This window comes from Neolewinella xylanilytica (assembly GCF_002934605.1).
GTDB classification, from domain to species: domain Bacteria; phylum Bacteroidota; class Bacteroidia; order Chitinophagales; family Saprospiraceae; genus Neolewinella; species Neolewinella xylanilytica.
This window is the reverse complement of record NZ_PTJC01000006.1, coordinates 1-115,343: the sequence shown is the minus strand read 5'-3', so window position 1 is coordinate 115,343 and position 115,343 is coordinate 1. Positions and strand designations below refer to the sequence as shown.

General features: G+C 59.7%; 80 protein-coding genes and 1 pseudogene (1 of these 81 running past the window's edge). 35 read left to right on the top strand and 46 right to left on the bottom strand.

The genetic code is table 11. The features are described from left to right. From rodA to CLV84_RS09790, 5 genes are all read right to left on the bottom strand, one after another. Positions 1-233, bottom strand: partial view of a rod shape-determining protein RodA gene (rodA, locus tag CLV84_RS09810; protein ID WP_104419620.1) — the 5' portion only. It extends 1,186 nt beyond the left edge of the window; 233 of the gene's 1,419 nt are visible here — the first part of the coding sequence; the start codon lies at positions 231-233; its stop codon lies off the left edge, out of view. A 7-nt stretch (positions 234-240) separates the two neighbouring features. Then, on the bottom strand, positions 241-636 hold the full coding sequence (locus CLV84_RS09805; protein WP_104419619.1) for an SPOR domain-containing protein: 396 nt from the start codon (positions 634-636) through the stop codon (positions 241-243). 11 nt (positions 637-647) lie between these two features. Continuing rightward, entirely contained in the window at positions 648-1,283 is a 636-nt protein-coding gene (gene deoC, locus CLV84_RS09800) for a deoxyribose-phosphate aldolase (protein ID WP_104419618.1), read from the bottom strand. A gap of 61 nt (positions 1,284-1,344) precedes the next feature. Beyond that, on the bottom strand, positions 1,345-4,662 hold the full coding sequence (secA, locus tag CLV84_RS09795) for a preprotein translocase subunit SecA (protein ID WP_104419617.1): 3,318 nt from the start codon (positions 4,660-4,662) through the stop codon (positions 1,345-1,347). A 190-nt stretch (positions 4,663-4,852) separates the two neighbouring features. Next, positions 4,853-5,872 (bottom strand): phosphotransferase, encoded by a 1,020-nt coding sequence (locus CLV84_RS09790; protein ID WP_104419616.1) that lies wholly within the window; start codon positions 5,870-5,872, stop codon positions 4,853-4,855. Between the two features lie 375 nt (positions 5,873-6,247). Between CLV84_RS09790 and CLV84_RS09785 the strand changes: the two genes are divergently transcribed. Genes CLV84_RS09785 through CLV84_RS09775 form a run of 3 tightly spaced genes read left to right on the top strand, consistent with a single transcriptional unit; the run spans position 6,248 to position 9,428 of the window. Next, complete coding sequence (locus CLV84_RS09785; protein WP_146088772.1) at positions 6,248-7,012, top strand: Rossmann-fold NAD(P)-binding domain-containing protein; 765 nt, start codon at positions 6,248-6,250, stop codon at positions 7,010-7,012. After that, on the top strand, positions 7,009-8,157 hold the full coding sequence (locus tag CLV84_RS09780; protein ID WP_104419614.1) for a thioredoxin family protein: 1,149 nt from the start codon (positions 7,009-7,011) through the stop codon (positions 8,155-8,157). The genes CLV84_RS09785 and CLV84_RS09780 overlap by 4 nt, the downstream gene beginning before the upstream one ends. Before the next feature lie 35 nt (positions 8,158-8,192). Next, positions 8,193-9,428 carry a T9SS type A sorting domain-containing protein gene (locus CLV84_RS09775; protein WP_104419613.1) on the top strand — a complete coding sequence of 412 codons (1,236 nt, stop codon included), beginning with the start codon at positions 8,193-8,195 and terminating at the stop codon, positions 9,426-9,428. Positions 9,429-9,518: 90 nt separating this feature from the next. Here CLV84_RS09775 and rny read toward each other — a convergent pair whose 3' ends face one another. The 4 genes from rny to pheT are packed head-to-tail and all read right to left on the bottom strand — an operon-like array spanning position 9,519 to position 14,276. Then, positions 9,519-11,189 carry a ribonuclease Y gene (gene rny, locus CLV84_RS09770; RefSeq protein WP_104419612.1) on the bottom strand — a complete coding sequence of 557 codons (1,671 nt, stop codon included), beginning with the start codon at positions 11,187-11,189 and terminating at the stop codon, positions 9,519-9,521. 30 nt (positions 11,190-11,219) lie between these two features. After that, entirely contained in the window at positions 11,220-11,522 is a 303-nt protein-coding gene (locus tag CLV84_RS09765; protein WP_104419611.1) for a cell division protein ZapA, read from the bottom strand. Between the two features lie 3 nt (positions 11,523-11,525). After that, entirely contained in the window at positions 11,526-11,816 is a 291-nt protein-coding gene (locus tag CLV84_RS09760; RefSeq protein ID WP_104419610.1) for a SurA N-terminal domain-containing protein, read from the bottom strand. Positions 11,817-11,849: 33 nt separating this feature from the next. After that, entirely contained in the window at positions 11,850-14,276 is a 2,427-nt protein-coding gene (gene pheT, locus CLV84_RS09755; RefSeq protein WP_104419609.1) for a phenylalanine--tRNA ligase subunit beta, read from the bottom strand. Between the two features lie 198 nt (positions 14,277-14,474). Here pheT and CLV84_RS09750 point away from each other — a divergent pair, with 198 nt between their 5' ends. Next, positions 14,475-15,224, top strand: a complete 750-nt coding sequence (locus CLV84_RS09750) for a T9SS type A sorting domain-containing protein (protein WP_104419608.1) — start codon at positions 14,475-14,477, stop codon at positions 15,222-15,224. Positions 15,225-15,611: 387 nt separating this feature from the next. On the opposite strand, the gene CLV84_RS09745 is transcribed toward CLV84_RS09750, so the two are convergent. From CLV84_RS09745 to CLV84_RS09735, 3 genes are all read right to left on the bottom strand, one after another. After that, on the bottom strand, positions 15,612-16,370 hold the full coding sequence (locus CLV84_RS09745; protein ID WP_104419607.1) for a tetratricopeptide repeat protein: 759 nt from the start codon (positions 16,368-16,370) through the stop codon (positions 15,612-15,614). Between the two features lie 256 nt (positions 16,371-16,626). Next, a complete protein-coding gene (gene pdhA / locus CLV84_RS09740) occupies positions 16,627-17,685 on the bottom strand; it encodes a pyruvate dehydrogenase (acetyl-transferring) E1 component subunit alpha (protein WP_104419606.1) in 1,059 nt (352 codons plus the stop codon). Positions 17,686-17,846: 161 nt separating this feature from the next. Then, positions 17,847-21,065, bottom strand: a complete 3,219-nt coding sequence (locus CLV84_RS09735) for a VPS10 domain-containing protein (protein ID WP_104419605.1) — start codon at positions 21,063-21,065, stop codon at positions 17,847-17,849. A 117-nt stretch (positions 21,066-21,182) separates the two neighbouring features. Here CLV84_RS09735 and CLV84_RS09730 point away from each other — a divergent pair, with 117 nt between their 5' ends. Continuing rightward, a complete protein-coding gene (locus CLV84_RS09730; protein ID WP_104419604.1) occupies positions 21,183-22,445 on the top strand; it encodes a T9SS type A sorting domain-containing protein in 1,263 nt (420 codons plus the stop codon). An 81-nt stretch (positions 22,446-22,526) separates the two neighbouring features. Here CLV84_RS09730 and CLV84_RS09725 read toward each other — a convergent pair whose 3' ends face one another. From CLV84_RS09725 to CLV84_RS09710, 4 genes are all read right to left on the bottom strand, one after another. Beyond that, positions 22,527-23,456 (bottom strand): 2-hydroxyacid dehydrogenase, encoded by a 930-nt coding sequence (locus tag CLV84_RS09725; RefSeq protein ID WP_104419603.1) that lies wholly within the window; start codon positions 23,454-23,456, stop codon positions 22,527-22,529. A gap of 5 nt (positions 23,457-23,461) precedes the next feature. Then, complete coding sequence (locus tag CLV84_RS09720) at positions 23,462-23,950, bottom strand: VOC family protein (protein ID WP_170067650.1); 489 nt, start codon at positions 23,948-23,950, stop codon at positions 23,462-23,464. Positions 23,951-24,247: 297 nt separating this feature from the next. After that, entirely contained in the window at positions 24,248-25,417 is a 1,170-nt protein-coding gene (locus tag CLV84_RS09715) for a mandelate racemase/muconate lactonizing enzyme family protein (RefSeq protein ID WP_104419602.1), read from the bottom strand. Continuing rightward, on the bottom strand, positions 25,414-26,298 hold the full coding sequence (locus CLV84_RS09710) for a sugar phosphate isomerase/epimerase family protein (RefSeq protein WP_104419601.1): 885 nt from the start codon (positions 26,296-26,298) through the stop codon (positions 25,414-25,416). Before CLV84_RS09710 ends, CLV84_RS09715 begins: the two co-directional genes overlap by 4 nt. A 160-nt stretch (positions 26,299-26,458) precedes the next feature. On the opposite strand from CLV84_RS09710, the gene CLV84_RS09705 reads away from it, so the two are divergent. After that, complete coding sequence (locus CLV84_RS09705) at positions 26,459-28,066, top strand: glycoside hydrolase family 32 protein (protein WP_104419600.1); 1,608 nt, start codon at positions 26,459-26,461, stop codon at positions 28,064-28,066. Between the two features lie 168 nt (positions 28,067-28,234). On the opposite strand, the gene CLV84_RS09700 is transcribed toward CLV84_RS09705, so the two are convergent. The 3 genes from CLV84_RS09700 to CLV84_RS09690 form a co-directional block, all read right to left on the bottom strand. Next, the gene (locus CLV84_RS09700) at positions 28,235-31,435 is read right to left on the bottom strand and encodes a VCBS repeat-containing protein (protein WP_104419599.1); all 3,201 of its coding nucleotides are present in this window, start codon (positions 31,433-31,435) and stop codon (positions 28,235-28,237) included. 84 nt (positions 31,436-31,519) lie between these two features. Further along, on the bottom strand, positions 31,520-33,046 hold the full coding sequence (locus tag CLV84_RS09695) for a RagB/SusD family nutrient uptake outer membrane protein (RefSeq protein ID WP_104419598.1): 1,527 nt from the start codon (positions 33,044-33,046) through the stop codon (positions 31,520-31,522). A gap of 101 nt (positions 33,047-33,147) precedes the next feature. Next, a complete protein-coding gene (locus CLV84_RS09690; protein WP_170067649.1) occupies positions 33,148-36,186 on the bottom strand; it encodes a SusC/RagA family TonB-linked outer membrane protein in 3,039 nt (1,012 codons plus the stop codon). Positions 36,187-36,455: 269 nt separating this feature from the next. Here CLV84_RS09690 and CLV84_RS09685 point away from each other — a divergent pair, with 269 nt between their 5' ends. Next, a complete protein-coding gene (locus tag CLV84_RS09685; protein WP_104419596.1) occupies positions 36,456-37,499 on the top strand; it encodes a proline iminopeptidase-family hydrolase in 1,044 nt (347 codons plus the stop codon). Positions 37,500-37,640: 141 nt separating this feature from the next. Next, positions 37,641-37,970: a hypothetical protein gene (locus CLV84_RS09680; RefSeq protein ID WP_104419595.1), complete on the top strand. Its 330-nt coding sequence runs from the start codon at positions 37,641-37,643 to the stop codon at positions 37,968-37,970. A 60-nt stretch (positions 37,971-38,030) separates the two neighbouring features. On the opposite strand, the gene CLV84_RS09675 is transcribed toward CLV84_RS09680, so the two are convergent. Continuing rightward, positions 38,031-38,873: a hypothetical protein gene (locus CLV84_RS09675; protein ID WP_146088771.1), complete on the bottom strand. Its 843-nt coding sequence runs from the start codon at positions 38,871-38,873 to the stop codon at positions 38,031-38,033. A 149-nt stretch (positions 38,874-39,022) separates the two neighbouring features. Between CLV84_RS09675 and CLV84_RS09670 the strand changes: the two genes are divergently transcribed. After that, positions 39,023-39,775, top strand: a complete 753-nt coding sequence (locus CLV84_RS09670) for a hypothetical protein (protein ID WP_104419593.1) — start codon at positions 39,023-39,025, stop codon at positions 39,773-39,775. A 7-nt stretch (positions 39,776-39,782) separates the two neighbouring features. Here CLV84_RS09670 and CLV84_RS09665 read toward each other — a convergent pair whose 3' ends face one another. The 6 genes from CLV84_RS09665 to CLV84_RS09640 all read right to left on the bottom strand — a co-directional run bounded on the left by CLV84_RS09665 (position 39,783) and on the right by CLV84_RS09640 (position 47,912). Further along, positions 39,783-41,168 (bottom strand): deoxyribodipyrimidine photo-lyase, encoded by a 1,386-nt coding sequence (locus tag CLV84_RS09665; RefSeq protein ID WP_104421155.1) that lies wholly within the window; start codon positions 41,166-41,168, stop codon positions 39,783-39,785. A gap of 61 nt (positions 41,169-41,229) precedes the next feature. After that, on the bottom strand, positions 41,230-41,898 hold the full coding sequence (locus tag CLV84_RS09660; protein WP_170067648.1) for a hypothetical protein: 669 nt from the start codon (positions 41,896-41,898) through the stop codon (positions 41,230-41,232). A gap of 695 nt (positions 41,899-42,593) precedes the next feature. Continuing rightward, positions 42,594-43,007: a hypothetical protein gene (locus CLV84_RS09655; RefSeq protein WP_146088769.1), complete on the bottom strand. Its 414-nt coding sequence runs from the start codon at positions 43,005-43,007 to the stop codon at positions 42,594-42,596. 83 nt (positions 43,008-43,090) lie between these two features. Continuing rightward, positions 43,091-43,525, bottom strand: coding sequence for a hypothetical protein (locus CLV84_RS09650; protein ID WP_146088768.1), 435 nt, complete (start codon positions 43,523-43,525; stop codon positions 43,091-43,093). A 6-nt stretch (positions 43,526-43,531) separates the two neighbouring features. After that, positions 43,532-45,616 (bottom strand): glycoside hydrolase family 43 protein, encoded by a 2,085-nt coding sequence (locus CLV84_RS09645; protein ID WP_104419589.1) that lies wholly within the window; start codon positions 45,614-45,616, stop codon positions 43,532-43,534. Positions 45,617-45,725: 109 nt separating this feature from the next. Next, on the bottom strand, positions 45,726-47,912 hold the full coding sequence (locus CLV84_RS09640) for an alpha-L-rhamnosidase-related protein (protein ID WP_104419588.1): 2,187 nt from the start codon (positions 47,910-47,912) through the stop codon (positions 45,726-45,728). 167 nt (positions 47,913-48,079) lie between these two features. Between CLV84_RS09640 and CLV84_RS09635 the strand changes: the two genes are divergently transcribed. Continuing rightward, a complete protein-coding gene (locus CLV84_RS09635; RefSeq protein ID WP_104419587.1) occupies positions 48,080-50,116 on the top strand; it encodes a YncE family protein in 2,037 nt (678 codons plus the stop codon). Between the two features lie 200 nt (positions 50,117-50,316). Here CLV84_RS09635 and CLV84_RS09630 read toward each other — a convergent pair whose 3' ends face one another. The 3 genes from CLV84_RS09630 to CLV84_RS09620 all read right to left on the bottom strand — a co-directional run bounded on the left by CLV84_RS09630 (position 50,317) and on the right by CLV84_RS09620 (position 53,104). Further along, a complete protein-coding gene (locus CLV84_RS09630; protein ID WP_104419586.1) occupies positions 50,317-50,814 on the bottom strand; it encodes a GNAT family N-acetyltransferase in 498 nt (165 codons plus the stop codon). Positions 50,815-50,871: 57 nt separating this feature from the next. Further along, positions 50,872-52,251, bottom strand: coding sequence for a purple acid phosphatase family protein (locus tag CLV84_RS09625; RefSeq protein ID WP_104419585.1), 1,380 nt, complete (start codon positions 52,249-52,251; stop codon positions 50,872-50,874). A gap of 181 nt (positions 52,252-52,432) precedes the next feature. After that, complete coding sequence (locus tag CLV84_RS09620; protein WP_104419584.1) at positions 52,433-53,104, bottom strand: hypothetical protein; 672 nt, start codon at positions 53,102-53,104, stop codon at positions 52,433-52,435. A gap of 170 nt (positions 53,105-53,274) precedes the next feature. Between CLV84_RS09620 and CLV84_RS09615 the strand changes: the two genes are divergently transcribed. From CLV84_RS09615 to CLV84_RS09590, 6 genes are all read left to right on the top strand, one after another. Continuing rightward, positions 53,275-56,067, top strand: a complete 2,793-nt coding sequence (locus CLV84_RS09615; RefSeq protein WP_104419583.1) for a helix-turn-helix and ligand-binding sensor domain-containing protein — start codon at positions 53,275-53,277, stop codon at positions 56,065-56,067. Positions 56,068-56,351: 284 nt separating this feature from the next. Next, positions 56,352-59,411 (top strand): SusC/RagA family TonB-linked outer membrane protein, encoded by a 3,060-nt coding sequence (locus CLV84_RS09610; RefSeq protein WP_104419582.1) that lies wholly within the window; start codon positions 56,352-56,354, stop codon positions 59,409-59,411. Positions 59,412-59,423: 12 nt separating this feature from the next. Next, entirely contained in the window at positions 59,424-60,893 is a 1,470-nt protein-coding gene (locus tag CLV84_RS09605; RefSeq protein WP_104419581.1) for a RagB/SusD family nutrient uptake outer membrane protein, read from the top strand. A gap of 77 nt (positions 60,894-60,970) precedes the next feature. Then, complete coding sequence (locus CLV84_RS09600; RefSeq protein ID WP_104419580.1) at positions 60,971-63,031, top strand: PKD domain-containing protein; 2,061 nt, start codon at positions 60,971-60,973, stop codon at positions 63,029-63,031. An 83-nt stretch (positions 63,032-63,114) separates the two neighbouring features. After that, positions 63,115-64,770 (top strand): family 16 glycosylhydrolase, encoded by a 1,656-nt coding sequence (locus CLV84_RS09595; RefSeq protein ID WP_104419579.1) that lies wholly within the window; start codon positions 63,115-63,117, stop codon positions 64,768-64,770. Between the two features lie 9 nt (positions 64,771-64,779). After that, on the top strand, positions 64,780-65,583 hold the full coding sequence (locus CLV84_RS09590) for a glycoside hydrolase family 16 protein (protein WP_104419578.1): 804 nt from the start codon (positions 64,780-64,782) through the stop codon (positions 65,581-65,583). 95 nt (positions 65,584-65,678) lie between these two features. Here the strand turns inward: CLV84_RS09590 and CLV84_RS09585 are convergent, their stop codons facing one another. After that, positions 65,679-66,170, bottom strand: a complete 492-nt coding sequence (locus tag CLV84_RS09585; protein ID WP_104419577.1) for a VOC family protein — start codon at positions 66,168-66,170, stop codon at positions 65,679-65,681. Between the two features lie 189 nt (positions 66,171-66,359). Further along, a complete protein-coding gene (locus CLV84_RS09580; protein WP_104419576.1) occupies positions 66,360-67,664 on the bottom strand; it encodes a tetratricopeptide repeat protein in 1,305 nt (434 codons plus the stop codon). Between the two features lie 381 nt (positions 67,665-68,045). Between CLV84_RS09580 and CLV84_RS21830 the strand changes: the two genes are divergently transcribed. Then, the gene (locus CLV84_RS21830; protein ID WP_170067647.1) at positions 68,046-68,198 is read left to right on the top strand and encodes a hypothetical protein; all 153 of its coding nucleotides are present in this window, start codon (positions 68,046-68,048) and stop codon (positions 68,196-68,198) included. Positions 68,199-68,341: 143 nt separating this feature from the next. On the opposite strand, the gene CLV84_RS09575 is transcribed toward CLV84_RS21830, so the two are convergent. Continuing rightward, positions 68,342-69,205 carry an SDR family NAD(P)-dependent oxidoreductase gene (locus tag CLV84_RS09575; RefSeq protein ID WP_104421154.1) on the bottom strand — a complete coding sequence of 288 codons (864 nt, stop codon included), beginning with the start codon at positions 69,203-69,205 and terminating at the stop codon, positions 68,342-68,344. Between the two features lie 256 nt (positions 69,206-69,461). Then, positions 69,462-70,436: a GlxA family transcriptional regulator gene (locus CLV84_RS09570; RefSeq protein WP_104419575.1), complete on the bottom strand. Its 975-nt coding sequence runs from the start codon at positions 70,434-70,436 to the stop codon at positions 69,462-69,464. Positions 70,437-70,660: 224 nt separating this feature from the next. Between CLV84_RS09570 and CLV84_RS09565 the strand changes: the two genes are divergently transcribed. Together CLV84_RS09565 and CLV84_RS09560 are read left to right on the top strand one after the other, a co-directional pair. Continuing rightward, a complete protein-coding gene (locus CLV84_RS09565; protein ID WP_170067646.1) occupies positions 70,661-71,128 on the top strand; it encodes an SRPBCC family protein in 468 nt (155 codons plus the stop codon). 24 nt (positions 71,129-71,152) lie between these two features. Then, positions 71,153-71,566 carry a DoxX family protein gene (locus CLV84_RS09560; RefSeq protein WP_104419573.1) on the top strand — a complete coding sequence of 138 codons (414 nt, stop codon included), beginning with the start codon at positions 71,153-71,155 and terminating at the stop codon, positions 71,564-71,566. Between the two features lie 74 nt (positions 71,567-71,640). Here CLV84_RS09560 and CLV84_RS22155 read toward each other — a convergent pair whose 3' ends face one another. Next, a complete protein-coding gene (locus tag CLV84_RS22155) occupies positions 71,641-71,769 on the bottom strand; it encodes a hypothetical protein (RefSeq protein ID WP_262497198.1) in 129 nt (42 codons plus the stop codon). Between the two features lie 218 nt (positions 71,770-71,987). Further along, positions 71,988-72,851, bottom strand: coding sequence for a hypothetical protein (locus CLV84_RS09555; protein ID WP_104419572.1), 864 nt, complete (start codon positions 72,849-72,851; stop codon positions 71,988-71,990). 398 nt (positions 72,852-73,249) lie between these two features. Here CLV84_RS09555 and CLV84_RS09550 point away from each other — a divergent pair, with 398 nt between their 5' ends. Then, the gene (locus CLV84_RS09550) at positions 73,250-74,728 is read left to right on the top strand and encodes an aminotransferase class V-fold PLP-dependent enzyme (protein ID WP_104419571.1); all 1,479 of its coding nucleotides are present in this window, start codon (positions 73,250-73,252) and stop codon (positions 74,726-74,728) included. A gap of 42 nt (positions 74,729-74,770) precedes the next feature. Here the strand turns inward: CLV84_RS09550 and CLV84_RS09545 are convergent, their stop codons facing one another. Beyond that, positions 74,771-75,358, bottom strand: coding sequence for a sigma-70 family RNA polymerase sigma factor (locus CLV84_RS09545; protein WP_104419570.1), 588 nt, complete (start codon positions 75,356-75,358; stop codon positions 74,771-74,773). Between the two features lie 119 nt (positions 75,359-75,477). On the opposite strand from CLV84_RS09545, the gene CLV84_RS09540 reads away from it, so the two are divergent. From CLV84_RS09540 to CLV84_RS09505, 8 genes are all read left to right on the top strand, one after another. Further along, complete coding sequence (locus CLV84_RS09540) at positions 75,478-76,452, top strand: FecR family protein (protein WP_170067645.1); 975 nt, start codon at positions 75,478-75,480, stop codon at positions 76,450-76,452. Between the two features lie 81 nt (positions 76,453-76,533). Continuing rightward, positions 76,534-79,896 carry a SusC/RagA family TonB-linked outer membrane protein gene (locus CLV84_RS09535; protein ID WP_211295241.1) on the top strand — a complete coding sequence of 1,121 codons (3,363 nt, stop codon included), beginning with the start codon at positions 76,534-76,536 and terminating at the stop codon, positions 79,894-79,896. Between the two features lie 11 nt (positions 79,897-79,907). Next, positions 79,908-81,530, top strand: coding sequence for a RagB/SusD family nutrient uptake outer membrane protein (locus CLV84_RS09530; protein ID WP_104421152.1), 1,623 nt, complete (start codon positions 79,908-79,910; stop codon positions 81,528-81,530). Between the two features lie 203 nt (positions 81,531-81,733). Further along, positions 81,734-83,908 (top strand): family 43 glycosylhydrolase, encoded by a 2,175-nt coding sequence (locus CLV84_RS09525; protein ID WP_104419568.1) that lies wholly within the window; start codon positions 81,734-81,736, stop codon positions 83,906-83,908. Positions 83,909-83,935: 27 nt separating this feature from the next. After that, positions 83,936-85,906, top strand: a complete 1,971-nt coding sequence (locus tag CLV84_RS09520; protein ID WP_104419567.1) for an alpha-L-arabinofuranosidase C-terminal domain-containing protein — start codon at positions 83,936-83,938, stop codon at positions 85,904-85,906. Between the two features lie 33 nt (positions 85,907-85,939). Further along, positions 85,940-87,160: a glycoside hydrolase family 88 protein gene (locus tag CLV84_RS09515; protein ID WP_104419566.1), complete on the top strand. Its 1,221-nt coding sequence runs from the start codon at positions 85,940-85,942 to the stop codon at positions 87,158-87,160. A gap of 50 nt (positions 87,161-87,210) precedes the next feature. Further along, a complete protein-coding gene (locus CLV84_RS09510; protein ID WP_104419565.1) occupies positions 87,211-90,336 on the top strand; it encodes a glycoside hydrolase family 2 TIM barrel-domain containing protein in 3,126 nt (1,041 codons plus the stop codon). 12 nt (positions 90,337-90,348) lie between these two features. Next, positions 90,349-91,623 carry a DUF2264 domain-containing protein gene (locus CLV84_RS09505; RefSeq protein WP_104419564.1) on the top strand — a complete coding sequence of 425 codons (1,275 nt, stop codon included), beginning with the start codon at positions 90,349-90,351 and terminating at the stop codon, positions 91,621-91,623. Positions 91,624-91,626: 3 nt separating this feature from the next. On the opposite strand, the gene CLV84_RS09500 is transcribed toward CLV84_RS09505, so the two are convergent. From CLV84_RS09500 to CLV84_RS09490, 3 genes are all read right to left on the bottom strand, one after another. Further along, a complete protein-coding gene (locus CLV84_RS09500; protein WP_104419563.1) occupies positions 91,627-93,258 on the bottom strand; it encodes a long-chain fatty acid--CoA ligase in 1,632 nt (543 codons plus the stop codon). A 151-nt stretch (positions 93,259-93,409) separates the two neighbouring features. After that, positions 93,410-94,603 (bottom strand): alpha/beta hydrolase family protein, encoded by a 1,194-nt coding sequence (locus tag CLV84_RS09495; protein WP_104419562.1) that lies wholly within the window; start codon positions 94,601-94,603, stop codon positions 93,410-93,412. An 83-nt stretch (positions 94,604-94,686) separates the two neighbouring features. Continuing rightward, positions 94,687-95,352: a hypothetical protein gene (locus CLV84_RS09490; RefSeq protein WP_104419561.1), complete on the bottom strand. Its 666-nt coding sequence runs from the start codon at positions 95,350-95,352 to the stop codon at positions 94,687-94,689. Positions 95,353-95,534: 182 nt separating this feature from the next. On the opposite strand from CLV84_RS09490, the gene CLV84_RS09485 reads away from it, so the two are divergent. Then, positions 95,535-96,038, top strand: a complete 504-nt coding sequence (locus CLV84_RS09485) for a DUF4199 domain-containing protein (RefSeq protein WP_319921902.1) — start codon at positions 95,535-95,537, stop codon at positions 96,036-96,038. A 4-nt stretch (positions 96,039-96,042) separates the two neighbouring features. Here the strand turns inward: CLV84_RS09485 and CLV84_RS09480 are convergent, their stop codons facing one another. Further along, positions 96,043-96,375: a low molecular weight protein tyrosine phosphatase family protein gene (locus CLV84_RS09480; protein WP_104419560.1), complete on the bottom strand. Its 333-nt coding sequence runs from the start codon at positions 96,373-96,375 to the stop codon at positions 96,043-96,045. A gap of 422 nt (positions 96,376-96,797) precedes the next feature. Here CLV84_RS09480 and CLV84_RS09475 point away from each other — a divergent pair, with 422 nt between their 5' ends. Both CLV84_RS09475 and CLV84_RS09470 read left to right on the top strand, forming a co-directional pair. After that, entirely contained in the window at positions 96,798-97,556 is a 759-nt protein-coding gene (locus tag CLV84_RS09475; RefSeq protein ID WP_170067644.1) for a helix-turn-helix transcriptional regulator, read from the top strand. A gap of 151 nt (positions 97,557-97,707) precedes the next feature. Beyond that, on the top strand, positions 97,708-98,175 hold the full coding sequence (locus CLV84_RS09470) for a hypothetical protein (RefSeq protein ID WP_104419558.1): 468 nt from the start codon (positions 97,708-97,710) through the stop codon (positions 98,173-98,175). Between the two features lie 474 nt (positions 98,176-98,649). Here the strand turns inward: CLV84_RS09470 and CLV84_RS09465 are convergent, their stop codons facing one another. Then, positions 98,650-100,965: a T9SS type A sorting domain-containing protein gene (locus CLV84_RS09465; protein WP_104419557.1), complete on the bottom strand. Its 2,316-nt coding sequence runs from the start codon at positions 100,963-100,965 to the stop codon at positions 98,650-98,652. Positions 100,966-101,287: 322 nt separating this feature from the next. Between CLV84_RS09465 and uvrA the strand changes: the two genes are divergently transcribed. The 3 genes from uvrA to CLV84_RS09450 all read left to right on the top strand — a co-directional run bounded on the left by uvrA (position 101,288) and on the right by CLV84_RS09450 (position 107,075). Then, complete coding sequence (gene uvrA / locus CLV84_RS09460; protein ID WP_104419556.1) at positions 101,288-104,116, top strand: excinuclease ABC subunit UvrA; 2,829 nt, start codon at positions 101,288-101,290, stop codon at positions 104,114-104,116. A 506-nt stretch (positions 104,117-104,622) separates the two neighbouring features. Next, the gene (gene dgoD, locus CLV84_RS09455) at positions 104,623-105,780 is read left to right on the top strand and encodes a galactonate dehydratase (RefSeq protein ID WP_104419555.1); all 1,158 of its coding nucleotides are present in this window, start codon (positions 104,623-104,625) and stop codon (positions 105,778-105,780) included. Next, the gene (locus CLV84_RS09450; RefSeq protein ID WP_104419554.1) at positions 105,774-107,075 is read left to right on the top strand and encodes an MFS transporter; all 1,302 of its coding nucleotides are present in this window, start codon (positions 105,774-105,776) and stop codon (positions 107,073-107,075) included. The genes dgoD and CLV84_RS09450 overlap by 7 nt, the downstream gene beginning before the upstream one ends. Before the next feature lie 53 nt (positions 107,076-107,128). Here the strand turns inward: CLV84_RS09450 and CLV84_RS09445 are convergent, their stop codons facing one another. The 4 genes and pseudogenes from CLV84_RS09445 to CLV84_RS22305 form a co-directional block, all read right to left on the bottom strand. Continuing rightward, entirely contained in the window at positions 107,129-107,776 is a 648-nt protein-coding gene (locus tag CLV84_RS09445; protein ID WP_104419553.1) for a bifunctional 4-hydroxy-2-oxoglutarate aldolase/2-dehydro-3-deoxy-phosphogluconate aldolase, read from the bottom strand. Beyond that, entirely contained in the window at positions 107,766-108,713 is a 948-nt protein-coding gene (locus CLV84_RS09440) for a 2-dehydro-3-deoxygalactonokinase (protein ID WP_104419552.1), read from the bottom strand. The genes CLV84_RS09445 and CLV84_RS09440 overlap by 11 nt, the downstream gene beginning before the upstream one ends. Positions 108,714-108,771: 58 nt before the next feature. Continuing rightward, on the bottom strand, positions 108,772-111,342 hold the full coding sequence (locus tag CLV84_RS09435; RefSeq protein WP_104419551.1) for a polynucleotide kinase-phosphatase: 2,571 nt from the start codon (positions 111,340-111,342) through the stop codon (positions 108,772-108,774). Beyond that, positions 111,332-112,717 (bottom strand): annotated as a pseudogene (locus tag CLV84_RS22305) (3' terminal RNA ribose 2'-O-methyltransferase Hen1). The gene CLV84_RS09435 and the pseudogene CLV84_RS22305 overlap by 11 nt, the downstream one beginning before the upstream one ends. Before the next feature lie 228 nt (positions 112,718-112,945). Here CLV84_RS22305 and CLV84_RS09425 point away from each other — a divergent pair. After that, positions 112,946-113,599, top strand: coding sequence for a DUF2461 domain-containing protein (locus tag CLV84_RS09425; protein ID WP_104419550.1), 654 nt, complete (start codon positions 112,946-112,948; stop codon positions 113,597-113,599). Between the two features lie 65 nt (positions 113,600-113,664). Here the strand turns inward: CLV84_RS09425 and CLV84_RS09420 are convergent, their stop codons facing one another. After that, positions 113,665-115,110: an amidohydrolase gene (locus CLV84_RS09420; RefSeq protein WP_104419549.1), complete on the bottom strand. Its 1,446-nt coding sequence runs from the start codon at positions 115,108-115,110 to the stop codon at positions 113,665-113,667. Positions 115,111-115,343 lie beyond the last annotated feature (233 nt).

Below are 115,343 nucleotides of genomic sequence, written 5' to 3'. Positions count from 1 at the left end.
CATATCTTTCTGTCAATCAGGTAATTGATGGCCAGCCAGGCAACCCCGGAGATCAGTAACCAAAAAAACTGTTTGCCGGCTGGCGTGGCAAGTCGCGCCGCTAATCCGCCTTCGTAGCCCTCGGGCGGAGACCCCACGGAATGGATCATCAATAGCCCGGTCAACACCAAAAACAGGTAGAGAATAATCGTGGCTACATCCGTACGCGACCTTTTCAGGGAAATTCTGCCCATGGCCACGCTAGTACATCTTCAACAGCTCGGATTCCTCTACCTGATCCTTGACGAGGTAGACGCCTTCGTATTCTTGACTCAGATTCTGCCGGAGGCGTTCGGCCTCCTGACGGGTAAAGAACGCACCGGCCCGTAGTTTGTAATAAGGCTTATTATGTACCCAATCGACGGTTACGCTCGGATAATCGGCGCGGAACTTCCGCTCCGTGGTTTCCAGTTGCTGGCGGTCCGTAGTGGCGAGCAGCTGCACGCGCCATCCTTCTACCTTGCTTTCCCGCTCGTTGATGTCGGAAAACAGGTTCAGTACCCGACTGACGTCCTCGTCCGGCGAAACGGCCACCATCCGCTGTGCGGAAACCGCCGAGGCCGCGGTGAGTAAGGTTAGGACGAGAAGCGCGCGCATGGTAGGAAGCTTTATTGAATAATCGATAGGGCGGAAGAAGTGCCGATACGATCGGCCCCTGCTTCGAGTAGTTCGGTTGCCGAGGTACGCGTACGGATTCCGCCGCTGGCCTTGATCCGGATTTCCGAATCCAAGTTAGCACGAAGAAACCGAACCTGATCCACGGTAGCACCCCCCTGGGTGCCTGAGCTGGTTTTAACGAAGTCCGGGCGCACCTTATTACAAAGGTCGACCAGCCGGCCCAGCTCTTCGTCGGTCAGTACGCCCATTTCGAGGATGAGCTTGCACACCTTGCCCTTAAGCCGCACGGTGGTGGCCATTTGTTCGATCTCCGTTCGGACGTAGTTCCAGTCGCCGGATTTGACGGCGGAAATATTGATGACGATGTCCAGTTCATCGGCTCCTTCTTCCAGGGATCGGCGCGCTTCGGCTACCTTGATGGAGGTTTCGGAGTATCCATAGGGATATCCGATAACGGTGGCTACTTTCACCGGCTGATCGTGTAAGGCCTGCTTGGCTTTCGCCACGAAGTAAGGCGGTACGCAAACGGCGTAAAATTCGTGGTCAATGGCCTCCTGACACAGCCGCTTGATATCCGCCGCAGAAGCCTGGGGGCTAAGGTAAGTGTGGTCGATAAACTTGTTCAATCCGGAAGAGTCTAGAGGGGTAGTTTAGGCTTGCACCAATGGGGCACAATATACGGTCAATCTACCTCCCGTGGCAGTGCTTGAACTTCTTACCGCTTCCACAGGGACAGGGATCGTTGCGCCCGATTTTAACGGAATCCCGTTGAAAAGTTTCCACTTTTTCGGGTTGGCTGGCGGCCTCGGCGGCCTGCCTGGCAGCGGCGGCGGCCGGCTCGGGTTCCTGGCTGCGATTCACCTGGGTGGGGGCCGGCACCACCCGACGGGGTGCCCGCGCCTCCTGGATGTCCCGCGGCTGAGCGATGACCAAATCGCCCTTCGCCAGGTAGCTGGTCGTTTTTTCGTTGATGCGGCTGATCAATTCCTCGAAAAGGTTGTACGACTCCATCTTGTACACCACCAGCGGATCCTTCTGCTCGAAGGAAGCCATGTTGGTGGACGTCTTCAGTTCGTCCATGGAGCGCAGGTGCTCCTTCCAGTTTTCATCAAGGATAGCCAGCGATACCGCCTTTTCAATATCGGATTTGATGCTTTTCCCTTCGGTTTCCAGTGCCTGCTCGATGTCCGCCGTAATCTGCAACGGATGGGTACTTCCATCGGTGAACGGAATAATGATGCGCCGGTAGCGACCGGGCTGCTCCTCGTTCACCTGGCGGATGTGCGGCATAACACGCTCGATCAACGTCAGCATCTTGCGCTCGTAGAACGATCGGAACTCCTCGAGCAACTGGTCGGCAATGTCGTTGATGTCCTTGTGATCGAAATCCGGTGCCTGAATTTCCGACTCGAAGCCCAACAACCGCTGGGCGGCCCGACGGAAGGTATCGTAGGTTCCGTTCTGCTTGTGGGCGTAGACAATGTCGTCGATGAGCCCCTCGAAGGAGTTGTTTAGGTCCAGGTTAAGGCGCTGGCCGCTGAGGGCGTTATTCCGCTTGCGGTAGATCGCCTCCCGCTGAATGTTCATCACGTCATCGTACTCGAGCAGCCGCTTCCGGATACCGAAGTTGTTCTCCTCGACTTTCTTCTGGGCGTTCTCGATCGACTTGGTTACGATACCCGCCTGGATCACGTCGCCCTCCTTGTGGCCGGCCCGGTCCATCCACTTGGCGATCCGGTCGCTCTGGAAGTACCGCATCAACTTGTCTTCCAGGCTGACGTAAAACTGGCTCGACCCCGGATCACCCTGGCGACCGGCACGACCGCGCAGCTGGCGGTCCACCCGGCGGCTATCGTGGCGCTCGGTGCCCACGATGGCCAGGCCACCGGCCTTCTTCACCGCGTCGTTGATCTTGATGTCCGTACCCCGGCCAGCCATGTTGGTGGCGATGGTCACCTTGCCCGGGCGCCCGGCTTCGGCGACGATGTCGGCCTCCCGTTGGTGCTGCTTGGCGTTGAGCACGTTGTGGTCGATGCCGCGCAACTTCAGCATCCGGCTGAGCTTCTCGCTGATGTCGACCGCGGTCGTACCCACCAGCACGGGGCGGCCGGCATTGCTGAGCTCGACGATGTCGTCGATCACCGCGTTGAATTTCTCGCGGTCGGTCTTGTAGATCAGGTCGTTCCGGTCGTCCCGCTGGATCGGCCGGTTGGTCGGGATGACCACCACGTCCAGCTTGTAAATTTCCCAGAATTCCCCGGCCTCCGTCTCTGCCGTACCGGTCATACCGCACAGCTTGTGGTACATCCGGAAGTAATTCTGCAGGGTTACCGTGGCGTAAGTCTGGGTCAGTTCGCCCACCTTCACGTTTTCCTTGGCTTCCAGCGCCTGGTGCAGCCCGTCCGAGTAGCGGCGGCCTTCCATCATTCGGCCGGTCTGCTCGTCGACAATCTTTACCTGGCCGTCCATGACCACGTATTCACTGTCTCGTTCGAAGAGCGCGTAGGCCTTGAGGAGCTGGCTGATGGCGTGTAAGCGTTTGGATTTTACGCCAAAGTCTTGCGCCAGTTTGTTTTTCGCCAGGGCTTTGTCCTCCTTATCCAGATCGCTGCGATTGTCGACCTCGGCCATGCTGGTTGCCAGGTCATTAAGGATGAAGAAGTTAGGGTCGTCGTTGTATTTGCTCAGGTAGTCCGTCCCCTTGTCGGTCAGGTCCACCTGCCGGTTTTTCTCATCGATGGTGAAGTACAACTCGGCGTCGACCTCCGACATCCGCTTGTTGTTCTCCGCCATGTACGTGTTCTCCGTTTTCTGGAGCAGTACCCGGGCACCTTCCGTAGACAGGAATTTGATCAGCGGCCGGCTTTTCGGGTACGCGCGGTAAGCGCGGTATAATGCCAGACCGGCCTCTCCTTCTTCTACGCCGATGTATCCCTCGCTGAACAGCCGCTTGGCCTCCGTCAGGAATTTGTTGGACGTTTTTTGCTGTTGGTTGATGAGCTTCTCAATGGCCGGTTTGAGTTCCAGGTAATCCTGGTCGTCGGCGTTGTTGGTCACCGGCCCGGAAATGATCAGCGGCGTCCGCGCGTCGTCGATGAGCACGCTGTCCACCTCGTCGATCATGGCAAAGTGGTGGTGGCGCTGCACCTTGTCGGCCGTAGCCCGCACCATGTTGTCGCGCAGGTAGTCGAAGCCGAACTCATTGTTCGTTCCGTAGGTGATATCGGCCGCGTAGGCCTGGATGCGTCCGGGGCTGTGGGGGCGATGCAGGTCGATGCAATCGATGCTCAGTTTCAGGAACTGCATGACGGGCCCGATCCACTCGGCGTCCCGCTGGGCCAGGTAGTTGTTTACCGTCACCACGTGGACGCCGCGTCCGCTTAGGCCGTTTAGGTAGGCCGGCAGGGTGGCTACCAGCGTCTTACCCTCACCCGTCTGCATCTCGGCGATCTTACCGTCGTGCAGCACTTGTCCGCCGATAAGCTGGACGTCATAGTGCACCATATTCCATTCGATCTCCCCGCCGGCGGCCATCCAGACGTTGTTGTAGGTGACCTGGCCGTTATCGTCGATGGAAACGTAGTCCTTACTGGCGGCAAGCGCCCGGTCGGCGTCGGTGGCGGTAGCGGTCAGCGGACCCTGGGTGAAGCGGCGGGCCACTTCCTTTACGGTGGCAAAGGCGGCGGGGAGTATTTCCTTCAGGACCACCTCCATCTCCTCGTTGCGCTGCTCCTGGAGCCGGTCGATCTCCTTGAAGATCTCGTCTTTCTGCCGAAAGTCGGGCTCGGCTTTTGCCTCTTCCCGCAATTTGGCTACTTCCGCATCGATTTCCGACAGGTAGTCGGCAACACGTTTCCGAAAGGTATCCGTTCGTTGCCGCAAGGCATCGTTCGACAGGCTGGAGAGGCCTTCGTAAATCTCATTTATTTCATCGACGACGGGCTGGTAAGCCGCAACGTCACGGTCTTGTTTCGAACCGAATAATCTCTTTAGGGCCTCAAACATACGGGTATAGCTTATTAATCAGGGCGGCGGGGCGCGGGTGCAATGCTTTCCGAAACGGGAAAGGGGTCTGGCACGCGAAGATACCACGGCCCGCAGGGAGATCGCGCACATATCAGGCCAAAGCGGCCGGGGCGACATTCTGTCACGGCCTTAAACTAACGAACTGACAACCATGCCGGTTGAATGGCGCTTACACCAATCCCGCACGCGCGCGCTCCAGTAAATGCTTTCGTTCGTCGAGCGTCAGGGAGAGTGGCAACTGGGCAATGCCAATAATGCGGCGCATGATTTCCAGGTAGCAAAACCGGCGCGCCAGGTCGTCGTCGTATCCCGCCGGCTTCCGATAGTCGGTGTCGATCTGATGGATGCGCTTCCCGTTCGCCCGACTCATCAACAGATGGCCCATCAAAACCCCTATATCGAATTCCGCTCTCCCCCGGTGGGCGAATTCGGCGTCGATCACGTGCACCCGGTCATCGACGTTTAAAAAACTGCCCGGGTAGAAATCACCGTGGATCAGCTGTGAACCTTCGTTCAGGTAAATGGCACCGAGTTCCGACACTACTGCTTTCAGGCGGGCGTCGTGCTGGTAGGGCCGGGCCACCGCGGCCAACCCCGGGTAGATGGCATCCAGGGGAAAGTTGTTGCCTGCCTGGAAGGGCAGCTCGAAGATTTGGGCATGATTCAGCGCCTTCAGTAGGCGATTGGGAGGAAAGGCCTCGACGGTTAGACCGTGCAATTCGCTGGCAAACTGCAGTAGGGTTGCCAATTGCTTTTTCCCCAGTGACCGATCCGTACCATATATGGACGACAGATCGTCAGCGGGTCCCAAATCTTCCATAATGATCGCGAAATTCTCGGCGTCGCAACGGAGGATTTCGGGCATATGGCCAGTCAGAAAGCGGTTGCGGGCAATCGCCTGGTAGAAACTACGCTCGATGAGGATTCGCTCTACCGGGGCATCGAGCTCGGGGAAGCGGGCCACCCAGGGTCTGCTTTGCTTTACGATAAACCGGCGCCGACTGCTCAGGACGCGCAACGTAACGTTCATGTTGCCTTCACCGGCGGGCATAATGGCGAGCACTTCCTCACCCGGAATCAGGAAGTCTTTTTCATTAAGGTATTCCTCCACCTCGGCCCGGTTACCGGCCGACAAAAAGTAGCGGCTTCCGGTTGTCGACTTGAAGCGTTCATTAAAGTCCTGGAGCATTGGTTCTGGTTCTGGGGAGGGAAGCAATGCAAAGCGGCAGCGCTCGAGAAGTTCTCTTCAGGTCCGCATTAAGGTAACTGGATACTCCGCCATCCGAGTAAAAAAGAAAGGAGGCCCGTGGCCCCCCCTCCCATAAATACTCACTCAAAACATGTTGTCGCTAATGGATGATCGCTCATAGTGCTCGGTGGAGTGGCTCGCCCCCCACCCGATTGTGCTCCCGCAAAGATAAGCTTTCCTAATCGAAAAACAATCAAATTAATTCAATTTTCCTAATTAGATCAATTCTTTCACTATTTTGATTGCACACAATTTTTTTCTTCCCCGCTCGTATCTATAGGCAGCCTTTAGGATATGAGTGCGTTGAAACCCCGTGTGGCAATATTGGGAACCGGTTGGCTTGGTCTACCCCTGGCCGCCGCATGGGCGGAGGAAAACCGGGTTCACGGCAGCTTTCGTTCGGAGGCTACCCGCGATCGGCTGGTCGCATGCGGAGCCGTGCCGTTTAAACTGGACTTACCAGGCGATGCGAAGGGGCTGCCCGCTTTCCTGGAGGAAGTGACGACGCTCGTGGTCGCCCTTCCCCCGGGCGGAAGGAAGCACGGTGCGGCGACCACGGAACGCTACTTGGATACCCTGGCGCCCTTGCAACCCTTCCTTTCCGGCGTTCATCTTATCTACACCAGCAGTACCGGCGTGTATGGCAAATCAGCCACCGGATTAGTAACCGAAAACACCTCCGTCGCCCCCGACACGCACTCCAGCCGGGCCGTGGTTGCCGCGGAAAACTTTTTTGTGCGGTACTCGGGAAAGTGTACCCTTCTTCGTTTGGCTGGCCTGTACGGCCCAGACCGCGATCCGGTACGGTTTTACCGGAATGCCGAGGCGATCCCCGACGGCGACGCTCCGGTGAACATGGTCCCCCTGGAAGGAGTATTGCAGGCGATAGATTTAGTCGCAAAAAGCGGAACAACCGGTATCTTCAATGTCTGTTCCGCGCGTCATCCCTCCAAACGGACGTTCTACGGAAGCCTGTATGCCGCCGCCGAACTCCCCGCCAAGGAATTTTTTCCGGGTGGCGCGGACGGCAAACGTATTGAATCATCTAAACTACGCCAACTAGGTTGGCAAAGCCCATGAAAATACTTCTCTTTCTTTCCTTTTGCTCTTTCGGTTTGTCGGGCCAGCAGGCTACCGGCGTCGCTTTCCAGCGCGCGGCCTTCGCCGACTTATTAGCCCAAGCGCAACGGGAGGAAAAACTACTATTTATTGACGCGTACACGACGTGGTGCGGCCCGTGTAAAATGATGGACGCCAAGGTATTTCCGGATACCGCGGTAGCCGAGGTATTTAACGGGCGCTTTATCAACGCCAAGTTCGATATGGAGCAGGGGGAAGGCAAGGCCCTCGCCGAGCGGTATTCCGTAGCGGCCTACCCTACCTACCTATTCGTGAACGGGGAGGGAGAGCTCGTACACAAAGCCGTGGGCTACATTCCCAAATCCGCTCTGCTGGAGCTGGCCGATGTCGCCATTTCCGATCAGAGCCTCGGGGCAATGAAGGAGCGCTACGAGGCCGGTGACCGCTCACCGGATTTCGTCAGTCACTACGCCCGCACGTTGACCACCAACTACGAGCAGGCCCAGGCGGACCGGGTGATCGGCGAATACCTTGAGGGAGCCGCCGACTGGAGTGCCCCGGAAAACGTAAGCCTCATCCTCGACAGCCCCGGCGAACTCGGGGGTAGTCGCATGAATTTCCTCATCAGCCACGCCGGTGAGGTAGCCAAAACTAGCGGCGATCGGGTCTACGGCGTCATCGAGCGAGCCCTCGTCAACGATTATCATCGCAGCAACCGGAAACGGAGCCTGGTCGCCCCGGAAGAAATACAGCCCTACTTCGAAGCCCAGGCTCCTGCGCTCACCGACCGGCTGCTCCCCCGTTACGCCATGATGTTTTACCAGCGGCAGAACGACATGCCGGCGTATCTCTCCCTGGCCGCCGACTACTATGGCAAGTTTCCCAGCAGCGACTACGCCGAGCTAAATACCCTGGCCTGGAACTTTTACGAGCACAGCAGCGATACGGAACAACTGACCAAAGCCATTGAATGGGCGAAAAAATCCGTCGAACTACGGCCCTATTATCCCAATCTGGACACCCTCGCCTGGCTATACCACAAAACGGGCCAGATGGATAAAGCGAAATCCACCGCCCGCCTCGCCATCGAATATGCTAAAGCCGAATCGCTAGACTACAGCGAAACGGAAAAAATTCTGCAATAAGCGTTACCCGCCCCTAGCCGCCAACCACCGATTTTATGCGCCTTCCTTTGTTTGTCGTTTTCCTTTTATCCGGATTACAGCTGCTGGCGCAGTTTGACAGCACGGGGCATTCCATCACTTGCTGGAGCCGCGATACGGTAACCGGTATCGTCGTGCCCCCACCCGCCAGTATCGTGGACGGCACGGCAGCGTTGCAGACCCGGTTCGACCTGATCTTTACGGACAGCGTCCCACCGGAAGCGGAGGAAAGCATTCGTTTCGCCGCTGACGTATGGGGCAAGTACTTGCAGTCGGACGTCCCCATCCGCGTACAGGTAGACTGGCTTGACCAGGGCGATGACCGCATTCTCGCCAGCGCTGGACCCAGCACCCTCTACCGCGGTTTCGCCGGGGTGCCGGATAGTGAGGTGTGGTATCCCGTAGCCTTGGCGGAGGCTATTTTCGGTGAAGACCTCAACGACACTACGGATGCCGATATCAATGTCGTGGTTAATAGCCGAGCCAATTGGAACTACGCCACCGAAGGCACCGTACCCCGTAACCGGATCGACCTCGCGAGCGTCATATTTCACGAGTTTGGCCATGGGCTGGGCTTTCTTAGCAGTATCGACAGTACCTCGGACACGACGGTAAGCATCGGCTTTAACGACCGCTTTATCGTCTACGATTTATTCCTGGAAACCCCGCCCGGCCTGTCGCTGTCCGATACGATCCGGTTCCCCTCCCCTTCCCGGCAGCTGTTAGACGCGATCATCGATCGCCTGGAATTTGCCGGAGAGCGGGCCGTTGAAGAGAACAACGGAGAGTTGGTACCGCTATTTGCCCCCGAAGTTTTCGACATCGGCAGCAGCGTCAGCCACCTGGACGAAAACACCTACCCCGCCGGAACGGAGGATGCCCTGATGACCCCCTCCATCGCCTCCGGAGAAGCCATCCGAATGCCGGGTCCCGTTACCCTGGGCGTGCTCTTCGACCTCGGGTGGCCCCTACGTTTCGATCTGATCTCCGCAATCAGGGAGGTGGTCACCGGCCGGCTGAAGGTGTACCCAAACCCGGCTTATGGCAGCTTTACCCTGGAAATGGATGAGGTGGTTGATCCCGCCTTCGCCTTGCTTTATTCCCCCGATGGCCGCCAGGTAGGGCGCCAGGCCATTTCCCCCAACGCTGACGGTCGGGCCCGGATCGGCATCGAAAACCTGCCGGCCGGCGTCTATACGGTAGTCGTGCCCGACGGCCATCGCCTCTTCACCGGGCGGGTGGTGGTGCTGTAAAGAGAAAGCTGGTGAAGTTCCGGTTTAGGGTCCGCGGCACCTAGATGGCTTCGTAGTAGTCGAAGCTTCACCACCCTTTGCGTTCCGTGATTAGCGCGCGTAGGCTACCGCCCGTGTTTCCCGGATCACCATGATCTTGATCTGACCGGGGTACTGCATGGTTTCCTGAATCTCCTGGCTGATCTTAAAGCTCAGTTCGTCGGCGTGTTGGTCGCTCACCTTATCTGCTTCCACCATTACCCGCAGCTCCCGACCGGCCTGCATGGCGAAGGCCGAGTTTACCCCTTCGTGCTTCTTCGCGATGTCTTCCAGTTCCTTGATGCGGTTGATGTATCCCTCCAGAATTTCCCGGCGGGCACCCGGACGGGCACCGCTGATGGCGTCGCAGGCCTGGACGATGGGGGAAATGATGTTGTTCATTTCGATCTCGTCGTGGTGGGCACCGATGGCATTGACTACGATAGGGTTCTCATTTAGCTTTTCCGCCATTTGCATTCCGTAAAGGGCGTGGCTGAGTTCGCTGTCTTCATCGGCGACCTTGCCGATATCGTGCAACAGGCCGGCTCGCTTGGCCAGCTTAACCTGCTTTTTATTCAGGCCCATCTCGGCAGCCATCACGGCGCACAGGTGCGCGGTCTCGACGCTGTGCTTGAGGAGGTTTTGTCCGTAGCTGCTCCGGTACCGCATCCGTCCGACCATCCGGATCAGGTCCGCTGGCAGCCCGTGGATGTCCAACTCGATCACGGTCTTCTGACCGATCTCCTTAATGCCCTGATCGAGCTCCTTGCGGGTCTTATTTACAACCTCCTCGATACGGGCGGGGTGAATGCGCCCGTCGCTGACCAGGCGTTTCAGCGATAAGCGGGCCACTTCCCGGCGGATGGGGTCGAAACTGGAAATGACGATCGTTTCCGGGGTATCGTCTACTACCAGTTCGGCACCGGTAGCCGCCTCGATGGCGCGGATATTGCGGCCTTCCCGACCGATGATCTGCCCCTTCACGTTGTCGTTGTCGAGGCTGAATACCGACACGGTGTTCTCGATGGTCATTTCCGCACACATCCGTTGAATGGTGTTGATCACCACTTTGCGGGCGTCTTTCGCGGCGTCTTCCTTTGCCAGCTCGTGCAATTCCCTCCGCAGCGTGATCGCTTCGCTTTCGGTTTTGGCGCGCACCGCTTCCATCAGCCGCTGCTTGGCATCGGATTGGGAAAGGCCGGCGATTTTCTCCAGCTCGATCGTAAAGCGTTCGTGCTGGGTGTCGAGTTCTTCCTGCTTGTTGCGGGTCCGCTCGATTTCCTCCTCCAGCTGGCGCTTACGGCTTTCGATTTCTTCTTCCCTTTTTTTGAGCCCCTCCTTCGCCGTGAGCACCTCGTCGAGTTCGGCCTTGAACTCGGCGCGTTCTTCCTTCATGGTGGCCTGTTCTTCCTTCAGGGCCTCGCGCTTTTCCCGGAGTTCGACCAGTTCTTCGGCTTTCTCCGCCTTAAATTCCTCCTTGTAGCGGGCAAATTTTTCCCGGCTCTCCGCGATCTTCTGTTTCTTAAAGGCTTCCTGCTTTTCGCGGTACTCGGCAAAGGTTTTCTCGGCTTTCAGCTCGGCGTCGGCCTGTATCTTTTCGGCTTTGAGCCTGGCTTCGGCCAGCATTTTTTCGGCGTCGGCCTGGTGGGTCAGGTTTTGCTCTTTGGCCTTATTTCCAAAGATGAAGTAGGCGATTGCGGCGCCCACGAGGAGCCCGATAGCGAGCCCGATGATGATTTCCATTAGTCGTTATTATTGTAGAAGTGAAGCTCCCTAGAGCATCCCCTCAACCAAGTCATTCAGTTTGGCCAGCCGCTTGCTCAATTCGGAGTCCGCTCCGCTGTCAGCTTGGTCGCGGGCGCTACGCAGTTCACTTGCGTAGGTGAGCAGGGTCATCACCAGGCAATCCTGTTTGTCGCGGTCGCGGTACCGGATCTGGAAATCATTGAATCGGTCGTTGATCTCCTTGACCAGGGCACGCAGGCCTTCCTCTTCCGAATCGGCGACGCGAATCGGATAGGGCCGGCCAGCAATGACCACGCTGATGGGCTTATTATCGGGGGCGTTAGCTGCCATGACTTAGTTGCGGTGTAGCCAATCGATGCAACGGTCGATTTCCCGGAGACAAAATTCGATCGTCTCCTGGTGATCGTTGCGTTCGACCGGGGTTATTCCCGCCTCCGGAGCGGGTTGGGAATGCGCCAGTTTATCCTTTAACGAGTTCACTACGCCCAGCTGGCGGTCGAGCTCCCGTTTCAGGTTTTCGTTCTCGGCCAGGGTCGCTTCGTATTGCGCCCGTTGGCGGTCTACTTTGGCGGCCAGCTGCCGTAGTTTTATTTCAAGACCGTCAATTTCTGTTGCCGGTGTCATAGTCGATTGGTGGGTAGGGCTTAAAGTTATGAATTAACGGCGAACCTCCGCACCGAGTTGCTTGCCGAGTACGTTCGCCACGTCCGCCATCACCTTATCCACTTCCTTATCCTGAAGCGTCCGGTCGGAACTTTCGAATACGAAGCTCACGGCGTAGCTCTTTTTTCCCGCGCCCAGCTGCTGTTCGTTTCGGTACACATCGAATAGGTTGATCTCGGTGATCAACTTTTTCCCGGCTTTGGAAGCCAGCCGCTCGATATCGGCGAAGGCCACGCTGCCGTCCACCACCAGCGCCAGGTCGCGGCGTACGGTGGGATACTTTCCCGGCGTCGCAACCTGGATGGATTGGGACGGGAGCACGCGCATCAGGTGATCCCAGTTGAAGTCGGCATAATATACCGCCGTCTTTACGTCCGCCCGTTCCAGCGCCGCTCCTGCGACCGCGCCAAAATCCACCAGCTCCATTGGCCCCTTGTGGTACCGCAGGCCGAAGGCGAAAGCGTCCGCCGGAACCTCGGTCGAGCGATAATTATCGATCCCGAGCCGTTGCAGCACCAGTTCTACAGCCGCCTTGAGGGTATAGAAAGTCACCCCTTCACCGCCCGCCGCCGCGTGCCAGCTCTCGCGCTGGCGCCGGCCGGTGAGCGTCAGGCTCAGGTGGTTGGTTTCCCGATATCCATCTCCTTCCAGGTAGTAGTTGCGGCCGAACTCGAACAGCCGCAGGTCACGCTGGCTAAAGTTCTGGTTGTGCCGCACCGCATCAAGGGCGGAGTAGAGCAGGTCGGGCCGTAGCACGTCCAGGTGCACGTTGCTGGTGTTGTTGATGACGACCAGATCCTTGCGCCCCGCGTAGTAGCGGCTTTCGGCCAGGCTCAGGGCCATCATCTCCAGGTATCCGTTGGCAGCCAGTAAATCGCCGATCAGTTCCCGGAGCGCGCTGGGGTCGGGTCGGGGAGCCACTACCATCGCCGTAGTGATCGTAGCGGGCTCGGGCACGTTGTTGAAGCCGTACACCCGCAGAATCTCCTCGATAACGTCTACTTCCCGCGTCACGTCCACCTTATTGGTCGGCACCGCTACGGTAAATCGATCCTGGCCTGCCGCGTGGATCTCCATATTCATGCTGCGGAGGATGTTGTGCACCGTTTCCTTGCCGAGCTCCACGCCAATCAGTTCGTCGATCCGGCGGTAACGCACCTCGACGGGGCGGGGCTCGATCGGGTCGGGATAGCGATCCAGCAGCTGTCCGGCTACCGTCCCGCCGGCAAGTTCCTGCAGCAGAAGGGCGGCACGCTGGAGGGCATAAACAACCACGTTCGGATCGCTACCCTTCTCGAAGATCCGCGCGGCGTCCGTTCGCAGGTTGTGCCGCATGCTGCTGCGGCGTACCGTACCCGCTTCGAAGTGGGCGGATTCCAGGAAGATGCGGGTAGTGCGGTCGGATACCCCGCTGTCCGCCCCGCCAAATACGCCGGCCAGGCACAGCGGCTGCTCTTTTCCATCGCAGATCATCAGGTCGTCCGCCGAAAGTTTCCGTTCCACCCCGTCGAGCGAGCGGAAGGGGGTTCCTTCCGGCAGCTTCCGCACGATGATCCGGTCGTCGGCGACCTTGTCGAGGTCGAAGGCGTGCAGGGGCTGGCCCATCTCGTGGAGAACGTAGTTCGTCACGTCAACCACGTTGTTGATCGGCCGGACGCCAATCGCGTGCAGTCGGGCCCTCAGCCAGTCCGGACTGGCCTCCACCCGTAGATTATCGATGACCAGCCCCGCGTAGCGAGGGGCCTCGGCAGGATCCTTTATTTGGGCGTCGAACGCAGGTGCCGAGCCTTCCCGGAAAGCGGTAACCTCCGGCTGACGAAGACGCACCTCCTCATTCCGTTCCACGCTCAGGGCGGCGGCCAGGTCGAAGGCTACCCCGAGGTGGTTGGTGGCGTCGGAGCGGTTCGGGGTAAGGCCGATCTCGTACACGTAATCGGTTTCCAACTCGTACACGTCGGCCACCGGCGTTCCAGGGGTATAGGCTTTATCGAAAACGATGATGCCGTCGTGGCCGGTTCCAAGCCCCAATTCGTCCTCCGCACAGATCATGCCTTCGCTGACTTCGCCGCGGATCTTGCCCTTTTTAATCGTGAAGGCTTCGTTCCCGGTCGGATGAAGGGTAGTCCCTACGGTGGCCACCGGCACGTACTGACCGGCAGCTACGTTGGGGGCTCCACACACGATGGACACCGGTTCGTCGGTACCGATATCCACGCGGGTTAGCGAAAGCCGGTCGGCGTTCGGATGCTTTCCACATTCCACGACGTGACCGACGACCACGCCTTCCAGCCCACCCGGGACGGATTCCACCTTCTCCATTCCCTCGACTTCGAGGCCGGTGCCCGTGAGCAATTCACCGATGCGTTCGGGGGATATGTCGAGATCGATGTATTCCCTGAGCCAATTGAGCGATACTTTCATAGGCCGCAAAGGTAGCGGACGGATCGCAGAGCACTACTTTTCGCAAAAGGTAACATTCCCCCAAAACTGGTGAATTAAGTGTTAAACTACGTCGCCCTATCTTGTAAGGGCCGACTTCCTCATTATTATTGTAATTAGGCCTAACCTTTGCGCTCCAACTCAGTTGGTAAAGTATACGCCTGTTCTACTATTCCCGGAATGAAATTTATGCTCCCCTTACTGACCCTTCTTTCCTGCCTCACGCTGGCGGCCCAGAACGGTGCCGCACTACGGGTGGAGCCGGCGGAGATCAGCAAGGTGATCCGGGTCGATAATATCGATGAGGATTTCGAGGACGTCTCTACCGTCGTCGTCACCAACAACTCCGGCAGAACCATCCAGCTGTTACGGGAGAACGTCGTCCGGGAGAGCCCCCGCTCCTGGTCGTATACCGCACTGGACCGCGCGAGCAGGACCACCCCCTATGTAGTATCCGCCGACGATCGTCAACAGGGCCGGCAGATCAGTCTGCGCCCCGGCGAGTCAGCCACCTTTTTCGTCGTGTTGCGTCCCGAGGGCATTGCAGGCACCGGCACCACCGAGCTTCGGTTTTCGGATCTCACCTTCCCCGGCACGACGCTGGCGAGCGCAAGCATCAGCACCACGGTAGCCCGCCAGGATAGCCAGACGGATCCGCCGGGTTCAACCGAGGCAGCGACTACCGTGAGGCTTTATCCGAATCCGGCTACCGACCGTTTCTTCGTGGAAACGCCGCGCTCGGTGCGATTGGGCCGGGTGGAAGTGACCAATACCCTCGGTCGTCGCATCAAGTCTTTTTCCGGTGAGTCCGGCGCCGACGGTTTCGATATTGCCACCCTCCCGGACGGCCTTTACCTTATTTCCATCTTCGACGATAGCGGCAGGAAGTTGCGGACGCTGCGGTTGCTGCACCGGCGCTTCGGCGCTTGATCCCACCGAACTGGCCGAACGCGATATCGGATTCAACTGCTGCTTAGTTGGATGGTACTAATTGGTTGATCGTACAGCTGTACCCCTTGATTCAGGAGACAGCGAAAGCCCTTCCCTGCGAAACCATTGCGGCAACCGCTGAAGCATCGACCGGCAAACCATTCAGACAAAGGTCCTGGAAAACCAGCATCGAGTTTCCCCTCCTGAGCGCATAGTACCTGGTCGAACCCCGTCTTTCCGTGCTGGGCCGTAGGGCCATCAGAACCTTCTGCACCGTCGCAAGGCGAGCCTGACCAGGACGTAGTACCTCAAACAAAAAACCGAGCCAGCGGATGGATCCGCTGGCTCGGTAAGCGTAGATTGATTGGTTAAACAGGCGTAAGGAATCTACCCTTCCAGTGCGGCAATATATTTGTCTGCCTGGGCTGCTTCGGCACTTTGTCCGTAATCCGTCTTGAGGCGGCGGAAAGCCTCGAGGGCGTTTTCGGTTTGCCCCTGATGGCGGTAAAGGAGAGCTAGCTTATTGAGGTAGTATCCACCGGTGACGTAATTCTTGCCTGCGGCGTCGACGGCTCCTTCGTAGGAGCTGAGGGCCGCATCTAAATTACCGAGTTCGCTCTGGAGGTCACCCATTACCCCCATCTTCATGGCGGGCAGGAGTTCACCGTCGGCGTCGAAATCCTCGAGGTAATCGAGGGCGGCCTCGTACTGCCCGAGATTGAGATAACTGACGGCAATGTAATAGTTAGCCAGGTTACCGGCGTCTGTGCTGCCGTATTCCTCGGCGATTTCCAGGAAACCAGGGTACCCCTGTCCGGGGTTCGTCAGGGCCAGTCCGAAGCTGTCCTGCTCGAACTGAAACTGCGCCTGCTGCATCTGCTGGGCGGCGTTACGCTCCGCGGGACCGGCAATGAACGTTTGGTACAGCAGGGCACCGGCTACGATAAAGATGAGGGCCAGTACGGCGCCGATGATGGGTTTCCGATTGCGCTCGAAGAAGTCCATGCCCTTTTCGCGCACCTCGATGATATCGACGAGCTTATCGTCTCCATCTTCCTCGATACGTATCTCTTGGTTGCCACCTTCTTTGCGTCCCCGGTTGGGTGTGCCGGTCGGGCGACGTCCGATATTGTTCTTTTTTGCCATAATGAGTTAGATGCTGCCCGCTCGGTTGAAAGCGCAGCTGAAAAAGTGGCGCGAAGATAAGGTAAAGCCGGTTAACAACACACGGAATGTCGCGTGCATATCTCCCACATTGTGTCATGCGCCTTACCTCACCGAACGGCCGATGTTTGCGACTGCCGGTCAAATGAATGGTCGTCGGATAAATCGCCCACCGCTTCAACCGCCTCCTATCCAAACCGGGAAGGGCCGTAAACGGGCTACCGACGGCAGCATACCGTTAGGTCAGGAAGGGGTAAGGCTGGGAGTAGTTGTCGGAGTAAAGTGCTTCCGGCTCCGGGTAGGGGCTATCGGCGGCGAACTGCGCGGCATCGGCGATCTCCTGCTTCACCTGATCCTTGATGGCCTTGATCTCTTCTTCGGTAGCGATACCGTTGTCGATAATCTTCTTCTCGGTCATCTTGACCGGATCGCGATCCTGGAAGGTCTTTACCTCGGTTTTTTCCCGGTAACGGGCGGGGTCGGAAACGGAGTGCCCTTTGTACCGGTAGGTCCTGATATCCAGATAGTAAGGTCCCTGGCCCGAGCGGATGTGCTCCGCGGCGCGGCTGACGGCTTCGTGAACGGCTTCGGGATCCATTCCGTCGACGCTCTCGCTCGGCATGTCGAAACTGGCGCCGAGCTTGCTCAGGTCGGTGACGTTGCTGGTCCGCTGGACGCTGGTCCCCATGGCATAGCCATTGTTCTCGCAGATGTAGAGCACGGGGACTTTCCAGGTCATGGCCATGTTCCAGCTTTCCCAGAGGGCACCCTGCCGGGCGGCACCGTCCCCAAACATGACGACGCAGAGGTTCTTGGTCTTTTTGTACTTCTCGGCGAGAGCGATTCCGGTTCCGATGGGGATCTGAGCACCCACGATACCGTTACCACCGTAGTAGTTGTTCTCCCGGCTGAAGAAGTGCATCGATCCACCCTTCCCCTTCACGATACCCGTGGCCTTACCGTAAAGCTCGGCCATGGCGGCTTTAGGATCTATCCCCCGTCCGATCGCGGTACCGTGCTGGCGGTAGGCGGTCACGATTCCGTCATCTTTGGTAATGGCACTCTCGATTCCGGCCGCAACGGCCTCCTGACCGATGTAGACGTGACAGAACCCCCGTACGTCCTGCTGGCCGTAAGCCATCAGCGCCCGCTCCTCGAAGCGGCGAATGCGAAGCATAAGCGTATACCATTCGAGGTATTGCTCCTTGCTGTAATTCAATCCTTTAGCTACGCCGTTCTTTTTAGCGGTCGTAGATTTTGCCTTCGGCTGGGCGGTCTTTTTCTGCGCTGTATCCATACTGAGATAGCGAATTTTCGCTCTTTTCGGGGGTTTTACCTGCTTAATATAGGCAGCGACGGGGAATCGTCGGGTACTACTCTAGAAACCCGGCGCATCGACCATAGTTTAGCAATCGTAAATGTCGGGCCGGGTGTACGCCCGGCCCGACAAAGCTAACGCTACCGCCCGGCACCTATGATATAGGGGGCCCCTACATTCCGTAATTCATCCTGGAGCGCCGGCAGGGTTTCGTCCCGTAACTTTTCGATCCGCGGCATGAGTTCGTCGAGTTCAGTGGCCGCGATCCGGAGGCTCCGCCGGTGGTTGCCGGTAGGTCCGTACGTAGTGGTCAGGCCCCGGTAGCCGGTGTAGAAATGGCCGCTGATCGTGGGCGGATTGCGCTCACCGATCTCGTCGCGGCTCGGGCTGCCGTTGATTTCCTTTTCCAGGGCGGCCAATTCCTGGCGCAGCTCGTACAGCTTACCGTCCAGGGTGCCGGGCTCGACGGAAGCACGCTCGAGCGCCGTCTCCATCGCTCCCAATTGCTTTGTGGCTTCGTCCATGAATTCTTGCACGGCCGCGAGCTGGTTCTGCACCGCTTTCGCCTCCAACCGGTAGGCCTGGTACTCCGCCGGGGCGGGGCCTTCGATGGTCGGCTCGTGGAGGGGTTTAACTTCGAAAGTGACCGGCCCGGCCAGCTGGTTGACCGCGCCGTTCTCCTCACGGGATAGGGTAACGGTGTATTCACCCGGAGGTGCCAGGGGACCACTGGACCAGCGCCCGCCGCCCGAAGCACCCGGTTGTACCGCGAAGAAGGACGGGTACCGCAGGTCCCAGGTGGTGCGGTGGAGGCCCTTTCCGTTATCCCCCTTAACCTTCCGGACCACCTCGCCCTCGCTATCGTACACGGTCAGCCAGATTGTCGGGGCGATCTCCGCAGCTTCCGCGTCCAGGGCGTCGTAGCCCGGGAAGGGAATGTCGTCTTCGGTGTCGGCCAGTACCTTTTCCCTTTCCTGGCGGGCCTTTTCTTGGCTGGTGTAGCCTTCCTTCAGGTGGTAGGTGAAGGTGGCTCCGAACTCGGGGTTCTCGGCGGCATAAACATTGGCGCCCACCCCGGGGTCATTATCGCGGGGAGCGTACCACCAGGCATCGCGGGGTTCGAAGAGGTAGGCGTCCAGCGCCAGGTTCTCCTCGGTCATTTCCCGTAGCGGACTGTAATCATCCAGGATCCAAAAGCCCCGGCCGAAGCTGGCACCCACCAGGTCGTTCTCCCGTTGCTGGATGGCCAGATCCCGAAAGGGGATGGTGGGTGCCCCGTCCAGTTTCTTCCATTCTTGGCCGCCGTTGAGGGAAGTATAGATCCCATTTTCGGTACCGATAAATAGCAACTCGGGCTTTTCGAAGTCCTGCACCAGGCGCCAGACGAGGGTCCGGTCCGGCAGGCTGCTACCAAGGTCGGTCCAGCTTTCGCCGAGGTCGGTGCTTTTGAACAGATAGGGACTAAAGTCACCGGATTTATGGTTGTCCAGACTGACGTATACCGTATTCGCGTCGTACTGATCCGCCTTGATGTCGTTGATGAAGGCCCGTTCGGGAACGCCGGGCATTTCGCTGACCATGATCTTTTTCCAGCGCCCGCCGCCATCCTGCGATACCTGTAGAATGCCGTCGTCGGTACCGGCCCAGAGCAGTCCTTCCTGTACGGGCGACTCCGAAAGGGAAGTGATGGTGTTGTAGTTGGACATGGCGCCCACGTCCCAGGCGTTGTCCCAGCTCTGTACCCGCCCCATGATGGGCAGCTCCAGCCGTTCCTCGTTGCGGGTAAGGTCTTCGCTGATGGGCGTCCAGTCGTCGCCACGGTTGTCGCTGCGCCACACCCGGTAGCTGGCTACGTAGAGGCGGGTGGGATCGTGGGGGCTCACCACGATCGGTGCGTCCCAGTTGAAGCGTTCGTGGGGGTCGCCTGCCCGGGGCTGGGGTTGTACCAGTACCTGTTCGCCCGTCTTGAGATCGATCCGGTGTAGCCCGCCCTGCTGCGTCTCGGCGTAGATGATGTCCGGGTTACCGGGTTCGGTGGCCGATTGGTGGCCGTCGGCGCCGAGGGTCTTGTACCAGTCGCCGTTGAGGATGCCGGCCTCGCTGTCGGTGCGGCTCGGTCCGCCGGTACTGCCGTTATCCTGGGTGCCGCCAAAGATGTGGTAGAAGGGTTCCCGATCGTCCAGTGCGACTTTGTAGTACTGGGTGATGGGCATATTGTCGATGAAGCGCCAATTCTCGGCCAGGTCGAAGCTTTCGTAGAGGCCGGCGTCGGTGCCGATCAGGAGGTAGTCCGGATCGTCTTCCCGGAAGACCAAGGCGTGGTTATCGGAGTGCTTCCGTTCCTCCTTCAGCTCGCGAAAATTGCTGCCCCCGTCGTCGCTCACCAGCACGCGGACGTTCATGAGGTATAAGCGGTCGAAGGCGTGGGGACTGGCGTACAGCTCCTGGTAGTAGTGGGGCCCGGTGCCGCCGCTGACGGTATTGCTCATCTTCGTCCAGCTGGCGCCCTGGTTTTCGGAGCGGTACAGGCCGCCCGTAGTGCGTTCGAGGGTAACGGCGGCGTAGACCACGTCGGGGTTTTGCGGGCTGATGGCGATGCCGATCTTCCCCTTATTCGCGTCCGGCAGACCGCTGGTCAGCTTTTCCCACGTTCTTCCGCCGTCGCGGCTGCGGTGGATGCCGGAGCCGGGGCCGCTGCCCATGTAGGCCGCCACGGTGCGGTGCCGCTGCCAGGTAGCGGCGTAGAGCAGGTCGGGGTTACGGGGGTCGATCATGATGTCGGTGACGCCGGTCCATTCATCGTCCCCGAGCGTTTTCTCCCAGGTCTCACCGCCGTCGGTGGTCATGTACAGGCCGCGGTCGCCGCCTTCGGACCAGAGGGGTCCCTGGGCGGCTACCCAGACGACGTCGGAATTCTCGGGGTGGACGATGATCTCGGAGATATGCTCGGAGTTCTTCAGTCCCATGTTCTTCCACTTCTTGCCGGCGTCGTCGCTGCGGTATACGCCATCGCCGAAGCCGACGTGGCGGCCGCCGACGTTCTCCCCGGTACCGAGCCAGATGCGGGCGTTGTTGCTGGGGTCTACGGTGATGGCGCCGGTGGAGTAGCTGGCGTAGTCGTCGAAGATCGGGTCCCAGGTCACGCCGGAGTTCTCGGTTTTCCACACGCCGCCGGAGCCTACGGCCACGTACCAGGTGTGCTCGTCGGTGGGGTCGAGGGCGATGTCGGCAATGCGGCCGGATACGAAGGCGGGGCCAACGTTCCGGAGCGGCATACCGGTTATGGTTTCGGGTTGCTCCTGCGCTCCGGCGCAAATAGACAGCAAGAGCAGAAAAGGTAAGAGTAGCGGTTTGGTCATGGGATTGCGTTAAGCCATTAAAGTAACCAATTCACGCTATCCGAACAATACGGGCGCCGCTGCGCAGAAGAAAATCACCGCTCAACAATCTCGAATATTTCGGTATACCTTATCATTATGAATGCATTATGGGCAGGTAACCAAATATTGTTTGCTGGTCGCTGGCTGGCCGGTTTGATTCCCGCCTTTCTTAGATGCCCGGACCAATCCGTACATCTAAAAGAGATTTTCCTTGCTTGCTACCTCCTGAGTTGGGGCTTTACCGCGTTCGGACAAGCGGACTCCGACACGGTGAGCATCTTCGCCTATCCGAGCGCGACGGTGGAAAACCTGCACAACGATGCCCGTTTTAAGCAGCTGCTGGAATCCGTACCGAACCCGGACGCGGGGGTGAAGTCCATGCTGTCCCGGCGATTCCCCCGGGGGAATAGTTCCGAGGTGGCCGTACTTTTTGAGCTGTACGAAGACACGGATGTTTCCGGGGCGGTCGATTGGCTTTCGGCAGACAAGCTTTTCGATTCTCTCCGCTACAATACGTACGAGGAAATCTACGGTCAGCCCTACGTGCCCTTCGTGGTCGATAGCGCGAACTGGATTCAACTGCAAGGCGCGGATTACCTCCACTTTCACCTGGCGGGCGATACCCTCCTGGGCGATACTACCTACAAGAAAATGTATGTGGCGCCCTACTATCCCGGCCAAAGCGCGCCCTGGGATATGCAAGCGCCGTACGCCGTTGGTCCCCCTTCCCTCCTTGCCCTGTTACGGGAGGACACCACCGAGCGAAAAGTATACGGCCGGCTGTCCGATTATATCCGACCCGATCCTGAGGCGCTTTCGGAGGAGCTGCTAATCCACGACTTCTCCGCCAGGCCCCTCGACACGGTCTTCGGCTTATTCGGTTTACCCGATGGGGTCGTACGGGGTAGGACAAGATTGGACACCTTTGGCCGAGACCGATCCGTGTTTTGGTTCGACAACGGCATCGCCATGGAAGGGGTCGGATCCCCTATTTTCGGTCCGTTAAGGGTCACGGGCTACTTCACGCAAGAAGGCTATCATTCGCTGATCGCGTACTGCGTAGGTTCCTTTTCCGTCTGCGGGATCGACCGGACTACCTCCACGGGGGAAGTACCGTCTACGCTACCGCTACTGATTTACCCCAATCCCGCGGTGGGTGACATCTTTATCGACCATCCGCCTTTCCCCGCGGGGCAGGAGATTCGCGTGGGCCTCTTCGATGCGTGGGGACGCCAACTTTCGGACGAGGAGTTTCGTAGCGGGCCGATCTCCATTCCCATATCCCACCTCCCGAACGGGATCTATACGGTGCGGCTGACGGGTAGGGGCTGGGTGGCTGCGGGGCAATTTATACGGTAGGAAATCAGCCTGACATGGCCTGACACATCGGATGTGTCAGCACTGCCGTTTTGACAGACATCCGATGTGTCAGGTGGCGAATTATAGTCGGTTGACCCTAAACTCCTCCGGAATGGCCTTCCCCTCCGTAAAGTCCTTCACGTGCCGCAACCCCCGTTCGCTGAGCTCGTAGTAGGTGAGTTCCGTCAGGCTGGCCGCGTGCGGGGTGATGAGCACCCGGTTGTGGTTTACCAGTTGATTCACCGTATCCTCGTCCCCCTTCACCATCAGGTCGCTGGCGTAGCCGGCCAGTTTACCGGACTCCAGTGCCGCCAGGAGGGCATTACCCACCACGATCTCCCCGCGGGCGGTATTGATCAGGTAGCTACCGGTTTTCATTTTTTCAAAGGCCACGGCGTCCATGAGCCCGTCCGTTTCCTCGGTGAGGGGCAGATGAAGGCTGACCACGTCGGCGGAAGCGAGCAATTCTTCCCGGCTTCGGTAGCCATCCGCGCGATCGCCTCCACTGCGGGAGGTATAGATGACCTCCATACCGAATACGGCTGCGCTGTCCGCTACCCGGCTACCGATGTCGCCCCTGCCGATCAGCCCTAGGGTGAGACCGCGCAATTCCCGGCCTTTGTATTCCTCGCGATACGCGTAGTTGTTTTCCTTGACTTCCCGGATGAGCCGGTACATCCCGCGTACGAGCAACAACATCAGGCCGAGGGTGTGCTCCGCTACGGTGGCGGCATTGACGCCCGGCACGTTGAGTACCTGAATACCGCGTTCGGTGGCATAGGCAACGTCGATGTTGTTCACCCCTACCCCGTTGCGGACGATGACCCGCAGGCCCGGGCACCGATCGATCAACTCCCGGTCGACCGCAACCTGGCCGCGTACTACCAGGGCTTGGATATCCGCCCAGTCGGCGGGCTCGGCGTCGGGCAGTACGAGGGTGAAGTCCTTCTCCGGCAGCACTTTCAGCGCCCGCTCGTCGACGGGCTCCATGATGTAAACGACTGGTTTCATAACCTTTATTTGCGGGGGGGATGGTAGAGGGTGGCGTTCTCGGCCTTGTAGCCCCGGAAGTCGTTGCGGCCGGAAACGTAGAGCCCTGCTTCGTAGAGTTCGTCCTCGAAGATGGCGGGATCGATCTCGTCGTCGGGGAAGGAAGTCAATTCCACCAGGTTGCCCGCCGGGTCCCGGATGAAAGCCTGCATGGCCCCGTCGGGCAGGCGGCGAACTTTCCCCCAGGGTTCGGTGTCAATGCGGCCCTGCTCCTTCATGCGGTAAAAGAGCTTGCTGAAGTTGTCCACCCGTACGCAAAGGTGGCCGCGGAAGGACCGGCTGTCTTCCCACTCACTGAGATGCAGCTGGGTGGTATCGGTGATGCGGAAAAAGGCCGTCGGGTAGTCGAAGACGAAGGCGGGAACGGGTTCCAGCCCCATTTCTTCTTCGTAGAAGCGGGCGGCGGCTTCCAGGTTATCCACGATGAGGGTTACGTGGTTGATTTCTGCGATCATGGCGGTTGCTGGTTGCGACAGTAGGATGCGGCCTCCTGGCCGCGGAAGTAAAATGCTGCCTCTGGCAGCGCAGTTGTAAGCAATCTCTGCAGGACCAAACTAAACAAGAAAATTTATCCGGTCCCTCATAAGTCACCGTCCCCGCCCTCGATCCTCTTCTGAAGTCCTGCGTCCCCCCGGCCGGGAGTAAGCACGGCACCTCGGAGTGTGCCTGTACCTCCCGGTGTGCGGACAGAAAGCACCCCCCCAGGCCGGAAGTAAGCACAGCACCTCGGAGGGTGCGGACCGCAGCAAACCCTACCCCACCCGCTGCCGGTAACGGGCCACAAAATCACGGTCGATCTCCACCCCCAGTCCCGGGCGATCGGGGATACGGATGCGGCCGTCGGTGACCACGGGGGCCTCCTTCACTAAGTCGTATAACATCGGGTTTCCGCCGAGGGAATGCTCGATATACACCGCCGACGGGCTACTGAAGGCCAGATGCACGCCGGCCATAAAACTGAAGGCGGATCCCCAGCAGTGGGGGGCCAGTTCGAGTTGGTAGGTTTCGGCGAGGGCGGCTACCCGGCGGGCCTCGGTGATACCCCCAACGATGGCGCAGTCGGGCTGGAGGACGTCCACCGCCCCCGCCTGGATGAGGTCGCGGAAGTCGAAGCGGGTGAATTCGCTCTCTCCCGCCGCGATCGGCGTGGTGGTTCCCCGCCTGACTTCGGCGGTACCGGCTTTATTGTCGGGGGTAACGGGCTCCTCGAACCAGTAGAGGTTCAGGTCTTCCGTCTGGCGGGCGAAGCGGCGGCCCTCGGTGACGCTGAAGGTGCCGTGGGCGTCCGCCATGATGTCGATCTCCGGCCCCAACGCCCGCCGGGCCTCCCCTACCCGGTCCACCGTCCGGTTGACCGTATCGTCCATGACGCCCACCCGCATCTTTACGCCGGCGTAGCCATGATCGACGTAGGTCTTGAGTTGGTCGCCAAGCTGTTCCTTATCCGCCCACCCACCGCTGGCGTAGCACGGCATGGAATCACGGCAGGCACCGCCCAGGAGTTCGACTACCGGCACCCCCAGTCGCTTCCCCCGCAGGTCCCACAGGGCCGTATCGATACCACTCAGGGCGGAGATGGTCGTCCCCCGGTTACCCAGAATGGGGAATACCCGGCCCCGGTCGCGGGCGTAATGATCGCGCGTTCCGCTGTAGATCGCTTCCCAGGCTGCCGTGATGCGATCCGCTTCCTGACCCACAAGTTGGGGCGCGAGCTCGCGTTCGATACAGGTAACGATGGAAGCGCAGGCTCCGCTAGCCCCGACCGCCGCCTTCGCCTCGCCGTAGCCGACCTGCCCGTCGGTGTCGGTCACCTCGACGAGGGTCATATCGAAATGGGTGAGCTGACCGTAGTCCGACCGCCACTGTCGGCCGGCCGGGATGGGGCAGCGAAGCCAGTAGGCCTTGATGCTGGCGATTTTCATAGCAGGGGGAGCAATGTTTCGGCCGACTTCCGCGTCAGCATGGTGTAGAATTCCTCGGTCAGCGCCGAGCTGCCGTGGTCTTCGAGAAACTTGCGGGCTTCCTCGGTCAGTCCCTGCGGGTCGGCATCGACGCTGTTCGGGTAGGGATTGGCGGGGGTCCGATCTACCGGGGCGGCGAATTCCACGGAAAGCGGCCCGGTGAAACCGGTATTCTTCACCGCCTCCACGATGCGCGGCCAATCGAGGTGGCCCATGCCCGGGGCCATGCGGTTGTTGTCGGCTACGTGAAAGCCTACGAGTCGGTCGCCGCAGTGTGCGATGGTGGTGTAGTAGTCGGGTTCCTCCAGGTTCATGTGAAAGATGTCCAGGCAGACGCCGCAGTCCGGACCCGTGGCCTCGGCGAGGGCGTAAGCCTGCTCGCCGCGATTGACGAAGTAGGTTTCGAAGCGGTTGATCGGCTCGATGCCCAGCTGAATGCCGGCCGCCTGGGCGAATTCGTAGCAAGCCTGCATAGATGCCACGGCCCAGTCCCATTCCTCCTCCGGCCGGGCGCCCGGCATGATCTTGCCCACGGTACCCGGAACCACGGAGACCATCGTCCCGTCCAGTTCCTTGACCAGGGTGATGACGTCCTTGACGTACTGCACGGACGCGGCCCGCTCCCCGGCGTCGGCGGCCAGCAGGTTGCGCTTACCCAACATGAGCGTCACGGATCCCCAGCAGCGGATGTCGTATTTTTTCAGCAGGGCCCGCACTTCTCGCGTATCGTAGTCGGCGGGGGTCCCCTGGATTTCGAGGTAATCGTATCCGAGGGGTTTGATGCGGGCGAGGGTCGCCTCGAGGGGCTCGGCCCGCATCCAGTTGTGTATGGCTAGTGGCATGATCGATAGGTAGCGTGTGGGTTTAAATATAGGGCGGCGGAGCGCAGGAGCTATGCACCAGGAAAATCAAGGCCGTAGAGAACGCATACCCCGGGCGGCAACCGGCATACCTTCCGGCAAGTGCAGCGATACCCTACCTTTAGTGCACAACCACGCTCGCATGCTACATCGTTACAGCTTCCGCTCGAGTCTACTTCTCCTATTGATACTGGCTTGTGGCAATCCGGGCTCGTCCGACGATACCCTAGCGGGTTCGTCTACTGATTCCACCGCGATCCGGTACACCGAAGCCCACCGGCCCCAGTTCCACTTTTCCCCGCCCGACCACTGGATGAACGACCCCAACGGTATGGTCTACCACGAGGGGGAATACCATCTCTTCTACCAGCACTATCCCGACAGCACGGTCTGGGGCCCGATGCACTGGGGGCACGCCGTCAGTGAAGACCTCGTGCACTGGGAGAACCTGCCGATCGCGCTGTATCCCGATTCCCTCGGCTACATCTTCTCCGGCAGCGCCGTCGTGGACCACAACAATAGCAGCGGCCTGGGTGAGGACGGCCAGCCCCCCCTCGTCGCCATCTTCACCTACCACGACCCCGTGGGGGAAAGCGCCGGTCGGGAAGACTACCAATCGCAGGCTATCGCTTACAGCAACGACCGGGGCAGAACCTGGACGAAGTACGCCGGCAACCCGGTCATCCCCAACGAGCAACCCATCCGGGACTTCCGAGACCCGAAGGTGCTATGGGACACCGAACGAGAGCAATGGTTGATGGCCCTCGCGGCACAGGACCGGATCATGTTCTGGCGCAGCGACAACCTGATCGACTGGGCGTTTCTGAGCGACTTCGGCCAGCAGGTCGGCGGGCACGGGGGCGTGTGGGAATGTCCGGACCTGTTCCCGCTGCCGGTCCGGGGAAGCGGGGAGACAAAATGGGTGCTGCTGGTAAGCATCAACCCCGGCGGCCCGAACGGCGGATCGGCCACTCAGTATTTCGTCGGGGATTTCGACGGCACCACTTTTACCATGGATCCGACCTTCTCACCGGACGTCCAGAACGGGGAAGGCGTGTGGATCGACTACGGACGGGACAATTACGCCGGGGTAACCTTTGCCAACATTCCCGATGCGGACGGGCGCCGGATCTTCATCGGCTGGATGAGCAACTGGCTGTACGGCCAGGAAGTTCCGACCACCGAATGGCGCAGTGCCATGACCCTCCCCCGCACGCTAGAACTCCACCGCCTGACCCCGGGCTACCGGGTCTTCTCCACCCCCGTACGGGAACTCGACGCGCTCCGGGACGCTACCACCCCGATTCAGTCCGGAACGACGGCGCTGCCCGCTACGGCGGAAGGCACCTACGAAGTGGACGTCCGCTTCCTCACCACCGAGGCATCGACCGAGCCCTTTGGCATCGAGCTGGAAAACGGTCTCGGCGAAACCTACCGGGTAGGCTACGATCCGGCCGCCGGGCAGTTCTTCAGCGACCGGCAGGACAGCGGCGATACCGGCTTCTCGGAAGCTTTTGCCGACCGGATTACACAGGCCCCGCGGTTAGCTACTTCCGATACCGTCCGACTGCACGCTTTCTTCGACGTGGCATCGGCCGAACTGTTCGCCGACGGTGGGGCTACGGTGATCACCGACATCTTCTTTCCATCCGAGCCCTTTCGGCGGGTGCGGCTGTTTTATGGGGACGGCACCGAAGTGCTGGGTGGTGAAACGTATGCGCTGGAGGGGATCTGGCCGGAAGCGCGGTAGTTGAGGCTAGAGGGGGTTAGGCAACGACGAACCACTTGCGTATGCCGCCGCAGCCGGAGATTGTATTCTACTTCGCGGCCGGAAGCCGCTTCTTACATCGCGGCCGGAGGCCGCATTGTACTGCCGCAGCCGGAGGCTGCTTCCTACTTCGCGGCCGGAGGCCGCATCCTACCGGTAGGCGGCAACCCGACCGTCATTGAAGCCCACTAGGAACAGGTCATTCCACCGGACTACGCTGCGCGCATCCCCCCGTACGCTCCAGTAATCCGGCAACACCTCCGGCTCACCGACCGCGCCGAGGGTGATCGCCAGGCCGGTACCGGCGTCGAGTCGGCCGTTGAGTACCTCGATGGCGTAATCGTTCTGCACCGCCAGCAGGGCAGGCCGGCCGTCGGCCAGGGTGGTTGCGATGGCGTCACGGATCGGGGCGGTCTGTCCCGAAGGGGGAAGGAAATGGACCTGAAACGTACCATCCCCCCGGTTTTCGAACCAGGCGGAGCGGAATTCCCGGACCTCCAGGCGGACGCCCTTCTCGGACAGCGCCGGCATCTGCTGCTCCGTCCAGGTGCCGTAAGTGGCGTAATCCGGAAACTGCCGCTTCAGACTCGGCAGTTGCCGGGCCAGGGTGTTGCGGGGGTGTACCGGGTGGTTTTTTCCGTCCAGGTAGGCGGTCACGATCGGGTCGATGGCGCCGTTGCCGTCGTAATCGTCGGCGTGCACGGTGAGGGGCTGACTGGGAGAGGCCGAGTAAAGGGAATTTAACCCCAGGTTGCCGGCCAGCAGGTCGGTATCGCCGTCGCCGTCGAGGTCGTTGGGGGTGAGGCTGTACCACCACCCGCTCAGGTCGGGATCGACCGGCTGCGCAACCCATCCGTCCGGTCTGTTGTAAAAAATCCGTAGACTGCTGTATTCCCCCACCGTGGCCAGGTCGGGCCGCCCGTCGCCGTCGAGGTCTTCCCATACCGCCCCGGTCACCATCCCGGCATCCACTTGTTCGGCTACGATGAAACGGCCATCGTCGTTGCGCAGTACGTAGGATACGGGGGACAGCGGATACCGGCCCGACTCCTCCCGCGCGCCTACGAATAGATCCAGATCCCCGTCCCCCTCCAGGTCCGCGGCGGCCACCGCCCCGGTGGGTACGGCCAGGCTAGGTAGGACATCGGTGACCAGCACGAAGGAATCGCCCTCGTTCACGTACAATTGATCCGGGAAATACTCCTCCCGGCTGATGAATTCACTGCTGCCGTTGCCGACGTACAGGTCTTCGTCACCATCACCGTCGTAGTCGAAGAGCAGGAGTTGGGTCGCTTCGCTCGCTTCCGTTTCCGGCAGACTTTGCACCTGCGCTCCGCTCGCCATATCGTACACGCTGACCGCCTGTCCGGCCGCACCGCCGAAGATCAACCGGCCCGAGCGGGTGACGGCCATTGCCGGCCCTCCGTGGCTGTTGTCGCGCAGCCGCAGGGCATAGCGGTCGAAATCCGTGTAGCCGGATTCCTCGTGGCGGGGTAGCCAGTCCAGGTTCTCGGGGGTAAGCACAACGGCCGGTGCGGAGAAGAAGGGGGGCGCCGCCGGCGCAGGTGCCATGCTTTCGGCAACCGGAATGGTGATCTGGTGATCGACCGCTACCTCCGTCAGCACCGACCTGCGACCGCCGGGCCACTCGACCACCACGGAATCGATGGCCGTACGCGCCCCCAATCCGAAGTGCAGCCGGGCGTCAAGGGTGGAGAGATAGCCCCGCTGCCGTTGTTGCTCGGCCATGAGGCGGAGATTGCCGGCAACCAGGTAGACGGTGGCCCCCAGCCCGTCGGGATTCCCCGCAGGCCCCGCTAATCGCACGCTCAGGTAGTGGGTGGAGTCGGGAAACAGCTCCCGGCTCCGGTTGCGGTAGATGCGGACGGGCTGATTAATGTTGTTGGTGACCAGGTCGAGATCGCCGTCGTTATCGAGGTCGACGGTCACCGCCCCGTTGGCGTAGGTCGGATCGTCGGGCAGCCAGTCGGTGACCGTAAAGCGCAGGTCGCCTTCGTTGCGGAAGATGAAATCCTGCTGGTAGACCCCGCCGACTTCCTCGAGGGCCCGCGCAACGGCCTGGTAGCGAGCCTCCTGGGTACCGAACATGTCCACCTGCTGGGAATAGTCGATAAAGTCGCGGTCGGTCACGTCGCGGGGGTAGCCGTTGGAGACGAAAATGTCCCGCAGCCCGTCGTTATCGAAATCGGCCAGCAGGGGGGCCCAACTCCAGTCGGTGGCTGCCACGCCGGCCTGTAGGGCGACGTCGCTGAAGGTACCGTCGCGGTTATTGACCTGCAGCGCGTTTCGGACGTACTGACTGTTGTAGCCCCCGCGCTGCTCCTGGGCATATTGGGAGAAGGGGATATCGGGAAACATGGTCTTGCGGCGCAGATTGTCGTCGGGGAGCATGTCTACGGTCATGATCTCCGGGTAGCCGTCATTATTCAGGTCGGCGATGTCGACCCCCATGGTATTTTTAGACTGGTGGGGCATCCGGTCGGTGATGACATCGGTGAAGGTGCCTTCGCGGTTGAGCAGCAGAAAATCGTTCGACATGAAATCGTTGCCGATGTAGAGGTCGGGATAGCCGTTGCGATCGAAGTCCTGGACGCCGACACCCAGCCCCCAACCTTCGGTACGCAACTGGTCGACTGGCTCGAAGCGGAGCGGTCCGTTCGGGGGAGTGATGTTGCGGTAGAGTCGGTCGACGCTCGCCCCCCGGCCCAGCGTATCGGTACCCTTGGCTATGGTGCGAGGGTAGTTTTCCAGGGAGTTGTTGAGTACGTAGAGGTCGAGGCGGCCGTCGCGGTCGTAGTCCAGGAGGGCGGCCTGGGTCCCGAAGCCCGGATCGGCTATTCCAGCCTCCGCCGCTACTTCCTGAAAGCGGGGAATACTGTCGGGGCCTTGGGGGCCCTGGTTCAGAAAGAGCAAATTGGGGCTGGGCCGTTCGTCGCCGGGGTGCAGCACCGATAGATAGAGATCTTCGTAGCCGTTGCCGTCGATATCGCCGACCAGCACGCCGGCACACCAGCGCTCGGTGGTGAGGCCGGCCGGACCGGTTACTTTACGGAAATTGCCGTCGAGTTGCTGGAGGTAGAGTTCGCTGGAAACCAAGTTGCCGGAAAAGAAAAGGTCGGGGAGGCCGTTGCGATCAAAATCACCGACCCCTACTCCGCCGCCATTGTAGAGGTATTCGTACTGGAGGATGTTGACCGTATCGTTTTCGGCCAGGGTGTTTTCGAAGTCTATCCCCAGTTCTTTAGCGTCGACCGGTTCAAAACGAGCTTCCGGCCGATCGGAGCAGGCAGCCAGCAGGATGACGAGGAGATAAAACGGGAAAACACGCATAGTAAGGAAGGTAGGATTTAAACGCAAAGGGACCGCATCCGGATGGAAGCGGTCCCCTTTCGGTCAGCTAATCGACAGCGTAGATTAGTTATAGCCGGGGTTCTGATCGGCCTGGCTGATCTCCGTATTGGTTACGATTTCTTGCAGCGGGATGGGCAGCAGCAGTTCGCGGTCTGTCCAGTATTCCAGGTAATTTGCGGCATCGATGACACCGTAACGGTCCCAGCGGCGGAGGTCACGGGCGCGGATGGATTCCGAAGCCAGTTCCTTACCGCGCTCGTCGATGATGGCGGTAATCAGCTCCTGTTGATCATCGTTGGGAACGCAGCTGTTCTCGAGATCGGGAAGACCTACGCGCGACCGTACCTGGTTGACATATCCACGGGCGGCGTCGAGGTCACCCTGACGGGCTTCGATCTCCGCCAGCAGCAGCAGCACGTCGGCGTAGCGCATCAGGATGTAGTTGGTGGTAGAGGTGTAAAACTCACCCGGATCCTGCTTATAGTACACTTCGTACTTGTAGAAGCTGGCGTTGACATTCGTACCGTGGTAATCGATGGCGGGGCTGTTCGGACGGGCGTCGTCGAAAACCTCCGTACCGTTGGCGTAGGTGTCGCCTTCGAAAATAACGGTTTCGCGCAGGCGGGGGTCGGTGTAATCACAGCCGGCCAGTTCGTTCTCGTACAGGTTGACGAGGTCGGAGGTCGGTGCGACGTTCCGCCAGGCTTTGCCGTACTCCTGAGCGCGTACCGATTTGGAGTCCGAGCCATCGCCCGTTCCGAATCCGTTCCAGTTGTAGTCGCCGATGGGGGCGTATACCACTTCGAACAGGCTCTCGGTGGTGAAGTCGTTCTCTTCTACGAAGAGGTCACCGAAATCCTCGACGAGGGCATACTGATTGGACGCTACGATCGCTTCCAACGCCGTTTTGGCCTGGTCCAGATTGTCGGTTTGCATGTAGCTGCGTCCGAGGATGCCGAGGGCCGATCCCCGAGTGGCCCGTCCGAGGGTTGCGTCGCTGCGGGTTTCCGGCAGGTTTTCCGCGGCAAACTGCAGGTCGGCTTGCGCCTGTGCGAAGGCTTCTTCGCGGGTACTACGCGGTTGGAAGCCGTCGAGGGTAGTGAGACGGGTAGTGTAGATCGGCACGCCCCCCCACTGGGTAGCGAGCTCGTTGTAGGCCCATCCTCTGAGGAAGCGGGCTTCACCGGCCAGGGTAGCTTTTACCTCCTCGGAAACGGTGGTATTGGCTTCGATACCGTCCAGGGCGGTATTCGCGCGGTGAATTAGCAGGTACAGGGCGGTCCAGTGCTCCGTCATTTCGAAGTCGGTGGCCGCGGCGTTTCCGCCGGGGATCGACAGCAGCACCGTCAGGGAAGAGGTGGCCAAGTGGTGATCGTCACGCAGGTCATTGATAAAGAAATACCAGCGGCTGACCAGGGGGCCGGAACGGAGGGTAGAATACGCGCTAAGAATGGCAGACTCGATTTGCTGCTCGTTCTGGAAATAGTTTTCCGGCACGACGCGACCCGGATCGAGCCGCGTAAGATCGTCCTCGCTACAGCCGAAACCGATAGCGAGCAGACCGAATAGAAATATAGCTTTCAACTTCATGATCGCAAGATGTTGTATTAGTTGTTAAAAGGGCCTTAACCACTCCACCCCCGCTCATCCAAACGTACGCGGGGGTGGAGGGTTGTGGATTGATTGGGTGCTTAGAAACCGATCTGAGCACCGAAGATGAAGGAGCGAGCATTGGGGTAATCACCGTTGTCGAAGCCCGTTTCGCTCAGGGCACCACCGATTTCCGGATCCAGGCCGCTGTAGCCGGTCAAGGTCACCAGGTTTTGTCCCGTGAGGTACAGCCGCAGGTTAGAGAGCGCGCCACCTTCGGAGAGGGGAAGCGTATAACCAACGGTCAACGCCTTCATCCGGAGGTAAGAGCCGTCTTCCACGAAACGGTCGGAAACCCGACGGTTATTATTGGGGTCATCGCGGGCGATCCGGGGCACGTTGGTGCTGGTGTTCTGGGGCGTCCAGGCATCCAGTATATCCGTGCCGACGTTGAACAGGCGCTGGGTCTGGGAGAGCAGCGAACCTACTCCGTTGTATACGTCGTTGCCCTGGGAACCCTGGAAGAAGACATTGAAGTCGAAGTTGCTGTAGGTACCATTGAAATTGAAGCCGTAGGTGAAGTCAGGTAGGTACTTTCCGATGATAACGCGGTCGGCAGCCGTAATTTCTCCGTCTCCATTCTGGTCCACGAAACGAATATCGCCGGGGGCGGTGAGATCGTTCTGGAACGCTGCTTCCTGCACTTCGGCGTCGGTCTGGAAGATTCCGTCGGTTTCGAAGCCGAAGAAGCTGTAAACGGGGTCACCTACGCGGGTAACGGTAGAGTTAAAGCTACCGGTGAACTCGATGTCGTTGTTGCCTTCGATGATGTCGTCCGGATTGGCGAGACTGAGTACTTCGTTGGCGTTGGTGCTTATGTTAGCCGAGACGTTCCACTGGAAGTCGCCGCTCGGATTGCCGAAGTACTGCCCCTGGAATTCGAAGCCGTTGTTTTGCAGGGCGCCGATATTCTGGGAGGTCGTCGCTACCCCGGCGGAGGGGGGCAGGGCGATTTGGAGAATCAGGTTATCGACCTGGCGGTCGTAGTATTCCATGCTGAAGTTCAGGCGGTTGTTGAAGAAGCCCATATCCAGGCCGATGTTCAGCATGTCGGTAAGCTCCCACCGCAGTTCCGGGTTAGCCAGGGTGTTGATGTAGCTGATCGTCGGTTGGTTGCCGCCGCCGAAAACCGGTCCGACGGTGCCGTTAATCGGATCCTGGAAAGCGTAAGGGCCGAGGCCGATCGATCCGGTACGTCCGTAGCTCACCCGGGCCTTCAACAGGCTGAAGGGGGTATCTTCCATGAACGATTCCTCGCTGATGTTCCAACCCAGGGCTCCGGCGGGGAAGTTCTCCGTCTGGAATCCGGGGGCGAAGATCGACGATCCGTCGCGGCGGAAGCTGAAGGTAGCGTAGTACTTACCCTGGTAGCCGTAAGTAACGCGCGTTACGAACGACCGGAGAGTGGTTTCATTGGGGGCCAGTGCACCCGGGAGAACGCGTAAGTCCGCACCGCCCTCCAGCACGTCGAGTACGGGGTTGGGTTGGGTCACGGTGAGGGCTAGCGGGGTGTAGTAGCTGTTCTGAATTTCTCCGACAAGTACCGCGTTGATGCTATGATCACCGAATAAGCGATCGTAATTCAGCAGGCCCCGGTAGAGTGGGCTGAACGTCGTATTGCGACTTTCCGACACCGTATTGTTCGGATTGGGTGAAGTCGACTCGTACGCAGGTACATGGTTGTAGTTCCGGAAGTTCTGGTAGTTGCCACCGATAAAGGCCTGAGCTTCCAGGCCGTCCAGAATCTCGTAAGTCAAATAGGCCGTTCCCAGCATTTTGAAGACGCGGTCGCGGTTGTCCAGCAGGTTCACCGCCAGTACGGGGTTACCCGGGTCGGCAATGTCCAGACCCGAAGCAGCACCGGAGAAGCCTCCGAGATTATTGGGGTTGTAGATAGGCTGGTAGGGCAGCGACTGAATGGCCTGTAGGAAGAGTTGGCGTCCGCCCAGTTCGGGCTGAATGCCGCGCTCGTCGTTGACCAGCAGCAGGGTTTGGCCGAACTTGAAGCGTCCGTCCTCGCTGATGGAGTGCTCGCTGTTGATGCGGAAGTTAAAGCGCTCGTAGGGGGAGCCCTTGACGATACCTTCCTGCTTTAAATAGCCGAAGGAGCTAAAGAAGGAAGAGCGTTCGCCACCACCGGTGATGTGGAGGGAGTTTTGGGTGATGAGTCCATCCTGGAAGATGGCGTCCTGCCAATCGGTTTCCGTTTCCCGGAAGGTCTGGTCGGCCCCCTCGTAGACGGGCTGGTCCAGATCGCGGGGCAGCGACCCCCCGAGGAAGGTTTCCGCGTATTGGATGTACTGCTCGGAGTTGAGCAGGTCGTAGCGGCGGGGCTGGGTCTGGATGCCTACGGTCGACTCCAGGCTCATGCGCAGGCCCTGGGCGTTGGCGCCCTTCTTGGTTTCAATGATGATGACGCCGTTCGAAGCGCGGGAACCGTAAACGGCCGTTGCCGAAGCATCCTTCAGTACGTTGATGCTGGCGATGTCGCGGGAGTCGAACTGATTAAGACCGCCGGCACCGGGCACGCCGTCCACGACGTAGAGCGGGCCGGAGCCGAAGCTGATCGAACCGATACCGCGCACCTGGATAATCGGTGGGGCACCGGGCGATCCGCCACTAACCACCTGAACGCCGGCCAGTCGGCCCTGGATGGCCTCCCCCAGGTTACTGACGGTAAGGGCGCTTACTTCTTCGGCGTCGATGGACGAAACGGCACCGGTAACGGCCTCGCGGCGCTGGCTGCCGTAGCCGACTACGACCACCTCGTCAATAACGTTGGCATCGGCACCTAGGGTAACGTCAATGACCGTCTGCCCCTCTACCGGCACTTCCTGGGCCGTAAACCCGATGTAAGAAAAGCGGAGGACGGAGCCTTCCGGAACGGTAAGGCTATAATCGCCGTCCAGTCCGGTAACCGTACCGGTGCTACTGCCAACGACGAGTACGTTCACCCCCGTCAGGGGAAAGTTGTCGCCGTCCGTCACCATTCCGGTGACCGTTTTTTGTGCCCACGCAGCGCTGGTAAGCAGGCTGAGGAGCAGCGTCAACGATACGCACTTGCGTATTGATAATTTCATAGAATTTGAGTTTCTTGGGTTACACAATCGATTTCGTGCCGGCACGCGGTTTGGCGGAGCGGGCGGCAAAAGTATACATTCTGCACACATCCAGTTAAAATATGCAAGAGAAGAAGTATAACTTTGATACCTAACGACAATCATCGATTAAACGCTGCCACTATTCCCTGATTTCGCTTATCCACCATGCGTCGTACCCCACGGAGCGGGGAGGAAGGAAGTGGTCAGGTGGATGAATTTCCGAAGCGGCCTGCCCCTAACTTCCGGTTATGTTCCGAATTTACCTTCCGTTGGTGGTGTTGCTCTGCACCTGCGCCCCGGCGCCCGAAACCCCTTCACCCACGGCGGAAGCGGCCTATTTCGACCAGACTGGCCGCGAAGACGTCGTGTCCGGCGGCGTACGGATGATCCCCGTGAATACGCCGTCCGGGGAATTCCGGGTCTGGACCAAGCGGGTGGGCAACAGCCCGCGTAAGAAGGTGCTGCTGCTGCACGGCGGCCCCGGCAATACCCACGAATATTTTGAGGCGGCGGATAGCTACTTCCCTGGTGCCGGCATCGAGTACTACTATTACGACCAGTTGGAAAGCGGACGAAGCGACCATCCCGGCGAATCTACCCTGTGGACCATCGACCGCTTCGTGAGCGAGGTGGAGCAAGTCCGCCAGGCACTGGGGATGGACGCCGATAATTTTTATTTGCTCGGCCACAGCTGGGGCGGCATCCTGGCGCTGGAATACGCGTTCGCTCATCCGGATGCCCTGAAGGGACTGATCGTATCCAATATGATGTCCAGCATTCCCGATTACAATCGCTACGCCCAGGAGGTACTCGGCCCCCAGCTCGACCCGGGCGTGCTGAAGGAGATTCAGGACCTCGAAGCCGCGGAGGATTACGGCAATCCACGGTACACCGAACTGCTGATGAAAAATTACTACACCGAGCACGTCCTACGCATGCCGGTGGACGAGTGGCCCGAACCGGCGCTACGCGGAATGGAGCACGTGAACTACGACGTGTACCTCGCCATGCAGGGGCCTAGCGAGTTCGGTATTCACCCGAGCGCCAGCCTGGCCGACTGGGACCGTAGCGGCGACCTGGACGACATCGAGGTACCTACCCTCGTCATCGGTGCCGAGCACGACACCATGGATCCCGAGCATATGGAATGGATGGCCGAGCAATTTCCCAACGGCCACTACCTCTACCTGCCGGACGGCAGCCACATGGCGATGTACGATGACCAGGAGCGCTACTTCGCCGGCGTGGTGAATTTCATCAACACGGTAGACGAAACGGAGGGCGTGGAGTAGCCTTTTTCGTTGCCGTCGAAAATATTCCATTGTCCAAGTGAGCGTATCCGCCACCCGGCGATAATTATTTTCACAATGGAGGTCGATTTTGGAACGTTTGGCGGCAAATTGTATTAGCTAGGAAACCAAACTACGAATACCATGGCTAGTGAAAATGCCCACCTCGATTCAACTATTAAATCCCTCGACCAGGGCCTCGAAAAGGCCAAAACCGGTGCTACCCGTAGCATCAATAGCTGGGTCGATGCCCTCGGTGATTCCGAGGATGAGGACCTGATCCAAATCGCCGACGAGCTGGAGGAATTGGGCGATCTGCTGGAAGAGAACGACTACACACCCGCCCAGCTTAAAAAAGCACTGACTTCCCTCGGCAAGAAAACTACCGCCGTCGCCAGTCAGGCCGAAGGAGCTACCGCCGAGAAGATCAAAACCCTCGGTAAGCAACTTACGGACGCGGCTAAGTCGCTGTAGGCCGTACGTCTTTTACCGTAATTGGCAGAGCAGGTCCGGCGTGTCGGACCTGCTCTTCTATTAATGGTCGTAGCGGCCTACCTGTGCCTGACTGCGCAAATTGAACAGCAATCGTTCCAGATCAGAGCCTTGACAACTGCCATCCATTAAGCGAAGAATACGGTCTTGGACTTTAATATCGTAGTAGAAGGTAGTGGTACAGCCATCGCTTGCCTTCGTGACCTGTTCAATGCCCGATTGGAGTTGGTCCCGGTAAGCAGAGAATGCGCCTACCAGGGTCAGCGTAGTATCCAAGTTATAGCTGCGATAGCGTAATTGGGCATTCCCCTCCGTTTCCTGGATTACAAAGAGTTCTTCGGATCTCCCTCCAAAGCATCCCATACTATGGGAAGTCACGGCAAATTCTTCCTCCAGTCCAAGCGCTTCCGAACGGGAAACTTCCCGGTAGCCCGCCAATCGGTTGAGAGTCTTCGGGTTGATGACGAGCTTGCTGAACCGGTATGGCTCCAACTCAATGGCCACCGTATCGCAAAACTGGGAAATATACCGGGCCGTCACGTGTTCGGCGTTGCCTGTCGTATACACGTAGTTGATGATATACGGTCCGGCCAGCAATTCAAAGGGTTCTACCTCCCGTCCGTCTGCATATAGTTCAGGGTAGGGGCACCACATACCGGATTCTAGAAATCCTACCAGAATATCGCCGGGCTCCATGATGTACCGTATGCTGCTAACGAATTGCTCATAGCGGTAACCATCCTTCACCGTGACATCAATGAATCCGCAATAAGGTGCGGGCAATTGCCGCAGCATAGGCGCTTCGAAATCGCGTAATAGCGTAACCAAACTTCCAGTGATAAGGGCGGAGGTGAAGATGAAGGAAATCAATGGTGGCCGGGACATGCACGAAAGATGCCGTCTAGCCGAATTTCGGTGTCCGGCCAATGTCGGGCTCGCTTTTCCTTTGGTGCTGACAGTAAAAGGGCGTTATTAGAAACTTGCATGTTCGGACACCCATCCCGTATCTTATTGGCCTCATCCGACACTTCGCCATGAACGCTACGCCTTCCAACGTGCTACAGGCCGGCAGCCTGTTTACCCACTTACTCGACCACCGGGCGGCCTTCGACCGTAGCGGCTTACAGCAGTTCGGTTTCAGCGAAGCGGAAATTAACCAGGCGGAGTTGATCCACGGCCGGCTGGCGGCACTGGCCGAGCACGAAAAAAGCACGCAACGCCAACTAACCCGGTTGCAGGAAGAATCCGCCATCGGGACCTTCGACCTGATCAAGGATCTCAAGGCATCCTTAAAGGATACCATGGAAGAAAGCCGGAGCGTGCAGGGGCTCGCGCGCTGGATGTTCGGTTTGACCTTTTGCTTGGGGTTCGCCCTGATCGTCGTGGCCATTTACTTCGGCACCCGGGGGCAGGAGGTGCTGAGTGTCGCCTTCGGCACCTTCGGCATGGCGAGTATCGTGGCGCTGTTCATTTCGGATCCGCCGCTCAAGGTGCAGGACAGCCGGTCCAACTACGCCCAACTGACCATCGGCGTCCTGGCCTGGTTCAACGACCTGGTGGACAAATCGGCCATCCACCAAATCAACCAGCAGGTGTACGCCGTACTCTATAATTCGGCTACCGACGCGGACACCATCCTCCGGGCGCACCAACGGGCCACCGAGAGCTACCTGGCCATCTCCTCCGCCCAGATGGACAATACCGCCAAGGTGCTGCGGCTGCTCGAAGAAGTGGCCGAGCCGACGAACCGCCCGAAGCCCAAGCCGGCCGGCGAAGCCGCACGGTAGTTCGCGGCTATCCCTTCACCCGCTCGATGTAGGCCTCGACGTCGTACTTGCGATCGAGCCCGCCGCGGGTCATCGTCCGCAGCTTACCGAACACGTCCCGCTCCGTCCAGCCGCGGTCGTGCAGCCCGAAGAGCCACAACACGTTGGTGTAGCTGTTCGGGTCCCGGCCGTCCATGAAGTACTTATTATTCAGGTAGAGCGTGGTTTCGTAGGCGTACTGGTAGGTATTGGTGTAGGTGATGATCTGCTTCCCCCAGTACATGCGCATGTAGTTGGGCAGGAAGCCGCGCTCGCGCATCTCCTTCATCGCGGCGTTCCAGGCCTCGTCGTCGGTCTTGCCGTTTTCCAGTTCCTCGCGGGTGTAGTGGTGGGGCCGCTTATCGCTCTCGTGCTTTTCCATGGTTTCCTGCGCCCAGTCGGGCACGGCCTCCAGGCTATCGTAGGTGTCGGGGGCGTACCAGACGAAGTTGTGGGCCAGCTCGCGGCGCACGACCAGTTCCTCGATGTAGCCCTCGCGATCGCTTTTCGGGGCGCTGGAGTCGTTGACCTTGCGGTAGATCTCGCAGGGGCTGATGTGCCCGAAGTGCAGGTAGGGACTGATGTGGCTGGTGGCGTCCTCGGCGGGCTCCAGGCGACCGTCGGCGTAGCCCTTCAGGTCGCTGCGCAGAAAGGCGGTTAGGTGTTTACGGGCTTCGCTGGTGCCACCTACAAACTCGTCCAGCGGCTTCACCCCGCGGTCCACTTTGAGCTGATCGAGCACCCCGCTCACGCTGTTCAGCTCCATGTCCCCGCTCAGGTGCACCCGCTTGCTCGGCTTATCAGGCTTCGTTTCGGTGACTTCCTGGCTGAATGCTTCCACCTTCCCCATGATCTTTTTGCGAATGGTACGGGCGGCGTACTCTTGTTTGTCGCTGGCGGTTTCCACGGGTACGACCACATTACCTTCTACCTGCACTAGGGGAACTTCCAGCTTGTCGGCGGCGTCGGAGCGCCACTTACGCTCGTGGCGGGTATAGGCCCGGTCGGTGACCACCGCACAGACATCATTCTCCTTCACGAAGCCGGCAATCTTTTCCGCCCGCGGACCGTGCAGCAGGATGAACTTGATGCCCCGCTCCGTTATGCGGTCGGCCGCCTCCTTCAGCCCCTCGATCAGGAACTTATAGTGCCGCAGGTTCGCCTCGGGAAAGTCGTCGATGAGCGTAAAGACCACCACGCAGTAGGTATCCAGGTCATTCGCCCAGCGGATGGCGTACTCCAGTGCGGGATTCTCGTAGGCGCGCATACTCTCCTGCATCCAGTAGACTACGTATTTGCCGCCCTCCTTTAGTTCCTTGTCGTTGAGTTGCTGGAGCCGCTCGGCGGTTACGCTGAAGTTTTTTAGCTCTTCCATATCGGCGTAACGGCGGAGCGGGGAGTTGGTTTTGCGCCGGAGCGCGGGGAGCAAGTGTCCCTTAGAAGCAGATGTAGGGCCGTGACCAGGTATAGTACCCCTCGGGTATGATGTACGCTGGCGTGAAAATGAATTCCGCCACGTGACCGCCTTTGGAATTGCCCCACGGATCCGTCACCATCGATTCTTCGCGTTCGTGCAAGTAGGGCGAGAGGGAGGGAATATAGAAGTCACGCTCGGGAGACTCATACAGTAAATTGCGGTGGTCGGTAAATCCTGCTCGAGCCGTGACGCGGGTATTGGCTACCCACCCGAAGTTGGGGGTACTGTAATATTCCTTAGCGATAATCGTATCGATATTTCCCCCCTGATCGTAGCGGAATTCACGCTCTACAACCGGAAGGTACCCTTCCGTTATGTGATCGCTGACTTCCGCCCAGGTCGACATTCCAGTGGGTTGTCCGTCGGTGGCATAATAGAAACTATCAATTTCCAGGCGGCTCTCTTTTTTACGGAGGGATGTATACCAGTTCGGGTAGCGGACCTCCGCTAGTCTGCCTTCCTCGTCGTAACGGTATATCCCTTTAAAATTGATTCCGTAGGTGGGGTAGCGATACGAAGCCGAGTCAATCCGCGCCTGGTTGTAGTGAAAGGTTACGGTTCCACTACCTGACAACTCCGCAAATAACAGCCGACCGTCGTCGCTGTACGTATGGGAGAGCGTATCCACCTCGACCTTGCTTGTATCAGTATATCCGGTTGGTACATTCACGTAGGTCTCCAGGATGCGACAGACGGTCGGGGTTTCGCCTCCCCCTGGACGCGTTCCCTCCCCTTCGGGAACCGGGACCTCTTTTTGACAGGCTACAAGTGCCAACAACGCGAATGCTATTAATCGGTACATATTATTTTTTCTGATCCTCCGGAAGAGGCTTCCACAGGCGCTATACGACATGCAAGGAGTATGATAACCGGTTTAATCGTCTGTCCATTGCCCATACCTGGCTTGGCACCGATCAGACAACGCTTTGCAAATGCGCCAAGCCGACGGGTTTCACAGGGCCATGTGAGAACATCGCTGACCATCCGTGCCCCGGATTAGCCAAATTCCTGTTTCCCATGAGAGCAGCCAAGCGCCAGGGATCTAATGCACCGGCCCCATAGAGAGCTTCACCGAGGAATCACGAAGGGGAAAGTAGAAGTCGCTGCGCGATGGAGGATTTACCGCGGAGGAAAGAAGGACCTAAACTTGCGCGCAGCCATGCAGGAAACCACGAAGTAGCGGCGCAGCCAATCCGTGGCTATCCGTGCCCTAGATCTGTGAAATCTGTGTTTCACAAACCGCGAGCCGCAGGCGAGTCCCGATAGCTATGGGGACGGTAGCTCCCTTGTACGTTGTACCGCAAACTTCAAACATCGTTCTTCCTACCCCGCTTCCACCCGCACCAGCCGCAGCTTATCGCCCTGCCCCACCAGGCTCATCTCCAACCGCTCCTCCGTAAGCTTGGAAATCAAATAGCAGCGATCGGTATCGGGTATGGCCAGGTAGCGCCCATCCCCCGTCGGCTCCACGGCATCGGATACGCCGGGACAGGTACGGCCCACCACGAAGTTCTCGCTGTGCTCGTCGGGTTCGCCCTTGCGCTGGCGGATCATCATATTCCCCTCGAACCGGATGGTCTCCAAGATACTGTCTTCGTTCTTCCAGGTGCCCTGCAACTCTCCAACGGTATTCGTTTTGGACTCCATACCCGCTTCGGCTTCCCGCACGGTCTCGGAAACCTCTCCACAGGCAACGGTCATCAGCAAGGTGAGGCAAATCAGGATTATTCTACGCATGAATCGATCGCTTTGCTCACATAACCGAAAAAAGCGGCGTTTGTGGACTGCTCCCGATCCGTTCCGCCGGACCCCGTGGGATATTAGCGGACGTACCGCAGCGTATTACCGCGCCCTACGTAGCTCATCGCCAGGCTGGTGTCGGTCAGCTCGATGATGTAGTAGCACCGGTTGGCCACGGGCACGCTGAGGTAGCGGCTTTCGTTGTCGGTGACACCGGAATCGGGGGCGTCCGGACAGGTCGGGCCCACTACGAAGCTTTCCGCTTCGCCCGCTGTCTCCCCCTCGTAGGCCATCACCATCCAGGTGTTGTCGAAGAGCAGAGTATGCAGCGAATCGTCCGCGCTGCGCCAAGTGCCCTGCAAGTCGCCGGTGATGCCACTGAGCGGCTCGGGTGGGCCCGTACCAAAAGACACCCGGTCGGCGACCGCCTCCGATCCCCCGCTACAGGCCTGCAACGTAATCAAGATACCGATGAGGAGTAAATGACTTGGTATGCAGGAACGCTTGTTGAACATTGCCCCCTACTGTTTCACCAGTTCCCAGCGGAAACAGGCGCCCCCCCGGCGGTCGGGCCGCGCATCCCGGGCATCGGCCGAGCACAGACTGCCCTGGCCGGGGTCGACGGAGAGGTAGCGGTGGTTAGTTAATGACATCAGCATCAGGTCGCCCTGCAGCATGTCGATCCACTGGAAGGTCGAGGCATCACCGGACTCCGTTTCCTCAAGGCGGACCTCCGCCAGCCCCCCGTTGTTCTTGACCGTCACGTAGCGGCCAGTCGCTATCGACTGCAGTGCCACCCGGCCCGGGCCGCGCTCCAGTACACGGAAGTGGGAAAGGCTATCCGCCGCGGCGGGGCTACTCTCCCCGACCGGCCGCAAAAAATTACGCCAGGAAGTGAGCACGCTGCTATCCGCCAGGCTGGTCAGTTGGATTACTTGGTCGTGGGGGATGGGCCGGGTCAGCCCCATACACCGCGGCTCTTCCACCTCAAAGAGGTCGAAGTCAGCGAAACCACCTGCCGACCCGGAAGTATGGTAGTTGAACAGCGTATACCGGACCCCCTGAAAGGTGCGCAGCTGGTAGGGCATGTGGACCGGCGCGCCGATATCGGTGAAGCTTTCTCCGTCTAGGCTGTAGCTAAAGAAAGCGGTGTCGGTATCGAAGTTGGCGTGGGTACGTAGCCAGATGGCGTCCTCCTCCAGCTCGACATCGGTCGTCTCGTCGGTTTGCTGATTGAAGTAGCGTAGGGTGCGTCCTTCTTCCTCCTGTACGACTCCCAGCCAGGCGTACGGCAGGTTTAGCAGGGCTAGTCCGGCCACATCGCCATTCTCCAGTCCGCCCAGTTCGACGCGGGTGGTAGCGATGGATTCCGGGCCGATCCCCCGCTGCGTAAGTGAATTCTTTGCCCGCCAGAAATTCTCCGCCGGGAGGGCGTGCAGGCGCAGAAAGCCCGGGCGTTCCGAAAGGGACCACTTATCTCCCACTGGCACGTGGTTCCACTGCCAGATCTCCTCCAGCTCGGGGCCGCTGAAGTCATCGTCGCGCACGAAGGGAGCCGAGGGCTCTACGGTCACGCCCGTATTCGGTTTTACCCAGCTGCGGGGCGTACGGGTGAGGTTACCCGGTAGGCCGAAGTAGGGCCAGCCATCCTGCCAGGTTACTGGCGATAATCCGGTTACCCGGCCTACCGAGTTGTAGTCCAGCATGGACCACCCCCACCACTCGCCGGACTGGGTCTCGACGATACCTCCCTGGTGCATGGGGATGCAGCCCACGTAGTTCTCGTCGTAGCGCACCACGTCGTAGGGTGCCTCGCCCCGGGTGTTGAAGACGCGCGCCCGCTGCCCGACGCCCATATTCGACTCGGCGCTGATCACGTTGATCTCATAGGGTCCGTAGGGCTCGTCGGCGCGCAGGCACACCTGGTAGCACATCGGCTCGTAGTTCGTATTCGTGATGTAGTACTTGCCGTCGATCTTGTAAATATGACTTCCTTCGCCGGCACCGCTACCACGGGGGACAATCACCCGTTCGGTACCGGGCACCACGTCGAGCAGGTCGTCGGTGAGCTGTACCATCTTCACCTCGTCGTAGCCCCACACCGCATACTTCTTCCCGTCGTCGTCAAACAGTACCGTCAGATCGTGGAGGTCGGCCCGCATCTGCTGCTGCTTCCACGGCCCGGCCGGGTCGGTGGCGGTGAAGACCTGGGTACCCACTCCGTTGACGTTGCTGAAGATGTAGAAGGTCCCCTCGTGGTAGCGAAAGCAGGGCGCCCAAAAGCCTTGGCCGTAGATGTCGCGTCCGTCCTCGAGCCGGAAGGCGGGCCCTTCGTCCAGTCGCTCGGCGGCGTAGGTCAGCAATTCCCAGTTGACCAGGTCGCGGGAGTGCAGCACCGGCAGACCCGGCATCGCGTGCATGGTGGTGCCCGTGAGATAATAATCGTTACCCACGCGGATCATGTCCGGATCCGAAAATTCATCGTGGAAGATGGGATTGGTAAAGGTGCCGTTCCCGTTGTCAGCGGTCCAGGTGCAGTCGTCCGCCTGCGCTACCAGTAGGTAGGGAAGAATAATTATAAAGGTCGAAATAACAATTCTTAGCATGCCGGCTAAGATATGGCACGCTACGGTTTGTCCGGATCGTCTGGTTGACGGGTTGGAAACATTTCATCATTTTGCGCCGGAGCGCAGGAAAGAGGCGCTTCCAGGGACCTTAGCTTTCTACCAATGTCAACCGCATGTAATCCACAAACGCCCGGTTCACCTCCCCGTCCATATTATGGTTCCAGTCTTCGAAGTGCAGCAGGATGGTGTGCTTTCCCTCCGGGAGGTTTACACGGTGGGCATTGGTGTGCCCCCACTTCGACCAGTCGCCCGCTCCCCGTTGGGGGAAGACCACCGTGCCGGTGTAGTGATCGTTGACCGTCAGGCTACGGATGGCGCATTTGTTGTCGGTATTTACCGGCCCGCTGCCATTGGCAAAACGGAAATCGATCAAATAAGCCCCCCCCTTTGCCACATCGACGGTCCATTTTACTTGCCGGTTGTGGGATAGCATCAATTCGATGAAGCCCTTTCCGGTATAATTTTCGCACTTCTCCTCCACCTTTGCGGCCGGCGCGTAAGCTTCGGCCTGGAAGACGAATACCTCCGGCGTCACCAGCACCGGCTGGCTGGCAAAGGCTTCCTGACCGTTTGCATCGACAGCGGCTACCTGGTAAGAAGCGTAGACCGTGGGATCGACCGTATATTTATTCTCCGACGTCTGGCAAAAGAGTTCTTCATTGCGGTACACATGGTAATGGGCGGCCCCGACCACCCGGCTCCACTGCAGTACGTTGCCTACCCGCCCCGCCCAGAGGGTGGGAAGTGACGCCTGATTTTGGACCCGGTGGATAGTGTCGTAGGCAAAATCCTTATTCTCCAATTCGATGTCCACCACCACGTCCCCGACGGCATCGGCCCCGACGAAGGCGACGTCCACCGGTTCACCGTCGATCTTGACGGCTTTGATCCGCTGCCCGTAGCCATGTACGCTGATGGTCACCGTTGCGCCCCGGTATTGGAAATCGGTGAGTGTCCGCGAGCCACGGTAACCCTTGGGGACCGAGGGGGAGAAATACAGCCCGTCCACCCGGAACTCCATCCCCATGAAGACCCGGTACACCATGGCCAGATTGGCCGCGATGCTCCACAGCATCCGGTGAGAATTGATCTCCGTGCCCATGACGCCCCCGCTTTCCGTCACGAGGTTCTCGTAGTTGCTGAGGTAAAGACCGGCCGAACGGTAGATCGCGGCCAGACCGTGCTCCAGGGCCGCACCGTTTCCGGCCCGCGCAGCCGCAAGGTTCCAAAAACCCTGGACGAAAGGCCAGACGCCATTGTTATGGTAGGGGGGCACGTCGGGAATCTGGGGATAGATGCACGACACGCCGAAGGGGGTGAGCGGAGCACGTTCCATAATGGTGGCGGCCTGCTCCGCATCGGCTATGTCAAGTAGGATGCATAATGCTTCCCCCAACGCCTCGAAGCGCGGCGATACGAGCATGTGGTCCCGTCCGTAGAGGTACTGCCCGTAGTAGCCCTTGTCCAGCAGCCAGAGTCGGTCGTTGATGGCCTGCTTCAGGGTAGCGGCGACGGAACGGTATGCTTCCCCATCCTGCCCGAGTAGGTCCGCCATCTCCGCCGCAATCCGATGCGCGCGGTAGTGAACGGCGTTGGTCCCCAGGCAGAGGGATTCGTAGATATCGGTGTTGTCCATCCACCGCGGGTAGGTCTGTTCCCGCCAGTCGAGGAAGGACGACTCGCCCCGGTAAAGACCGGTTTCGGGGTCGGCGAGCGTCTTTCGGTCGTCGTCCAGGGTGGCGGTGATGATGGGGAAGATTTCCTCCAACCAGGCCCGCTCTCCCGTTACTTGGTGCACTTCCCAGGCGGCGAGTACCCAGGTGGTGCGATCGGAAGAGACCGGCCAGGCGCCGCCCGATCCGGTGTCCTGTACGATGCGACCGCGTTTCACCTTGGCCCGCAGGCTGGCCTTGACGGCCTCGGGATTATGGATCGCGAAAGCCAGCAGGGCGCTGTAGCTCACGTCCCGCGTCCATACACCCGACCATTTGGCGCCGGTGCGCAGGGTGCCGTCGCCTTCCACATTGCGGTGGGCTTCTTCCTTCGCCAGATTGAACAGGGCGTCCACGATGGGCTGATCGGATGCGTAGTTCGGGCCGGTGGGGATATCGCTGGCCATCGTCCATTCGGTGCGGGGATCGCGGTCGTCGTGAATGGTTTCGCCGTAGTTGGAACGAAGATGCGTGGGGGAAAGCACCTCCGCGTGAATGTCTCCCTGGACGATTCGATCGGGATGAAGGGAAAATTCCGGAGCGGAATACAGCGGTCGGGACACGAAGAAGCGATTTGGTGAAAAGACACTCCCATATGAAGTGAGCCGGGACTTTGTTCGCGGTCAAGCCCATAGAAGGGTAAAGTTCGGAGGGAAACGTAACGAGGCAACTGCTTCGGTCATAAACCAGATACAACACACTTCCTTACGCTTCACACACCCTTACGATCATGATAACCCCCATTCCCGTCATCACCGGGCTCGGCGGCGCTATTGGCTCCGCTTTCGACCGGGACCGCAACCGCCTTTACTTTACCGAATTCGACGGTAAGCTTTCCCGTCTCGACCTTACGCCCCCCTCCGCGGTGATGGTCCGCAGCAGCGATTCCCAAACCATCGACGGCACCTTTTCCCTCAACCTCGATACCGGGACCAGCGATGCCGGGAACGACATCTTCTGGCGACAGCAAACCTCGGTGGAGCGACAAATGGAGCCCCGGAACGGTGCGCAGCTGGCCTACCTTGGTGCCGTGAGTTACGCCGGTCTCTCGGCCGCCGAGCTCGCCTCACTGACTTACTCCCCGAATCCCATTAACGCTGACAATAACGCGAGCAACCTGCTCACGAACGGAGCGGTATTCGCCGTACGTACCACCGCCGGGAACTACACCAAGGTCCAGGTAATCACGTACGGGTACGATATGACCATTCGCTATCGGACCTACCGCATCCCCAGTGCTTATCAGGTGATCGGCACCGGATACACCCAGCCCGAGGACATTGCGCTGAGTGAAACGGGGACCCACGCCTACGTCACCGAACGAAACGGAAACTTCCTACGGGTCGATCTGGCGAACGCGGACCGGGCCGACGCGACGGTGGTGGCTTCCGGCTTCACGGCTCCCCACCAGATCGCCCTGGATGAACTGCGGGGCTTCGCCTACGTACCGGAGTTTGTGGCCGGCGGTCGATTGTTGCGCGTCGATCTGGCCACGGGCAGTCATACCGTAGTGGCTACCGGCCTGGAGAACGCCGTTGGTCTGGTGCTGGCTGACGACAGTCGCTATGCCTACATCAGCGAACAACCCGCCGCCGGTGGGCGGATTCGCCGCATTGACCTGCAGTCCGGCACCAAGACGACCGTGGCTACCGGTCTCGTTGCCCCGTTCTTCCTGAGTTGGTCGGACGGCGGTGAGGGCGGCCTGCTCTTCACCCAGCGGACCCCGGCCAATCAGGTGTCCCTCCTCGACCTGAGTGATGCCAGTCCGGTCGTTCGCCACATCGCCAACGTACCCAACAACCCATCGAGCGTAGCCGTCATCAACCCCTACCGCCTCTACGTATGCTGCGACGAAGAGATCAGCCGCCTGGATACGGACGCCTCCGTTTTCACGCCCACGGGGCCGATATTTCTCGGTATCGGACACGTACCGGCTGATCGCATTACCGATGGCTACGCGGATACCACCGGTGACCCGGAGTATTTCTACCAGGTAAGGGATTGTCCGTTCGGCGGTACCCTACCGCTCCTGCTTAATCACACGCGCGCCTACAGCGACGGCGCCCGCTACTACAAGCTGCTGGTGGACGGAGCCGAGCCGCGCCAGTCCTTCACCGACCTGAAGTGGAGTGCTTCCAATAATCGGTTCAATAGCCAGACGGTGAACCCTACCTCCTCCGGCTATTACCGGATACGCAGGCCCGGATCACTTTGGTACAACCCCTGGCTGGCCTATCGCCTCAATACGGCGGGAATATCCAACGGAATGCACACCCTTACTTTCCAGCTCTTTGCCACCGCTTCGTCTGCCAGTCCGATGGGAACCTTTTCTTTAGCCGTTCGCATCGACAATACGCTCCCGGAGGCCTCGATCGACAACATCCTCCACCGGTTGCCCGACGGAACCAACGAGGAGATCAATACTTGCGGCATCGTGAACACGGAAACGGACCAGTTTCAATTCCGGATCACCGCCAGGGACGCCGAGGGCCACCTGCGAAGCTGGAAGCTGCATGCCCTGTGGGGAGACAACCGTTCGGTACCGATCGATTCAGCGACTTATGTTCCCAACTCCGCCCGGAATTGGGTCGGGTTGAATAATGCTTTGGTACCGTCCACGCCCTGGGGAGCCACGGTAACCGGGGATCCCACCTCCCGACGCTGTGCCCATACCTTCGACCTTTCCGTATGGGACCGGACCATCAATGGCTACGGATACATCCATCATCGCGGATACCACAAATCCATCACCCTGTTGCTCCCCTGATCGGGGTGGCGGAGCTCCAGCTCCGTCAGGGTCGCGAGCGCAGCGAGCGATAAAGTACGTACCTATACGCCCTGCTACCCGGAATTTCAACTCGTGCGTTCATGTGCCCGGAGCTGGGGCTCCGCGACCCCGCAGAACCACCCGCCTGCCTGCACCCGGGGACACAGCGCGGTCGAAGCCCACGGGTAATCAGCAATACATCAGAGAAACTCAGGCAGCTGGCTGCGCCGCTCGAGCAACACATTGTCCTTCCATATGCCGTCGCGTCGCGCCACCTTTTCCCGGTAGCCGATGCGGCGAAACCCGTGCCGCTGCAGCAGCTCGAGGCTGGCAAGGTTTTCGGGAAAGACGGAAGCCTGCACGGAATAGATTCCCGCCGCCTCGGCGTCCCCCACCGCGGTACGGATGAGTCCCGCGGCAATCCCCTGACGCCGGACTTCCGGATGAACGTAAATGCTGCCCTCGGCGACCCCGCGGTAAGCGGCCCGCTTCGAAATCGGCTTGAGGGCCAGCCAGCCTACCAGGCGGCCCGCCACTTCGGCAACGAGCCTGCAGCGGTCGTGATGGTCAGCGTTCCAATCCGCCCAGGAGGGAGGCTCCACCTCGAAGGTGGCGGTGCCGGCGGCCATGCCCAGTCGGTAGATATCGCGCACGGCCGGCCAGTCGTCCGGCTTCATCGGTCTGATCGTCACATCCATACGCAGGCTATGTAGTGATCGTATGCGGCAAAAGTCCCGGTTCTTCCGGAAACCGCATCAATTCTTCCGCGCCTCATATTCCTCGAAGCGGTTCCGGTACGCCTCCCGCTCTTCGTCGGTGTACTCCTGCTCGTAGCGGGGCGGCAGGGCCAGGCGCTCCGGCACGTCCACGGGTGCCCGGTCGATGAACACGTTCGGCTGGTTACCGGCCTGCTTCCGCAGCTCGAAGGCATCGTACTTTTCACCGGTGACGGTGTAAGCGGTGAACTGCAGCACGTCACCGTCGATCTCGATGAGCTGGTAGAGTTGGGTATTGGAGGCACCGCGCTGCATCCAGGGCTCCATGCTCAGGTCGTACATCTTCGGGCCGCTTACGCTGACCACGTAGATCGGCCCGTCGACCGTGGGCTGCTTACCAGAGCCGATCGGCAGGTTCGTCCCCCGGCCGTAGGTATGGTCATGCCCCTGTAGGACTAGGTCGACCCCGAATTCCTCGAAGATCGGTTGCAGGTTTTCCCGGAGTTCGGTGTTGTCGCGACCGAGCTTACTGGAGTAGACCGGGTGGTGCATGGTCACGACCGTCCAGGTATGGGGGTTATCGCTCAGCAACTTCCGCAACCACGCTATCTGAATCCGGGCCTCGGTGGAGTCGCGCAGAAAGGCCGGGGAGTCGAGCGAGATCACCCGGGTGCCCTGGTAGTCGACGTAGTACGCCGTTTCGGGAAATTCCTCGGGGCCATTCTCCGGCAGGTTGAAGGTCGGCCGCCAGTGGGGAGACAGCTCCTGGTCGCCGAGCAGGTTTCGCCCGTACTCGTGGTTTCCCGGGGTAGCCACGCTGGGCATCGTCCCGTAAATCCACCCCCCGGCGTAGAACCACTCGCCCCATTCGTGGTCGCGGGTAGAGCGATTGATCAGGTCCCCGGCGTGCAATTGGAAATCGGCATCGGGCATTTTCGCGTAGGCGCCCCGGATGGCCCGTGACCACAGACTCTTGATATCGTTCTGGGCATCGCCGAAGTAGAGGAAGGACAGCGGCGCCTCCCCGGCTTCCGCCGTGGTAAAGTGGTTCCATTCGCTCCATTCCAGGCTGTCGCCCACCCGGTAGGCATACTGGGTGCCGGGCGCCAGACCATCCATCGTGGCCGAATGATACCGGGCACCGTTCACGTCGCTCATAAAGGTCTCGCTGCTACCGACGATTACCCGGGCGGTTGCTTCCAGGTCGGGGCCGGGGTTCGCCTCCGTGACCTGGACGTAGGTTTGTTGCGCCGGCAAGGAAGTCCGCCAGTTCACCGCCATACTGGTGGCCGGGGCGGCCGTCAGGTTCAGCATGATCCGGTCGGGTACCGGGGTGGGGGGATAGTAATCGGCGGTGCCCACCTGTCCGCAAAGCCGAAAAGAAGCCAGAAAGACGAAATACAGCGTGCGTAAATACATATATATAAGGTTTGCGGAATCCGGAAGAAGCCCAGGGTTCGTGCGGGTTTACCGGTCGAGATGTGCCGGCCGGATTGTTCGCAAAGGTGGCACGGGCGTATTAACTGGATATTACTTCGGTAGGCCGGCAGCCACCGACTTGCCCGCCCCGGTGGCGTACCGTTCGCCGGGTTGGGGCCGTTCAGGTACGCGATTCAAGTCGTTGCAACAGGGACTGAAGGTACGCCGCACGCCGCCGTACGTCGCCGACCCGGCCGGAAAAAGTATGTACCCGTCCCAGTACCGGTAGCTCCCAGCGCCCCTTTACCAGCCGCATGGCGAACATCAAATTCACGTAGTTGAACAACAAGATGAGGTACGGAACGAAGTCCGTCGGCACCTTTTTCAGCCCGATGCGAACGGCCGTACGCTCGCCGATAATGTAGCTCGTTCCCCGGATCGTGAGGTCGTCGTCGTGCGCTTGGATTAGGGCGAGCAGGCCCCGTAGGTGATCCGCCAGTACCTGCCGCGTCCGATCATGACCGGGGGCGGCCTGGTCCAGCGTGAAGTAGTAGTCGAACAGGGTACCCCCGTGTATAATCATCCGTCCGTGCTTCGGCTCCTCCCCCAGCAGCAAGGCCGAATAATAGGTTAGTTTGCCGCGTTCGACGAGGCCGGGTACGTCAAAGAAGGGAGCCACCACGGTAAGGGTAAGGGCGATGAGCAGCACGGAAAGCACCAGTAGCCCGGGGGAAAGCCAATACAAACCACCGCTGATTATCAGGTTGGGCACCAGGGCGAACAGGGCGAGTTTGACCTGGAACCGGTGACGGGCCGTAGGGGACCGCTCGTAGTATGAATTGATTAAACGCAACTGCCTGCCGTTCGTACTTAGTACCGGGAAGGTACACTAGCGAATGCTTGCCATCAACCTCCCCCGCCGCCGGCTTGAAAAGCCGGGAATGGTCGCAACGACTGCCGTCCGGCGACTTGGCCGCCACGACGACGCTATTCCACTCCGTATCACTGTACCTTCCCCGTCCTATGTTAGTCGTTCGTTTGCTAGGCCCGGTCCTGCTTTTGTTGGCATTTCACCTGCGCGCCGCCGCCCAGGAACTTCCCCCCGTGACTCGTTTCGAGCCGGCGACCTACGGCGCCGGCAGCCAGAACTGGATGGTCGGCCAGGACGAGGACCGCTTCATCTACGTAGCTAATAACGACGGGCTGTTGGAATATAACGGCGCGCAGTGGCACCGCTACCCTTCTCCGAACGAGTCCATTCTGCGGTCCGTGCTGTCCGTCGGCGACCGGGTCTATACCGGCAGTTACATGGAATTTGGCTACTGGGAACGGGAAGCCACCGGCCGCCTGCTTTACCGGAGCCTCTCCGAAGGCGTAGCCACCCAACTGCTGCCCGACGAGCAATTCTGGAGCATCCTGGTGTACGATGAGGCGGTGATCTTTCAGTCGCTTCAGCAGTTTTTCCTGTACCGGCCCGAGAGCGGCGCACTGGTCGTCCTCAGGCCCGGGGGCGGCATCACCAAGACCTTCCGGCTCCGCAACGGCCTGTACTTTACCGGGCCGGAACGCGGACTGTACGCCCTGGAAGGTGGGCAGATCCGCACCCTGCTCCCGCCCGGTTCGGCCAGCGCACCGATCGTCCACCTCTGGGAAGAAGACGGCCAGCTAGTGTACCAGACCGACACCGCGGGCACCTTCGTGCTGGGGGAAGACGGACCGGAATCCCTGGATCGGTTTCCGTTTTTACGCGGCAAACGCATCTACAGCGCCCTGGCCCTACAGCGGGGTGGCCACGCCTTCGGCACGATCTCCAACGGGCTGTACCTGACCGACGACGGGGGCAACCTACTGCACCACATCGACCAGGTAAAGGGACTGACCAACAACACGGTGCTGTCGCTTTTCCAGGATGCCCAAAGCAACCTGTGGGCGGGCTCCGATAATGGGCTTAACTGCATCAACCTTCCTTCCCCCATCCGGAAGTACACCGACCGCAGCGGTCGGGTGGGAACGGTCTACGCTGCGGCCAGGCACGCCGGCCGCCTCTACCTGGGAAGTAACCAGGGGCTCTTTGTGCGGGAATCCGGGGGCGAATTCACCCTGATCCCGGGAACGCGGGGGCAGGTCTGGTCGCTGTTCGCTTACGGGGGCCAGCTCTTCGCCGGTCACGATTCCGGCACCTTCGCGATCACCGGGGGCACCGCCCGACTGATTGCCGACCTGCCCGGAACCTGGACCTTCCAGTCCGTTCCCGGCCATCCGGATTGGCTGCTCCAGGGGAATTACCGGGGCCTTTCGGTGCTGGAACGCGGTCCGGAAGGGTGGCGGCTGCGCAACGCGGTGGAGGGCTTCGACCTGTCGGCCCGCTATTTGGTCCTGCGGCCGGGCGGCGACGCCTACGTCAGCCACGAGTACCGGGGCGTGTACGGGCTGCGGCTCGACCCCGACTACCGGCGGGTGACCGACGTGCAGCACTACGAACAGCCCGCTAAGGGAAAGAATGCGGGCTTGGCTGCCTTCCAGGACAGCGTCTACTACTATTCACGGGAGGGCATTTTCGTGCTTCGCGATTTCCGGTCGGGCTTCGTCCGGTCACCCCACCTAAGCGAGCAGGTAACCGGGGAAGGATACGTGAGCGGGCGGCTTAACGCCACCGACGAGCGGCTTTGGTTCGTCCATGCGGACGGATTGGGGTACTTCCAGCGGGGCGCGTTGCGGGAATCGCTCGGGCGGGCGGACATTGCCCTGGCGGCCGGCCTCATCGACGCCCCCCTCGGCTACGAAAACATCACTCCGATCGGCCGCGACACGCTGCTGATCGGTACGGCCGACGGCTACCTTACGCTAGCCCGAGCCGCCGTTCCCCTTCAACGCCACGAACTCTACCTCACCGGCGTGAGCAGCCAGTCCGGACAGGAAGCATCCCAAGTCCTCGACCTGACCGGTGGCGGCAGCGTGCCGTACGCCGCGCGCAACCTGGCGTTCTCCCTGGCGGTACCGGATTACAGCAAATACTTTCACCCCCAATACCAGTACCGCTTGCGGGGCCTGACCGATACCTGGAGCGAGTGGACGGAGGAAACTACCCTGCGCTTTCCCACCCTGAGCTACGGCAATTACGTACTGGAGGCCCGTTCGGTGCTCGGCCGGCGGATGTCGGAGAATACCGTGGCGTACCCCTTCACCGTTGCCCGCCCCTGGTATGCCTCCTACCCGGCGATCCTGCTATACCTGCTCGGGGCCGCGGCCCTCACCTTCCTGCTCCACCGCTCCTATACCGGGTATTACCGAAAAAAGCAACGGCTCTGGCAGGTGGAAAAAGAACGTGCGATGGCCGCCCGGCAGCGACAGGCCGAGCTCGAAGTGGCCCGACTCAACAACGAGCGACTGCAAGAGGACATCGAGGCCAAGAACCGGGAGGCCGCCCTCTCCACCATGAACCTCGTGAAGAAGAACGAGCTCCTTCAGCAAATCAAGGATGAACTGCTGGCCAGCCGCGATCCGCAGAAAAACATCCGGGAAGTGGTCAAGACCATCGACCGCAACATCGACGAGGCGGAAACCTGGGAACTGTTCCGGGATGCCTTCGAAAACGCGGACCGTGACTTCTTCAAAAAGGTAAAGGAGCGGCATCCCGATCTTACCCCCAACGACCTGAAGCTTTGCGCCTACCTTCGCCTGAATCTCAGCTCCAAGGAGATCGCGCCGATGCTGAATATCTCCCCCCGCAGCGTGGAGGTAAAGCGGTACCGGTTACGAAAAAAAATGGGCCTGGAGCGGGACACCGGGCTGACGGAATACATCCTGGATATTTGAGACCCGGCGGAGGAAATTTTGGTTGCGGCGGGGCGCGGGAGCAATGAAATCACCCCAACAACACCTATACAACACCACAACAAGGCCCTCCCGAAGCTGTCGTGCACTATACCAAACGACGGACGAAAGCTAGTGCCAGTAGGCATTTCAGGGATTGGAGAGTTTTTGTAGGGGCAGGCCATTCGTATTCGGCACCACAACGCCCGTAGCTTTGTCCTGCATCCAAACAGCAGCACTTGCTCTCCGTACAATGCGGAACAGGCCGGTGCTAAACTTAAAGTCGCATGTATAAAATTCTTTTGCTCCTCGTGCTCTGTAGCGCGGGCGTCGGCCTGACCGCGCAGACCTTCGACGTGACCGGCGTTATTACCGACGCGGAAAATGATGAACCCCTCATTGGTGCCAGCATCATCGTGGTCGCCGCCCCCGGCGATGGCAATGTCAAGGGCACCGTTACGGATATCGACGGATCCTTTCTTATCGAAGACGTCACGGTCGGTACGGAGCTTCGCATCTCCTATACCGGTTTCGCCCCCACCACCGTTACGGTCGAGAACCAGGAACCGCTAACCATCGCCCTCTCCTCCGACGTACAGGCGTTGGACGAAGTGGTCGTAATCGGCTACGGCACCCAGACCAAGCGGAACGTCACCGGTGCGGTCTCCACCGTAGACTCCGAGACCATTACCGACTTAAGACCCCAGAAAGTGGAACAGGCCCTGCAGGGCACCGTGGCCGGGGTGAACATCACCACCCAATCGGGTGCGCCGGGCGCGGGACTGAACATCCGCATCCGGGGGGTGTCCACCAACGGACAGAACGCACCGCTGGTGATCATCGACGGCTACCAGGGGGACCTAAGCACGGTAAACCCCGCCGACATCGAAACCATCACCGTACTTAAAGATGCCCAGGCGGCCGTGTACGGCACGATCGGTGCGAACGGCGTGATCCTGGTGACCACCAAAACCGGTGAAAAGAACCAGCCCACCCGCATCAGCTACAACACCTACGTGGGCACCCAGGAAAGCTCGCGCGATCTCGACCTGCTGAACGCCACCGAGTACGCCCTGCTGCTGAACGAAACCTACGCCGCTGGCGGCCAGCCACTCCCCTACCCCAACGCCGCTAACCTGGGAACGGGCAGCAACTATCAGGACGTCGTGTTCGGCAACGCGCCCATCATGAACCACGACCTGACCGCTTCGGGAGGCAGCGATCGCATAACGTACTCCCTCGGCGGATCCTTCCTCGACCAGGAGGGCATCGTGGGCGGTGAAAAGTCAGCCTTTACCCGCGCTACCGGCCGGGTGAGCCTGGGCGTCGACCTCGCCAGCCGACTCAAGCTGAGTACCAACGTCATCTATACCTACATCGAGCGCAATTCGCTCAGTGAAAACGGACTGGGTTCCGTGCTCTTCAACGCCCTGAACGCGCCCCCCACCCTGCCGCTGGTGGACGAAACCGGCGCATTCACCCTCGTGCCGAATACGCCCGGACTCGGCATCGAGGTAATCAACCCCGCCGCCCAGATCGCCAACACCTTCAACGACTACAACCTCAATAAGCTGAACGGCCAGGCGACCCTCGACTGGAACCTGATCGACGACCTGACCCTTACGGGCCGCATCGGCTTCAACACCTCGAACAGCGAGAGCCGCGTCTTCAATCCCGAGATCAGCTACGGGGGCAAAGTCTTCGACGTGACCCGCAGCAGCGTCAACCAGAACGGCATCAACGACAACAACTACTCGTTCGACCTGTACGGCACCTACGACCGCGAGTTCGGGGTGGCCCACCAGGTAACCGCCACCCTGGGTACCACCGTTTACCGGGAGCTAGGGAACGGACTCTTCGCCACCGGCTACGACGTACCGAACAACTCCGTCGAATTCGCCGACATCAGCCTGGCTACCGGCACCAGCCCCGAGGGGGCCCGCGACGTCAGCTCCTACAGCTACGACGAGCGCCGCCTGAGCTACTTCGGCCGGGTGCAGTACAACTACAATGAGCGGTATTTCGCCACGGCCATGCTGCGGCGGGACGCTTCTACCAAGTTCGGTCCGCAGAACCGCTCCGCCCTCTTCCCTTCCTTTACGGCGGGCGTAGTGCTGCTCGACGAGAACGTCCTGCCCGAGAACAACCCGATCGACCTGCTGAAAGTACGGTTGAGCTACGGCATCCTCGGCAACGACCAGATCCTGAACAACGGTTATATCGGCACCCTGAGCGGGGAGGCGACCTACATCTTCGACGGCGTACTGGTGAACGGTACGGCCATCGGTGCCCTGCCCAATCCGGCGCTGCAGTGGGAAGAGGCCAAGAAATTCAACGCCGGTTTCGACCTGAACCTGCTGGACTATAAGCTTAGCATGGTGGTGGACTACTTCATCAACACCCGCGACAACCTGCTCATCAGTAACATCCCCGTGTCGGGCATCGTCGGGACGGCGGCCCCCGGCAGCGCGGCCCCGACGGTCAACGCGGGCGCGGTACGGAACCGGGGACTGGAAGTCGCCCTCAACTACCGGGAGCGCCTGAACAGCGACTGGCGGATTAACCTGAACTACAACTTCACCACCCTCGACAATGAGGTGCTGGAGGTGAACAACGGTACCGGCTTCATCGAGGGCGGTGGCTTTGGAGTCGGCCAGCTGGCTCCCTCCCGGATGGAGGTCGGTCTGCCGATCGGCTACTTCTACGGCTACCAAACCGACGGCATCTTCCAGAGTGCCGCCGACCTGGAGGGTGCTCCCTCCCAAATCGCCCTCGGCGCCGAGGCTCAGCCCGGTGACCTGCGCTACATCGACACCAATGGCGACGGCGTCATCACCCCCGACGACCGCACCTACCTGGGTGATCCCATCGCTGACGTGACCATGGGCTTCAACGCCCAGGTGAGCTTCCGCCGCTTCGACTTCACCGCCTATGCCTTCGCCAGTCTCGGCAGCGAGATCGTCCGCAACTACGAGCGGGCGCTTAGCGACGTGAACCGTCTGGACTACTACCTGCAACGGTGGACCGGCCCCGGCAGCACGAACGACGTACCCCGGGTAACCACCGCCGCCACGACCAACCGGGTATTTTCCGACTTCTACGTGGAGGACGGCTCCTTCCTACGCCTCCAGACCGTTACCCTGGGCTATACCCTGCCGCTCACCATCGGCAACCGGGATAACTCCAGCCTGCGGCTCTACTTCAGCGGCAACAACCTGCTGACTTTCTCCGACTACCTGGGCTACGACCCCGCGGCCTCCAGCGGTGCGCCCATCGGCAGCGGTATCGACTTCGGTTTCTACCCCATCGCCCGCTCCTTCCTCATCGGCGCCAACCTTAGCCTGTAACCCCCAACGATTATGCACAAACTGAAAGCAACCTTCCTGCTCGGGGCCGCTCTCTTCGTCAGCCTGACGGCCTGCGAGGACGACTTCATCGGCCGCGACCCGGTGTACTCCATCGACTCCGAGAACTACTTCAATACACCGCCGGATTACGATAACGCCCTCATCGCGGCCTACGACCTGCTCCAGCCCACCTACCTCAACGTGCTGATGGGGGAGATCGCCTCGGACAACACCCTGGCGGGTGGCGAAAGCGCCAATGACGTCATCGGCTTCCAGCAGGTGGACGATATGATCCACACGCCGGTCAACGACCAGATCGACGACGTCTGGGACTGGATGTTCGCCGGCGTGAACCGCGCCACGTTCATCCTGGAATTTCAGGACAACATCGACTTCGAGGGCAAGGAGCAGATACTGGCCGAGGCCCGCTTCCTGCGCGCCTACTACAATTTCGAGCTGGTGAAGTGGTTCGGCCCGATCCCGATCAAACCCGAGGCTCGCTTCGCGCTGGGGGACGAGAACACCATTCCCCGCTCGCCCGTCAGCGAGGTATACGATCTGATCGAGTCGGACCTCATGGCCGCCATCCCGGATCTGGCCGTCACCGCTCCCCAGGTGGGCCGGGTATCTAAGGGTGCCGCTCAGGCCTTGCTCGGAAAAGCCTACCTCTACCAGGAGGAATACGAGGAGGCTGCCGCGGTGCTGCGGGAAGTGATCGAATCCGGCAACTACACGCTGGAGGAGGACTTCGACGGCATCTTCGAGCCGGCCGGCGAGCACGGCCCCGGATCCGTTTTTGAAGTACAGTACTCGGACGCGGAAGGCGCCGGCTTCGGCTGCCTGCAGTGCAGCGAGGGCAACATCGCCGTCGGCTTCAACGGTATCCGCAACTACAGCGGCCCCGTATTCGACGGTGGCTTCAGCTTCAACCTGCCCGTGCAGGAGGCCTACGATGCCTTCGAGCCCGGAGACAGCCGCCGCGACGCCAGTATCCTGGATATCGAAGCCTGGGCCGACGAAACCGGCGCGACCTACGGCACTGGCTACGAGCACACCGGCTACTACAACCGCAAATACCTGGCCCGTAAAGGGGATACCAACATCGGCGACCAGAACCTCACCAACCCGAATAATTACCGTGCCATCCGCTACGCCGACGTACTGCTCATGGCCGCCGAGGCCCTGAACGCCATCGGACAGGACGAGCAGGCGCGCGAATACCTCAACCGGGTACGTCGCCGGGCCTTCGGCGACGAGGACCACGATATCAGTGCTTCCGGAGACGCTTTGCGCGACTTCATCCTCGCCGAACGCCGCCTAGAGCTGGTCGGTGAGGGCCACCGCTTCTTCGACCTCGTCCGGACCGGCCGCGCCGCCGCCGCGATCGATGGCTTCACCGCCGGCAAGAATGAAGTCTTCCCCGTGCCCTTTGAAGAGATCCAATTTTCGGGGGGGAACTGGGAGCAGAATCCCAACTACTAAAATAAACGGCTGGCCGGACATCGGATGTCTCCCGCGGGAAGACATCCGATGTCCGGCCAGCGATACCAACTACAGTTATGAAACTGAATACGATATTTTACTTCTTCCTGCTGGTGCTTGCGATCAGCGCCTGTGAGGACGAACTGATGATGCCCGACCTGGACAGCGCCGCCCTGCCCAGCGAGCTCTCCCTGGACTTCCAGATCACGGGCGACAATACCGGCACCGTAACGGTACGCCCGGGCGGCCAGGCGGTGACGGCTTTCTCCGTCGACTTCGGCGACGGCGGTGCCGCTTCCGGCAATCTCGCTCCCGGTGAAACCATCACCCACGTGTACGACGAGGGCGTCTACACCGTCACCCTCGAGGCGATGAACATCAATGGGCAGACTACTACCTACACCGAAGAATTGACGGTGAGCTTTCTGGCCCCGGAAAATCTGAACGTTACCGTTACCCCTACGGCTGGAAATCCCTTTTCCATCGACGTGACCGCTACGGCCGACCTGGAAACCAACTTCCTGGCCTACTTCGGCGAGGACCCCGACGCAGAGCCGGTTTCCTTCCAGGAGGGGGAAACGGTGAGCCACGAATACGGTAGTGTAGGACTGTACGAATTGGTTATTGAGGCCAGAAGTGGCGGCGCCGCAACGGTGAGCGATACCATCGAGGTGAACATCACTAATCCGCTGTACTTACCCCTGACCTTCGAGGATGCCAACCGCGCGTACCCCTTTACCAACTTCGGCGGGGCTACCGCGGAGGTGGTTGCCAATCCGGCAGCGGATGACGGCAACACCAGTGACCGCGTGGTCAAGCTGAATAAGCAGGACGGCTCGGAAGTCTGGGCCGGCGCCTTCGTGGAGGTCGGCGAACCCATCGACTTCAGCCAATCGCAACGGATGAGCATGAAGGTGTGGGTTCCCCAGGTCGGCACCCCCGTCACCCTGAAACTGGAGAATGCCGGAGACGGCGCCATCTTCGTCGACGATACGGTGTATACCTCGGTGGCTAATCAGTGGGAAGAAGTCACCTTCGACTTCAGCGAGGACGACCTGACGCGGGAGTACAGCAAAGTGGTGGTTTTCTTCGACATCGGCAATGCCGGTACGGGGGCGGATTACTACTTCGACGACGTCATGATGGCGGATCTCGGCCCGACGCTCAGCCTGCCCATCACCCTTGAATCCACCGACCTGACCTACGACTGGGAGGAATTCGGGGGAGCGACCTTCGAACTAATCGACAACCCGGACGCCAACGGAAGCAATACCAGCGCCAAGGTCGGTCAGGTGATCAAAACCGAAGGCGCCCAAACCTGGGGCGGCATAGCTATTGGCTTACCCGCAAACATCGACTTTACGGCCTCTACCCAGCTGTCCATGAAGGTGTGGTCGCCGGCCGCCGGCATCCCCGTGATGCTCAAAGTGGAAAACGCTAGTGATGGCGATATATTCATCGAAATCACGGAGAATACGACCGTCGCCAACGCCTGGGAAACGCTGACCTTCGAATACGAAGGGGCCGAGGCCGATCCGAACCTGACGCGGGAGTACGGCAAGATTGGTGTCTTTTTCAACTTCGGCAACCCCGGCACCGGCGCGACTTACTACTTCGACGACATCGCCCAGGTGGGGGTTGGCGGCGGAGAGGAAGCGGTGAACGAGCTGCCCGTCGGCTTCGAATCGGAGGAGATCGACTACGCCCTATCCGCCTTCGGTGGTGCGACGGTAACCATCGTCGACAACCCGGACGCCGCCGGCGAAAATACCAGTGCCCGGGTGGGGCAATTCTTCAAGGAGGCAGGCGCGCAAACGTGGGCCGGCGCGGTAACGGAGTTTCCCACGCCCATCGACTTTACTACCGCCCGGAAACTGTCCATGAAGGTGTGGTCGCCGGCCGCCGGCATTCCCGTGATGCTCAAAGTGGAAAACGGTTCCGACGGGGACATCTTCATCGAAGTGACGGAGAATACGACCGTCGCCAACGCCTGGGAAACGTTGACCTTCGACTACGCGGGCGCGGAAGCCGATCCGGAACTGACCCGCGATTACAGCAAGGTCGGTGTCTTCTTCAATTTCGGCAATCCCGGCACCGGCGCGACCTACTACTTCGACGACATCACCCAAGTGCCCTAACCAGACCCGCACCGTCTATTCCGACGGCTTTTGCACCTGCGCTCCGCCGCAAAAACAGCCGTCTCACTAAGAAAATCACGATCATGAAATTCCAATATTTACTGCTCCTGTTCGGTCTGACGCTGGTCGCCTGCGAGCAGGAAGAATACGCCTTCGGTGACCTGACTGCCCCGAGTAACCTGCAGATCGAGGCCAACGTGGCCGGGCAAACCGCCGACACCCCCGACGGCGACGGCAGCGGTATGGTGACCTTCGTGGCTACGGCCGACGATGCCATCACCTACAAATTCATCTTCAGCGACGGCACCGAGGAAGTAGCCCCCAGTGGCCGCCTCACCAAACGCTTTACCCAGGTAGGCGTCAATACCTATCTGGTAACGGTGGTCGCTTCCGGCACCGCCGGTATCGCTACCACGGGGAGCACGGAAGTCACCGTCGAGAGCACCTTCAGCGACGCGGAGGCCCTGGCGCTGCTGACCGGCGACGGCACCAAGACCTGGTACTGGGCCGCCGACGAGCCCGGCCACCTGGGCGTGGGGCAGAACGACGGCGACGCCACGGCCAACTACTTCGCCAATTACTACCAGGCCGCGCCCTTCGAAAAGGTAGGCAATACGTGCATGTACGAGGACGAGCTAGTCTTCAGCCGGCAGGGGGAAAACCTGTACTACGAGCTGAACAACTTCGGGGCGACCTTCTTCAACGTTGACTTTCTCGGCGTCGCCGGCGGATCGGGCGGCGAGGACGCTTGTCTGCCCTACGAAGTACAGGAAGACGCCCAGCTGGTAGCGCTTTCCCCCTCCGAGTCGGTGGTCGCCGCTAACGGCATTCCCGGACAGACGCGGGGTACCCTGCTGAACTTCACCGAAGGCGGCTTCATGAGCTACTACGTAGGCAATTCGACTTACGAAATCCTCTCGCTGACCGAAAACCGCCTGGTCGTACGGGTCGTCATGGGCGGCAACAACGCCCTGGCCTGGTACCACATTTTCACCTCCGAGAAGCCCGTACAGGGCGGCGGTGGCGGCGGTACCGAGGAGCCGGAATTCAATAACCTGGTCTGGGCCGACGAATTCGACGGTAACGTACTCGCCGATACCTCCTGGAGCTACGACACCGGCACCGGCAACAACGGCTGGGGCAATAACGAAAGCCAGTTCTACACCGACCGGCCGGAGAACGTGCGCGTAGCGGACGGCCTGCTGACGATCACCGCCCAACGGGAGAATTTCAGTGGCTCGGACTTCACTTCCGGCCGGATCGTCACCCAGGACAAGTTCGAGTTCACCTACGGTCGCATCGACATCCGGGCCAAGCTGCCCAGCGGGGGCGGTACCTGGCCGGCCCTCTGGATGCTCGGCGCCAACTTCGACACGGTGGGCTGGCCGGCCTGCGGGGAGATCGACATGATGGAGCACGTGGGCAACGAGCCGGAGCGGGTTCTTTCCGCCCTGCACTTCCCCGGCAACTCCGGCGGCAACGCGGTCACCAGCAGCACTACGGTTGAGACCGCGGAAACGGAATTCCACGTCTACACCACTATCTGGACCGAGAATACGATCCGCTTCCTCGTCGACGACGAAGTGTACCACACCTTCGACAACAACGCCGGCATCCCCTTTAACCACGACTTCTTCCTGATCTTCAACGTGGCGGTTGGCGGTACGCTGGGGGGAGCGATCGACCCTGCTTTCTCTTCGTCCTCCATGGAGGTGGATTACGTCCGCGTCTACCAATAAGCTATTAGCATGTTTCGATTTCTGCTGTTCCTGCTTCCCCTAGTTATCTTTTCCGCCTGCTTCCAGGTTGGCGCTTCAGACTCGGTTCGGGCCAACCCGACCACCGATCGGGAACTGCTCTGGTCGGACGAGTTCGACGGCGACCGGCTCGACACCAGCGTCTGGAATTTCGAGCTCGGCGACGGCTGCCCGAATCTCTGTGGGTGGGGCAACAACGAGCGGCAGGTCTATACCCGCGACAACCACCGGCTGGAGGACGGCCACCTGATCATCACCGCCCGAAAGGATGGCGACCGCTACACCTCCACCCGCATCACCACCAAGGACAATAAGGAGTTTCAGTACGGCCGCGTCGAAACCCGCGCCAAACTGGCCACCGGGCAGGGCATCTGGCCCGCGTTCTGGATGCTAGGGACCAACATCGACTCGGTGGGCTGGCCGCTGAGCGGAGAAATCGACATCCTGGAATACGTGGGTCGCGAGCCCGGAGAAGTCTTCACGACCCTCCACACCGCGGCCGGCCACGGTGACAACGGCAGCTCCCGGAAGAGCCAGTTCGCGAACATCGAGGAGGGCTTCCACCGCTACGCCGCCGAATGGACGGCCGAGGAGATCACCTTCTTCGTCGACGACCAGCTCGTGTACACCTTCGATCCGGAGGAGCGCAGCCAGGAGGTCTGGCCCTTCGATCAACCCTTCTATATCCTACTTAATGTCGCCATCGGCGGCAACTTCGGCGGCCCCGAGGTCGACGATTCGATCTTTCCCCAGGAATTCGTGGTGGACTACGTACGGGTGTACGCGCCCGAGTAAGGATCGCTCCCGAGCGCGTACCCCCCGCGGCGCTGACGACTTATTAAGGTGTTATTCCGTTGAGCCCCCCGCACCATTCGGTTCGGGGGGCTTTTTTATTCGGCCATCGTCAGTAGGGCCTCCAGATCGAGCGGTCGGGTGTACATCGCGATCTCCCCCTCCGGGGTGCGCGGCCACTCCGCCTCGGGACGGTCACGGTACAATTCCACCCCGTTCCCGTCCGGATCGTCGAGGTAGATGGCCTCGCTAACACCGTGGTCGGCGGCACCGGTCAAGGGGTAATCGGCCTCGACTAAGCGCCGTAGCGCCCGCGCCAAATCCTCCCGTTCCGGAAAGAGAATGGCGGTATGGTATAGGCCCACCCCGCGTTTCGTGGCCGTCGGCGCCCCCAGGCTGTGCCAGGTATTCAGCCCGATGTGGTGGTGGTAGCCCCCCGCCGAGATAAAGGCGGCCTGGATGCCGTAGCGGGTCGTCACCTCGAAGCCAAGCAGTCCGCAATAAAACCGCAAGGATCGTTCCAGATCCGCCACCCGGAGGTGTACGTGCCCGATGCGGGTACCGGAGGGGATACGATATTCCGTTGCCATGGCCGTGCGCTTTATGCAGGAACACCGCGAAAACGAAACTAGACGTACCTACATTCAATTTTGCGCCGGAGCGCGGGAGCCTCGTTTCCGCCAAATCCGCGGCGCCTCGTTCCTTTTTAACGCAATACGGCCCTGAATGCGGCGGCCTACGCGCCGACCTCGTGACCATCATCAACACATACGCTCGGCTTACTGCCCGTTTCTCAGGGCCCGTTGCAGCCTTTGCATCAATGAGGGCTGTCTGGCAAGATATTGAAAGCGGGGGTCGTTATAGACCACCGAAAAATCAAAAGGGGATAGCTGCTGCGCCCGCACCAGGGCCTCGATGGCTTCCTCTCCCATTCGCTGCAGGGAGTAGAATTTGGCTACCTGCACCAGGGCGAAGCTTTGGTCCCCAGCCGTCTTGGCCATCTCCAGGCCGCTCTGCATAAAGGGAAGCGCCTCGTTCAGTCTACCCGCCTGGGCGATGACCAGTCCCTTTTCGGTGGTTGCCGCAACGCTCTCGGGCAGGTAGGCCAGTACGGAATCCATCAGGGCGGCCGCTCGGGCGTATTGGCGGTTTAGCAGCGCGTCGTTCTTCCGGTCCCAGAAGGACACTACCAGGTTTTGCGCGGTCGTGGAGAGGGTAGATGGCACGGGGAGAGCCCCCGGCGCGCTCACGATCTCCAGCGTGAGGTCCCGCCAATCATAGGAGCAGGCCAGGAATTGGTCCGGCTCAATGGGCAGCCCCCATTCACTGCGATCCACGCCATCCCCGTAATATATCCGCAGCCATTCCCCGGCTACCGGTATTTCCACCCATACCTCGTTTTCCCTTACTTCCCCGTAGCTGACCACTTTCCCGGCGACTATGCGGTGAGGCACGTCTAAGTACTGAAGGGCCAGAGATAGCAATAAGGGCTTGCGGCGGGCGGTCGTCCGCCGGCGAAATACGTCCTCCAGCAGTGGCTGGGCCTGATCGAAGTTTTCCGGATCGCGCACGGAACGGATGCGCCGGTCCAGCCGCCGGATCAGGCGGTCGATATCCTGCAGCGTGGTATCGGCCGCGTCCAGGCTCTTGAACTCGGTTTTCCCGATATCCTCCCGGATTAAGGGGGGAAGTACGTAGGGTTCGGTGACGGCTTCTTCCGACAACGGCGGCCAGGCAAAGGATTGCCCTTCGAGGCTATCGATGCGCGCTTCGGTCCACGGAGGTATTCCGGCGCTACTTACCCGGAAGCTGATGCCCAGGCTATCCCCCGCTCCGAGTTCACCTGCGTTCCAGGCGTATTCGCGGACGCCGGCCCCGGTAGGCGAGACGTCCGGCTCCGTAGAAAAGTCAAGTTGCCGCACGACCTGTCCGTCGCCCTCCAATGGAAGTTTCAGGTAGATCATGGCCCCTTCGCGGCTGATGGCAGACTCAAATTTCAGGGTCTCCTCGATCGACAACAGATTTTGGGCGGTCAACGGAACGCCAATCAGTAAGAGGAGCGAAAGGAGAAACGGTGGCTGCACGCGGAAGGTGTTTTGGGTAATATAGGAAAAGGCGGTGCGCCGGCCCGGTCCCGCACCGGAGGAAAGCTGCCGGCGTCGGGGTTGATGATCGCTGGAGCATAAGCACGACGGCACCCAATACGTATACTGAATTTCGTGCTTTGGGGTTCCACGCCCTGCAACTGCTATGGCGATTATTCCGGACCGTATTGAGATCATAAAATGGAAGATAACCAACAAACCCTAGCCCATAGCCCCCCCACCAATCCCGATGTACGCATAGCATACAAGCACGTTTAATATACCGACATAAGTGCATCGAAAATTTAGGCCGGCAATACGTCGATGGGAAGGGCCCGACGACGAAACATTAGGCCACCGAATAACTTTTCCGGCCAAGAATTGCTGTCGCTACCGGGAGCCTCCTCCGGAGACGCCGACGAAGCCTACGTCGCCGCCCACAACGCACGACAGCAATGGAAGGAGCAACTTCCCTCCCAGCCGGGAAACGTATTCGAACCGGCCGCGGCGATCGTGCTGGATCGTAAAAAATAGAACACCGATTGGATCCGACGGGAAGCCTGAGCGGCGGGAATACGCGATGTAAACCTTCCGCATTGCGGCTACCCGCCGGCCCGATAAAAAAAGGCCACCTTCCGTCCGGAAGGTGGCCTTTTGCGTAGCCCGAAGAGGAGGGGCTATTCCCGTATGGTAGTATGCCCGTCCATAGAGTGGTCGAGGTCCAACGAGGGTTGGGGCTCCTGCTTGAACGACTTAGCGGCTTGATCGCCGATCGGGCCTTTACCGATGGTGATGCCACCGTCGACCATGTAGAGGGCACCGGTCACGTAACTGGCTTCCTCGGAGGCCAGAAAGAGGTAGACATTGGCGATCTCTTCGACGGAGCCGCGGCGCCCCATCAGGTTGGCCTGATTATTCATCTTTTCCATTTGCTTGTCCATAGGTCCCGTTTCCTTGTGCGTCCAGGCCGTATCGATGGGCCCGGGGCCTACGATGTTTACGCGTACGCCATGGGCGGCCTGTTCTCCGGCCAGCCCCTTAGCGAAAGCGATGACGAACCCTTTGGTGCCGCCGTAGGGAGCATTTTGGGGCACGCCGAGAACGCCGGCTTCCGATCCGGCAAAGACGATGTTACCCTTAGCTTTCTGCAGCTCGGGCAGGGCGGCCTTCGACATGGCGAAGCTGGTCCGGATATTATTCTTGACCATGTAGTCGAAGCCTTCTTCCGTGAAGTCTTCCAGCATATTGGTCTCCACGAAGGTACCGGCGTTATTAATTAGGATATCTAGCCGACCATATTCGTTCGTAGCCGTTTTGACGCAGTCCTTGGCCGCCTGCAGGGTGGAAAGATCTCCCTTGAAGGGCAATGCCGCTCCACCCGTGGCGCGGATATCCGCCGCTACGTCGTCGACGGGGTCTTCAGGCAATCCGGCCACGATGACGCGGGCGCCTTCCCGGGCGAATAATTTACTGATGGCCTCACCGATGCCGGCACCGCCACCGGTTACAATGGCTACTTTATTTTCTAATCGATTGCTCATAATCATTATTTTAAGTTCGGTTTCCTTACCAAAACCGCCTGCCTTATGTTCAGATTCCGGACAAACACGACAACGCCTTGTTAGGGCTGTCGCTCAAGACGTTATGCGTGATTCGGCTGGCTGCGGCGCTACGTTCACCGACCGGAGGATGCAACGCTAGCCGTACGTTTCGGACGGTGACCGGCCCGGCATCTGCCTGGTTCCCTCCCCGATAAACCACTTCACCGTACCGCAAACCGGCACCGCTTCTCGCTACCTATCGCCCGCCCCGCTGGTATCTGGATCGGTAGGCGGCCGGAGTGAGTCCGGTCATACGCTTGAAGATGGACCGGAAGGAGTTGTTGTCGGAGTAGCCCACGTCGTACATCACCTCGCTGACGGTCTTGCGGCTGCTCTCGAACTGCCGTTTGGCGACCTCCACCTTTACCCGACTGACGTAGTGCAAAACGGAATAATGCGTGGCTTCCTTGAATCGCCGTTCGAAGGTTCGGCGGCTGAGGGACACCAGGCTGGCCAGCGCATCCACCGCGATGCGCTCGGCCACGTGCTTTTCGATGTAAGACTGCGCCCGTAGCACGGCCACATCGTTGTGCTCCTTCTGTCCCTGGAAAATGGCGAATGCCGACTGGGTGCTGCGGTCGATGTCGACGGCAAAGTACTTCGCGGCGCGGATCGCCGTGGCGCGGTCCACGTGCTTTTCTACCAGGTGAAGCAACATATTCCAGTAGGAGAGGCCCCCTCCGCTGGTGTAAATTCCCTCCGCTTCCGTGACGATGCCGCCGTCAAGGAGGTGAACGGCCGGAAAACGGCGGCGGAATTCGTGGGCGAAACCCCAGTGGGTAGAGCAGCTCTTTCCGTCCAGTAAACCCGTCGACGCCAGCAGAAAAGCCCCAAGGCAGAGGGAGGCGACCTCCGCACCGCGCTCGTATTGCCGGCGGATGTAGGGCCGCAGGGCCGCATTCCGGCTTATGGCTTCCCCGAGGTCGCCGGACAGGGCGGGTACTATGATTAGGTCCGTGTCGCCCGCTTCGGACAATAAGCGGTCCGGATGGATGGTGAAGGTACCGTCATTGACCTGGATCGCCTGGGCATCACCGACCAACTCCACTGCGAAGGGGGCGGGCCGCCCCGCCTCCGCCAGAAAGCGATTGACCGACTCAAAAAGGTAGCGCGGATCAGCGACGGCCTGAAGAACGGATGCTTCGGGAACCAGAATAGTGACTCGTATCATACGCAGAAAGTAGCAAGAACACGACCGGAGGTTGCCATTCCGGCAGGCTTATAAATGTAAGCCTTTCGCTTGGCTTCATTACTTGTCTTATGGCAAGTGATACCAGCCGTCCATGGCCTTTCTTGCCGCAAAAAGGCGGGTATTTGTCTCAATCGCCCCGCTTGTCGGTCACTTCCCACCCCCATCTTTGCCATACCCTTTTCCCCATCACTAAAAGCTCCCGTATGGAAACGCTAACCTTCACCACGGTCATTCACGCTCCTGTCCGCACCGTTTGGGAAACCATCACCGATCCGACCACCTATCGGGAATGGACCGGTGCTGCTTTTCCCGGCTCCCGCTTTGAAGGGGAATGGGTGGAAGGAAAGGATATCCGGTTCGTAGGCGAGGACGGAAGCGGGACGCTTGCCCATCTCAACCGCCTCGAGCCCTACCGCCTGGTTGAATCGGAACACATTGCCATGCTGCTACCGTCCGGAATGTCGGATACCAATAGCGAGCAAGCCAGTAGCTGGATCGGCACCCGCGAAAATTACTATCTGGAAGAGCATAACGGCGCCACCCGGATGCGCGTGGAAATGCACACGCCATCCGAATGGGTAGACATGTTCCAGGAAAGCTGGCCCGTGCTGCTCGATAAGCTGAAAGAAATGTGCGAGCATTCCACCACCCCTCCTACCCCATCCATCTGAATAATTCCGCTCATCCTACGCGTCATGAAAAATCAACGCATCATCTTCTGGGTCACCACCACCCTTATCTTTCTGTTCGAAGGCGTCCTGCCGGCCCTGACCTTTAATTCGGAGCTGGCACGGGAAGGTATCCGGCATCTCGGCTATCCCGAATACTTTGGCAATGCCCTGGTAGTCTTCAAGGTCCTGGGTGCCCTGGCCCTGATGATCCCCCTTATTTCGCCCCGCGTCAAGGAGTGGGCTTACGCCGGCTTCGCCTTCGATTTTATCTTCGCCTCCATCAGTCACGCGGCGGTCGACGGCCTGCATTTTCAGACTTTCTTTCCGCTAATCGTGCTCGGGGTGCTCCTGCTTTCCTACCGTGCTTTCCACCGGCTAACCGGAGCGGATTCGAAACGACTGGTAGAAGTTACCGCTCCAGGATCGCTTTTAGATTAGCCAGGCTTCTGTCCGTATCCCGGCCAAGCATCCGCTTAATGAAATTAGGACATGCGCTCATCGGAATAGCTAGCTCACCGCTGAAGTCCCAGGTCACGCGCGCGTTCGTCGGTAATTCCCTGGCTGCCTACGTTTCCGACCTGGCTATCCCGGCGGTGGATAAACCCTACCTCCCCTTCCGCTCCGGTGGTAGTGATCTCCATATACGGATCGGCTAGCCAGACACTGACTTGCCGGTGGGTATCGATGAAGCGGACGTAATGGAGTACATCCGCGACGGAACGGTCGATCTCGACGGACCCGTTCCAGGAACAGCGACTTGCCCATGGCAGTAAGCGTATCGGTGAGCAGATAGCGGCTTCGACGGCGCTCGAACCCGCGTTCGGTTAATTTAGCTGGCGTGATAAGGTCTGTTGGCCGGCTAGTTGAAGACGCTATGGGAAACCTTTTCCCCGTACCGCTCGATGTAGACGTCAATAACGGAGGCCAGCCTGCGGTAGTCCCCGATCTGGTAGTAGGCCAGATCGATACTTTCTTCCGCGCCGTCGCCGCCCTCCAGCACGAGCAGGCGTTCGTGTTCGTACAGGCGGTACGCCCGGCAGTCGTGCCAGTAGTGAACGGACAGCTTCGGCACGCGTAGCACTACGCCGGCGTCGCTAAGCTCGATGGCCGATCCCCGAAACGATAGGTGGCGGTACATATGAAAGTCGCGACTGGGATAGAAGACCACGGCCATCAGCAACAGACCGATGTAGGGTTGCGGCAGAAAAAAGAGGCTCGCCGTGGCTACGATGACCACGAGTAAGCGGCTGCCAAGGGATATGTAGAGGCTTTTGCGCGTTAGTCCGTACCCATACCGGCGGGGGGTATCGAAACCGAAAAACACCTTTTCCATGGCCCGCAGGTCCGAGTTCCGTTCCATCACCTCCCGGATCCGCCGGTCCTGGTCACCGGTGCGAACTTCCAGTTCTTCGGCGGGGTGGCCGTGGGGCCAGGTAAGCAGGTAGCGCTCGGCGAGAACTTCCAGGCGGAGCCAGTCGATTTCATCCAGCGAGCCGAAACTCCGGATGCGCCAGTGGGTCACCGTCCACCCCCACCACCGCCAGGCGATGCCGTAGCCGGCCAGTAGCGCGGCCGCGGCGGCCAGCCCGGTCCACCACCAGCCGAAAGGCGCCACCAGCAGGTACGCCAGCAGGGGAAGGCCCAGCCACAGGACCAGCGCGGGAAGGGTAATGTAGAGGTGACCGAGCAGCACGAAGCCGAGCAGCCGCTTTTGGGAAGCCATGCTTCCTTTACGCCGCCGGTGTTCCGGATCATGCGTTTGCCGGGCTTTTTAACTTGGGCGCCGGAGCGCGGGTGAGATCCTATTTTAATATGGACGGTCCCCCTTCGTACCCCAAAACAGCTTGGGTTCGACTGCGCTGCAGTCGGGTGACATGCTGCCCCTCATCCGGAGTATTCACCCCGGGCGAGGGGGTTGGACCGCGCTGTGGTTCATCCTACCCGACCGCCTCTTCTGCCAGCGGGTTTGCCCTGGCGAACTCCTTTCATCAGACGGGATAAACCTGCTTTGCCCCCACCCCACCCAGACCGCAGCGCAGTCAAACCCCATAACCCAGCCCATGCGAAAAGCCTTTTACTACTGAAGGTGTAACGATCACCTACCGTGCGGAATACCGAAGCATGTTCAGCTCTTACTCTCCCGGCGCAACCACCGACCTAAGTGACATTCGACGCGGCATTATCGGCCAAGATTATCGGTTGGTCACGCACTGCCACCCCGGCGGTATCCCGCTGCTCTACGCCGACTGGACCGCCACCGGCCGTGCCTACGCACCCATCGAATCCACCATTCGGGAAAAGATCCTTCCCCTGATGGCCAATACCCATACCGATACCAACTCGACGGGAAGCGCGATGACCTACGCCTACGAAAGCGCGCGCCGGGTGATCCGCCACCACGTCAACGCCGGCACGGAGGACCTGCTGGTATGCACCGGATCGGGCATGACCGCCGCGGTGAATAAGTTGCAACGACTCATCGGCTGCAAGCGCGATTTTTCCGCGTGCCCGGAACGGCGGCCGCTGGTGTTCATCAGTCATATGGAGCACCACTCCAACCATACCAGCTGGCTGGAAACGGGGGCCGAGGTCGTGCTCGTCGACTGCGACGCTACCGGCCTGGTCTGTGCGCGGCGGTTCGCGGAAGCGGTAGCCGAATTCCCTGCTCAGCGACCGAAATACGCCGCCGTTACCGCCTGCTCCAACGTGACGGGTATCGAAAGCCCGTACCGCGAGATCGCCGAAGTGATGCACGCCGCCGGCGGTTACTGCTTCGTCGACTTTGCCTGCTCGGCTCCCTACGTGGACATCGACATGCACCCCACCGATCGGCCCGAAGCCTCCCTCGATGCGATCTATTTCAGCCCGCATAAGTTTCTCGGCGGACCGGGGAGCTGCGGCGTCCTCGTGGTACACCGTCGGCACCTGGCTTCCGACGTACCCGATCATCCGGGTGGTGGTACCGTAGCCTGGACAAACCCTTGGGGGTCGCACCAATACCTGGCCGATCGAGAAGCTCGGGAAGACGGCGGCACGCCTGCTATCCTACAGACCATCCGCGCGGCCCTGGCCGTGCGGCTTAAGGACCGCATGGGTACCACCCGCATTCGCCGCCGGGAAAATCACCTGATGAAAATGCTATGGGCGGGGCTGGACCGCATCCCGGAAATTACCGTCCTGGCCAACGATCATCGGGAACGATTAGGCATCGTTTCCTTCAACATCGACGGCCTGCACTACAATCTGGCCGTTAAAATGCTCAACGACCACTATGGCGTGCAGGTCCGGGGCGGATGCTCTTGCGCGGGCACCTACGGCCATCACCTCTTGTCCATCGATCGGGCGGCTTCTGATCAACTGCTTGACCGCATCGGCCGCAACGAGGCGGTCGTCCGACCGGGATGGATCAGGCTCAGCATCCACCCTACCATGACGGGCGCGGAGATAACGTATCTGCTACGAGCGATCGCGGGGGTAGCTACCCATCACTCGCGCTGGAAGCATGCTTACCACTATTGCCCGCAAACCGCCTCGGTACGCTGCCTGGAACCGGCTTACGACCGTGGCATATTGGAAGATATGGCCGCGATCTTCCGTTGACCTGAAGGGCCACCGCACCCGCGCTCCGGCGCAAAAAATCGGTTAGCAAAAAAGGTACATGACCGATAAGAGGTAGATCGGCATTTCGGGATTGGCCCGGAACAGCTCCCGGAGGTAGTGGCTGGCCCGGGAAAGCTGTACCCGAACGGTGCTCTCGGAAAGGTCCAGCTGGGTAGCGATTTGCCGGTTGCTGAGGCCGGACTTGTACCGCATCCGGAAGATCTCCTGCTGCCGGCTAGGCAACGTACGGATGGCGGATTCGGCGATGCGGAGGTAATCCTCATAGTCCAGATCGGATTCCACTTTGGCGGTGGCGGACGCTGCCTGCAACGACCGGTAGGCTGCTTGTTTCGTTTGGATGCGGGACTCGCGCTTCAGGTAATTCCAGGCGTAATCGCGGGTAAACTTGAACAGCAAGGGTCCGATGGGCTGCTCCGGATCGATAATGCTCCGTTTCTCCCATAGGCGTACGAATACATCGGAAGTGACCTCTTCCGCCGCCGTGGGCGATCCCAGCAGCTTCAGGCAGAAACCGTAGACTTTGGCATGATCCTGGTTATAAATCCACCTAAAACTGCGCGGGTCACCGCCTCGCAATCGCGCGAGATGTGCTTCCCGGTTAAGTGTCATGTCGACAAATATTACGTAATGTGCACAAGTAAGATAATTTTTTTTAGAAAAGCGGCCGGAACGTAAACAATTGATGCCGGCGGATGGGAGAGCTTAGTATCCCTTCAAAAGAACGAATAATGTTGAGCCCATCCCAACAAGAACTGCTTAAAAAACTACCGACCGGCCTGTGCACCGAAGAAGAGTTGGAAGCTATCTTCCTTCTCGTAAAGCAGCTGCCGGAAGCGCAAGCCAAACAAGTTCTGGAGGATCTCTGGCGCTACAGCCAATTCCAGCAGACCATGCCCGCTGCATCCTGGGCCAAGATCGAGCAGCGGATCGGGCAATCGGAAAGGGATCGTAGCGGGTTGAGGAGCCGGACCAAACTGCTGCCCTGGCTGGCGGCGGCAAGTATCATTTTACTGCTGGTTGCCGGTGGGATCGCCTTCTTCGGCCGGATGTCCACCACCACAACCACCACGGCCTTCGCCGAACAGAAAGTCATCACCCTGCCCGACGGTTCCACCGTCTGGCTCAACGCCAACTCCAGCCTCTCCTTTCCGAATAACTGGGACGAGCGGGAAGACCGGGTAGTCACCCTGGAGGGAGAAGCATTCTTCCGGGTCCGCCCCAAACCGGCCACCGGTCAGAAGTTTCTGGTTCGTACGCCGGACCTCACGGTTTCCGTGTTGGGCACCGTCTTCAACGTGAACAGCCGGGACGATAAAACGAGTGTCTTTCTGGAAGAAGGCCAGGTAGCCCTAGCGCTGAATACGCGATCCAGCGAGGCAAAAATGATGGTACCGGGCGAGCTGGTCACCTACTCCGCCAAGCGGCAGCAGCTACTGGCGGACGTCAAGCAGGTAGCCCCCGAAGTCCACACCAGTTGGAAAGACGGGGTGCTCATCTTCGACGACACCCCGCTCGTGGAGGTGCTCACGAAGGTGGAAAACATCTACGGAATTTCCTTCGAGGTAGCGGATGCGGCGATGTACGAACGCCGGATCACCGCGGGCCTGCCGATGGAGGAAATCACCCTCGTACTCCCCTTGCTGGAACAGGTGCTGGGGTCAGACATCGAGGAGCAAGACGGTGCCTACCGAATTACGGATTAACCGACGAAAGTCGATCAGATAGCCGGGAGGACCGAGAACGGGTCGTCCGGGCATTTTACGTCATTACAAAATGCAAAAAACATGCGCTTTAGGACTATTTACAAATCGTCCGGATTGCTGCTGCTGGCCACGCTGCTGACAGCCCTCTCTCCGGCATATGGCTCGGTCGGGGCCGGTACGCCTCCGGCCAGCGAGTTGGCCGATCAGCGCCAGCTCCTCGACGTGATCAAGGAACTGGAAGAACGCTACCAGGTCTTTTTCACCTACGAACGCTCGCTACTCGAAGACGTGGAAGTACACTTCGATTTTCGCGAGGGGGAATCCCTGGAAGTCGCCATGGAGCGCCTGCTGACGGAAACCGGCTTTCTGCACAAAACCTTCGGCACCAAGTACCTGGTGATCTATCGGGATACGAAAGCCGGCCGTTCGGGTGCCCGCAAACTGGGCAAGGCAATCAAGCAGCTACAGGAACTGGAATCCAGTACCAAAATCAGTGTTCAGCGCACCACCGCCGACCCGGCGCGGCAATTTCAATCCGTGGCCCGCGGTATCGCGGCGGCCAAGCAGCTGATCTCCGTTTCCGGCCGCGTGACCTCGACCACCGGTGAGGTGATGATCGGCGCGACCATCCTGGTGAAGGGTACGTCCACGGGTACGGTGACGGACCTGGAAGGCGACTACGTGCTGGCGAACGTTAACGGTAGCGACACGCTCATCTTCTCCTCCATCGGCTACCTCACCCAGCAGATCCCGGTTAACAACCGGACCACCATCGACGTGCAGATGAGCGAAGATGTGGCCGCCCTCGATGAGGTTGTCGTCATTGGCTACGGTACCCAGAAGAAATCAGACATCACGGGCTCAGTCGCTTCCGTACCTAAGGACCGTCTGGAAAACCTGCCGGTCACCAACGTACTGCAGGCGATCCAGGGTACGACGGCGGGCCTGCAAGTGTCGCAGGGCTCTTCCGCTCCCGGTGCCTCCGCCCAAATTCAGGTACGGGGAGTTAACTCGATCAACGCGAGCAACAGCCCCTTTATCGTACTGGACGGCGCACCCTTCTTCGGGCAGACCAACGACATCAACGCCAACGACATCGAGTCAATCGAGATCCTGAAGGATGCCTCGGCCGTAGCAATCTATGGTACCCGCGGCGCCAACGGCGTCATCCTGATCACCACCAAGCGCGGGAAGACCGGCAAACCCCGCATCGGCTACTCGGGCTACGTTGCTGCAGAAAACATGATCAACTCGTTGGAGTTCCTCGGTCCGGACGCCTACGTACAGAAGTACGCGGATTACGTGGAGGCATTCGGGCTCGATCAGGGCCTCGTGCTACCCAACCTGTCGGAAATTGAAAACTACGAAGCCGGCACCTCCACCGACTGGCTGGACCTGGCTACGAAAACCGGCATTTTACAGGAACACAATTTGAGCATCAGCGGCGGCACGGACGACGTGCAGTACTACGTAACGGCCGGGCGGCTCGACCAGGACGGCGTCGTGGAGGGCTATAACTATCAACGGACCAGCGTACGCACGAACCTTGACGCTACACTGACCGATTGGTTGAGTGCGGGAACCTCCTTGGCGTATACCAACAACAACTACGATGGCGGGCGGGCAAACTTCCTGGCGGCTACGGCCATGAGCCCCTTCGGCACAGTCTACAATGAGACGGGCGGATACGAGATCTTCCCCATGGCCCCGGAACTGCTCTTCGAGAACCCGTTACTGGGCCTCACTACCGACCAGCTCCGTCGCCGCAACAACCTGATCGGTGGCGGTTACCTGGAACTTTCTCCCGGCTTCTTGCCCGGTCTCTCCTACCGCCTCAACGGTAATTACACGCTTGAGCTGGAACGCAACTCCGGTTACTCCGGCCGCGCGGCCAATAACACTACCGGTTTCGGCTTTACCAACAACAGTCAGACCGACAACTGGGTACTGGAAAACATCCTGAATTACAACCGCGAATTCGGCGCCAGCACCTTAGGCGTGACGGCACTCTACAGTGCCCAGGAGTCGGAATACTTCTGGGTGACGGCCGATGCCAACACCTTCGTCAACGACCAGCTATCTTACTACAATCTGCAAGCCGCCGAAAACTACTTCAGTGACTCCGACGGAAATAGCCAGCGGCTGGTGTCCCAAATGCTGCGCGTCAATTACGGTTACGACAGCCGCTACTTGCTGACGCTAACCGCCCGCCGCGACGGCTTCTCCGCCTTCGGTTCCAATACCGATAAATACGGTTTATTCCCCTCCGTCGCCCTCGGCTGGAACGTGACGAACGAATCATTCCTGGACAACGTAAGCTGGCTGGATAACCTGAAGGTTCGCTTCAGCTACGGACAGTCCGGCAACCAAGCCATCGATCCAAACCAGACCGCCACTACGGCCAACCCGGTACGCTACCCCTTCGGTGGTGTCATCCGGACCGGCGTACTGGCCGGAAGACTGGGTAACGCCAACCTGAACTGGGAAACCACCACCTCGGCAAACCTGGGTATCGACTTTAGCCTGTGGGCCGGCCGCCTGAGTGGCAGTTTGGAAGTCTACCAATCCCGCACCGAAGACATCCTCCTTCAGCGCAGCTTGCCCATCATCACCGGTTCGGGCAACATCTGGGATAACCTTGGCGTGCTGGACAACCGCGGTATCGAATTCACCTTCAACAGCGTCAACGTACGCGCTGGTAAATTCCGCTGGGAATCCAGCTTCAACATCGCGTCTAACCAGAACGAACTGATAGAACTGTACGGCGACGGACAAGACGACGTCGGAAACAATTGGTTTATCGGCGAGCCCCTGCAGTCCATTTTCGATTACCGGTACATCGGCGTATGGCAGGAAGGAGAAGACCCCTCCGAAAGTAATCCCGGCGCCCTTCCCGGTGACCTCAAATTCGAGGACGTGAACGGCGACGGTGTGCTGAACCCCGACGACCGCGTCCTCATCGGCGACAGGCTTCCCGATTACTACGGTGGCCTCACCAACACCTTCCACTACGGCGACTTCCACCTCAGCGTGTTCTTACAGACCTCCCAGGGAGGACTCCGCTACAACCCCGACCAGTACTACGGAGATGAGGTCGGACGCCGCAACATTCCCAATACCTACCAGTATTGGACGCCGGACAACCCCATCAACGACTGGCCTTCCCTGCGCGTGCAGAGCCGGCTCGGATCCTGGAATTACCGCGACCCCAGCTACGTACGGCTAAAAGACGTCCGGTTGAGCTACGCCGTCCCCTCCCCCGTGCTAGACCGTCTCGGCATGCAGGCGCTCACCGTCTACGTAGCCGGTCGGAACCTCTACACCTGGACCGACTGGATCGGCTGGGACCCCGAAACCAATTTCGCTTCCCGCGGTAGTGACGGCTGGACCAACAACTACCCGTTTGTCCGGACCTATTCCTTTGGCGTCAACCTGACCCTCTAAAATTGATCATCATGCATTTACGATATAGCCACTACCTCAAGGCATTTGCCTGCCTGTTTTTATTCATTACCACCTTCTCGTGTGCCGAAGAGTTTCTGGATGAGGAAGTACTGAACGTGTACGCTCCGGAAACCCTGACCGACGAACCCGGCTTCGAGGCTTCCCTCATTGGCTTGTACAACCACATGAGTCAATTTTACACCCGTTCCGACCGTCAGGGTTGGCCCGCAGTGATGCAGGTGGGTACCGACATCACCTGGCCCGTTCAGCCGGAAGGCATCGAAACCCCCTACTTTCGCTATGACCAGCTCACCTCAGACGATGCGGGGGCCTGGTTCATCTGGGATTGGAGCTATCGGATGATTAACAATACCAACATCATCATCCAGAATATCGAATCCGAAGTAGCCAATAGTATCACGGACGATCGCCGCAACGAGATCAACGCCGAGGCGCGGTTTTTCCGCGGTTTGGCCTACCATACCCTGGCTACTGCATTCGCGGGGGTTCCCATTATAACCGAACCGGTTACCGGCCCCCGCACCGACTTCGTTCGTGCCCCGCTGGAGGACGTGAATACCGTGATCGAAGAAGATCTGCTCTACGCGGCGGATAACCTGCCTACCATCTCAGACAGAACGGGCGAACTGCCCCGCGCCAACCGGCATATGGCCAATCACCTGCTATCCGAGTTTTACCTTCGTACGGGTGATAATGCCGCCGCCGAAGCCCAGGCCGATATCGTGATCGAAAGCGGGCTCTTCAGCCTCGTCACCGAACGCTACGGCGTAAATTCGGGAGAGCCCGGAACCCCCTTCGCGGATATGTTCTACTACGGCAACCAACGCCGGAATCAGGGCAACACGGAAGCTATCTGGGTATTGGAAGCCGAAAACCCCCGGGACCTACCCGGCGGGCAGACCAATTCTCCGCAGCAGCGGCGGGTATGGGGTGCCAGCTACCACCAGAAACCCGGCATGGCCATTGCCGATTCCCTGGGGGGGCGCGGCGTGGCCCGCTTGCGTTTGAATAACTATGTCCTCTACGATCTCTATCCGGAGGGCGACATGCGCAACAGCCGGCACAGTATCCACCGCCAGTTCTACTATAATAACCCCGACCCGCAGTACAATTCGATTTACGGCGAACCCGTACCCTACGAAGGAGCGGACACGGTCATTATCATTCCGCCCTATACGCTTAAGTGGGGGCACTTCGACCCACTGGACCTCTTCGGCTTCGGTCACTGGAAAGACTTTATCCTGATGCGCCTGGGCGAAACCTACCTGTTCCGCGCCGAGGCCGAGTTCAAGCAGGGTAAGCTCGAAGAAGCCGCCGCGACCATTAACATCCTCCGCGAACGGGCAAACGCCCCGCTGGTGGAAGCAGCGGACATCGACCTGGACTTCATTCTCGACGAACGTATCCGCGAACTCCTCGCCGAGGAAAACCGCCGCTTTACCCTGATGCGTACGGGTACGCTCGTCGACCGCGCCTACGCGCACAACGGAAACAACCCGATCGAGCAATATCAGCTCAATGGCCTGACCGAAAAACACTTGTTGCTCCCCATCCCCCAGCGGGAGATCGATCTCAACAAGGACGGCGAGCTGACGCAGAATCCTGATTACTAACGCTTATTGATTATTGATTGAGGGGCGAAAGCCCATTACAGTGATGTGTACGGATCGGGGGCCGAATGATGCGCTCCCGATCCTTTTTTGCCCCGGCCGGCGACAAGGGCGGCCCCCCTCGTAAGCGGGAAAGCTAATACTGCCGCTGATACCTCCCGGTTGACAGCCGAAAATTGGTATTTTCCCCGGCAACAACTATCGCGATGAACAACTTCCATAAGCTCCTTTCCGTCATCCCGCTCCTGATGCTCTACCCGTCCTGCTCGACTTCCGTAGATACGTTTTCGGAAGCCCACGACGGGGAATATGCCGCCTACCTCTTTACCTACTTCACCGGCAACGGGCCCGGCGAAGAGGCCATCCACTACGCCGTCAGCACCGACGGCTACAGCTTTCACGCCCTCAACGGCGACGAGCCGATCCTCGACAGCGAACGGATCAGCTCCACCGGCGGCGTGCGCGACCCCCACATCCTGCGCAGCCCGGACGGGGAATCTTTCCGCATGGTCGTCACCGATATGGTCAGCGCCAATGGCTGGAACTCGAACCGGGCCATGGTGCTCCTGAAGTCCGATAACCTCATCGACTGGACCTCCAGCGTGGTGAATATCCAGGAGCGCTTCGAAGGACAGGACAGCTTGCTCCGCGTCTGGGCTCCACAAACCATTTACGACCCCAACGAGGAAAAGTATATGCTCTACTGGTCGATGAAGTACGGCCAGAACGATGCCGACAAAATCTACTACGCCTACGCCAATGAAGATTTCACCGATCTGGCCACCGAACCCAAACAACTGCTCGAAACTCCCGACGGTGGCGCGGCCATCGACGGCGATATCATCCTCCACGACGGCACCTACCACCTCTTCTTCAAAACGGAAGACCGGGGCCAGGGGCTCAAGATCGCTACGTCCGACAGCCTCACGGGACCCTACACCGTCGGCGACGAATTTATCCAGCAGACCACCTTCCCCGTCGAGGGCAGCGGGGTCTTCCAACTGATTGACAGCGAGGAGTACATCCTCATGTACGATATGTATACCAAGGGCGAATACCAGTTCACCCGCTCCTCGGACCTCAACAACTTCACGGTGATCGACGAGGACGTGCGCATGGATTTCCACCCCCGCCACGGCACCGTCATTCCCATCACGAATACCGAGCTCGACCGCCTGCTCTCCAAATGGGGCCGCGCGGACGACCTCATCGGCCAGGCCGCCAATCCGGCCATCAAGGCCAATAACATCTATCTGGACACGCAGTCCAGTACCCTTTTGCTGCCCGTTCAACCCGGAACCGACCTGACCGCCTTCGACCCCGAGTTTTCCGATTGGGCGGGCCTCGGCCTGGCGCCCGCCGGCCCCCAGGATTTTAGCGACGGCCCGGTCAGCTATACCGTTGCGATGGAAGGTCAGCAACCGAAAACCTATTCGGTAGCGGTAGAAGAACGGAACAACCCCGTACTGGCCGGCTACTACGCGGACCCCGATGCCCTCTACTCCGAAAACACCGGCAAATTCTATATCTACCCCACCTCCGACGGTTTCAACGGCTGGTCGGGTACCTACTTTAAGGCCTTCTCCTCTCCCGATCTGGTCAACTGGACCGACGAGGGCGTCATCCTCGATCTTGAAAAGGACGTCGAGTGGGCCAATCGCAACGCCTGGGCCCCCTGCATCCTGGAGGCCGAGGTGGACGGCGAGTGGAAATACTTCTACTACTTCACCGCCGCCCAGAAGATCGGCGTGGCCACCAGTGATTCGCCCACCGGTCCCTTCGTCGATAGTGGCCAGGCCCTTGTGGGGGAAAACCCCGCGGGCGTGGGCGGCGGCCAGGTGATCGACCCGGAAGTCTTCACCGATCCGCAGTCGGGAAAAACCTACTTCTACTGGGGTAACGGCTACCTGGCAGCGGCCGAACTGAACGACGACTACACCAGCCTGAATGAAAGTACCCTTAAGATCATGACTCCGGACGCCACCTTCCGCGAGGGGGTCACCGTCTTCTTCCGCAACGGAACCTACTACTTCCTGTGGAGCGAGAACGACACCCGCGACCCGGAATACCGCGTCCGCTACGCCACCGCCCCCTCCCCCATGGGCCCGCTCATGATCCCCGAAAACAACCTCGTCGTCGAACTGGACGAAGACCAGGAAATCTACGGGACGGGACATAACTCCGTTTTGCGAGTACCCGACACGGATGAGTGGTACCTTGTCTACCACCGCTTCACCTACCCCCACGGCATCCATATGGGTCGCGCGGCCGGCTTCCACCGGGAGGTGGCGATCGACCGCCTCACCTTCAATGCCGACGGCAGCATCGTTCCGGTTGCCCCGACCCACGGAGGTATCGACCCGGTGAATCTGGGCAAATAATTATATCCTTCACGCTTAAGCGTCGACATGCACAACCGAATTCGTCTTTTGGCCCTACTGCTGGGCATCGCCTGCTCCCCCCTGACCGCCCAGGTGGAACTTACCGTCCACGTAGATCAACCCCAATTCGAGATCTCGCCCACGATGTACGGTATCTTCTTCGAGGACATCAACTTCGCGGCCGACGGGGGCATCTACGCCGAACTGGTTAAAAACCGCTCCTTCGAATTCGACCGTCCGCTAATGGGCTGGCAAAGGGAGGATCGCGCCGGGGGCGCAGGTGCAACGCTGGTGGAAAACGAGCAAGCCATTCGCCCGGACAATCCCCGCTACCTAACCGTGACCGTCGACGCCACCGACGGGGCTTACGTGCTTCGCAACGAAGGCTTCCGGGGCATGGGCATTAAAGCGGAGGAAACCTACGACTTCAGCGTCCTGGCCCGCAACGCCACCGGCGACCTCAACCTGGCCATCGCCCTGACCGATACCTCCGGCCAGGTCATCGGCCGGAGCGAGGTGCCCCTGGATGCCGCGGGCGCCGATTACTCCGCGGTCACCGCCAGCCTGACCGCCGATCGTACCGACGCTAGGGCCCGACTGGAACTGATCTTCACCGGCCGGGGAACCGTAGAACTCGATATGATCTCCCTCTTCCCCCGCCACACCTGGAAGGACCGCCCGGGCGGGCTGCGTAAGGACCTGGTGAGCCTCCTCGACAGCCTCGAACCCGGCTTCGTCCGCTTTCCCGGTGGCTGCATCGTCGAAGGTCGCGACCTGGCCAATCGCTACCAGTGGAAGAAGACGGTCGGCGACGTGGAGGATCGGAAACTGATCGTGAACCGCTGGAACACGGAGTTCAATTACCCGCGGAACGCACCGGACTATTACCAGTCCTACGGACTCGGTTTCTACGAATACTTCCTGCTATCCGAAGACCTCGGCGCCGAACCGCTGCCCATCCTCAACTGTGGCATGGCCTGCCAGTTCAATACCGGCGAGGTGGTAGCCATGGACGAGCTGGACCCCTATATCCAGGACGCCCTCGACCTGATCGAGTTCGCCAACGGCGACGCCACCACCCGCTGGGGCAAGCTCCGGGCCGAGATGGGCCACCCCGAACCCTTCGGCATGGAATACCTCGGCGTGGGCAACGAACAGTGGGGCCCCGAGTACGTGGAGCGGTACCAGGCCTTCACCGACGTACTGCGCGCCGAGCACCCCGAAATAACCCTGGTGACGACCGTGGGCCCCTTTCCCGACGGTGACCGCTTCGATTACCTCTGGGGAGAACTCAATAAACTCGATCCCCAGGTGGTGGACGAGCACTACTACCGCCCGCCGGAATGGTTCCTGGCCAACGCCGGCCGCTACGACGACTACGATCGGAACGGCCCGGCCATCTTCGCCGGGGAGTACGCCGCCCATGGCCCGTCCGACGACCGCCCGGAATCCCGTAACAACTGGCTGAGCGCCCTCACCGAGGCCGCGTTCATGACCGGCCTGGAACGCAACGGCGACGTGGTTCGGCTAACTTCCTACGCCCCGCTCATGGCCCACCTCGACGCCTGGCAGTGGCGGCCCGACCTGATCTGGTTCGACAACCTCGACGTAGGGCCTACCCCCAATTATCACGTCCAGCGCCTTTTCTCGAATAACGCCGGCACTCACGGTATTCCCGCCCTGGCGAATGGGGCACCGCTGACCGGACAGGACAGCCTCTACGCCAGCGCGGTGCTGGATACTATCGCCGGCACCGTCATCGTGAAAATGGTGAATGCCGGAGGGCAACCCGCTCCGCTCAGCGTGCGGCTTCCTGGGAAAACCGCCACGACCAAAGCCAACCTTACGGTGCTTCGGAGTAACGGCATTATGGATTACAATACCGTAGGTACCCCGTCGATCCGGCCGAAAACCGAGCAAATAAATCCGGTCGGCCAAGGCACGAAGCTTACCCTGCCCCCCCAGTCGGTAACCGTACTAACGGTAACCCTGGAGTAACCCGCTCATCCAATGCTTTTAATATCCTTCCAAATGCGCATCCCCCGCGAAATTTCCTTCATCGCCCTGCTGTTAGCTTCCCTGTTGGTCGTTTCCTGCTCCCCGACCCGCAGCCAGGACGAGCCGGTTGAAGCAACCGCCGGCCTGCTCGACACGATCGAGCGCAATCTGGAACTTGCCACCGCCCAGTACAAACTGCTCCGCGATAGCCTCCCCGCCGACCAGTTTCCCAAAACCTACCACCCGGACACGAAGAAGTATGAATTCAGCGACTCCGGCTGGTGGGTTAGTGGCTTCTACCCCGGCACCCTGCTGATGCTTTACCAGGAGACCGGCGATGAGGCATTGCTGGCCGAGGCCGAACGCATCATGCAGGTACTCGAAAAAGAGAAAAACAACACCCGTACCCACGACCTGGGCTTCATGATGTACGACAGCTTCGGTGAACGCTACGAGATGGATCCGGACGAGGAGACCAGGCAGATCCTGCTAAAGAGTGCCGAATCGCTCGCTTCCCGCTACGAGCCAACGGTCGGCGCGATCAAATCCTGGGACTCCCGGGAAGGCGATTACCTCGTCATCATTGATAACATGATGAACCTAGAGCTCCTCTACTGGGCCAGCCGTGAGACCGGCGATCCGAAGTACGCCGACATCGCGACCACCCACGCCAACACCACCATGGCCAATCACTTCCGGCCGGACAACAGCACCTACCACGTCCTGAATTATAACAAGGACACGGGCGCCGTCCAGGAAAAAAAGACCGCCCAGGGCTACGCCGACGACTCCGCCTGGGCCCGCGGCCAGGCCTGGGGGCTTTACGGTTACACGGCAACGTACCGGGACACCAAGGATGAAAAGTACCTGGAGCAAGCCAGAAAGATCGCCGATTTTATCCTTGCTCATCCCAACCTACCCGCCGATAAGGTTCCCTACTGGGATTTCGACGCGCCCGACATTCCGAATGCCCTTCGGGACGCCTCCGCCGGGGCCATTATGGCTTCCGCCCTGCTAGAGCTGAGCGAGTACGTCGACGACGCCGAAGCGGACCGGTACGTAAGCACCGCGGAAACCATCCTTCGCACCCTGTCCTCCGACGAATACCTGGCCAAGCTCGGCACCAACGGCGGTTTCCTCCTCAAGCACAGCGTAGGTCACATTCCCCAGGGGACGGAGGTAGACGTGCCGCTCACCTACGCCGACTTTTACTTCGTGGAGGCCATGCAGCGGTACAAAGAATGGATGCAATAAACCCCGCCCCCGCTATGTCGGCTCCCGCAACTCCTTAATCGAAGATCATCATGCACAAGCCTTTATTCCTCCTCATCACCGCCTTACTTTCGGTCACGGGTCGGGCCCAGGAAGTACCCGAATGGGAAAACCCCGAGATCTTCGAGATCAACCGGGAGTACCCCCATGCGGCCTTTTACCGCTTCCCTACCCCGGATGCGGCACTTGGCAGCAGCGACTACACCGAATCGCCCTTCTACCAATCCCTCAACGGAACCTGGAAATTCAATTGGGTGGTGAAACCCGCCGAACGGCCGCAGTTCTTTTACCGCCCCGACTACGACGTATCCGGCTGGGAAGAGATCCCCGTACCGGCTAACTGGGAGCTGGAGGGTTTTGGCACGCCGATTTACACCAATATCGTCTACCCCTTCCCGAAGAATCCGCCCTTCATCGACCACGATTACAATCCGGTCGGGAGCTACCGGCGCACCTTCACCGTACCGGCTGACTGGGACGGCAAGGAGGTATACCTCCATTTCGGGGGGGTTAGCTCGGCTATGTACATCTGGGTGAACGGCGAGCGAGTAGGCTACAACGAGGGCAGCAAAACCCCGGCGGAATACCGTATCACGGACTACCTGCAACGGGGCGAGAATTCGCTGGCCGTAGAGGTATACCGCTGGTCGGATGCCAGCTACCTGGAGGACCAGGATTTCTGGCGCCTCAGTGGAATCGACCGCGACGTGTACCTCTACGCCACGGCGCCGGTGAGTATCCGCGACTTCCGCGTCGTCTCCGAACTGGACGACGAGGCCTACGAGGATGGGGAATTCGAGCTTACCGTGGATATGCGTAATCGTACCGGTGAGGAAGCCGACGACTACACCCTGGAAGCGGTCCTTCTGGACGGGGAGGAGCAAGTACTGGAATTTTCCGAGACCGAGGACATCGAGCCGGGTGATGAAACGACCATCTCCTTTTCCGGCGAGGTCGGTGACGCCAAGCCCTGGACGGCCGAAACACCCAACCTGTACACCCTCCTCCTCACCCTGAAGGACGCCGGCGGGAAAACCGTGGAAGCCACCACCATCGACGTGGGCTTCCGTACGATCGAGATCGAGAACAATCAGTTTTTGGTCAACGGGGTGCCGGTCTACCTCAAGGGCGTCAACCTGCACGACCACGACCCCCTGACCGGTCACGTGGTCGGCCCCGAGGTCACCCGCCTGGATATGCAGCGCATGAAGGAGTTTAACGTGAACGCCATCCGTGCCAGCCACTACCCGAAGAACGACTTCTTCTACCGGATGGCCGACTCCCTCGGTTTCTACGTGATCGACGAAGCCAACATCGAGACCCACGGCATGGGCACCACCAACCAGGGGCTCGACAACAACGAGGAGGCCAAGAAAATCCACCCCGCCTACCGTCCCGAGTGGAAGGCCATGCACCTCGACCGCACCATCCGCATGTACGAGCGCGATAAAAACTTCCCCAGCATCGTCACCTGGTCGCTCGGCAACGAGGCCGGCAACGGCGAAAACTTCTACGCCACCTACGACTGGCTGAAGGAGCACGACGAAACCCGACCCGTCCAATACGAAGGCGCTACGAACTACGATAATACCGATATCCAGGCGCCCATGTACGCCCGGCCCCACCAGCTGCGGGAGTACGCGCAGGGTAACCCCCAACGCCCCCTCATTCTCTGCGAATACGCCCACGCCATGGGCAACAGCGTCGGGAACCTCCAGGACTACTGGGACGTCATCGAGGAATACGACGTGCTCCAGGGAGGCTTCATCTGGGATTGGGTCGACCAGGGCCTCGAAGCCACCACTGCGGAGGGGACACGGTATTACGCCTACGGAGGCGACCTCGGTGGCTCCCGACTTCAGAACGACGAGAACTTCAACCTGAACGGACTGGTCAACCCCGACCGCTCCCCCCACCCCTCGCTCTACGAAGTGAAGAAGGTATACCAGTATATCAAATTCCCGGCCTTCGACGCCGAAGCGGAGGAATTGACCGTTTATAACGGCTACGACTTCATCGACCTGAGCGACTTTGCCCTTAGCTGGCGATTGCTGGCGAACGGCAAGGAAGTAGCCGCCGGCGAGCTGCCCGCGATGAACCTGACGGCCCGCGAACGGACGACGGTCGACATCGACCTTCCCCGCTTCGATTCGGACCGGGAGTATTTCCTGCAGGTATCCGCCAAACTGCGCGAAGCCACGCCCCTCCTGGAGGCCGGCCACGAAGTCGCCAGTGAGGAGTTCCAACTCACCGAACCCCAACTCCGCACCTTCGAAAGGGACGGATCGGGAGCGGTGACGATCGAGGAGGAAGAACGGGACATCACCGTCACGGGAAAAGGCTTTACGGCCACCTTCGACGTTGCCACCGGCCTGCTGTACGCCCTCGACTACGGCAGCGGCAACCTGCTGCTCGGCCCCCTGAAACCCAACTTCTGGCGGGCCCCGACCGACAACGACTTCGGCTATGGCATGACGCGCAACGCACGGGCCTGGAAAGCTGCCAGCCAGGAGCAATCGTTGCGCTCGCTGGAGGTGAACGAAAGCGAGCGGGAAGTGGTAGCTGTTTACGACCTGCCGGCGGTGGAAGGCACGATTACGCTGCGGTACGCCTTTAACGCCGCCGGAGCAGTACAGGTGACCAACGAGCTCACCGGCATTGACGGCGAGCTACCGACCATCCCCCGTCTGGGGAACACCTTCCTCCTGAAGCCGGAATACGATGCCGTGCGGTATTATGGCCGTGGCCCAGTCGAAAACTATCAGGACCGCAACACCGCCGCCTTCGTAGCCAGCTACTCGGCCGGGGTGAGCGAACTCATGTACGATTACATCCGCCCCCAGGAAAATGGCTACCGCACCGACGTACGGGAGGTAAGCTTCGCGAATGAGGCCGGGGAGGGCATCCTGATCTCCGCTAACCGGGAGCTACTCGGCTTCAGCGCCTACAATCAGCTGAACAGCGACTTCGACGAGGGGGTCCGAAAGGTGCAACGGCACAACTACGACGTGCCGGACCGCAAGCTAGTGACCGTCAACGTCGACTACAAGCAGTCCGGCGTGGGCGGCGACGATAGCTGGGGGGCCCGGCCGCACCCGGAATACACCATACCGGCGGGCGATTACACCTACAGCTTTACCCTTTCTCCCCTCCGCTAACCATCTATTCATATGAATCGTCGACACTGGATCACTTCCGCCTTTACCGGCCTGGCTACGGGTAGCCTCGCTGCTTCCGGCTTACCAACGGATATTTCACCGGGCCCCATAGCTATCGGGACCCAATCTGACGGCACCGAAGACCGTGCCTACTGGGTGAATATGCTCGTCAAAATCGCCCGGCCCCTACTGGAAAACATGGCCGCCGGCACGCTGCGTAAGAATATGCCCGTGGAATTCGGCGAAGGCGGCACCCTGGCGGATCGGCAAAACTATACCTACCTCGAAGGCTTCGGCCGGCTGATGGCCGGCATGGCACCCTGGCTGGCCCTGGAGGGTGGACCGGCCGAAGAGCAGGCGCTGCGCAAGGAAATGCTGCAGCTGTACCAGCAAGCCATGGTAAACGGCGTCGACCCCGACTCCCCCGATTACCTCAATTTCTACCGCCACGGCCGCCAGCCACTCGTTGATGCCGCCTTCCTGGCCCATGCCTATTTACGCGCGCCCGAAGTACTCTGGGAACCCCTGGACGGTACCACCAAGCAGCGGGCCATCCAGGAAATGAAGAACAGCCGGGTCATCCTGCCCTATTACAGCAACTGGCTGCTCTTCGCCGGTATGGTCGAGGCCTTTCTGCTCTCCATCGACGAGGAGTGGGACGAGATGCGCACCGCCATGGCCACCCGCAAGAACATCGAGTGGTATCTGGGGGATGGCATGTACGGCGACGGGGCGGATTTCCACTGGGACTACTACAACAGCTACGTCATCCAGCCCATGCTGCTGGACATCCTAAAGGTCCTCAAATACAAGGAAAAAGAGGACGGTCGGAACTACGAACGAGTACTCAAAAGAGCCCGACGCTACGCGGAAATTCAGGAGCGCCTGATCAGCCCGGAGGGAACGTTCCCGGTGATCGGCCGGTCGATCGTGTACCGCTTCGGGGCCTTCCAGCACCTAGGGCAGATCGCGCTGTGGCAGGAACTGCCGGAGGAGATCGCTCCCGCCCAGGTACGTCCGGCCATGACCGCCGTACTCAAAACCCTGATGGAGGCTCCCGGCACTTTTGACGAGAACGGCTGGCTGCAGCTCGGCCTGGCAGGTCACCAGCCCGGGCTCGCGGAAAGCTATATCTCCACGGGCAGTTTGTACCTCACTTCGGAGGGGTTTCTACCGCTGGGTCTGCCACCCGAAGCGCCGTTCTGGGCCGCTGCCGCCGAACCCTGGACGAGCAAAAAGGTATTTGGCGGTCAGGATTTGGAGCGGGACGGGGCGCTGTACGACTAGGCGTTATTCGCCCAGCTCACCCTCGGCGTAGAGCCGGCGGAGCTCCTTTTTGTCGAATTTGCCCACGCTGGTTTTCGGGATCTCTTTCAGGTAGACGTAATCGTCCGGCACCTGGTACTTGGCGAAGTCCCGTGCCAGAAACTCCTTCAGGTCGGTATTGGTGACCAGGTCGCTGCTGTCCTGCAGGACCACGGTCGCCAGCGGGCGCTCGATCCATCTCTCGTCGGGAATGGCGATCACCGCGGCCTCCTTCACCTTCGGGTGAGCCATGAGGGTGGATTCCAGGGCTACGCTCGAGATCCATTCGCCGCCGCTCTTGATGAGGTCCTTGGTGCGGTCCTTGATCTCCATGTAACCGTCCGCATCGATGGTGCTGACGTCGCCGGTACGGAACCAGCCATCCCCGGTAAAACTCTCCCTGTTGCCAGTCTTGAAGTAGGAATCGATGACCCAGGCACCGCGGATCTGCAGCTCGCCCATGGTCTGGCCGTCCCAAGGCAGGGGCGTCCCCTCGTCGGAAACGATCCGCAACTCGACGCCGGGGAAAGCGATACCCTGCTTGGCCCGGATGCGGAGGCGTTCGGCGTCGGCGAGACGGTCGTGCTGTGGTTGCAGCCGGCTCAGGGTACCAAGGGGCGAGGTTTCCGTCATGCCCCAGGCATGTATCCCCTGGATGCCGAAGTCTTCCTGGAAGGCTTTGATCAGGCTTTTGGGCAGGGCCGATCCGCCCACCACGTATTCCTCCAGCGCGAGTGGCTCGGCGGGCGGATCCTTTTTCATTTCTTGGTAAATGCCGAGCCAGATAGTGGGTACCCCGTTCGCCTTGTTTACTCCTTCGGCCTGCATCATCTTGATTAGGGCGGCGGGCTGCAGGTTAGACGAGGGCAGCACCATATCCGCCCCCGCCAGCACGCACAGGTAGGGGTAGCCCCAGGCCATCACGTGAAACTGCGGCACGACCAGCAGGACGACGTCGCGGTTGCTGACGTTACCAGCGTTAGGAGAAAGGATCGTCATGGCGTGCAGATAGGTAGAGCGGTGACTGTACAACACCCCCTTCGGCAGGCCGGTAGTGCCGCTGGTGTAGCACATACCGCAGGCCTGGTTCTCGTCGAGTGCCGGCCAGTCGATCTCGTCGGGTTCGGCCTCGAGGAGGTCTTCGTAGCGGTGGGCGTTCTGCAAACTGGTGGTGAACCCCTCCGGGGCGTTCAATAGCACCCAGTGGCGCACGGTTTCGAGGCGAGCGGCAATGGGTTCCAGCATCCGTACGAGCGTGGCATCCACGAAGATCACCTTGTCTTCCGCGTGGTTGATAATGTACTCGATCTGCTGGATGGACAGCCGGATATTGATGGGATGACAAATGGCACCGATGCCGGATATGCCGTAATACAGCTCCACGTGCGGCCCGTGGTTCCAGGCGAAGGTGCCGACGGTGTCTCCCTCCACGACGCCCAGGGTATGTTTCAGGGCATTCGCCAACTGCTTGGTGCGGGCGTACATTTCGCCAAAGGTGTATTCGTGGCGCGAACCGTCGGGCAGATGGGAAATGATGCGCTTGTGGTGGAAGACCCGGTTACCGTATTCGAGGATGGTGTTCGTGGTGAGGGGGTAATCCATTATCTGGCCTTGCATGCTGCGGTACGTTTTTGTGCTAATCGCTTTACCGGAATAATCCGGGTAAGCAATGTAAGCTTTACGCGCAGAACCTGCCCTTGGGCGCCGGAGCGCAGGAAATCAAGCAAACCACCACAAACGAAAACCGACAACCGATACCCAATAAAACCTACCAGGAATACCACTCCCGATAATCCGTATCCGCGAAGGGATGGATCGTGACCTTCGTATCGACGCTTTCCTTCCCCAGCAAGAAGCGGTCGAGAAAGGCCTCCAGTTCCGGCCATTGCTCCTCCGGCAGCTGGCAGTGGCCGTGGCCGCCGTTGATGGAAAAGCCGAAGCGATCCCCTACCCCGAACGTCTTCCATACTTCGTGGGCGGCCCGGGCGGAGACGTAGAGGGCTTCATCGGCCAGCCATTCGTAATCGGTATTCCCGAAGACCAGCAGGGCGCGGGGGGCCACCAGGGCCATCAGCTCGTGGTGGTCGAACGGGAGTTTATCGACCTGGTCGGCAAATTGCCGCATGTCTTCCTTGAACCACCGGTAGTCGGTACGGCCTAAGGTCTCCACCTCGCCGAGCGTTTCCGATACCCGCCAGGCGGCCCCACCCCCGCCGCCGGGTTCCTGGGCGATGGTCAGGGCGATGCGTTCGTCAAAGGCACCGGCGAAGAGGGCCATCTTGCCGGCGAAGGAGCAACCGGTGACCGACAGTCGGGAAAGGTCGATCGGCAGCTCATCGGCTACCAGCTCCAGCCCGTCGATGAGCCGACTTACCCCCCAGGGCCAGGCACTATAGGCCCCCATGTCAATCCGGTCGGGATAGAGGGCGTTGATGGGCTCCTCCCCGCGCGTCTGCTGGTGGGCCATCACCTGGGTGAAATTGAAGGCGATTCGGGCCACGTTGCGTTCGGCGAAGAGCTCCTTCGGCAGGCTACCCGTGCCCCAACCGATTCCGATTACGGCGGGAAAGGGGCCCGCTCCATCCGGCAGGGTGATGCCCGCCGCCAGGCTCAGGGTCTTACCGTTTTCCGTGATGCTAACGCGCAGCGTATCGCCGTCTACCTCGGCCGAGATGTCCTCGGGCCGGGGCGGCTTTTGCCCCACCTCGTAGTGCTGAATCTCGGCCAGGATTTCCGCGCGTCGACAACGCCAGGCGGCCAGGGTGGTATCCCGTCCACCACCGTCGGATGCGGCGAAGGGGTCCGGCAAGGTGGCCACAACCGGCAGCTCCGCCAGGGACGGCAGGGACGGTTCCGGGCAGTCGGCTCCCGTATTTTCGACCGCGTAAACGAGGGGTACGGACTGAGCGGTAAGCTCCAGCACAAAGGCGGTACACAGAATTAGGCAATACGTAGTCTTCATAGCAGGATCGGGTTTCGCAATCGATTTCGCGTTGGGTTGAAGCTACGGATTAATTGCACCGCCCGTTGCTATAATGCCTTACCTCACCACCGGTATCCCACGCGGAAGCCCAGGGCCAAGTCGAATCGCCAGGTGGTTCCCGCGAGGGTCGAATCGCCGAATCCCCAGTACTTCGGGGGCAGGATTTCCCGGTTTTCCGGTCGGGCATTAACTACCCGATCGTAGGTGATCGTCCGCCGCGCGGTACCTGCTCCCGCGTACAACTCCAGGTGCAGGTGCTGCCATAGGCGGGCGGCAATGGTGTATTTGAGCAACAGTGCTACGCGGTCCCGTTGCCGCCGTGCCCGATCGAACGCGATCCGATCACCGGTTTCCCGGGTATACTGCCGGTCGGTTACCTCCCGGCGGTAGCTATTAAGGGGCACTTCCACCCCCACGAAATGGCGATGGCGCGCAACCCGGTCGGCGCTCAGGGCGTAGCGTATCTCCGGCCGCAACCCGTAGAAGCGGTAGTCCGCGCCGCTTCCGCCGAACAGCTCCCGGTTGAGGAAGGCAGGTCCGTATTCGAAGTCCAGCAGGTAGTTCCACCGCCGGTGGTGCCAGATTACGCCCGCGCGGAACCGGCGATGGACCCCGAAGAGACTGAGCGGAGCCACGGTGAGGGAGAACTCATTAACGGGAGGGGCCGGTGGCTCGCCGTTTTCCTGGGCCCGCAGAGCGGTAAGCGGAACCAGAAAAAGGGCCAGCACGAGATACCGGTATCGGCGAATTGGCAGGGGTTTAGGTTTAGGTGGTTGGATAAAAGTAGGGTATTTTCCGTGCTCCCGAAAGCTCCCGGCACCCGCGCGCCGGCGCCCTCCCGCTACCCGGGAGATGGCTTACCTTGGGAGATACACCAAGCCAGAAGAACCGCCGCATGGAATAATACCGAATCGAGATAAAGTGGGCCCTGGTCTTCACGCTGATGCTGCTGCTGTGGATGGCGCTGGAACGGCTCGTCGGGCTCCACGGCCCGTACATCGACCGCCATGCCCTGTACACCAATCTTATCGCGATCCCGGCCTTCCTGATCTACTGCCTCGCCCTGCGCGACAAGCGGGACCACTTCTACGGCGGCACGATGACCTATCGACAGGGATTCGTGAGCGGGGCGATCACGACGGCCATCATCACCCTGCTCGCTCCGCTGGCACAGTACGTCACGCACGCCCTCATTACGCCGGACTATTTCGCCAACGTCCAGGCCTACGCCGTCGCCTCGGGGAATATGACGGAAGCGGAAGCCCGGACGTACTTTAACCTGACCAGCTACATGGCCCAGGCTGCGCTGAGTAGTCTGTTCACTGGCTTGATCATCTCCGCCGTCGTAGCGATCTTTTTCCGCAAGCACCCCAGCGAAATACTCGGCGAACCGCTATCGGACCGGCTGACCTGACGGATCATTCGAGGTACGGCGCCACTACGGCCCGCAGCTCTTCCACGAGTTCGGCATCCATATACCGGTAGTGATCGGGAATATCCAGCACCACCATTTCGCCCGCGACCTCCCTTCCGAAGCGGCGGATGAGCTGCTCCCGGTGGCGATCTTCCATCACGAAAACGAGATCGGCCCACGCCAGCAGCGCCGCCGATACGCGGATGCGGGCCTGAGGGGAGGTGCCGGCGGACCGGACGGTTATCCGATCGTCGGCAGCCCAGACGGTTTCGGCGGTACGGCTGCGCCATTCGTTGCGGCTGCAGATGAAGAGAACGTTTCGTCGGCTTGTATGCATTGGCGCAAGTAGCGTAGCCGGCTCATCTCGCAGCAAGGCCAACCGGAAGAAAAAGGATTGCGGCGGAGCGCGGGTGCCTTGATATTTCACGAAGATCCGAAATACCACGACTATCCTAGCGCAGCGCGCCCCCCCCCGGACGGCGTCGAAAAATCGACACTTTTTCCGAAAACCGGGAAACAAGTACTCATTTTTCCAAAATCTGGAAAATGGCCCGCCAAACTACTTGCTTGATACTATCGAACCGGCTTAAATTGAAGTACTGTTATGAATCCCGGTCACCTACCCCAGTTGCGTAGCCGGTAGCTTTTTCCCCATTCCTTCTGCTACACCTATCCCGTTTTCCCGCTCCCGCGGGGTTACTTTTTTCGGTCGTTCGGATGAATGGGCGTGTCTACCTACCGCCTTTAGTCTTATACACTATGACGCCTTTTCCCATTGCTTCCTCCCGGGAGGCCGTACCCGTGCCCGCCGGTGCTTCCCTACCCCCGCTTACGCCCGACCCTTCGGTGGAGGCCCTTCTCGCCCAGACGAATATTTACTGTTATTCGGTCGACTACTGGTCCGGACGTTTTCGTTACGTCAGTCCCGGCATTTCTCACCTGCTGGGCTACGATGCCAAGGTGTGGCAGTTCGGCGGTCCGCAACGGGCATTCCAGCGGGTCCACCCCGACGACCAGGAATGCTTACGGAGGATATTCGCCGAAATGCGGGAGCAATTGATGCGATACCCGGTCGACCAGCGGGCTACGCTAAATTTCGCCTATACCTGCCGGGTACAGGATGCCTCGGGCGAGTACCTCCACCTTAACCACCAGCTGACCTTTCCCCGACTGGACAAGCAAGGCTTCCCCGTCGCCGACTTCACCGTGGTGACCGATATATCGGGCCTGGAGTCTCCCCATCCCTGCATGCTCCTCGTGCGGCGGGTAACCGATGGCAGAACCGAAACCCTGCATACGCGGGTATTCGCCTGCGCCGAATCCGTGGCCTTTTCGCGGCGGGAAATCGAGGTGCTGAAGCTGGTAGCCGAAGGTTGTAAAAGCGAGGAGATAGGTAAACGGCTGTTCATCAGCTACAATACCGTTTGCACCCACCGCAAGAACCTGATGAAAAAAGCGGGCGTCAACGGTACCGTGGAGCTGCTGCGGATCGCGCGGGGGCTGGGGCTGATTCGGTGACCGATAGCGACCAACCGTTGCTTACTGATTCCCAGATCATTACGATTCCCGCCGACATAGTTGCCAACATTGGCCCGCATCCAAAAATTTTTTGGAACCTTTTACCCGAAATCGCAGTTGTGCTCTTAAACACGTATTAAACCAACTGATTATGAAGACTATTTTTTCCCTGTTTTTCGCCCTGATGCTTTTCGCCTGTGGCGAACGTCCAGCAGCAACCGAAGAAATGGATACCGTGGAAACGGACGAGATGGAAACCACCATGCCCGACATGCAGAACCCCATCGAGGCTACCGCCCCTAGCCAGACGTTGGATGCAACCGTCTCCGCAGTGGAATCCGCCGGAGGTGACATCACCGCCCTCGACCCCAGCACCGCCGTATCCAACATCGACAGCTGGATCAGCGAACTGGGTACCATGGACGGTACCGACGAGATCGTCAGCGACCTCCAGGACCTGAAAACGCAACTTACCGCCGAAACCATCGACGGCAGTGCCGTATCCGAACTGCTCTCCAGCCTTGCCGAAGAAACCCGCGAACTGGGTGGCGACAACATGGGCCTGAGCACGCTGGCCAGCGCGCTGGAAGCCGGTGCTGAGAAGCTGGGTGGTATGTAATCCACTTTTAACGTAAGGCAAACCCGTTCATCGAATAGGTTCCGCCAAGATTTACCCATTGCGCCCTTGCGCAATGGGTATTTTTTTGTTCGGTCAACGCCCATGTCCGGCACGAAGTGATCCGGCAGCTTACTGATCGTCTTCGGGTCAGAATGGAAGGCTTGGGTAGCCGCCATCTTCGTTCACATTGAGGCACCACCAGGCCGTAGCCGGGAAGTGAACCATAGGCGCATCATGACACGAAATCCAGAAGCCCCGTTTGCGGGCGTATTCACTCCTTCGGGCTGGCCGAACGCACCCCAGTCTACGTATCCTCGCAGTGGTGCACCGAAAAAGCAAGCGATACCCACCCGTCGCCAAGCACCGGCCTCAGTGGTCAAGGATCTAAATAAGGAAGGGCGGTGCCTGGCCATCGCGGGGCCGGTGGCGTCCCGGCTCCGCTTTCCTTCGATCCTCGACCACTGGCTACATCGCCTACCGCTTTATAAACGACCGTACCGTCTGTTGGTCACCCTCCAGGATGCGGGCGTGGTACATTCCGGCCGGAAAGGCGTGCACGTCAAATTCCACGCGGTGCAATTGGGTATCCCCGGGCAGGACGCGTTCGGCTATCCTTCTGCCCATGTTGTCCGTGATGACGACCACCACCTGACCGGCACCCTCGCTCTTGACCAGCAACTGTACCTGATCGGAGGTGGGGTTCGGGAATAAGCTGATCGCCGCCTCCGTATACCTTTCCGTTCCGGCGGTTATTTCCGGGCCGGGATTCACCCCTGCCCTTTCGGCCGCAGCGACAGTACCACCACAGTTCTGCCCTGGCTCTCCCATTCCTTCCGGCATTTCCATGGTGGTGTTGAGGTATACCTTATCCAGCCAGGTACCTGCTTCGCGATAAGCGAAGTCTACGGTATGCTCACCTGCCGTGAGTTCCAAGAGCATGGGCAATTCGTTCCAGGCATAATCGGTGCTGATTTCGATACCCTGCTCCCATTCGTACCATTCGCCATCGTCGATACGCACCCAAAAAGAATTGCTGTTGGTATGGAAGGCGCGGATACGGGCAAACAGGGAAAAGGCATTTTCCGAGGTAGTCACGGCGAACCGTACCCGGTTCTCCGGCAGGTCGTCGGGCGGTGCGTCCAGTGCATTATCCGTCGAAATCACCACGGAACCCCCATCAAACCAATTGTCGCCCACTTCCGCGCACTCGGCTTCCAACCAGATGTACTCCGGAGATGGGTCGGAAGGATCGCAGTTACTATTGCTGTCGGCCAGGCCACTTCCCACCGGCTGCTGCGAAGTGGTCGTTACGAATATTTTGTCCAGCTCGGTACCGTCTTCCCGGTAGGCGAAGTCGATGGTATTATCGCCGGACCGTAATGGAATCCCCGTGGGAATTTCATTCCACACGAACGCTTCGCTTTGGGAATGGATCATGTCGGTCCACCATTTATACCATGGCCCCCCGTTTGCCCTGACCCAGAACGAATCATCTCCTCCCGTCGCCCCACGCATCCGTGCGTAGAGGCTATACGTTCCGGAATCCGCGGATGGCAGCTGAAACGTCACAAAATCAGCGGGCCCGCCCGTGGGCGGGGCATCCAGTGCATTTACCCCGCGTACCACTACGGCCTCGTCCCGATCCGCCTCGGTCGTATTAACGCGTTCCCACCGGCTTCCCACGTCGGCGCATTCCGCTTCGAGGGAGAACGTATTCCCTTCGTCGACAACGGGAAACTCGGTAAGCGAACAGTCCGCTCCAATACCCCCCTGCTCGGTCGGTTGGAAGGCATACCGGGTAATCAGGATCTTGTCGAGATCAAGGCCCCGGGAACTGTACGCTATATCTACGTAGTTCACGCCAGTCGTGAAGTTGCGGGGGAAATCCTCCCGGGTCCACCGGAATCCGTCCGCGTTCTTTCTACCAATAAGTACCCGGTATTCCCACGGTCCACCATTGACCCTGACGAACAGGGTGTTTGCACCACGTCCGTCCGTTCGTACCCAAAAATTATAGCGACCGGGATCGGGGTCGTCAACCCGGAACCGGAGGTAATTTTTTGGCACGTCCAGGGGAGGGTAACGCGCATTGGTAGAAAACAGGGAGGTGACGTACGCGCCACCGGCGGCTTCCTCGGATTGGACGGTGCGCCAGGCACTGCCGACTTCCGCACACTCGGCTTCCAGCCAAAAGAGGGATTTGTCCTCCGGGGGCGGGGGGTTATCCTGGCACGTCCCGACGTCCGGCCCGACGCCCTCCGGCACGGTCATTTCGTTAGTCAGCAGTAGTTTATCCAGGTAAGTGTTGCTTTCCCGGAAAGCGATGTCCACGGTATTGGTACCCGCCTGAAATTCCGATTCCGTTAGTACCACCCATTGAAAACCGGCCCCGTACGTAGCGCCCAGTCGGGGATACTGCCAGGCCCCCTCATTGATCCGGATGTAGTAGGAATCACTTAACCGGCTAGGCGCGCTTACCCGCGCGTAGAGACGAAATTCCCCGGTGGCGGGAATGTCGGAAAATTCAAAACGAACCTGGTTCGCGGGCGCGTTGCCCGGAGCGCCCCCCCGGGAGGTAAACTGAGACGTTACGTACGCCCCGCCGGCGGCCGCCGTGTCGAGAAAGGTATTCCAACGGCTCCCCACCTGGCCACATTCCGCCTCGATATAGATGGAAACCCCGGTGCCGTCGGATTGTCCGCTGAGCGAGCCGTTCGCACCCACCAGCGCGGTTACGAGGAAAATCAGGATTCCCCACAGGCCTCCTTTACCATTGTACACTTGCTTCATCGGGTAGTTATTTTATCGTGATTGAATAGCACGCGGTGGTGCATATCGCCCCGTAGTGTTGTCAGGGGAAATACCGGAAAAATCAAACGGAGCTTGCTTGAACCAACCAGACAGCCGCTAACCGCAGCCTCCTTGCACCTAAAATAGGCGTTGCCGGCTACGTACCCAATAGCTGGACATCATTTGGATGATTTTATTCTAGTATTCAAGATCTACGGCACCTGCGCTCCGGCGCCCTCATACAACGCGAGCGCAGCAAGCATCCTCCCAAATCAAGCCTCGCAAATCAAAACCGCCACCGGGCCCTACCCGTTTCCAACCTATGTCCCAGAACCGCCCCGAGCAAACCGCCGCCGACCTTCGTACCGCCATTTTTATCAAGGGCGCCAACGCCAACAACCTTAAGAATATAGACATCACCATCCCCAAGAACCAGTTGGTGGTGGTAACCGGGGTTAGTGGCAGCGGCAAGTCCAGTCTGACCATGGATACCCTCTTCGCCGAGGGGCAGCGCCGCTACGTGGAGAGCCTGAGCAGCTACGCCCGTCAGTTCCTGATGCGGATGAAAAAGCCGGAGGTGGACTACATCCGCGGCATCTGCCCGGCCATCGCCATCGAGCAGAAGACCACCACCTCCAACGCCCGCTCCACGGTAGGCACGCTGACGGAGATCTATGATTACCTGCGCCTGCTTTACGCCCGCGTCGGACGCACCTACAGCCCCGTCAGCGGCCAGGAAGTGAAGCGGCACGCGGTCACCGACGTCGTCGATTACATCCTCGCCCAGGAGGAAGGCAGCCGGCTCTACCTCTATGCCCCCATCCCCCGCACCTACGGCGACCGGACCCTCCGCCGCGAGCTCGAGTTGTTGCAGCAAAAAGGATACACCCGGGTGCTGGCCGATGACGAACCCCAACGCATCGACGAGGTGCTGGAAAGCGAGCGAAAAAGCCTTGATAAAGTGCTCGACACCCTCACCACCGAAGAGGAAATGATGGTGCTGATCGATCGCTTCGTGGTAAAGGAGGGGGACGAGGAGAACAACAAGCGCATTGCCGACTCCGTGCAAACCGCTTTCGTGGAAGGCGACGGGGAGGTGATCGTAAGTATGGGCGGCGGAGCGCAGGAGTGGAAGGCCTTTAACAACCGCTTCGAACTCGACGGGATGACCTTCCTCGAACCCTCCCCCGCGCTGTTTAACTTCAACAACCCCTTCGGCGCCTGCCCTACCTGCGAGGGCTTCAGCCGCACGATGGGCATCGACGAAGACAAGGTGATCCCCAATCCCGGCCTGTCGGTCTACGATGGCGCCGTGGCCCCCTGGAGCGGCAGCACCTACGGGCAGTGGCAGAAGGATTTCTTGCGCGTGGCGAATCGCTTCGAATTTCCGGTCCACACCCCCTACGGCGACCTGACCGACGAGGAAAAGCAAATCCTGTGGGAGGGTAACCGCCACGTCGACGGCATCCACGCCTTCTTCGACGAGCTGCAAAAGAAGCTGTACAAGATCCAGAACCGCGTAATGCTGGCCCGCTACCGGGGCCGGACGCTCTGCCACAACTGCAAGGGCAAGCGCCTCCGTAAGGAAGCGACCTACGTGAAGATCGACGGTAAGGCGATTACCGAGCTCGTGGACTTGCCCATCGACCTGCTGCAAAAGCACTTCCAGGAACTGAAGCTGAACGAGCACGACGCCACCATCGCCCGCCGCCTCCTCCTGGAGATTAACAACCGCCTGCAGAGCATGATGGACCTGGGGCTTGCCTACCTGACCGTCAACCGGCTCAGCAATACCCTGTCCGGCGGCGAAAGCCAACGCATTAACCTGACGCGCACCCTGGGCAGCAACCTGACGGCCAGCCTCTACATTCTAGACGAACCGAGCGTGGGGCTGCACCCCCGCGACACGGAGCGGCTCGTGAAGGTGCTGCGCCGCCTCCGCGACCTGGGCAATACGGTACTGGTTGTGGAGCACGAGGAGGGCATCATCGCCGCCGCGGACTACCTCATCGACATCGGTCCGAAGGCGGGCGTCCACGGCGGCGAGGTCATCTTCGCCGGGCCCTACCAAAACATATACGACGAAGCCACCGAAAGCCTTACCACCAAATACATGAACGGCACGCTGGCCATCGAGCCCCCCGAGCAGCCCCGCCGTCTCACCAACTGGATCCAGATCGAGGGCGCCCGGATGCACAACCTGAAGAAGGTCGACGTCCGTATTCCGCTCAATGCCATATCGGTGGTCTCCGGTGTTTCCGGTAGCGGCAAGACCAGCCTGGTAAAGGGGATCCTCTACCCCGCCCTCTTACGGGAGCTCGGGGAGGGCAGCTCCCAGGCCCCGGGTGCCTTCAGCAAGCTCAGCGGTGACCTCAAGGTGCTCACAGGTGTCGAGATGGTGAACCAAGCCCCCATCGGAAAGAGTAGTCGCTCTAACCCCGTGACCTACGTCGGCGCCTACGATGCCATCCGCAACCTGATGGTCGACCAGCAGCTATCCAAGATCCGCGGCTACAAGCCCAGTTTCTTCAGTTTCAACGTCGACGGCGGCCGCTGCCCCACCTGCAAGGGGGAGGGCGAACAGGTAGTCGAGATGCAGTTTCTGGCCGACGTCCGTCTGGAGTGCGAGGAATGCCACGGTGCCCGCTTCAAGCGTGAGATCCTCGACGTCCAGTACAACGGGAAGAACATCGCCGAGATCCTCGACCTAAGCATTAACGAAGCCATCGAATTCTTCGCCGAGGAGGACACCATCATGCGCAAGTTGCAGCCGCTGCAGGACGTGGGGCTAGGCTACGTGACCCTGGGCCAATCCAGCTCGACGCTTTCCGGCGGAGAAGCCCAGCGGGTAAAGCTGGCCAGCTTCCTGACCAAGGACAAAGCCGGCGACCACCTCCTCTTCATCTTTGACGAGCCGACTACCGGGCTGCATTTCGACGACGTCCGCGTGCTCCTTACCGCCTTCAACGCCCTGGTCGAAAACGGCCATACCGTCCTGATCGTCGAGCACAACATCGACGTGATCAAGTCAGCCGACTACGTCATCGACCTCGGCCCGGGCGGCGGCCGGGACGGGGGGCACCTGGTGTTTCAGGGCCGGCCGGTGGAACTGAAGGAGGTGGAGGGGAGCTATACGGGGCAGTATTTGTAGATCTGCGATTTTTGATCGGGTATAGTTGGTGTGGTTGCGTTGCCACTCGCTTCGCTCGTGGGGGTGTTTACCAGAGGTTGCTGGCTTGCCACTCGCTTCGCTCGTGGGGTATTTAACACAGAGGTGCCACGGAGATTTTACACAGAGTTGCCACAGAGGTTGTTGGCTGCCACTCGCTTCGCTTGTGGGGTATTTAACACAGAGTTACCGCAGAGATTTGGCACAGAGTTGCCACAGCGGCTGTCCATCACCGGTAATCACGTCGGGCGACCGGCATTCCCTCTGTGGCACCTCTGTGCATGCACTCCGTGGCAACTCCGTGTTTAATCCATCCGCATAGCGGCCCCTGTCTCCGCGAAACTCAGCGCCCCGTCAGCGGTGAACCCTTGGCGCGCTCCTTCTAACTCTGTGATTCCTCTGTGACGCCCTCCGAGTCCTCCGCGGTGAACCCTTACCCGCGCAGCGGCCCAAAACCCGTACTTTACCCGTCTACCAGCCAAAGGATCATGCCGGACCTCACCATCACCAAAGTAGAAACCTTCAAAGTAGCCCCCCGCTGGCTCTTCCTGAAATTGACCACCGCCGAAGGCATCGTGGGCTGGGGCGAACCGGTGGTAGAAGGCCGGGCCGCCACCGTGGAAGCCTGCATCCGCGAGATCGAGGAACACCTCATCGGCCACTCCGCGCATAAGATCGAGGACTTCTGGCAGATGATCTACCGGGGCGGTTTCTACCGGGGTGGGCCGGTGCTCATGAGCGCACTTTCCGGCATCGACCAGGCGCTGTGGGACATCAAGGGGAAAGCCCTGGGCGTACCTGTCTATCAACTGCTCGGCGGGGCCGTACGCGATAAAATGCGCATTTACGGCTGGATCGGGGGTGCCACTCCCGACGAACTGGCTAGGGCGGCGAAGAAGCGGGTGGACGACGGCTTCACCGCCGTCAAGATGACCATCTGCGACCACATGGAATGGATCGACAGCCCCGCGAAGGTGGCGCAGATCGGCGATAAAATGGCCGCCATGCGGGAAGCCGTAGGGGACGAGGTCCTCATCGGTGTCGACCTGCACGGCCGGGTACACAAGGGGCAAGCCAGGGCGATCGCCCGCATCCTGGAACCCTATAATCCCTTCTTCCTGGAGGAGCTGGTGCTGGCCGAGAACAACGACGCCCTTAAGGCCCTCCACGATTTCACCTCCATCCCCATGGCTACCGGCGAGCGGATGTACTCCCGCTGGGATTTCAAACGCATTCTCGAACAGGATGCGGTCGACATCATTCAGCCCGACCTCAGTCACGCCGGCGGCATTACCGAGGTGAAAAAGATCGCCACGCTGGCCGAAGCCTACGACGTGGCCCTCGCCCCCCACTGCCCGCTCGGCCCGATCAGCTTCGCCGCGGCCCTGCAGATCGACTTCAATTGCATCAACGCCCTGATCCAGGAAAGCAGCCTGGGCATCCACTACAACGTGGGTGCCGACCTCACCGACTACCTGATTGATCCCGACGGCTTCCAACTCCGCGACGGCCACGTTCCCCTGCTCACCAAACCCGGCCTGGGCATTGAAATCGACGAAGAGAAAGTCCGTGAAGCCGCCGCCGCCGGCCACAACTGGAAGAACCCCATCTGGCGTAACCCCGACGGATCGGTTACGGAATGGTAAGCGCGACGCCCATAACCAAAAAGCGGTACCATATCCTCGCCCTCATCTTCGTGACCGTGGTGATCAACTACATGGACCGAAGTAACATCTCCGTTGCCGCCGCCGCCATCAGCGAGGACCTCAACCTCACCAAGGTTCAGCTCGGCCTCATCTTCTCCGCCTTCGGACTTACCTACTCGCTGCTGCAGATCCCGGGCGGTATTCTCGCCGACCACGTACGCCCCCGCTTGCTGTATCCCATCATCCTGGTGCTGTGGTCGCTGGCCACGCTTTTACAGGGGCTGGTCAGTTCGTTGGCCGCCCTCATCGGCTTGCGGGCCTCCATCGGCGTATTCGAGGCACCCTCCTACCCGATGAACAACCGCATCGTCACCGGCTGGTTTCCGGAGCAGGAGCGGGCATCGGCCATAGCGGTCTACACCTCCGGGCAGTTTATCGGGCTGGCCTTCCTTACTCCCTTGTTGGTCACGGTACAGGCCTACTTCGGCTGGCGCGGACTCTTCATCTTTTCGGGTATAGTGGGCCTGGTTTGGGCGATTGTCTGGTGGTTCCTTTACCGCGACCCTCACGACCACGAAACCGTCAGCCAGTCGGAACTCGAGCTCATTGCCGCGGGTGGCGGCCTGATCACCAACACGCCGGGCGATGCGGATACGGGCCGTATTGATTTCTCCCTGTCCGATCTTCGGGAGGCGTTCGTCCACCGCAAGCTTTGGGGGATTTACCTCGGCCAGTTTTGCCTGGTTTCCCTGTTCACCTTCTTCCTGACGTGGTTTCCTACCTATTTGGTGGAATTTCGCGGACTCGACTTCATCCAGTCGGGCTTCCTGGCCTCGATACCCTTTTTGGCGGCCTTCGTGGGCGTACTGTTGTCCGGATTCGTATCCGATCTACTGGTGCGGCGCGGCGTAAGCAAGGAAGCATCCCGGAAGGGCCCCATCATCCTCGGGATGCTACTTTCCATTCTCATCATCGGGGCTAACTATACCGACAGCACCGCCCTCATCATCTTCTTCCTGGCCATTGCCTTTTTCGGCAACGGGTTGGCGTCCATTACCTGGGTCTTCGTTTCCCTGCTCGCTCCAAAGCGGCTGATCGGTTTGGTCGGCGGGGTATTCAATTTCGTCGGGGGCCTGGGCGCGGTCGTTTCCCCTACCGTGATTGGTTTTCTGGCGGAGGGGGGCAGCTTTGAGTCCGCGCTGTTTTTCGTGGGCTCGGTCGCCTTCGGCGGGCTGTGCAGCTACGTATTCCTGGTGGGTAAGATCGAGCGGGTGCGGGAGACTGCCCGAACCTAGGTTTTTGCGCCGGAGCGCGGGAAGTCGAGTTTCACCGACCGGTCGAAAGTGACCTATTCCAAAACATCGGTGAATGCATTTTTGACCTTCCTGAAGTGGGCACTCAATCCGTCGTAATCCTTTTCCGCCAGCAATGCCCGGTCGAGCAATCCACTCGCCATACCGACACCGAGCACGCCCGCCTCAAAGTAGCTTCGGATATTTCCCTTATCGACCCCCCCGGTCGGTAAAAGCTTTATTTCACTCAGGGGTCCGTGGATATCCCGCACAAATTCCGGCCCCAGCTCTCTGGCAGGGAAGACCTTCACGGCCGTAGCACCGAGCGACCAAGCCCGGTAAATTTCGGTCGGCGTATAGGCACCGGGAAATACGGGCAAGCCTTCTGCTACGGCACTAACAATGACCTCCTCCTCTACGATCGGCATGACGATGAATTGGGCACCCGCCGCTACCGCTTCCTCGTAATCTTCCAGGGTGCAAACGGTTCCCGCTCCCACGTTCATCAGCGGGTAGTCGCGTCGGAGCATTGACAGGATATCAACAGCCTCCTCCGTATTCATGGTCACCTCCAAAGTATGAAACCCCGTATCCATTCCGACCTCAGCGATTTCCCGGCACACCTCCGGGCTGTAGCCACGGAGAATGGCGATAACCGGCACTTGGCGAAAAGTATCCCAGGAAAAGGCGGTATCAGGAGGCATGCTGTAACAGGAGTTTGGTTTGGCCGAAAAGTAAGGCATGCCGGAGTATCTCGGCGTCGAAACTTACCAGGCGGTTATCCAATCCCAGTATTTTGAAAGCCCGGGAGTAGGCCGTCGATAAGGTACCGGCGGCTGCGAGGTACACGCTTCCGGCCGTTACGGTCAGCTGCCGGAGTTCTTCGCCAATCAGCAACCCGCTCAGAAAATGGTAGTTATCCTTTTTCGGGTAGTCATTTAAAACCGTCTGAACCCTTACGGAAAACAAATTTCCCGTTGGTCTACCGTTCATGGCCTGAAGCACCCCTTCGTCGAATGCTTCCCGTTCGCTTTGCCCAAGTGGTCCGGCCTCCACCGAAGCGGAAAGCAGGCTCTTTCGGGAAAGCAACTCGAACAGCTCACCGGTCATATAGGTCCGAAAATCGGTGAACACTCCTCCGGTGTACCGTAAGTGCTTGGAATGCGTTCCCGGCAGTACGAGCGTACCGGCATTCTCCATGCGGTCGATCAGGCCGACCGCCTGCACCTCCTCCCCCCGCATGATATCGTTACTCCCCTTTACTCCGGATACCAACAAGAGTCGGTGCGTCGCTCCCAGGTCAAGCCATTCGCATACCAGGTTCTCGCCCCGGGCACCTATGGGCAATTCCGCGTAGGGTAGTTCCCGGATACCCATGTTGGAGGAGGCCATCCCGCTAGCTACTACCGGAGCGTGGCGGTATGGCTTGGGTAGGGTAACTAGCTGGGCCAGGAGGTAATTTGCGAAATAGTCCCGCTGACTGTTCGTTCCGCTTCGTTGAAAAGCTTCGAATACCTCCCGAATACCCCGACCGCTACCGACCTCGGCCACCACGTGCTGCGATCCACTCTCCACTACCCGCAAGCGGAAGTTGGTGGTGCCCCAGTCACAGCTGATAAAGTATGCGGGGGAAGCTGCCATAGGAAGGAGTGAGCCCTACAAGGTAGCGCTCGTCCCCCTAAATCCCGGCGCGACCTGGCTAAAGCCGCGGATCCACCGCCTCGCTCTCCAATGCCAGTACGCCGAAGACGGACTCGTGAATGCGGCGTAACGGTTCCCGGCGGATGCATCTTTCCAGCGCTTCGACGCCCAGAGCGAATTCTCGGAGCGCCAGCGAACGCTTCTTTCCGAGTCCCCGCTTCTTTAATCGGCTGAGGTGTTCGGGCAGGTCGTATTCCGGGCCGTAGATGATCCGCAGGTACTCCCGACCGCGACACTTTACTGCCGGCTGCAGCAATCCCCCTTTGCCGTAGGCAACGTAATCGTACGGTTTGACCACCATACCCTCGCCGCCCGCCGCGGTCAGTTCTAGCCACCAGTCGGTAGCTGCTTTGACCTGTTCAGCATCGGCCGTTTCAATGATTCGGCAGGGTGTCGTCTGAAAGAGCTTCGCGTCGCCGGCAGCCATTCCTCGAATCGTTTCCATGTGCCACTCGTGCGACTTATCCACGTGCACCGCTCCTTCGGTGGCCAGCACGTGAAAGGGGGCCAACTTGTAATCGTCAACTGAATTTATTTCCCAGCAGTAGTTGCGGTACGCCGCGGTATAGCGATTAATTGCTGCTTCTTTATAGGCGAATTTATCCAGGACAGCCCCCACATCCTCTACACCCCGCGCCTGGGTAGCCCGCAGCGCTTCGGTGACCGCCGGGAGCGCATTACCGGCCGCCGCGCCCACTGCCGCGTACTGCTCCCGGATAAGGGACTGTGCTTTCGCCGACCACGGCATGAGCTCTGTGTCCAGGCAGACCCAGTCCGTATCTAGTTTTCCCCAAAAGCCGGACTTCGTTAGTGCCTGTACTACGCTTGCCAAGAACTGCTTCTCCAGGGCGGCATCGGTGAAGAAATTGCGGCCGGTACGGGTGTATACCACGCCCAAGCCTTCGTTGGTAACACCAAAGCGCTTGGCCGCCACCGCTTCATCCCGACAGACGACGACCACCGCCCGGGAGCCCATGTGCTTTTCCTCACAGACGATCTTCTCCACCCCCCGATTCCGGTAGTAAGCGATGGCTTCGTTCGGGTGCTCGAGGTAATTGGGCAAATCGCTGGTTTCGCAGGGCGACATCGTCGGTGGCAAGTAGATGAGCCATTTAGGATTAACGGCAAAGCGGCTCATTACTTCGAGTGCGGCAATGGAGTTCTCCTCCCGGATGGTCAAGTTGTTACGTAACCGGGTCTGCACGATTCGTTTACCGGTGACGTCGCCGATATCGAGCAGGTCGTCGTACTCCTGTTGGGCGGACAATACGGTCTCCGGCGCCTTCAATGGTCGTACCGGCTCGCAGTATACCTTCTTTGCCGGTACACTCACGAGTTCATCCTCGGGATAGCGCAGTGCGGTGAGCTTCCCGCCGAAGACGCAACCGGTATCGATGTCGATCGTCCGGTTCAGCCACTCCGCATCGGGCACGGGGGTATGTCCGTATACCACTTTCGCCTTGCCCCGGTACTCCGCGGCCCAGTTGTGGCGTACGGGTAGTCCGAACTCGTCGATTTCGCCGGTGGTCTCCCCGTAAGTACAGAATGCTCGTACTGCCCCCGAGCCTCGCCCCTGCATCTCCTCGCGCAGACCGGCGTGGGCAACCACGAGCTGTCCGTCATCGAAGACGTAATGACTGATCAGGCCGTAGAGGAAGTCGCGGACGTCATCCCGAAAGCGTGAAGACTCCCCTTCTAACTGCTCGAGGGTTTCCGCCAGGCCGTGGTTGACGGTCACTTTTTTGCCGCTCAGCTTTCGCTGCAGTTTCAAATCGTGGTTGCCGGGAACGCACCAGGCTACCCCATCCTTGACCATACTCATGACCAGGCGAAGTACTTCGGGTGAGTTGGGTCCCCGATCTACTAGGTCACCCAGAAAGATCGCTTGCCGCCTCTGTGGGTGAGTAACCTCCCAACCGAAGTATTCCTTTCGCTCGGGCGCCGGGCGAAGCTCGTACCCCAGTTTTTCGAGTAGTTCCACCGTTTCGTCGTAGCAGCCATGAATATCTCCGATGATATCGAATGGGCCGTGAACGGTCTTCTTGTCATTGTATAGTTTATCCCGCCTGATGCCGCTCACCGCAGCTATCTCCTCGGGCGTATCAAAGACGTACACCTTACGGAAACCTTCTCGCTTCAATCCCCGTAGCGAGCGCTTTAATTGAATCGTCTGGTGACGCAGCACGTGGCGACCGAAGTTCCGGTCCGGACGTTGCCGGTTACGTTCCGTGCAGACTTCCTCCGGTAGGTTTAGTACGATGGCGGCGGGCAGGACGTGGTATTCCTTTGCGATCTTGACGAACGCTTTCCGGGATTCCGGTTGGACGTTGGTGGCATCCACTACCGTAAGCAATCCTTGCTTGAGCCTTTTGCGAACGATGAAGTTGAGCAGATCGAAGGCATCGGGCGTAGCGGACTGCGCATTCTCGTCGTTGGACACGATACCCCGGCAGGTATCCGACGAGACCACCTCGTACTTGCCGAAGTGTGTACGGGCAAACGTGCTCTTCCCGGACCCCGATGGGCCGACCAGCAAAATCAACGAGCGTTCGGGTACACTAATCTCCATAGGTGAAAATCGCCATTTGTGAGGGAGCGCCGTAGGTTTCGTCTACGGGTCCGATCGGTTCGATCCTAGATTGATACTGAAATTCGGAGTTGATTTTTTCGGTCCACCTTCGGAACTCGTCACGGCTCCACTCGAAGCGGTGATCAGTGTGTCGCATCGTTCCGGCTTCCATTCGGTCGAAGAGGGCATTGTAATCGGCGTTCGGGGTGGTGACTACCACGGTGGCCGGCCGAGCACAGCCGAAGACCACGCGTTCGAAAGCCTGCAGCCGGTTCTCGTCCAGGTGCTCGATCACCTCTACTACCGCGGCGGCGTCGAACCCATTCATGCGTTGATCCCGGTAGGTTAGTGCCCCCTGCCAGAGTTTGAGGCGCTCCCGCTGTTTGGGCGGTAAGTCCTCGTAGTTCAGACGGTTCATCGCTTTGGTGAGCTCCCCGTAGGAAACATCCATGCCTTCGATGCGGTGGAACTGGCGCGCCTTCAGGAGTAGGCGCAGGAGTTTTCCTTCTCCGCAGCCGAGGTCCAGGACACTTTCGGCACCACTCTGCCGCAGCGCGGATACCACGGCCTGCAATCGTTGGTCGTGAAGACTTCGGCTGGTGGGCTTCCGATCCGTTTCCTCTTTTAGGGAGCCCTCCTCCCCATCCCACTCGGACAGTACCTGCTTAGTCAGCGACCGGAAGCCCAACAGGTAGCGCTAGGTAATTTCTTCGCGTGCCGGGTGCTGTTCTAGCCACCCTCCCCCCTTAGCCAATAATTTAGCTACTTCGTTTTCGCTGACGTAGTAGTGCTTATCACGGTCCAGCGCGGGGATTAGTACGTACAGATGTGCCAGCAGCGACTGCAATGTCACCTCCCCAGATATCTTCACGGTGTAGTACGAACTCATTCCCCAATCCGGGTAGGTAGAATCCAGTAGGTGAGGCGTAATATCGAGTTGGTAGCCCAGCGGCTCAAACCAATTACGTAGCAGGACCTCCCCACCACCCGGCGCACTTATAACCGAAAGAGTAGCCCTGAGCGGGATGGCTCGATCGACCAGGTCGGGCCGATTGTTACAGGTTCCGTTCAGTGCGGAAGAGAACGCTTTTGCCAGCGCGACGGAAAGAAAAGAGGAGCCCACATAGGGTCGATCGTTCACGTACTGCGCCAGACTGAATCCATGTTTGCCATCGTGCCGGGTATTCCGGACCATATCGATCGGGTCCATATCGAGCAGCAAGGCCACCGTAGTCCGCTCCGGACTGCTTTCTGGGTAAAATACATGCGCCTTTCCGATAGATAGATTGACCGTTTGAAATCGGTCCGGGTGCTTATGCAGCAGAAACCCAAGATCGGTGGCCGGGTAGTGGGTAGTGGTTATCGTAAGCAACATATGGGCGGCGTAGCGCGGGATTTGGACTATTAGGCGAGACAAATCGTTCTCAAAGCGAGAACCACGTATATCCAGGATAACGGCCGCCGCGTGCTCATAAGTTGCACCACCTGCGTTTTATACCTATTCAACCCCCATAGCAGTACCAAAACATAACCTAGGAAGCCCCATTATACAAGTAACCAGAACAGAAAACCGACAACTATAACCGACAACCAAAATCCCCCCATGTCCAAGCGCAAGATTTTCGATTTCCTACGCGACCTGTCCGACAATAATTCCAAGCAATGGATGGACGCCCACCGCGATCGCTACGAGGAAGCGAAAGCAATCTGGATCGGAGAATGTAATCGGATACTGGAAAAGCTGGCTTCCCAAGATGACTTCTACCGGGACATTGAACCGAAGGATACCATCGAGCGGATCAACAACAACCTGCTTTATCACCCGGAGCGGCCGACCTACAAGAACAACTTCGGCTTCGCCCCGGGAGAGCAGAAGGGTTCGGGACTGTACGTATACGTATCGCCGCCCTATTCCTTCATTGCCGGGGGCGTGCACAATCCGGATAATGGGATGCTGAAAAAGATCCGGGCCCGTATCGATGAAGATGGCGACAAACTACAGGGTATCCTGGCCGATAAAAGCTTTCAAGACTACTTCGACGGCGGTCTCGAAGAAGATCCGAAAATGTTGAAGACCAGCCCCAAGGGCTACTCCGGTGATCACGAATACATCGACCTGCTGCGTCGGAAGAATTTCACCATATCCCGCCGGATCACCCAGGAGGACGTGATCGGTGATGATTTTCCAAAAGTGGTAGCCGAAGCGTACTCAGAAATGCGACCGCTGCTCCTATACATGCGGGAGGCGCTGGCTTGAAAGCGATGCGGCCGTGACCGCCAGCGTGGTGGACACCCTACCTGCGCTCCGGCGCAAGTACCTCCTTACTTCCCAATCGGGGCCGGTCCTTCCGGTACCATGGGTACGTGCTCATAATCTCCCAGATCCTCCTCGAATTCCGTTCGGATGCGCTGGCGCAGGTCCGCGTCTTCGTAGAGATCGACCATCGTGCGAGCCAGGGCCTCGGCGGCAAACGCCATGCCCTTGTGGCCAATGCTCATGCCGCCACAGGCGACTACGGCCCAGCTGTGCCAGGGGGTACCGTTCGGTGCGGTCGTAGCCCGCAGCCTGATCACGGGCACGACGTAGCTGACATCGCCCACGTCCGTAGAGCCGCCACTGGCAACCTCCTGCGTTTCCTCCAACGGTTCGATCTTGCTGACCAGGCCGATCTCCGGTTTCTTCACGGCCTGCTGAATGCCCCGGGCAAATTCCTGCTCCGCTTCGGTGTACTCGATCGGCCCCATAGCTTCCAGGTTCCGTTGGAGCACCTCGGCTCCGGTACGGTTGACCATTACCTCATGAATACCGGAAACCAGGTTGATTTCGTACTCCACGTTCGCCATCAGCGCGGCTCCCTCGGCAATGCGTTTGATTTGGTCGTAGACCGGCTGAACCCCTTCGAAGTTGGCATCGCGGACACGCGTCCAGATGCGGGCGTAATCCGGTACCACGTTGACGACTTCGCCGGCTACCTCGATATCGTAGTGGATGCGGACGCTGGGTTTGACATGCTCCCGGTAGTAATTGATGCCCGTGGTGTATAGCTCCAGTCCGTCGGAGGCATCGCGACCGTTCCAGGGGTCACCGGCGGCGTGGGCAGCCTGACCGTGGAACTCGACGATGAAGTCTACCAGGGCCAGTCCGGTCTGAACGCCGGTTTTCGTCTCGTCGGAGGGGTGCCAGTCCATGACGATGTCCACATCCTCGAAGGCGCCGGCCCGGATCATCCACAACTTTCCGAAGTACCGCTCTTCGGCGGGGGTACCGTAGAACCGGATCGTCCCCTGCAATTCCCCCGCTTCAATCAATTGCTTGATGGCCGTGGCGGCACCGAGGCTGGCCGTTCCGAAGAGGTTATGCCCGCAACCGTGCCCGGCTGCACCCTCGTGGAGGGGTTGCTTGTGTGGCACCGTGGCCTGACTCAGTCCCGGCAGGGCATCAAATTCCCCCAGAATGCCGATTATGGGTTTACCGCTGCCGTACTCCGCGGTGAAGGCGGTCGGTATGCCGCCGATGTTTTCCTCAATCGTGAAGCCATTCGCCCGGGCGTATTCCATTAGTGCTTCCGCCGACTGGCTTTCCTGGAAGGCTACTTCCTCGTAGGACCAGATCTTATCGCTCAGTTCGGTCAGATTGGGGAACTGTTCTTCGATGCTTGCTTGTACGGCTACTTTTAGGTCACCTTGGGCAATTAGTGTAGCAGGTAGGCCTGGGATGACGAATTCGAAGAGCAGGCAACTGATAAGGAGTAGGTAGCGGTGGGCCATATGCGATATTTTGTGATACAATGTACGCATTGGGAAGGGGTAGCGCAACCGGAGGTTGCTTCGTCCTGTCGCGGTCGGAGACCGCATTGTACTAGCGCGGCCGGAAGTCGCATCCTACTCGTCAGATCGTCCCGGCCTACCCCAAACGGAGAAAGCCCCACCGCTGCTGTAGCGATGAGGCTTTCATAAAATTGGCGGCGACCTACTCTCCCGGGGTAAACCCAAGTACCATC

What these genes read in the sequence shown, in the direction of transcription:
- CLV84_RS09805 (WP_104419619.1), bottom strand. Translation starts at nt 636, where the DNA reads ATGCGCGCGCTTCTCGTCCTAACCTTACTCACCGCGGCCTCGGCGGTT.
- secA (WP_104419617.1), bottom strand. Translation starts at nt 4,662, where the DNA reads ATGTTTGAGGCCCTAAAGAGATTATTCGGTTCGAAACAAGACCGTGAC.
- CLV84_RS09790 (WP_104419616.1), bottom strand. Translation starts at nt 5,872, where the DNA reads ATGCTCCAGGACTTTAATGAACGCTTCAAGTCGACAACCGGAAGCCGC.
- CLV84_RS09780 (WP_104419614.1), top strand. Translation starts at nt 7,009, where the DNA reads ATGAAAATACTTCTCTTTCTTTCCTTTTGCTCTTTCGGTTTGTCGGGC.
- CLV84_RS09775 (WP_104419613.1), top strand. Translation starts at nt 8,193, where the DNA reads ATGCGCCTTCCTTTGTTTGTCGTTTTCCTTTTATCCGGATTACAGCTG.
- rny (WP_104419612.1), bottom strand. Translation starts at nt 11,189, where the DNA reads ATGGAAATCATCATCGGGCTCGCTATCGGGCTCCTCGTGGGCGCCGCA.
- CLV84_RS09765 (WP_104419611.1), bottom strand. Translation starts at nt 11,522, where the DNA reads ATGGCAGCTAACGCCCCCGATAATAAGCCCATCAGCGTGGTCATTGCT.
- CLV84_RS09760 (WP_104419610.1), bottom strand. Translation starts at nt 11,816, where the DNA reads ATGACACCGGCAACAGAAATTGACGGTCTTGAAATAAAACTACGGCAG.
- pheT (WP_104419609.1), bottom strand. Translation starts at nt 14,276, where the DNA reads ATGAAAGTATCGCTCAATTGGCTCAGGGAATACATCGATCTCGACATA.
- CLV84_RS09750 (WP_104419608.1), top strand. Translation starts at nt 14,475, where the DNA reads ATGAAATTTATGCTCCCCTTACTGACCCTTCTTTCCTGCCTCACGCTG.
- CLV84_RS09745 (WP_104419607.1), bottom strand. Translation starts at nt 16,370, where the DNA reads ATGGCAAAAAAGAACAATATCGGACGTCGCCCGACCGGCACACCCAAC.
- pdhA (WP_104419606.1), bottom strand. Translation starts at nt 17,685, where the DNA reads ATGGATACAGCGCAGAAAAAGACCGCCCAGCCGAAGGCAAAATCTACG.
- CLV84_RS09735 (WP_104419605.1), bottom strand. Translation starts at nt 21,065, where the DNA reads ATGACCAAACCGCTACTCTTACCTTTTCTGCTCTTGCTGTCTATTTGC.
- CLV84_RS09730 (WP_104419604.1), top strand. Translation starts at nt 21,183, where the DNA reads ATGAATGCATTATGGGCAGGTAACCAAATATTGTTTGCTGGTCGCTGG.
- CLV84_RS09725 (WP_104419603.1), bottom strand. Translation starts at nt 23,456, where the DNA reads ATGAAACCAGTCGTTTACATCATGGAGCCCGTCGACGAGCGGGCGCTG.
- CLV84_RS09720 (WP_170067650.1), bottom strand. Translation starts at nt 23,950, where the DNA reads ATGATCGCAGAAATCAACCACGTAACCCTCATCGTGGATAACCTGGAA.
- CLV84_RS09715 (WP_104419602.1), bottom strand. Translation starts at nt 25,417, where the DNA reads ATGAAAATCGCCAGCATCAAGGCCTACTGGCTTCGCTGCCCCATCCCG.
- CLV84_RS09710 (WP_104419601.1), bottom strand. Translation starts at nt 26,298, where the DNA reads ATGCCACTAGCCATACACAACTGGATGCGGGCCGAGCCCCTCGAGGCG.
- CLV84_RS09705 (WP_104419600.1), top strand. Translation starts at nt 26,459, where the DNA reads ATGCTACATCGTTACAGCTTCCGCTCGAGTCTACTTCTCCTATTGATA.
- CLV84_RS09700 (WP_104419599.1), bottom strand. Translation starts at nt 31,435, where the DNA reads ATGCGTGTTTTCCCGTTTTATCTCCTCGTCATCCTGCTGGCTGCCTGC.
- CLV84_RS09695 (WP_104419598.1), bottom strand. Translation starts at nt 33,046, where the DNA reads ATGAAGTTGAAAGCTATATTTCTATTCGGTCTGCTCGCTATCGGTTTC.
- CLV84_RS09690 (WP_170067649.1), bottom strand. Translation starts at nt 36,186, where the DNA reads ATGAAATTATCAATACGCAAGTGCGTATCGTTGACGCTGCTCCTCAGC.
- CLV84_RS09685 (WP_104419596.1), top strand. Translation starts at nt 36,456, where the DNA reads ATGTTCCGAATTTACCTTCCGTTGGTGGTGTTGCTCTGCACCTGCGCC.
- CLV84_RS09680 (WP_104419595.1), top strand. Translation starts at nt 37,641, where the DNA reads ATGGCTAGTGAAAATGCCCACCTCGATTCAACTATTAAATCCCTCGAC.
- CLV84_RS09675 (WP_146088771.1), bottom strand. Translation starts at nt 38,873, where the DNA reads ATGTCCCGGCCACCATTGATTTCCTTCATCTTCACCTCCGCCCTTATC.
- CLV84_RS09670 (WP_104419593.1), top strand. Translation starts at nt 39,023, where the DNA reads ATGAACGCTACGCCTTCCAACGTGCTACAGGCCGGCAGCCTGTTTACC.
- CLV84_RS09665 (WP_104421155.1), bottom strand. Translation starts at nt 41,168, where the DNA reads ATGGAAGAGCTAAAAAACTTCAGCGTAACCGCCGAGCGGCTCCAGCAA.
- CLV84_RS09655 (WP_146088769.1), bottom strand. Translation starts at nt 43,007, where the DNA reads ATGCGTAGAATAATCCTGATTTGCCTCACCTTGCTGATGACCGTTGCC.
- CLV84_RS09650 (WP_146088768.1), bottom strand. Translation starts at nt 43,525, where the DNA reads ATGTTCAACAAGCGTTCCTGCATACCAAGTCATTTACTCCTCATCGGT.
- CLV84_RS09645 (WP_104419589.1), bottom strand. Translation starts at nt 45,616, where the DNA reads ATGCTAAGAATTGTTATTTCGACCTTTATAATTATTCTTCCCTACCTA.
- CLV84_RS09635 (WP_104419587.1), top strand. Translation starts at nt 48,080, where the DNA reads ATGATAACCCCCATTCCCGTCATCACCGGGCTCGGCGGCGCTATTGGC.
- CLV84_RS09630 (WP_104419586.1), bottom strand. Translation starts at nt 50,814, where the DNA reads ATGGATGTGACGATCAGACCGATGAAGCCGGACGACTGGCCGGCCGTG.
- CLV84_RS09625 (WP_104419585.1), bottom strand. Translation starts at nt 52,251, where the DNA reads ATGTATTTACGCACGCTGTATTTCGTCTTTCTGGCTTCTTTTCGGCTT.
- CLV84_RS09615 (WP_104419583.1), top strand. Translation starts at nt 53,275, where the DNA reads ATGTTAGTCGTTCGTTTGCTAGGCCCGGTCCTGCTTTTGTTGGCATTT.
- CLV84_RS09610 (WP_104419582.1), top strand. Translation starts at nt 56,352, where the DNA reads ATGTATAAAATTCTTTTGCTCCTCGTGCTCTGTAGCGCGGGCGTCGGC.
- CLV84_RS09605 (WP_104419581.1), top strand. Translation starts at nt 59,424, where the DNA reads ATGCACAAACTGAAAGCAACCTTCCTGCTCGGGGCCGCTCTCTTCGTC.
- CLV84_RS09600 (WP_104419580.1), top strand. Translation starts at nt 60,971, where the DNA reads ATGAAACTGAATACGATATTTTACTTCTTCCTGCTGGTGCTTGCGATC.
- CLV84_RS09595 (WP_104419579.1), top strand. Translation starts at nt 63,115, where the DNA reads ATGAAATTCCAATATTTACTGCTCCTGTTCGGTCTGACGCTGGTCGCC.
- CLV84_RS09590 (WP_104419578.1), top strand. Translation starts at nt 64,780, where the DNA reads ATGTTTCGATTTCTGCTGTTCCTGCTTCCCCTAGTTATCTTTTCCGCC.
- CLV84_RS09585 (WP_104419577.1), bottom strand. Translation starts at nt 66,170, where the DNA reads ATGGCAACGGAATATCGTATCCCCTCCGGTACCCGCATCGGGCACGTA.
- CLV84_RS09575 (WP_104421154.1), bottom strand. Translation starts at nt 69,205, where the DNA reads ATGAGCAATCGATTAGAAAATAAAGTAGCCATTGTAACCGGTGGCGGT.
- CLV84_RS09570 (WP_104419575.1), bottom strand. Translation starts at nt 70,436, where the DNA reads ATGATACGAGTCACTATTCTGGTTCCCGAAGCATCCGTTCTTCAGGCC.
- CLV84_RS09565 (WP_170067646.1), top strand. Translation starts at nt 70,661, where the DNA reads ATGGAAACGCTAACCTTCACCACGGTCATTCACGCTCCTGTCCGCACC.
- CLV84_RS09560 (WP_104419573.1), top strand. Translation starts at nt 71,153, where the DNA reads ATGAAAAATCAACGCATCATCTTCTGGGTCACCACCACCCTTATCTTT.
- CLV84_RS22155 (WP_262497198.1), bottom strand. Translation starts at nt 71,769, where the DNA reads ATGGAGATCACTACCACCGGAGCGGAAGGGGAGGTAGGGTTTATCCAC.
- CLV84_RS09555 (WP_104419572.1), bottom strand. Translation starts at nt 72,851, where the DNA reads ATGGCTTCCCAAAAGCGGCTGCTCGGCTTCGTGCTGCTCGGTCACCTC.
- CLV84_RS09550 (WP_104419571.1), top strand. Translation starts at nt 73,250, where the DNA reads ATGTTCAGCTCTTACTCTCCCGGCGCAACCACCGACCTAAGTGACATT.
- CLV84_RS09545 (WP_104419570.1), bottom strand. Translation starts at nt 75,358, where the DNA reads ATGACACTTAACCGGGAAGCACATCTCGCGCGATTGCGAGGCGGTGAC.
- CLV84_RS09540 (WP_170067645.1), top strand. Translation starts at nt 75,478, where the DNA reads ATGTTGAGCCCATCCCAACAAGAACTGCTTAAAAAACTACCGACCGGC.
- CLV84_RS09535 (WP_211295241.1), top strand. Translation starts at nt 76,534, where the DNA reads ATGCGCTTTAGGACTATTTACAAATCGTCCGGATTGCTGCTGCTGGCC.
- CLV84_RS09530 (WP_104421152.1), top strand. Translation starts at nt 79,908, where the DNA reads ATGCATTTACGATATAGCCACTACCTCAAGGCATTTGCCTGCCTGTTT.
- CLV84_RS09525 (WP_104419568.1), top strand. Translation starts at nt 81,734, where the DNA reads ATGAACAACTTCCATAAGCTCCTTTCCGTCATCCCGCTCCTGATGCTC.
- CLV84_RS09520 (WP_104419567.1), top strand. Translation starts at nt 83,936, where the DNA reads ATGCACAACCGAATTCGTCTTTTGGCCCTACTGCTGGGCATCGCCTGC.
- CLV84_RS09515 (WP_104419566.1), top strand. Translation starts at nt 85,940, where the DNA reads ATGCGCATCCCCCGCGAAATTTCCTTCATCGCCCTGCTGTTAGCTTCC.
- CLV84_RS09510 (WP_104419565.1), top strand. Translation starts at nt 87,211, where the DNA reads ATGCACAAGCCTTTATTCCTCCTCATCACCGCCTTACTTTCGGTCACG.
- CLV84_RS09505 (WP_104419564.1), top strand. Translation starts at nt 90,349, where the DNA reads ATGAATCGTCGACACTGGATCACTTCCGCCTTTACCGGCCTGGCTACG.
- CLV84_RS09500 (WP_104419563.1), bottom strand. Translation starts at nt 93,258, where the DNA reads ATGCAAGGCCAGATAATGGATTACCCCCTCACCACGAACACCATCCTC.
- CLV84_RS09495 (WP_104419562.1), bottom strand. Translation starts at nt 94,603, where the DNA reads ATGAAGACTACGTATTGCCTAATTCTGTGTACCGCCTTTGTGCTGGAG.
- CLV84_RS09480 (WP_104419560.1), bottom strand. Translation starts at nt 96,375, where the DNA reads ATGCATACAAGCCGACGAAACGTTCTCTTCATCTGCAGCCGCAACGAA.
- CLV84_RS09475 (WP_170067644.1), top strand. Translation starts at nt 96,798, where the DNA reads ATGACGCCTTTTCCCATTGCTTCCTCCCGGGAGGCCGTACCCGTGCCC.
- CLV84_RS09470 (WP_104419558.1), top strand. Translation starts at nt 97,708, where the DNA reads ATGAAGACTATTTTTTCCCTGTTTTTCGCCCTGATGCTTTTCGCCTGT.
- CLV84_RS09465 (WP_104419557.1), bottom strand. Translation starts at nt 100,965, where the DNA reads ATGAAGCAAGTGTACAATGGTAAAGGAGGCCTGTGGGGAATCCTGATT.
- uvrA (WP_104419556.1), top strand. Translation starts at nt 101,288, where the DNA reads ATGTCCCAGAACCGCCCCGAGCAAACCGCCGCCGACCTTCGTACCGCC.
- dgoD (WP_104419555.1), top strand. Translation starts at nt 104,623, where the DNA reads ATGCCGGACCTCACCATCACCAAAGTAGAAACCTTCAAAGTAGCCCCC.
- CLV84_RS09450 (WP_104419554.1), top strand. Translation starts at nt 105,774, where the DNA reads ATGGTAAGCGCGACGCCCATAACCAAAAAGCGGTACCATATCCTCGCC.
- CLV84_RS09445 (WP_104419553.1), bottom strand. Translation starts at nt 107,776, where the DNA reads ATGCCTCCTGATACCGCCTTTTCCTGGGATACTTTTCGCCAAGTGCCG.
- CLV84_RS09440 (WP_104419552.1), bottom strand. Translation starts at nt 108,713, where the DNA reads ATGGCAGCTTCCCCCGCATACTTTATCAGCTGTGACTGGGGCACCACC.
- CLV84_RS09435 (WP_104419551.1), bottom strand. Translation starts at nt 111,342, where the DNA reads ATGGAGATTAGTGTACCCGAACGCTCGTTGATTTTGCTGGTCGGCCCA.
- CLV84_RS09425 (WP_104419550.1), top strand. Translation starts at nt 112,946, where the DNA reads ATGTCCAAGCGCAAGATTTTCGATTTCCTACGCGACCTGTCCGACAAT.
- CLV84_RS09420 (WP_104419549.1), bottom strand. Translation starts at nt 115,110, where the DNA reads ATGGCCCACCGCTACCTACTCCTTATCAGTTGCCTGCTCTTCGAATTC.